Genomic DNA, 115,343 nt, shown 5'->3' on the forward strand with positions numbered 1-115,343 from the left:
GGACGCTGGCGCGAAAAGCGAATAATCCATCGTAACGCCAGGGCAATACCGCGATCAGATCGGACTTCCATCGGGACTTGATAGGTAGCACCACCGACTCGGCGTGCTTTCACTTCTACCAATGGCGTCACATTGCGAACTGCCGTTTCAAACACCTCTAGTGGGTCCTGATTAGTCCGTTCTTCGATGATTTTCAACGCATCGTAAAGGATACGGGATGCCAAAGATTTTTTCCCACTCGCCATCAAGCGCCGAATAGTCATACTAATGAGGCGGCTATTGTAAACCGGATCGGGGGGAACAGGGCGCTTTTGGGCACGAATACGACGAGACATGAGAAATCCTACACAAGATAGTAAAAATTAAGGGCTTAATAAATCCTCGATATTTCGAGGAATGTATTTTTTAGACTACGACAACCAAAACCATCTAGCCTAATACTCGCACTGATGAGAGGAATAGGATTAAGGTCTGCATGTTCCCAAAACATAAGCCATCGTCAGGGAACTTCACTCTATCTCAAGCCAAGAGCAACAGGTAGCCACTAATCTTTAGGACGCTTCGCCCCATATTTTGAACGGCCTTGGCGTCTATCTTTAACTCCAGCAGTATCTAAAGTACCGCGGATAATATGGTAGCGAACACCCGGCAAATCTTTAACACGACCACCCCGAATCATAACAACGGAATGCTCTTGCAAATTATGGCCAATGCCAGGGATATAAGCAGTAACCTCAAAACCAGAGGTTAAACGAACTCGGGCGACTTTCCGCAAAGCAGAGTTGGGCTTTTTAGGGGTCGTGGTATAAACGCGAGTACAAACACCACGGCGTTGAGGACAGCTTTTTAAAGCCGGCGACTTTGTCTTTTTCTTTGTGTTGTAACGCTCGCTGCGGATGAGCTGCTGAATTGTGGGCATAGATGGGCGATGGTAAGTTAAGTTAGGATTTTGAATTCTTCCAAATCCTAACTATATAGATCTTTAAGGCCTTGTGTCAACTTAACCACCTAAACCTGGCAAATTAAGATCGCCTGTCAAGTCTTCCATTCGCTCACGCATGGTATCGGTGGATTTTTGATATGCATCTTTCATTGCTTCAGCAACCAGTTCAGACAATGCATCTAGACCTTTATCGACTGCTTCTTGGGTAATTTCAGCACGAATAGGTTCTTGGTTACCGCTCATGACCACCTTAACTAAGCCGCCACCAGCTGCACCCTCGATCTCCATTTGTTCAAGATCTTCTTGTAATTGCTTTGCGCCTTCTTGCACTTGTTGTGCTTTCTGAATAGCTGCAGCTAATTCTTTCATTTTGCCGAGGCCGAAGCCAAAGCCTTGTCCTTGCTCTTTTGGCATAGTCTTTATGGTTTGTTAATGTGCTTGAATCTTTGCTTTGCTCTAGATGAGCTCCTCTAAGGAACCTCAAATCGAACTGTTTACTATGATACTGAGAGTCTACCCTAAGAGGCGTAAAGGGAATCTACTTTCTATGTGATTTGTGGAAATTTACCCAACATTTTTACCTCTGGTTTGAGCAGCAATGACCAATTTTCCTCAACTTTTTGCTGAACATAATGAATCAGATTGAAGATGTCAGTCGCCGTGGCGTTACCAGAATTAAGGATAAAGTTAGCGTGCTTTTGAGCAACTTGCGCCCCTCCTAGTGAGTATCCTTTCAAGCCTGATTGCTCAATTAGCCAACCTGCCGTTCGCGGCAGCGGATTGCGAAACACGCTGCCACAACTTGGCCAATCATAGGGTTGCGTGCTGAGGCGATGGTCTAAGTGGGACTGAGTTGTCGCTTTGACCTGTTCAGCCGATTGATTGGCATGAAGCTGGAACACTCCCAGCAAAACAGGCTTGGGAGATTGCTGTAAGATAGATGACCGATACTGAAAGGCCATGTGTTCAGGCTTCAATACCTGAACCGTTCCATCTTTGTCTAGGGCATGAACCTCAGTTAACACATCTGCCGTACATCCACCGTGCGCTCCAGCATTCATCACTAATGCTCCGCCTACCGTTCCAGGAATACCGACGGCCCATTCCAAACCCGACCAGCCCCGTTTAGCAGCTTGCCAAGCTAGTTTAGGTAACGATTCCCCAGCATAGGCTGTAACTTGACAAGTTTCAGGATCGAACGTTCTTTGCCGCAAGTACCGCGTTGAGATGACTAAACCTGGTAATCCCTGGTCACTAATGAGCAAGTTTGAACCTGCCCCCAAAAAGGTGATGGGCAGAGCTTGCTCATTAGCCCAAGCATAGCTAGCTTGTAATTCTTTTAGATTATGGGGAGCGATAAACCACTCCGCTGCTCCCCCTACGCGGAATGTCGTCATATCGGCCAAACTCACATAAGGCTGAATTTCGCAGTTGCCATTGTCAATAAAGATGGAGGGTAAAGACTGAGTCATTTCAAAACAACCTCAGGAGAAGGTTTTGATGAGACCTGAAAATGGGTAAGCAAATCTGGAATGATGCGGTTCAAATCTCCTGCTCCCAAGAATAGGACTACATCACCCGATTGCAAATGTCCTTGCAAAAAATCGATAACATTGGTCAAAGTCGGTTGAAACGTCACGACAGAATGGTTAGCGGCAATTGCATCTGCCAACTTTTTACCATTAATGGTGCCTGGATTTGCTTCTCCAGCACTATAGATATCAGTCACAACCACTAAATCGGCATCTTGAAAAGATTGGCTAAACTCTTGAAAGAAGGTGGCTGCGCGGCTGTAGCGATGGGGTTGGAAGACGGCCACCACTCGTGATTGAGAATAGGTTGCAGCTGCTGCTTGAGCTTGGAGCTTCGCTGATGCCAAGGTCACTTGGATTTCACTAGGATGATGTGCATAATCGTCGATCAAACAAATCCCTTGAGCTTCTCCATAAATTTCGAAACGACGCTTCGCTCCTGAGAAAGTCCGTAATGCTTTAGCAATGGCAGGGAATTCTAAACCGACGTAACGGCCAACTGCAACGGCAGCTAGGGCATTACTAAGATTATGTTCTCCCAGCAGAGGAAGCTCTAACTGTCCTAAGCTCTCTCCACGTTCTAGGACCTCTACGATTGTTCCTTGGCCTGAATAGTCAATATTTTGAACCGTATAATCTGCCGATACTTTACTACTCAAACTGTAAGTAATCATGGACTGATCGGTAGCCAATGCGAGAAAACGATCAGCGATGGTGGGGCAGTCTACCGAGACAATCAAAGTATGGCAATGATCGACAAACTCTTGAAAGATGCTCACCACTTGATCCAGTGAGGTGTAGTGATCAGGGTGATCAAGTTCAATATTTGTAATAACACCAATGTGAGGGAAAAACTTTACGAGGGACCCATCAGATTCATCAGCCTCAGCGACTAGATAGGGGCTTTCACCCGTGCGGGCATTCCCACCCCATGCAGCAACTTCTCCGCCCACAATGATGGTGGGATCTAAACTCGCTTGCAACAATAAATAGCCCACCAAACTACTCGTGGTTGTTTTACCATGGGTTCCAGCAATTGCAATGCTTTGCGGGAACTCTTGCATGAGCGCTGCCAGCACATCAGAACGGTGAAAGATAGGGCATCCTGCTTGAACAGCGGCCTGGTACTCAGGATTGTCCTCATGAATGGCCGTTGAACAAATCACTTGAGGGGGAGCAGAAGACCCCTGGCAAAGCTGCTTGATGTTAGTCGCCTCTTGCCGGGAGAAGATCTGGGCACCCTGGGATTCTAATTTTTGGGTGATATGGTTAGCGCGAGCATCTGAGCCCGAAATAGGCAATTGTCGTTTGAGGAGGATATGGGCTAGTGCAGACATGCCGATACCACCAACACCAATGAAGTGAATGGGACGACCACCTAAATCGACTGCACTTTGCATTACTATATTTCGCTCCTTCTCGGCCCACACCTAGTTACACGCGACATCATAGCAGGAACTCTAAAAAATTCGAGTTCTTTTCCTTGCTTCCCACACATCTCTTTTGGATCTATGTCAATCTGGATGCTGCCGACATTGCCAGCATTTTTCAATCTCTATCTTTCAGGTAAAAGGCTAAAGCTGATAGATACACCAGCATCCTAAGTCCTATAGAGTTTCAGGTTCCATTTTGTTTGATATCTGGTTATGTTGCCAAGCAACACCATAATTTTATTCTGTAAAATTTTTAATATCTTCTCACTGATGATGTCAATCTGGTGATGGTCGAACGCCCCACTAACAATTTGCAAAATCCGAATATGTAATAGTCGGCATGGTATTGTTTGCGATCAAATCTCCAAGACATCCACCTGAGTTAAGTTACCCATGAGCGAACCACGGTTAGCTTCGATCAAAATTGTTTTAGTCGAACCGGCTGGCCCCCTCAATGTGGGGAGCATCGCCCGAGTGATGAAAAACATGGGATTAGGGCAGTTAGTGCTCGTTAAACCCCACTGTAATCCTTTAGGCCCAGAAGCCAAACAGATGTCGGTTCACGCCGTTGACGTCCTATACCAGGCTAAAACGGTTCAAACGTTATCGGAAGCACTCGTGGGATGTCAGCGAGTGGTGGCTACCACCGCTCGACAACGGCGGTTACAGGTGGTAACTCAAGCCCCTAAACAAATCTTGCCCTGGATACTAGAAGGTGAAGCCGCCTTGATCTTTGGCCCCGAGGATCGAGGGCTCAGCAATGAAGAGCTTTACCACGCCCAAGCTTTCCTTCAAATCCCGACAAGCTCTGACTATGCAGCCTTGAATCTCGCTCAGGCCGTCACAATTTGCTGTTACGAGTTGCGTCAATGCCTACTGATGGGCCTTGACAACCGGCCCACTGAGCCTAGAATTGCAGAGTCTGATCATCTCCAAGTAGAATTGGCCCCCTTTCAACAAATGGAAGCGTTCTATCAAGCCCTAGAAGTAGCTTTATTGGACATCGGCTATCTACATCCTCATACAGCAACCGCAAGGATGCAGAAACTACGGCAGCTCTTTAATCGCAGTCAGCTGTCAACCCAGGAATTAGCTATGTTAAGAGGGATGATTCGTCAGGTACACTGGAAAACTCAGGCAAATTGATTAAAATACTCATAATCTTTTACTGTCGGCAATGCATTAAAGATTGAATAAAACTTTGAGGCTTGCCGATCCAGAGTGGATACAGCTTCAAGTCCTCAGCTCATTTTGCTCCATCACGTCCATAGCTAAATTTGTTGATTCAGGAGAGGGTGGTGCTTCAACACTCCAGGCAATCTTTGACTTCACGACAGCAGCGCCAGTTATGGCAGCAGCGCCGGAGGATACATCAAACGCGCCGAGCAATGCGCAAACAGCTTGTGCAGCAAACTCAGCATCGCGCCCCATCCAATCGTTTTCGCCCCTCTTCTTCTCCACAGCCCAAAAGATCCTCTGGTATTTCTCGAAAATCGACCAAGAGAAATTCGTCTGTTCCAAAAGCACCTATCCGATCCACCCGTCCGAGGAAACGTCCCAGCTCCTGGGGATGGTTTGTATATCTCACTCGTTTAGCCATTGTTGGATCTGGGGTTGCTGCGATTGCTGGCACCGTTCTAACGGTCCTTGATCCCAAACCTAACTCATCAGTTTCTCGGTCTCCTGCTGTATCCTCTGCCCTAGCCCCCGCTCCTCTAAACGCTGAAACACCAAACAATTCTGAGCAGTCGGTTCAACCGAAAACCTTTGACACCCAGCCTGAAGGACCTCAGTCTCTAATTTTTCGCTGGTCCCAAGAGCCACGGATGCAGCGGTTGGTTCGTGAGGGGCAAGAGCTAACGACGATCAAGCGACAGATCCAGGCATGGTCTGCAGCTCAATCAGAGCTTAAGCCTGCGATGTTTTTCCTGAATCCCAGCACTGGCGAATATTTAGATATCAATGGGGCGAAAAGTATTTCAGCCGCCAGCACGATTAAAATTCCTGTCTTACTTGCATTTTTTGAAGACGTTGATGCAGGCATCATTGATCTAGATGAGCCCTTAGTGATGCGCCCAGATCTAGTGGCATCTGAAGCTGGCTCTATGCAGTACGAACCAGTGGGCACAACGTTTTCTGCCCTAGACACAGCAGAGTATATGATTGCAATCAGCGATAACACTGCCACCAATATGTTGATTGATCGCCTCGGGGGTGCAGAAAAACTCAATCAGCGGTTTAAATCCTGGGGTCTCAAACACACGACCATCCGTAATCCCTTACCAGACTTAGAAGGCACCAATACCATTAGCCCCCAAGATATGGCAGCCTTAATGCTCAAACTCAAGGATGAAGATTTACTCTCGTCTACCAGCCGCGAGCAAGCATTAGATATTTTGCGTCAAACCGTGACCAATACCCTTCTCCCCCAGGGAATAGAAAAAGATGCAGACATTGCCCATAAAACGGGTGATATTGGCTCTGTTGTCGGGGATATCGGCCTCATTGACATGCCCAATGGCCAGCACTACGTTGCCGCTATATTAGTGCAAAGACCTCACAATGATCCCCGTGCCCAGGAGCTGATCCGTAAGATTTCTAAACTCACTTACAAAACATTTCGAAAACAGGTCGCCCCTGCCACAAGATCAGACAATTAGCAGGTATACGTTGGGACTATGGGGTTTTAAGGACATCCATGAACTCATGGCCATCTATCACTCCCATCAGCATTGATCGGACCCTTCTTCATGAATACTCCGACGGTGATCGAAACTTCGAACAAGAGCTGTTGCATTTGTTTGTGGATGACACTCAGCAACATTTGGCCAACTTGAAAGCCGCCATCTCAGACCAGAACTTCGATATTGCCACACGAGAGGCCCATCACATCAAAGGAGCTAGTGCTCATGTAGGTGCCGTAGCCATGTTTGCGATCGCAGCCGAAATCGAAACCCTCATCAAGCAAAAAAGCACATCTCCAAGTCTCCCGTTACTCAGTCAATTGGAAACAGCCTATCAAGACGTCATTGGCATGACTGAGCAATGGGATCAAGAATCAACAACACTCAGTTAAGCTGTAGATTAGCTCTCCCCTCTAGAATTGCTCAAGCAGCGCTCCGCTTTGGCGATGAACCAGAGGAGTGACAGAATAGCTGTTCCTTCGATATTTTTCCCAGACATTACTATTATGCGCTTCATCGACCAAACCGAAATATTCGTCAAAGCCGGAGACGGAGGAGACGGGATGGTAGCCTTCCGACGGGAGAAATACGTGCCTGCGGGGGGGCCTGCAGGGGGAAATGGGGGTCGAGGTGGCTCGGTTATTCTCCAGGCTTCAACCCAACTCCAAACCCTGCTGGATTTCAAATACAAACATCAATTCGTGGCTGAAGATGGCAAACGGGGTGGCCCAAAAAATTTAACCGGGGCATCGGGACAAGATCGCTTGATTGAAGTTCCCTGCGGCACGGTTATTTATGATGCAGACTCCATGACGTTGTTAGGGGATTTAACCACAAATGGGCAAACCCTAACCGTTGCTCAGGGCGGTAAAGGGGGACTAGGAAACAAACATTTTCTGAGCAACCGCAATCGAGCCCCAGAACATGCGCTACCCGGACTACCTGGAGAGGAGTTTCGACTGCATTTGGAATTGAAGCTATTAGCGGAGGTTGGCATTATTGGGTTGCCTAATGCGGGTAAATCAACCCTGATCTCCGTCTTATCCGCAGCTCGCCCCAAAATTGCCGACTATCCTTTCACAACGCTCATTCCCAACCTGGGTGTCGTCCCGAGAGCCACAGGAGATGGCACCGTCTTCGCTGATATTCCTGGGCTGATCGAAGGAGCCCATGAGGGAGTCGGTTTAGGCCATGACTTCCTAAGGCATGTTGAGCGCACCCGTCTACTGGTTCATCTAGTGGATGCCACCGCAGAGGATCCAGAGCAAGACTACCAGACCATTCAAAAAGAGCTATCCGCCTACGGCCAAGGCCTACAAAATCGACCCCAATTATTGGTGTTGAACAAAATAGATGCCATGGATTCAGAGCAACTGCTGGAAAAACAAGCCTGCTTAGAGCAAATGAGCGGAAGCCCAGTATATTTAATCTCTGCCGTAGCTCAACAGGGTCTAGACACACTACTTCAGCAAGTCTGGGAGGAACTAGATCGTCTACCTAACGATCTTCAAGAGGCTCCCATACCTGTTCTGGACTCACCCATCTTAAGAGAAACGTAAATTTCAGCAGAAGGAAGTTGAATTATCATTCAATTTGGGAAAGATTAAGTAATAATACGGTATACATTAGCGGTACTCGGCAACTTTAACTACGGTGACAAGATTTCTGGGTAACGCTAAGCATAAAGACACGGGTGGCTTCTAGAGTATGCAAGACGTTATCACAGCTGATCAAAATCAACTGCTACTCATTGATGATGATCCGAATCTGATTTTATTAGTGAAGGATTACCTAGAATTACGTGGGTATGAGGTGACAACGGCCAAGAATGGTCGGGAAGCCCTGCGTGTTCTAGAGAAGAGTATTCCTAATCTAATCATCTGTGATGTGATGATGCCAGAGATGGACGGCTATGCGTTTGTCAAACGTGTTCGGGATAATCCTCAAACCAGCTATCTCCCCGTTCTCTTTTTGTCAGCTAAGGGACAAATTCAAGACCGGGTCACCGGACTCAACACCGGGGCTGATGTATATATGATTAAGCCCTTTGAACCCGATGAATTAGTGGCGCAAATCGAAGCATCCCTAAAGCAAGCCTCTCGAATGATGCAGAAACAAGCGAACTCCTTAGAAGGAGAGCTATCGGTTCAAGTCCCCTTTGATGTCGATTTAACCCCAACAGAGACAAAAGTCATTCAGCTTGTTGCCAAAGGCATGTCCAACCGAGAGATCGCAGATGACCTGAGCGTTAGTCAACGCACGGTCGAAAGCCACGTCAGCAATATGCTCGGAAAAACAGGCTTAAACAACCGTACAGAACTCGCTCGCTGGGCCATTGAGCAACGCATGGTCTAGGTACGGTTCCGAGATCCCTCAAGTGACAACAGCCACAACATCAAAGACAACACACCAACCTGCAATGCGAAGTTTGGCAGTGTAGTAGCGATATCTTTCCCTGCTAATAGTTGAAAGAAAAACACCACGGCCCCTACAAACGCCGAGCCGGCAAACGCAATGTAAAAGAATCGTCTCAACCCACGATAGGGAGACTTTAATTCGGCACGCAGCTGCTTAAGCTGCTCCGGGTTTAAGGAAGACCGAGAAGAATTAGGCGTTGGGGGTTGGGACATGAATCGCAATCCATCATTGTCGTCAAGATTATTTCTGAAGTACGCTGGCGGATCCATGAATGAGTGGACTGCACGCTCTAGGTCTAGGCAACTTCCTGGGGTTGGGGATTAGTTGATGGGGAGAGCGCAGAATCTGATGCAGAGCTCTCAATCATTTCCACCAGTTCTCGCTCAAAGGTCAACAAAGCCCGGTTCGTGCGCCCACCCACATACAGTTGATCATCTGCCGTTAATAGCCAGATTTGCGAATGAGAGACATAACTCATGATCACACCAATCATTAACAGTCCGAATCCAGCATAAATCCAGGGAATGCCAGGGTCAGACTTAATTTGTAACCCTGTACTGCCCACCAGTTCCACTAATTTGAGGCTAATGTCATTCACATCCGTCGACATGCCCGTTCTTACGGTTGACACGAGCTTGCCGGACTCATCATAGACCACGACTGTGCCCTGCAAATCTGTGGTCAGCAAGGTCACCCCTGCACTGAGATCCGGTTTTGTGGGCACCCAGGTTCCCCAGATTCTGCCACCCGCTGCTTCTAAGGGGGCCATGGGTAGCTGCAAAACAGGGCTGTTGTTGAGCTGCACCCGAACTCCAGCAATGGACCAGTCTGCTTGGTAGAGGGTCACGCCCTTATGTTTAAGGGGTTGATTCACATGAATCGTTTGCCGATCTAATTCATTCTTGTCTTCATCGACAATCGATAAGTCTGAGTAAAATTGGTCAATTTGGCCTTCAGGAGTGTAATCAATCCAAAAACGATTCACCTGCACCGCCCAATCTCTGGGAATTTGTGCCCCGGACCATGGGCCAGATTTAACAATATTGCTAACCTTGGCAGTGGTGCCACTGGGTATCATTTCTTGGGCCATAAATCCTGTCAGGGAACCCCATATGGAACCGAGTAGGATCAAGATCATGCTGGCGTGAACAATGATTGGACCAATACGCCCAGTAATGCCTTTGCGGGCATAGATACTCTGATCTTCTTCAAAAACCTTGTAACGGTTCTTTTCTAACGCCTTTAGCAGCGAAGGCTTTTGATCCGGGTCAAGGGTGGTACTTAGGGCCAGTTTCCCAAACTGACGAGGCTTCTTATAGAACTGCCAACTGCGAGCCGCTTTGAGAGCCGGAAGCTGCCGCATAAAGGTACAGGCCGTCAAGCTGGTACCAAACAATATCAGAAGTGACAAAAACCACCAGGTGGCATATACATGATCCAACCCGATCGTCACCAAAACTTTCCAAGTCAAAAAACCAAACAATGCCGGTTCTTCAGGATAGTTGGCCTGATAAAACTCTAGGGATTGGCCTTGCTCAATAACGGTGCCTGAGATGCTAAACAGTGCGATCGCAAGAAGCAATACAATTGCCAACCGCAAATCTGCCAAAACAGGCACTAACGTTTTTTTGAAGAAAGCTTGAGGTTGGCCGAGGTTAGAGGTCATGGAATTGGGTCAAGGAGTTGTAAATCGACAGGATTAAACGCTAGGCAATACATGATTTAGCAAGGAAAATACGCCAAAGGCAACCAAAATAACGCCACTGGTAGGAGTAATCCAAGCAGACCATTTACGAATAGAGAGAAACCGCTTGATCGCTGCCGTAAACGTTCCTGCAATGATGAGGGGAGCAGTATAGCCTGCCGTGTATGACAATAACAGACCACCGCCCAGAATAGGATCCTGAGTACTTGAGATCCAGGCTAGTAATGTTGCAAGCACCGGGGTACTACAGGGGGAAGCCACAAGACCAAAAGTCAGCCCCAACAGGAAAGAGCGTAATCCTCTCGGTAGCTGATCCGAGATCAGTTCCACCCCTGAAAAGCTCGGTAATCGGAGCGGTAACGCTTCCAGTAAATTGAGCCCCATGATAATGGCGACTAGACTGACTACAATAGCCAGCCCTACACCGATTTGCCCATAGACCCGCCCCAGTAGCGCTGCACCAATTCCCAAGCCTGCCAGCGTCGAGGCTAAGCCTAAACAGAACCAAACGGATTGAGCCATGGCTTGCCAACGGTTCTCCGTTTCATAGCCACCGATATAGCCCACCGTTATCGGCAGCATCGACAAAGTACAGGGGGTAAGGCTGGTTAATAGGCCTGCCAAAAAGATAATGCCAACACTCAAAGCAGAAAGATGAGAGAGTTGGGTCGAAACAATTGAATTCGCAAATTGTTCAAGGTGATAAAGCTGAATTTCCAGCGTTTCCAGCATAAGGAGAAGCTGCTTCGACGCAACTAACAATCAGGTGTTCGCTATTGATCTTAACGAAGTCTGTGTTTTCGGCGTTGTTTTAGTCGTTGTTTTTTAGCAGCCAGTGCTGCTTTAGGATCATTTTTTCTAGCGGTTGCAGACGCTACACCCTTTGATGAGCGAAGTTTAACGAGTATTCTGCGCCATAAAGAAGTTGGTTTCCGTTTACGGACTAACTTTAGGTGTTCATTTTCGCGAGGATGCAGAGAAGTTTGAGGACCAGATAGCGCATTGGCAGAAGAACCATGTCTAGCTGTTGCCACGGAAGAGTGATCGCCAACCAGTCGGATCAAAGATGGGGACTCGCCCTCATGATGGGGGATAGCAACCACCTCGGCACTTTGGCTCTCTCGAGCAGCCCGGATCAACAGTCCTGCGATTAATAAGCTAGCGATCATAGAATTCCCCCCATAGCTAAACATGGGGAGGGGAAGACCTGTCGTTGGCAATACACCAATTACCACACCGATATTTATCAAGGCCTGACCGACTAAGAAAATCATGGCCCCAATGGCCACCAAACGCTGAATGACATGGGTAGATTTCATGGCTACCCGTAAGGCTAAAAAGCTGTAGGTCCCCAGGAGCAATAAAAAACAAAATCCCCCCAACAAACCAAATTCTTCGGCAAAAACCGCAAAAATAAAATCTGTATGCTGAATAGGTAAATAGGAAAGCTTCAATTGTGACTCACCAAAGCCAACGCCCAGGATGCCCCCGGAGCCAACTGCTAACAAGCTCTGATGAAGCTGAAAGCCATCTCCAAGGGCGTCGGCCCAAGGATTCAAGAATGAGAGGATCCGACTTTGCTGATAGGGATTACGCAACACACTAATCGCTGCTAGACCTACCCCTGCCAACGCCGTTAAGAAAAGAGACTGGTAGCGTAACCCCGCTGCCAAAGCAATCAACCAAAGGGTCATACCACACAAGGCCGTGGTGCTTAGATTCGGCTGGACCAAGATGCCCAAAAGGGTGAGGGAAAATAGAAATAACCACCATAGTCGCTCACCCAGGGTTAATCGAGACCAGCGATTAAAAATATAGGCACTCTGCAGAATCAGGAAAGGTTTGATTAATTCGGAAGGCTGAAGTGGAAAGGGGCCAATATCAATCCATCGGGTTGCACCATTAATCGTGATCCCTAGCCCTGGAATTTTTGTGGCAAAAATCAACATCAAAAACAGAAAGAATCCAAACGCGGAAACTTTCATGAGTTTGTATAAGGGAATGTGGATCACCGCACAAAAACCCAACAGTCCCAAAATCACCCCTAATAGCTGGCGTTTGGAATAGTAGAGACCATCCCCAGATTCAATCGCCCCCGCATGGTAGGACGCTGAGAATAGAACGACAAGGCCAATGCCTAACCAAAAGAGGGTTAGCCAATGAAGGAATCGGGCTTCAGCAGCCCATTCTTCTGTTGAATAGGGAAGGGAGGGAATGAGGCGACGTATCTTCACAACCAGTAATTCCCAGCGTTAAGTCGAGGCCAGTATAGCAGACCCATCTAGGAATTGAAGGGGGTTAATGAGCAACCCCTCACATCAGCGATTGGTGATCAATTTTTAATTACTGTTCAGGCAAAGCTTCCGTTTGAGGATGATCTAAGGATATAGAGAGAACATCTACTTCTTGGTTGAGCACCATGGTCGTACTGGAGTTACTGGCGAACCCGATATGCTCATAAAAACGCTGTTGGTGAGTGGTGGTTAAGTAAATGCGTTCAACACGGTTCATCCGTGGATGAGCTAGTAGGGTCTGAACAAGCTGTCGCCCAAGCCCTTGGCCGCGATAGTCAGGATGAATAACCACATCCCATATCATGGCGCGATAAATACCATCTGATGTGGCTCGTGCGAACCCAATCAATTCTTCACGATCCCACACACTGATAATGGGGTAACTATTTGCGATCGCAACTCCCCAATCTTCTAGGCGGCGCTCACCAGCCCAAAAGGCCCCTACCTGAAACAGCCGCTGTAATTTTCGCAATACGGTAGCGTTGACCGGCTGGTCCGCCTCGGTTAAGCCGTCTCGGAACTGAATATGTCGATTATCCATAGCGATGATTATGTCTTAGAAATCTGAGAATCACAATGGCGGTCATTTCCCTTGTTTAGACGTAAAAGAGTTCATCTAAGGGGCGGATAATAATTAAATACGCTACAGTGTATAAGCAATACTTAACAAAAGTACACCGATTTTTGTACTTCTTGATACAATAGCCTCATGTCGTAACGCTTCATTGCAAGATTCAAAGGTTGTTAAGGCAGAATGGTAGGTTCGTTTTATGTCCTTTGAGTGATTGTTTGTTTGGTATGGAGACCCCTGTGCAACTCAATTCACAGCCCCTTTCAAAAAACTCTAATCGAAGAGAAGACTTAAGCGAATATGTAGCTCATCTGCAGCTCCATATGACCTTGCAAGCTCGGAATCTAGTTCCCACCTTGACTCGTCCTGAAGATAGCCGCGAGGAAATGCTTCAAGAGACCCAGGCAACCTTTGAAAAACATGTCTCTCGCCAAAGTGTTCAATAAAACGATTGACCGCTTAACGTTATAAAATACAAAATTTAATATTTCAACCAACTAAAAGGAGTGTTTCTTAACACTCTTTTTTTGTTGAGCTTAACAAAAACCGCCCTCCATAGAGGGCGGTTATGGCAAGTGAGGGAAAAACTAAAACATAAATCCGTTAGAAGGAGAACGTGGCCCGAACTAATCCCTGAATGATGTCATTGGGATTGCCGTTACTGACATTGAAAGGATTCGTAATCAGCATGACAGTCGGTGTGATCGTAATGTTCTCATTCACGGGGAACCGATAAAACGCCTCAAAGTTAGTTTGGGCAGAATAATTAGGATCCGTAGTGCTGACAATAAACGGCTGACCGGCTGCTACCGCAAGCAGAGACCCTGGCACGAGTAAGTCATTAACACCTACACCGGCCATCCAGGTTTGAATGCTGCTGTTATTACCAACAGGTAGAACATTTTGGAATAGGTCATTGTTAACCCCACCAAAGGTAAGTTGAGGATCAATGGAAATTCCATAGCGACCAAAAATGCCAAATTGTCCCAGGGTCAACTCAACGTTGGCACCAATGATATTTTGGTTAACGTTATAGGTTTCAGCATGGGTAAACTGAGCCCGAATCGCAAAGTTATTTTGGTCATCTTCACCAAAGTCACTGGAATATTCAATCTCTGCCGAAGCTTGGAAAGGATCTCCAAATAAACCACCCTCACAGGTATTGAGAGGATCAGCACAGGCATTGACACCATTACCCGCTGCAATTCCGGCATCTGCGGCAATAAACAGACCTCGAACGCTAAGGGGGCCACCATTGACATTCCAGTCAAATGCAGCACCGGCGCCGCCAGGGCCGTCAATGGCTTCAGAAATAATCAACGGGTTATTAATGAAGAAACCAGAACTGAAATCAGCTGCTTCATCATTGGCGTAGCTGTTGCCATCAATAAAGGCACTGGGATAAATCAAGGGACCAACCGTTACCGCTAGGTTTTCGACGGGCTTGAAGGTATATCCCAAGTTATATAAAGTAACGCCAGGACCAGAACCGGTATAGTCCACCACACCAGGATCGCCTAAGGTTGTGGCGGTTCCGGCACCAACAACGGGAGGAACGGGGAAGAAATTAGCGGGACCCGCGACCCCTGCAGATGAGAAGAAGTCAGAACCGCCGTTGCCCGTTTCTAAGGTCAAATCGAGAACATCATCGCCATTAAAACTGGTAAGGAATGACATCCGTACGCGAGAGATTGCACTGACTCGAGAATCCCCAGGATCAACGTTGGCAATACCAGGCACACCTGTATCTACAGCAGCAACGCCTGTTGCTGCGGCATTAGGAGTCGGAATATTATCTCCAGGATTATCTACAAAATCTCCAAACTGAGCTGCCATGACAACTTGTGCTTGGAGTTTGGTTGTTGTTGAGAACTGTTGGGCTTCTACAGTGGCAACCCGGGCTTCTAAGCCATCCACTCGTCCGCGTAAGGTCGCTAGTTCAGCAGCGAACTCATCCTGCAGGGCTTTGAGAGCGTCAAGATCTTCTTTAGTCGCAAATCTATTGCTGAGGTTATCCAAACAAGCATTCACTAAAGCAGCAGCTTCCCGCCGAGACATGGCTCGACTGGGGCGGAAGGTCCCGTTAGGGTAACCTGCCACACAACCATAACGTTCGACTAAAGACTGAATTGCCTGGAAAGCCCAGTCATCAGGCTGTACATCGGAGAGTTGAGATACTGAGGTGACCTGACCGACAGAATCAGCTTCCGTTTCAGCCATAAGATCTGAGACAGCTGGCGTATTATCAGCGACTAATAATGGTTGTTGCTGGCTTACCAGGCTACTGGCAGGAACATCGACAGCAGAGGCTTCTAAATTCTCCGAAGTTTCGGAAGATGAAGTACTTGCACTTGCCACGCCAGTCACTAATAATGCACTTGATAAGCCAATGACACTGGCCATCAATCGAATATTTTGCATATAAATCCTCACACACATATTGTTGAAATAAAGTCGGGCTATTCCAGCAAAGCTGGAAATCCACCCTAAACAGTATCAGATAATGATAATCATTATCAAATTTTCTTCACTTGAGAAGAAACTTAACCACATTCACCCATATACTTCAAAAATGCTGCTGAAGGATGTGGGTGATGTTCTTGGGCTTAACCCTGGTGTAGCGAGTCTTATCTGGTAAGACAACCAGATTGGGTCCAGCCTTACATTTGCCCACACAACCCATGGGCTGTAATTGGATCTCTTTATCCCGACCTGATGTTTGCAAAGCCGTATTCAAGGCGGTTAAAACTTTTCGGCTGCCGCGTTTACGACAACTCGATTTCTGACAAATCCTAATTTTGCCTTTCTGCACATTACCAATAGCATGAGGACTTGGCTCAATATCGTCGCTGGAAGAACTACCGGGCAGAGCAGGCATGATTGATTTAGCTTTCAGTTTGACCTTGCCCGTTTTGGTATTGACTTTCTGACAACCCTGAATTTGGATCCATGTTCCAGGTTGCAGGATGTCAGCACAGGCTGGCCGTAGGGCTTTAGATAGCTTGATATATTGCTCTCCTCGGGAGGTCGCCAATCGAATACCTTTAACGTTACATCCCTTAGACAAAACATAAGTTAGAAATCGACCACTAAGGGTGAAATCAGTTTTCTTTGTATGCTTACCCATGAAATTTAATTTGAACTGCGTATTTCTAATAAAGCTGCCAATCAATCCCCTACAGACGGTGCTGCTCTTGCAAAGACTTCCATAGATAATCAGGGATATCTGGAGATGGGCAAGTCATCATGGCAATATTGGACAACTCACTTTTGCAATAGTGAAGCCCTACTTTTGCACTACCATCCAGAACGCTTTGGTATGGACTCTGGGCTGTGTTGGCCCTACCAATAAAGAAGTCGATCCACCCCTCCTGTTCTTGTCGAATACAGGGTAGTACTTTTGTGGTAGACCGTTTGTTCTTTTCAACTCCAGCACTGTTCCAGCCATTCCACCAATTCTGTCCTCGAAGCAACAAATTGCTGGAGGACACTGTAAGCTTGAGCGGCTTCCAAATCATTATTTATCTCCACTCGCAACTGCCCATCTGAAGAACACCATGCCTTGAGAGAAAGCTCTTGTAACCGCCGTTGGACTTGCCGATGGTCCCCAGGGCACACTCTCACAATGAGTGATTCAATCGTGGACTGATATCCAGATGGGCGCATCCATAACCTCCAAACGGTCTGATAGCGGAGTAACGAACTTGAAACAAACGATCCCCTCTTAGCAAAACAGTCACGTCTAAGTGACACGACCTAACAACTGCCATCCATCTAATAGATCGATCAGACAGAAAACTTTTGTGAGTGGTTAACGCCACACTCTCAGATAGATTGCGAGCGGCGGACAGATCAAAATCAGCGGCTAGGACAGCTTGAGATCGCAACCTCAATCCCCTCTGCATCAAGCGCTCCGTAAACCGATCGCCAATAGACAACTGAGTTAGGCGTCTCAAGTGAGCTAGAACAATCACTGTAAATGCGGGTAAACAGTCCCGAACTGAGGGCAGAATGCCTTCCAAAGCTAGCTTTTGCTGTTTAAGATCAGCGTCTGTGCCAACAGGGCAGGTCATACAGCGTTCAGAAGAGATCAATAGAGCACCTTCTTCCCCCGTAACAACCACCACCAGTTTGGCATCCTGTAAATGGGTCAGACTTGATCCCTCTCTTTCGCTTTGTCGGCTCACAATTGGCAACACTGACATACTGAATCTTTGTTCAGGTGGGGCAATCAATTGAAAATTGATATCAATTAATCCCTATCAGAAAATTAGCAGAGAATAAACTTTACTGCAACTTATTTGCAACAAAGTCGTCACCATACATGGCAAGGTAGTGCAAAATAGCTAGAAAAAAAGCAATCAGTCTGCTTAAAACCTTTGGCTAGAGAAGACCTAGTCTGCCCTTCCGTCATTTCAATCATCTATAACGTTTCATCCTAATTACATATTATTGATGAATATTCCTATAAGAAATAGTTGTACTATTTTGAAGCAAAATATGTTGTCTGGTAAAAAATTTCATTAACTAGCCCGCTCTCCAAGATTCAGTCTCACCCGATCTTCAGAACCGAAACGGAGTCAATCAATCTTTATTAGATGTGGAAAAATTGGATTCGGATTAAGGGCTTACGGGTGCGGGTAAACCAAAAGCCTGATCTTGGGTACTGAGCCGACCATCTTCCATATGAATCAGTCGATCAGCCACATCTAAAACCCGGTTGTCATGGGTGACCATGAGGATAGTACAGCCTTGCTGCTTAGCCAGACGTTGCATCAGCTCCACCACATCTCGCCCCGATTGCTTATCGAGGGAAGCCGTCGGCTCATCGGCCAAAACAATTTTGGGATGGCTCACGAGAGCACGTGCGATCGCAACCCGTTGCTTTTGCCCCCCCGATAATTCTTGGGGATAGTAATTGGCCCATTCTGCTAACCCAACTTCAGCCAACATATCGATGGATCGCTGATAAGCCACTTTCTTATCAATCTCAACATGCAAATCTAAGGCCATTTGCACATTCTGGCGGGCTGTCAGGGACTGGAGCAGATTATGAGCCTGAAAAATATAGCCAATATAGCGACGAACCTTGACCAACTCACGGGTGTTGGCCTCTCTCAGCTGTTGGTTAAAGACCTGCAAGCTGCCCGTTTGAGTTGATCGAAGCGCACCAATCAAAGTCAGCAGAGTTGTTTTGCCTGAGCCTGAAGGGCCAGACATAATCACAACTTCTCCAGGATAAATCTCGACATCAATATCAAACAGAACTTGCTTGCGCAGTCTACCCCTACCAAAAAAGTGGCTGACCTGATGAATAGCAATGACTGGAGAAACGCCCATATCTAAAAAATATCCGCCGGATCAGCGGCTTGAACCCGGCGCATCGCAATGACTCCTGATATAACGCACATCATTAACGTCAACACAAATACCGTCATCACTCGATCGACTGTCATAAACATGGGCAAAGAAGTACCGTCACGCACCAGCTTATAGAGCCCTAAGCAGAGAGCAAACCCCGGAATAAATCCTAATACGGCCAGAATAAACGCTTCTTGCAAGACAACGGAATAGAGAAATCGGCTTTTGTATCCCATGGCTTTCAAAGTGGCATACTCAGCCAAATGATCAGACACATCGGTATAAAGGATTTGGTACACAATCACCATGCCCACAATAAATCCCATCATGGTCCCTAGGGTAAAAATAAAGCCAATGGTGGTACTCGTTTCCCAATACTCTCGCTCAAAGCGGACAAACCCTTGTTTAGACAGCACTAGGACATCATCAGGCAACGTTTTTTTCAGAGTAGACATGACTGAACTGACATCTACTCCAGGCTCGACATTGATCAGACCGATATCAATTAACCCTAAGGTGCGCTCAGGAAATAGCCGCAGTAAATTGACATCGCTCGTAATCAAATTGCCATCGGCGGAAAAAGAGGCACCTAATTGAAATAGCCCCTTAACGGTCACTTTCCGACCTGATACTTCTGTGGATACGATTTCCCCCTTTTTGAACTGTTCCGTAATAGGACCATATTCAGGTCGGGAATTTTCATCAAAGAGTACGACATCTGGCAATTTGATTTGGTTCAGATATTCTGCCACCCCGGGTAATGAAAAGACGGCCTGATTAGGGTTAAAGCCGATAATCAGAATCTGGCGGGTCTTGCGAGTTTCAGGATTTCGCCAAAATCCGAAATCCAAGTAGAGGGGCGTCACCGACTCAACCCCATCTACACCAGCCGCTTGATAGAGCCGCCGACGGCTAAAATTCTTAATAGCAAATAAGGTGGTGGTTTGAGGGTTGATCAAGACAATATCAGTCTTGAGATTGACGTGAAAGTTAACGGCAGCAGTAAACAGGGCTTCTTGAAAACCCAGCTGCATCATCATCAATATCACGGCAAACCCAATGCCTGCCAACGCTACAAATAACCGTACTTTTTCTCGGGCTAGCTGTAACCATGCGAGGGGGATAGCCAGCAACATTTTCGCCGCCTAACTTTCAGTTTGAATCGCCACATTCACTTGTAGGTTGGTCAATCCGGAAACGGCAATACTATTGTGAAGACGCACCTTAACTTCCACCACGCGAGAATCAGTATTCGCTGCCGGATCTGTCCCCACTACGTCATTCTTTCCAATTTTTAAACCAATTTTGTCGACAGTTCCCTCGATCTCACCTTTAATGACGGGACTATTAATCTTGGCAAGCTGGCCAATTTGGATCTGATTGATATCCGTTTCATACACTTCAGCCACAACATACATTTGCCGGGTATTGCCCATTTCCACAATCCCTTTTTGAACCTCACTACCAGAAGTAGAGACAGCGGGGATGGCCTCGCCTTGGCGAATATGGACTTTTAAAATTTGCCCTGCATTGGGAGCACGAATAATCGTACGGGTCATGCGAGCCTTAGCCAGCTCAAGGTTACTTTTGGCAGACGCTAAGTCGATTTGAGCTTGCGATCGCAACGTCCCTACTTTAGTTCGATTAATTTGAGCTCTGGCGTTATTGCTATTGGTTTGTAGCTCTTCTTGCAGCATCGCCAACGTTGCGATCGCATTATTGAGCTGCTGCTGTTTACTACGAAAAGAGAGAAAACGATCATCTAGTTCTTGCTTAGAGACCGCCCCTGCCTTTTGTAAAAACTCATACCTCTTCAGGGTAATCTTGGCTTGTTCATACTCCACCTTAGATTGCTTGACTAAGGCATCTTGAGCCGCAATTTCTCTCATCTTAGGCGTTTCCGCTTGATTCCGGCGCGTTCTTGCTTCTTGTCCTTGAGCTTTACCTAATTCACGCTCTGCAATAAATCGGTTTTGGGCTTCGAGTAAGCGGCTAGCAGCCAATTTAACTTCAGCTTGCCGCTCAGGGTAGCTTTCTAAAAAGGCAATCGTTTCACCCTTCTCTAGCTGTTGACCTTCTTTCACTAATAGTTGAAGAACTCTTTCCCCAGTAGGACCACCAACTTGAAGGACCTGCCCTGCAGGTTCAATGCGACCAAGAGCAGAAATAGCGCTGGATTTCTCAGAAGCGGACTTTGAATCGTTATTAGCGGGGTTGGGTTGCTGCTGAAAAGCTTGGAAAACACCAACCCCTCCGAACCCCAGAGCTAAAACAACGGCTCCAGAGATCATCCATTTACCAGATGACTTTAGAAAGGGTTTATCGCCCACACTGATGGCTCAATTCAACACCTCCCAATTGTAAAGAATTTTTCCCCAATAATCTGTTTTCATTCTCTTAAATTAAATATCTTTACCCAGGCAAAATTCGATTTTGATAGATACTAGAACGTGACAAACCTTTTTCTCATCCTCATTCTTGTACCTAGCTGTACAAACACTTTCGTCTTTGTCCCGTAGAATGCGGAATATGCATTCTATGTAACTCAATGAAACCTTTTCTCCTTGGTGTGGCTCTATTTTCAACCCTTTGGGTTTGTCCAATGGCCCAGGCAGAAAATCCTGAGCATCTCAAACGACTCATGAAATCGCGATCTTGCCCTAACTGTGATTTACAGGGTGCCGATTTATCTGCCATGAATTTGCGCAAGGCTAATCTATCGGGCGCTAACCTGACAGGCGCCAATCTTAATTTGGCCGACCTCACCGCCGCTAACTTATCAAACGCTATTTTGACCGGAACAAGCTTAGCTTGGACCACCTTTACCGATGCCAATTTACAGGGGGCAAACCTGTCCCAGGCTAATTTCGCAGGCGGAGAAAGACTGGGTCAAGCATTAAGTTTTGAAAAAGCAACCTTGCCGGATGGAACGATTGCTTTTCCATAAGTTCAGTAAAACTATAAGCTTTCAGTAAAGGGGGCTTTTCTCCTCATCCTATACTTTAGTTCAGCATCACTATTCTTTATCAAGGTTCAGTGGGCACTTTATAAAGTAGGCATTTCTGCCGGATAGGATAACTAGCCCTTTAGTGTGTGGGGTGTGTGATGAAACGAATAAATCTTTTAGGGTTGATATTACCCGTTCAACTGATGGCTGCTCCCGCTTTTGCAGCTAAAACCTGTAGTCCTTATCGAGTCAATTATGAAAGCGCCATCTCCCAGGGATTGATTACTCGACCGTCATTAGTAAACAATGCCGGGCAATCCTGGAATTTATTTCAAGTGGCCATGCGACGGAACGATCGCATCGAGGCAGCATCGCGAGCCGCTCAATATCTCGTAATCTTGTCTGAGTACGCAGGAACCCGCCAAGCAAATCAGGCTCGGCATAATATTGAGCAAGAAATGGTGGGCTACTACCAACAGCCTGTAGAAGTGGCAATGCCCATGTTCGAAGTCATTCTTGAGAACAGTCCAGATTGTCTCAAGCAATAGACCTACGTCAGTTGATCAGATAACTCTTGCCGCAGGCGATAAAGCACCATCTGTGGCTGTAATTGCTTGATAATATTTTGGATTAAGGTACTAGAGCCCAAGGGTCCCCAAGAATAGCCATTGAATAAATAGGCTTGTGTTTGTTGCCCCACCCGCTTCGCTCCATATAGACTCACCCCGCCTTGAAGGAGTCCTGTGCCCACCCAAGGTAGCCATCCGAGAGATATATGCCCCACCCAACTAGACAGGGTTGGCGTACTCATCTCTACCAAAATCAAGCTGGCAAAACTCAGCGAGATTTGGCCCCAAAGTTGATTCACCTGATGCCGATGGGTGGGGAGGCGATAGAGTTTGACGAGGGTGCCAATCAAGAGCAAATCTGCTAGAAGGCCAATAGCAGCATCGAGGAATAACAGGGGGCAAACCGCAATTAGAGCTGCCTTTAAGCGGGCATACTGACCAATACAGGCTTTGCCTGAGGGTGCCTCATAGGTCTGTACATGTTCGGCAATATCGCGCTCTACCCTTTGGACTTGTAGCAGCGTATTTAAGACTAACAGTGTACGACCTTCTTTTTGTATCAATTGGAGCAACGTCGATCGCAACGATTCAATATTAGCCCGTGGCGTTTCCCAATCATGGGTCGTTCGACCATCTGGCCATTCGACCCGAATTTCTACAGGCGCTGGAGCCGCAGAGGTCAGTAAAATATCTTCCGGGGTGAGCACTTTTTGTAATGGCTCTGCCAATCGCTCATAGACTCCGGTCGCATCTAAATCAGGATAAAGGTCGGCCTTATTCACCACGATCAAAAGAGGACGGCCTGATTGTCGTAAGGCTTTGAGGGAATCTAGTTCTAAGGCAGTGGGAGGCCCCGCCGTGATAAATAGAATCAGATCGGCCGCTTTGGCAATTTCCTGAGCCATGTGTGCTCGCCCCTGTCCCTCAATTTCATCGAGACCAGGAGTATCAATCAGTTCAATTTGTAAGGTAGATAGCCCCTGAGCTACCACCGGTGACCAACGAACTGAACGAGGCCATTGGGTCTCACCATTCAGGGGGCCTACAGGGAAAATAGGCTCATCAAAAAGGGCATTCAGAACAGCCGACTTCCCCCGACTCACAAATCCAAACGTCGCAATTTGAAAGATCCCTTGGTTAAGCTTCAAGCTTAAGCTGGATAGGGAGCCAAGCTGATTTTGCAGCTCCGTTTGCAGGGGAACCGGAAACGTCTCAACTTGCTGAATAACGTTCTGGATACTGAGATGAGCACGCTGGTAAACGGTCACTGGCTCACTAGCCAGGATATTCTCCCTAGGTGCAGTCTGACTGTCCGGCGGGGACTGAGCCACGGGTTTAGGATGCAGGGGCTTCTAACAGTCCACCTTGACGGCGGAAACGACCAATGGATTGCTGCGTAAAGTCTTTAAGCGCATCCACTTTCTGATGTTCTTGAAAGACCTTGGCCACAATCTGCTTCAGCTTTTCAGGATCCCAATTCGATTCAGGAGCCGCTACAGCCAGGTCACTGAGTTCTTGGAAGTGCTCTAGCAAACTCAGCCCTGCAATGCGGGTCAAATGGGCGGTACTCACCCCTTGGACCAGTCCTCCAGCGACAAAGGTAAAGTGATGACCTTTGAGTAAAGAACTCAGGGCCTGGGTCGAGACTTCGACTAAGCCGAGTTTAAGCATGGCCGTCGCTAAGGTACTCGCAACGGCTTGAGCCTGGGCCAAAGAAAACTTTAGACGATACAAAGAACCCAGTTCCATAACCATTTTGGCGCTGATCGCGGCTGCAGCCAACATATCCAAGGTAGGGACTGGATTAGCAAACGCAGTCGCCCCTGTAATCCACTGATAACGCTCAATGATGGGAGTAGCAAGCTGACGGCGGACACCATTCAGTTCCCCTTGCACTTGGGTGCGCAAAGCGACAGTCTGCTGATAGGTCTGAAACAAGATCAGCTGTCCCTTCTCAGCTGCCAGCACTTGATCCAGGCGCTGGGTCAAGCCTGACACATCTGGCTGGGGTCGCTCTAACTCTTCTTGACAGGAGCCATCCTCGCTGTAGCGGCGAACCTTAACCGCTTGGGGATAGGCAGAAGTTGTCACAATATCTGACTCTGATAGCCAAGGCTGCAACCGTTGCTGCAATTTCTGTTGCAAAATTAAGCGCTGAGTTGGCAGGTATTGATCCTGCTTGTTAAGAACGACTAAGACTCGCTGTTTATGAGCCTGCAATGTTTGCAAGCATTGGTACTCGGAATCTGTTAAGTCCCCTTGAATGACATAAAGGATCAGATCCGCAGCCATCACAGGTGGAGAGATTTCTAAGGTCGCTGAATGAGATAGGGAGCCTATTTCATGAAGGACACAAGCTTCTTTGGAGGCCTGGTAGCGAGTTTGTAGTAGCTCCATCAAAGTGGATTTACCGACACCCGGTGCGCCCGTTACCAAAAGGCGAGGTTCCTGTCGATGCAAGTCGATGAGATCAAGCTGCTCCTTGAAGGCTGCAGATTGAGGAGTCGGTTCTGCAAGGGTTTCTAACTGCTCAATCAACGACGCGCTAGTGGCCACTGTCTTTTCGACAATGGGTCGAGTCATTTGGGTTGCATCTAGGTCTGGGACTTGGCGTTTCAACCCTGGGAAAAATTTGAGACTAACGGCCAAGCTACCCAGGCCAACAACCATCCCCGCTGTTAGGAATTCAGAAAATCCGTGATTACCACCGGGGATCAAGAACCAAATGCATAAGACAAGGGTGCCAGCACCCCAAAAAATCCGTTGTGATGATTGAGCAGACATAGACTTGAGATCCTCAACAATCTTGACATCCCGTCCTCGCCATTCTCGCAGATTGCTAGGAAAAATGTCAGGACTTTTAAAAAAAGAATACCCCAGAGATCGTTATCTCTGGGGCACCCTAAGCACTGGTGGCGGGGCACGGATTTGAACCATGGACCTTCGGGTTATGAGCCCGACGAGCTACCAGACTGCTCTACCCCGCGTCGCGAAACCTAAGTATAGACATCAATGAGTACACTTGGCAACTTTTATCTACAGATTATCGATCGATTTCTATCTCTACAAGGATATTAAGGCCCTAAATGGGTTGAGCAAACTGCCAAGTGCTAGGAGCCTAGCTGAGTTAAGAAGCGCTCAGCAAGCTGTGTATATTCATCTTTCAATCCATATACAGCCACGCACCCCGCGATGTTTAAGAATGTGATAGACAAACATTTTTGATTTTTTTTTCACAACTCTATTAAGTTCAATGAATACTCACGTTTTAAGTCACGATTGCTAGGGAGTTGACCTTCTCTTCCATGAACTTGGGCTTATAATCTTACACACCCAAGAATTAAATACAGGCTCCGCGTAAATGGCAATAGCTCAGTATAGGTTGGTCAATCACCTACACTTTCGCAACTTTAGAGGCGATCTGCTAGGTGGAATGACCGCCGCAATTGTTGCATTACCCTTAGCCCTAGCTTTTGGGGTCTCTGCTACTGCAGATGTTCCAACTAACTCCGGTGCTATCGCTGGGTTATATGGTGCCATTAGCGTCGGTTTTTTTGCATCCCTATGTGGGGGAACCCCTTCACAAATTTCAGGCCCCACTGGCCCCATGTCTGTCGTCATGGCGACCATTTTTGCAGCCTTGATGAAGGAGGATCCTGACGCCGGACTAGCAATGGCCTTCACGGTCGTGATGATGGCGGGCCTGTTCCAAATCTTATTTGGGGTCTTGCGGTTAGGGAAGTACATCACCTTAATGCCCTACACCGTGATTTCGGGCTTTATGTCGGGTGTGGGTTTAATCATCATCACGATTCAAATTGCGCCGTTACTAGGACATAAAGCCTCTTCTAAAGTCGTCAATGCAATTCAACAGCTTCCAGGCGTATTAACGGATATTGATCCAGTCGCCCTTGGCTTAGGCTTGCTCACCCTAGCGATTGTATTTGCCGCCCCACCAAGATTGAATCGGATTCTGCCTGCACCACTGATCGCATTGGTGGTCTGCACTTCAATTTCGGTTTATGGCTTTCCTGATAGTGGTATTCCAGTCATTGGACATATCCCTGCTGGGTTGCCCGAGCCGCATATGCCGGTGTTCCAAATCAAACATGCCAAAACCATGCTGGGCTACAGTGTGATGCTGGCCATGTTGGGGTCCATCGACTCCCTCCTCACTTCTTTAGTGGCTGATAACATAACCCATACCCAACATGATTCTGATCGAGAATTGATCGGCCAAGGACTAGGCAATCTTATGGCTGGGTTCATGGGCGGATTGCCTGGGGCGGGGGCAACGATGCGGACGGTGATTAATGCCAAGTCAGGCGGTCAAACGCCTTTATCCGGCATTATTCATGCCGTTGTTCTGGCTGTTATTGTCATCGGCGCATCCCCAATGACTGAACCTATTCCCAATGCCGTTTTAGCTGGGATTTTGATTAAAGTCGGCATTGATATTATTGACTGGAGTTTTCTCAAACGGGCTCACCGGCTGTCTTTAAAGGGAGCTGGAATTATGTATCTCGTCATGTTTCTGACAGTGTTTGTAGATCTCGTCACTGCAGTGGCCGTTGGTGCTTTTCTAGCAAATCTGTTGACGATTAAGAGTCTTACTGATTTACAAGTCCAAACCATGCGGACAATTACAGGCCCCACTGATGACCAGCAAATGAGTCAGGAAGAGAAAGATATTATTGCCAAAGCCCATGGCCAAATTCTGCTCTTTTTCTTTAGTGGACCCATGAGTTTTGGCGCTGCCAAGTCTATCTCTCAACGGCTGTCTATCGTTAAAGCCTATAAAGTCCTGATTTTAGACATGAGTGATGTGACCCGGGTGGGGATTACGGCTTCTTTAGCCATCGAGAATATTCTCAAGGATGCTGAGAACACGGGGAAAGTGGTGTTTTTAGTCGGTGTGCATGGGCAGGTCGCGGAGCGTTTGCATCGAATTGAATCCATCCATACTCTCCCCAAAGATAGTTGGTTTAATCGTCGATTAGATGCCCTGAATGAAGCGGCCGCTCTACTCTATGTCCCCCTATCTCGCAGTCGGCTGCCTAAAGAAAAGGAAGTCTAGCTGTTTAATTGATCATAATGTTGTCATGAGAAAGAGGCTGCCATTTGAAGAACAGCAGCCTCTTTCTTGATGGATGAATGATTGAAACTAGCGGATATACTCTTTCAAAACACTATTGCGGTTAGGATGGCGCAACTTGCGCAAAGCCTTGGCTTCAATTTGGCGAATCCGCTCACGGGTAACATTGAAGATCTGGCCAATTTCTTCTAGGGTCTTCATTCGACCATCATCTAGGCCGTAGCGTAACTTCAACACATCACGCTCACGAGGGCTGAGGGTATCTAGAACCGTTTCTAGATCTTCTCGAAGTAAGCTCTTGGATACCTGATCCTCAGGCGTCTCACCATCGGACTCGATAAAGTCACCTAAGCGGGAGTCTTCTTCTTTACCAATGGGGGTTTCTAAAGAGATGGGTAATTGGGCGGACTTGGCGATGAAACGCAGCTTCTCGATGGTCATTTCCATGCGAGTGGCAATTTCTTCTTCCGTAGGCTTGCGACCCATTTCTTGGGACAGCAATTTTGTGGTTTTCTTAATGCGAGAAATAGTTTCGTACAGGTGCACGGGGAGGCGAATCGTGCGGGATTGATCCGCGATCGCACGGGTGATCGCCTGACGAATCCACCAGGTAGCATAGGTGGAAAACTTGTATCCTTTCTCGTGGTCAAACTTTTCAGCGGCCCGGATCAAACCCAGGCTACCCTCTTGAATCAAGTCCTGGAAAGACAGGCCCCGATTCATATATTTCTTAGCGATGGATACGACTAATCGGAGGTTGGACTGGACCATCTTGTCTTTAGCTCTGCGGCCTGCATGCAGACGATGGCGGAAACGGTTAAGGGGCATATCCACTTCTAATGCCCACTCTTGAAGCTGAGGCTCACGCTCTAGTCGATCAAACAGATCGTCATAAATGCGCTCTAGCTCTAGCAAGTCTGCAATTTTACGAGCCAGTTCAATCTCTTCATCAGCTCGGAGTAATCGAATTCTACCGATTTCTTGTAGATACAGCCGGATGGAATCTTCCGTGTAATGCTTCTTCTTGGATTGACCGCGTCGACGGGCAGTACGAGCTTTTGTCGTTTTCCCACCTTCGCCAGCTTGGTTATCCTCACTAGTGCTACTGGCAGCATCCTCAACCAGATTATCTAAATCATTAGCCGGAGCTTGGATAGCTTCTAGTACATTATTGGCTTGGGTCATGCCGGATTCCTCAATACTCCCTAATTAAGACGATAGGAGAACCATTTTTTACTCACTACAACCGAATCTAACAAATTCAGTTAGGGATGTGGATCTAGATGCCAAATCAGCCTACCTCAACAGTATATGCAAGGCAATTCAAAGCCTGAGCAAAAGACAAAACGCAGTCCTGCATTGGGCTTTGGCCGTTCAACTATTGCTAAACCTCCACGATTGTAGCCTTTCTCACAAAAATTGGGGGAGTCTACAACGACTTCCACCGCAATTATGACTTAAACCTTTCAAAACGACATCCCTTGCCCTATTTTCCAGAATGCGTTATGGAACCCATGGCAAGCCCCCCACCGTCGTTTGAGCTTTATATCTCTTAGTAGAGCATTTATTGATGTGGATCACCACAACCCAGTGATCTAATTCACTGTGGCCTTAACAGGCCGTGCCCCTGAGAGCGCTAGATGTAGCGTATAGAAGTGGGTCAAATTCACTAGATTTAGGGATTGATGGGTTAATCTATCGTCGAAAAAGCCTCAGGGTGAAAATAGCAAAACTTAACTTTACTTGAAGTATATTAAGATTTCTTAATTGTTGTGGTAGAGATTTGCTTAGCTCATCCAAACACTAGAATTTGAAATGTGTCAGTGAGAACTATATTTTGCCTGCAGGGAAAGCCGCCTTAACTGCAGAGAATTCGTCACGACACTGACAGAGCTGAATGCCATCAGAGCTGCTGACGAAGCAGGACTCAGCAAAATTCCAAATTTAGGGAGAAGGATTCCTGCCGCGATGGGCAGCCCTATGAGGTTATAAATCAATGCCCAAAACAGATTCTGCTGAATTTTGCGAAAAGTTGCTCGACTCAGGCGTAAAACGTCTACCAGGCGATATAGAGGATTAGCATCTCCAGACATCAGGATAATTTGGGCCGTTTCTATGGCCACATCTGTCCCCCCACTAAGAGAAATGCCCACATCAGCCTGGGCCAAAGCAGGCGCATCATTAATCCCATCTCCAACCATGCCGACTTGATGGCCTTGTGCTTGCAGGTCGGCAATGACTGCCGCTTTATCCCCAGGGGTCACACCAGCCCGCACTGCCGTTGGATCTAACCCCAGTTCTTGGGCCACGATATGGGCTGTCTCAGCTTGATCACCTGTCAGCATCTGTATCCGCAAACCCAGGCCTTTGAGATCTTTCAGGGTTTGGGCTGCATCAGATCTCAAAGTGTCTTGAACGGCCACCCCCCCGACATAGGTCTGGTCAGTAGCCAAATGAATCAGCGTCTTACCCGCTTGGGCCAGATGATGGCCCTGGTGCTGATCCTGGGGTGGAATCACAATGCCGCAGTCTTGTAGCCATTGTGCAGAACCCAAGCGAATAAAAGTCCCCTCCAACTGGCCTTTAATGCCACATCCAGGCACCGTCTCTAAGGCAGTTGCTGAGGCGTAAGCAAGATCCTGAGCATCAGCCTGTTCCACAATCGCAGTGGCCAGGGGATGACGACTGCCTTTTTCCAGACTGGCTGCTAACTGCAAAACGGTCTGGGATGAGAGATGATCTCCCACCGGGAGCGCTGGCAAACCTTCGGACACCCAATAATCTGTGACCTGGGGATGGCCTGTGGTGAGGGTACCCGTTTTATCAAAAATGAGGGTATCGAGACGATCCACTTGCTCTAATACATCTCCTCCTCGAATTAACAGGCCTCGCTCCGCCCCCAAGCTCGTTCCAACCAAAATGGCCGTGGGAGTTGCCAAACCCAATGCACAGGGACAGGCGATGACGAGAACGGCAATCGCCAGCTTGAGTCCCAGTAGAATGCCAGCAGATCGGGGGGCCATCTCTGCCATACCGACATCTGGGCTATGCATCATCGGTAGGGTGCCTGAGGCTAAAACGTCAGGCCAAAGATGAACACCAATCCCTACCCAAAACAGAAAAGTCAGAGTTGCGATCGCAAGGACGCCATAGGTGAAATATCCAGCCACTCGATCCGCAAATTGTTGAATCGGGGCTTTTCGGGTTTGGGCCGTTTCCACCAGATCAATAATTTGAGCAAGGGTCGTTTGTTGGCCGGTGCGGGTGGCTTCAATCGTAATCAGGGCCGATTGGTTTAGCGTACCTGCCACCACTTCATCGCCAGACGCTTTCGGGACAGGCATTGCTTCCCCCGTTAACATAGCCTCATCTACCAAGGTGCTTCCCTCTAGAACCCGACCATCTACAGGGAATTTATCGCCTGGTAAGACCTGCAACCAAGCGCCAATCTGGACATCTCGAACTGGAATATCTACCGTTCGGTCTGGCTGAGTCTCTGGATTGGGGAGCCATCGAGCCACCATCGGTTGCAGGGCGAGGAGCTTCTCTAATGAAGCTTTAGTCCGTCCCCTAGCCTGAGCTTCTAGGGCACGTCCCAGCAGAATCAGCCCCACAATCATCACCGGAGCATCGAAAAAGCAGTCCCAATATAATTGGGGCCAAACCACTGCCACGACGCTGGCTAGATAGGCCGTGATGCTACCTAAGCTAATCAGAGTGTTCATATTGGGGCGATTTTGCCACAGCCCCTGCCAGCCTTCTTGCAGAATAGGACGTCCAGGTCCGAGCAAGGCGAGGGTTGCTAATCCCCAGTGAAATTGGATACTGGTGAGCCAAGGCAAGGTGAAGCCAGGGATATGCCCCAAATGCCCTACCCCCGACAGTACGACCAGTACCGTCGCGAGTACTAGAGGTTGAATTTCTTTGAGGGGTTGTGGCGGCAGGGGTTCAGCCTCTTCTTCTCGGTTCTGAATATGGCTGGGGAATCCTGCGATGGTTAAGACCTGCGCTAAGCTAGCTGGCTCAATCTCTTGGGGAACATATTCAATTGCGGCTTGTTCCATGACTAGATTGACCACCGCTGTGGCCACACCAGGCTGTTGCTGCAGGCGTTTTTCCACGGCCTGGACGCATCCTGCGCATTTCATACCGGAAACCGCGAGAACCACCTGTTGGGTGGAGGGGGGAGGCGATAGAGAAGTCATCCGTTTCTACCCTGACAAGATTGCCAACGATTGATTGATAACAGCATGGCATCCATAGCTTGCCGCCGTTTGCTGCTCGATTGATTGTATTGATTAAACATCAGACTAAACAGTACCGGTGAAGATTGAGGGTGTTGGAGGTAGCCCGTTAAGGTCGACACCCCGCGCATCCCCCCACTTTTACTCCAGAGGGCTGAGGGTGAATTTTGCCCAATAGAGTCTTTAGGTAAAGACGTCTGAAAGGTAGAGGCGTGGGGAGATTTGAGAATGCCATTTAAAGTTTGAGTTAGGGCCAGGGGGCTGACCAAGTTTTGTCGAGATAAACCAGAGCCATCGGCCACTGCATAGGTGGACGCATTGACCCCTAGTTGGGTGAGAGTTTGTTTTAAAGCCTTTAAACCTTGCTGATGGGTATTTTGTGAAGTTTGCTTTTGGGCTGCCCCCAAGGCTTTGACTAGAGCTTCTGCGTAAAGATTATTGCTCTCTTGGTTCGTAATTTTAATCAGCGTTGTCAGAGGCGACGATTGGATCTGCGTGAGGCGCTGTTCTGATTTGCCTTTTAAAGCAGCATTGCGTTCTTGAGGGGTCGATAGAAGTGATAATCGCCCTACTTTAATCTGTTGAGCCGCCAAGATGGCCCGAAATCGCTTGAGTAAAAACCAGCCTGGATCAATAACGGCTACGGCAGAGCGATCGTGAGGGGCACCGGCTCGCAGCTGTCCTGTAATCTCAATTTCTAAAGTATTTCCCTTGAGGCGGCGGACAATTTCTATATATTCTGGGGCATTTTGAGCTACGGTGCGGGTGCGATTGATCTGTCGCCATGGGCCAATGGGGTGAGGAGAAAGCCATTCGACGCGGAGGGGCTGGCCTAGTGCTTGGGGCCAGATTTTTAGCTCATAGGCATTTTGATTGAGGATCAGGCTATTAACGGGAGCGCCATAGCCCGCCTGCAGATCTTCCCATTCCCAGGACGGAACGATGCCTGGCCCCTGAAAATAGGTGTCATCTCCCAGGAGATGGTTGATTTGGCGGATGCCTTTTTGTTTAAGTTGGGTGGCGATTTGCTGTAGCTGCTGATCAGAAAGGGTGGGGTCGCCTCGACCTACGATGCGTAAATGGTCAAGAGCAGGACCTGTCCCAGAACCATAAATATCGGTCTGAATCCGAAATTGAGGACCTAGCCGAGTCAGTGCCGCGGCTGTCGTCATCACCTTGGTGGTAGACGCGGGCAGGAAATAGCGCTGGGCGTCCTTGGTGTAAAGCGGTTGGGAGGCTTGAAGGGGTTGAACGGCGATCCCTAAACGAGCTTGAGTGAAGAGGGGTTGGGATGCGATCTCATCCATGTCTCGCTGCAGTTGTGCCACGCATTGGGGCTTCAGGGATGGGGCACCTTGGGCGGCGACGGACATACTTAGCAGCCCAACGACCAAGCCACCCTTAATAACATTGTCCCCAGACATTCCATGCTCTCCTGATGATAGGAGCCAGCTTAACGTGAATTGAGAAGGGGTTATTCAGCCTTCAGACCGACTTTAGGATTGATGTCTTCAATCCCTTTCTGCAAATGCCTCCCACTACAATAGAAGTAGGACAACCTTAGGGAATCATGGATGCTGCCTTACCCCTCCTCGTTCAGCGGATGCTGCAGCCGGACTTCTATCCCCATCCGGTTCAGACCCCAGTGCAGCTTTTACAAACCCATATTTCCTATGTGTTCTTGACGGGAGAGTTTGCTTACAAAGTTAAAAAGCCGACCCAGTTTGGACGGCTAGACTTTTCCAACCTGGAACAACGAGCCTATTTCTGTCAAGAGGAATTGCGCTTGAATCGCCGTCTGTCTCCTGGACTCTATTTGGCCGTTCTGCCGATTTATGGGAACGACGGAGACTACTACCTCAAACGGCCTCCTGAGCCTGGCGCTGAAATTGTAGACTATGCCCTACAAATGCGGCAGTTCGACCAAGAGGGCTTGTTTAGCCATCTCTTAAACCAAGGCCAATTAACAGCAGCTAATATGCAGCAATTGGGGCAAAGCGTAGCTCGCTTTCATGCCACTGCGGAGACCAGTCCCGAAATTCAGGCCAATGGCACCCTAGAATCCCTGCAAGCCATTGATGAAGAGAACTACACTCTCACCCAAGCCTTTATGGGTAAGTCCCAAACCAAAGAGCAGTGGCAACAGACCCGGCGGTTTACCCAGCAATTTTGGCAAGATCATCAAGATTGGCTGCAACAGCGCCAAGACAAAATTCGAGACTGCCATGGCGATTTACATCTTAATAATGTGTGTTTGCATCAGGATCGAATTCAAATCTTTGATTGCATCGAATTTTGCCGGGAATTTCGCCATATTGATGTGATGTATGACGTGGCATTTATGGTGATGGATTTAGACTTTCTCCATCGAAAGGATCTCGCCAATGTCTTTTTGAATACATATTTGGAAAAGACCGGGGATTATGAAGGCGCTTTGTTGTTACCCGCTTACTTGAGTATGCGGGCAACGATTCGCGGAAATGTTAATAGCATGACCGCCCAGAATATAGCCACTTCAGACTACCGTTCTTCGCAGAAACTTTACTGGCAAAACGCTAAAGAGTACTTTGCTTTAGCCCATCAATACACTCAACCTCGACAGGGACAGATTATCCTCATGTCTGGCTTGTCAGGATCGGGAAAAAGCACGGTCGCGCATCGTCTAGCGCCGCACCTCAATGCCATCCATATTCGTTCAGATGCAGTGCGAAAACACCTAGCGGGCATTTCTTTAGATGAATCGGGAGCTGGGCCGGACTCTATTTACACCCCAGCCATGACCCAACGGACCTATCAACGCTTAAGGGAACTGGGAATATCCCTGGCACAAATGGGATGGACTGTGATTTTAGACGCCAAGTACGATCGGGTGCAGCTCCGTGAGCAGGTGTTGACTCAGGCGGAGTTGGCCCAAATCCCAGTGCAGATTTTGTTCTGTACAGCCCCGGTAGCTGAGTTGCGATCGCGCCTCCAAAACCGCCGAGGAGACATTTCAGATGCCACACCAGACCTGTTGGTCCACCAAAAACAAACATTCCAAGCTTTTACGACGGCAGAAAAGCCAAAGGTGACTCAATTCGAGACTCAACAAGATTTGGATGCTCAATTAACATCTTTTTGCCAGCGTCTCGCCAAAAGGGATAATGTCAGGTTAATCTGAGGGCAGAAGATGGAAAAAAAGATTATAGTTCAGTCAGAGTGTAAATCATTATTTGGCACTGACCGGCCTGGCTATTGCATATCTAAAGGCGGGGGGGAAACGCTCGAGTGCAGTAAATAAAAAGGACGATTATCCCTGTGGCAAACACGGCCCACCTCCGACTCATAAAACGCGGAGTTAAACATTGGAATAACTGGCGCAAAGACAAGTTTTCCGATCAACCCGATTTATCTGAAGCTGATCTCAGTGGGTTAGACCTACGAGGAGCCAATCTGATTGGCGCAGACTTGAACCATGCGAATTTAACGGGTGCAGATCTAAGTGGGGCCTATTTAAGTGTTGCCAATTTATCCCATGCTTATCTCAGTGAAGCCAAACTGACAGGTGCAAATCTTGGCAAAGCCAATCTAGAAGCGGTGGATCTCAGCTTTGCCAACCTCGAACAATCTATTCTTATAGAAACTCGGCTAGCAAGAGCATTGCTTGTCGAAGCCAACTTAACCCAGGCTGTTCTCAATTTTGCAGATTTAAGCCGCACCAACTTAAGTAAGGCAAATCTCCGTAAAGCACATCTGATCAAAGCAATTCTGCTAGAAGCAAACTTAAGTGATGTCAACCTAAAAGGCGCGAATCTCAATCGAGCCCTATTAAGTGAGGCAGATTTAACCCGGGCCAATTTAAGCAACATTAACCTCAGCAAAGCAGACCTCAGTTTTGCCCGGTTAATTGAAGCCGATCTACATGGTGCCAATCTGAACGGTATTATCCTGATTGAGGCCAACTTGCGAGGTGCCAATCTACAGGGCAGCACCCTGAAAAAAGGCCAACTCTGTCGGGCTAATTTAGGCGCCGTCGATTTAAGCAATGCGGATATCAAAAGCACCAATCTCAGTGATAGTGATTTAATTAACGCCAATCTCAGTAAAGCGCTACTTGTTGACACCAACCTGAGTGATGCCCAACTGGCAGGGGCTAATTGCCACAAAGCCAGCTTTCTCCATGCCAATCTCAATAAAGCGAATTTATGTGAGACCAACTTAACGGCAGCGGATTTGAGAGAGGCAGATTTACGCAAGGCCGATCTGACCCGGAGCCAAATTCAGGCGGCCAACCTATCCATGACCAACTTGACAGCAGCCTGCCTGGAAGAAGTGGGCTTAAACCGCAGTACCAAGTTTGACCATACGATTTGTGAGCATGTCTACTTAAAAAGGCATGAGCAAGACCGTCAGCCCAGCCACGGTAAATTTCTGGCTGGCGAACTCGCACAACTACTATGGACCAGCTCTGAAACCATTAACCTTAACTTTCATAACGGGGTCAATTGGGCGGCCTTTGCCAATTCTTTGAAACGAATCCAACGGACCTATCCCCAAGCCCAAATGGGTATTCAATGTATTGAACATAAAGGCAATGGAGTCATTCTGGTGAAGGTTCATACGGCTCCGAATGTGGACCAAGAAAAGGTGCATAAGGAATTGATGCTGGCCTACGTCAACACCCGCCGCCAAATGAATCAAGATCAAAAAGATCAGGGGATGGGTAAGGTCACCACCCAAGAATCTTTGCAATTACAAAATCCCCAAGACATCATCAATAACTTGTTTGACTTACTCAATCCAGCCGTCAGTACTCTGCCCTAAATATCCGCTCTAGTCACGAAGGAATGGGGCAAGTCTGGGGATTGATCCCCATGAATGGAAATTTGGCTTAATTATTTTAGTCTTTGGCAAAAAATTACCTAGGATTATTGCACGCAGGGAGCGACATTTAAATCCGGAGGAAATTTGTCATGCGCTGGAAAATGGGCCGAAGAAGCACTAATGTTGAGGATCGGCGGGGTGGTTCTTCAATGCCAACGGCGGCAGGAGGCGGACTAGGTATCCTGGTGATCACCCTAGTTGCGGCCTTTTTTGGTATCGACCCGAGCTTAATTTTAGATCAGGCCAACCAGTTTGATAATCCCCCGACCACCTCAGCGCCAGATAGGCGACCTGCGGCTGAAAATGAGCTAGCCGACTTCGTCTCTGTCGTACTTGCTGATACGGAAGACACTTGGGAGACCTTGTTTCGCCAAGGTGGGCAAACTTACCGAAAACCCAAGCTGGTGTTATTTTCCGGTCAGACATCGTCTGCCTGCGGACTAGGGAAAGCGGCGATGGGGCCTTTCTATTGCCCTGCGGATCAGAAAGTCTATATCGATCTGAGCTTTTATAAAGACCTCAAAGAAAGGCACCAGGCTCCAGGTGATTTCGCCCAAGCTTATGTGATTGCTCACGAGGTGGGACACCATGTCCAAACTCTACTGGGCGTTTCTCGTAAAGTCTATGAGTTAAGAAGCCGGGTTAGCAAAGTAGAAGGCAATCAGCTTTCCGTGCGCCAAGAACTCCAAGCAGATTGCTTTGCTGGGATTTGGGCACATCATGCCAATCGAACCCGCCAAATTTTGGAACAAGGCGATATAGAAGAAGCTTTGAATGCAGCGAGTAGTATTGGCGATGATCGCTTACAGCAGCAAGCGGGCGGCCGTGTAACCCCCGAGTCTTTTACCCATGGGAGTTCTGCCCAGCGCGTGAAATGGTTCAAGGTGGGCTTGCAAACTGGGAGTCTCAAAGATTGTGACACCTTCGCGACGCGCAACCTCTAAAGAAAACCTGATGGACGCCTGAACTTTAAGCCGCATGTCCCCACCGAGGCGTTAAATTATGCACTTTAGGCGGGGAAGCTTTGCTAGAAGTCACTTCATAAAGTTTAGGAATTTCTTTACTGTTGTACACTCGGAATTCTTTCTGAATCGTTGTTTCAACAGCGCGAACCGCTTGATTCAGTACAACTGAACCGTCAGCATCGGAAATGGAACGATGAAACGTTCCCGGTGGAATCCTTAATATTTCCTTACCTGCTTCTAGTCTGACAATATGAAATGACTTTTCCCATTGAAAATTGACAAGATAGAAGGTGCGACCACCGGATAGCGCTAATAAATTATCTTCTTGATTGGGGTGCAAGTAAAACTGCCAAAAATCATCGGCAGTATTGTGAGGGCTAATCGCTGGACCCTCGTGATAAACCAAATCTCGAGCATTAGATGCAGGAATGGTGATATCGAAAAAACGAACCTTAGGTGTATCTCGAAACCTCTCGTAGGAGATGAGCTCAAACATAGATTTAAAATATTGCTTCAATACAGAATGCGATTAGAAAAAGAAAAATTAATGCGAAAAAATTGATTCTTCCTGTTCGGGAAAAACCAATTCGCTTTCTTTACATATATTTACGCTTTTGTGGCTATCAGAAAGTAGCTAATTACACAATTCATGAATTGCATCAATAGCATTGCTTTATTGAAAATTATGCATAATCATTCAATATCCTCCTGAATGAGGCGCATGTCTGCATGTGGAGGTTTCTTTCGGGCTTGTTGAGTCAACTGGCATGAACCGAATAGCAGAAGTTTGCCGTTCCATAAGAATTTTATGGCTAGACGTTCAGTCAAAGGCTTGACTTGCCCATACTAAGTACAGTGTTTACTCAGACTTAGGATTGGATGTAGTGTGATTGCCACCTCCTTCGAGATACCTCAATTATTGATTCAGATGGGGAGCAACTGCGAACCCTTTGAACTTCAATCCGGTTTGGAGTGGACGGTGGGACGCCATCCCAGTAATCCGATTCAACTCGGCGATCGCTGTGCATCTCGGCAGCATGCCAAATTAGTGCGGTTGCAAGATCATCACTACTGCTATGTCGATCTCAATAGCCGGAACGGCTCTAAACTGCGCGGTCGTTCGATCAAATCCCCCGTTCTGCTACAGAATGGAGATCGCATCAAGATTGGCGATACTTACCTAATTTTTCAAGATATTCCCACCCATCGGACGACGGGCAATGGTACACCGGACAAAGCCCAGGTCTTACTTCTACAGGCAGATGCACTCCAAGGAAAAATCTGGCAAACGGTGTTGCAATCCCAAACCATAGACAGCTATTGGGAATCAGCTGACATTGACCTCAAAGCTTACCTACCGCGACGCGTAGCCTCCGGTTCCCTCCCACAATTACTCGTCCTTGATACTCACATTCTCGGCGATCAAACCTATGAGGTTTGCGCCTGGTGCGCTCAAACCTTTCCCCAGCTCAAGATTATTGTCAATAACAGCCAGGAACGCCAAATCCTGATGTCAGAACGGCAAAAGGCAGCACAGGCCGGCTGTTTAAACTGGTTCCCCGCCTTCCGAGAACCCAAGTTGATCGATAATATCGCCGGAATTGTAGTGCAGGCTAACGGGGTCATGAATATCCTGGGCGGTACCCTCCGTCAAGACAAGTTATTCACAGCTTTAAAGTCCTTTGAAAAACTACTGGGCGAAGTAGCAACCCTGCAGCCACCCCCTAAACCCGTTGCCCCCTCGCAACCCTCTCCTGCGGCAGCTGACCAAAACGGAGACCTAACTCAGGTCACCCATGTCAGTCGCAAGGGCTAATTCAGCTTGTAGAAAGTCAATAAATTGACGAGCCGTGCGGCCAGATCGGCCATTATGGCGGGTTGCCCATTGCAACGCCCGAAATTTGAGATCTTCTGCGCTGAGAGCTAATTTCGCTTGGCCCGAAAGATGGAACACCATTTTGAGATAGGTCTCTTGATTAGCAGGGGTGAAAGTGAGGGTAAGACCAAAGCGATCGCTAAGGGATAATTTTTCTTGAACCGTATCCCAGGAATGGATTTCATCGCTGTCCTGTGGGCGCGGACGATCATCAAAGAACTCCCGAATCAAATGCCGGCGATTGGACGTGGCATAGACAATCACATTGTCAGGTCTAGCTGCCACGTTTCCTTCTAGAACCACTTTTAAGGCTTTATAACTCTCTTCGTCTTCCTCAAACGAGAGGTCATCCACGAAAATAATGAACTTTTGGGGACAGTTCTGGATCTGGGCCAAGATCTGCGGTAACTCAATCAGGGCAGATTTACGAACTTCAATTAAACGTAAGCCCCGATTGCCATAGAGCGGTAATAGGGCTTTAATTAGGGCTGATTTACCAGCCCCTCGACTGCCATAGAGCAAGATATTCAGGGCAGGATACCCTCGGAGTAGTGCTTCGGTATTTTTCAGAAGCTGGTCTCGCTGATCTTCATATCCCACTAGCGCATCCATCGCAATCCCATCCGGGTAGCGATGACCTTGGAGTTGACCTTCATGCCAACTAAAGGCCCGATATTGAGCCATCAGTCCACAGCCGACTTGGCGATGATACTCTGCTAACGCAGGCAAGGCTTCTGCCCAATGGTCGTACTCTTGCAAAAATGACACGGTCTGAGCAGTATCTGTTTGAGTGGTGCTGGGTAACGGTGGTAAAGCAGGTCCCCCCAATTGGTCAATGGCTTGGGTAAGGTCTTCTGGGCTCCACTGCCAGAGTTGCTGTAGAGTCTTCAAATCGTATCGGACGGCCTCTAGGAGTTCAGCAGGAAGTTGCTCTAGGGGGTGATGCTGAACTTGCAAGGTGAAGGGGTTGTCGGAGTCCGACATTCGTTTTAATAAGTAATCCGGCCAGCTGTGTTGAGTCGCTGATAAGGCCTTAAATAACTGTCCGTAGGCCCAAAGTACCTGAGATAAATCCGGCTCAGGCTGCTGCAGGACATTTAGAACGGATAAAAATGCTTGCCCTACTTCATCTTCCCAAACGGAGGAATAGAGTAACAAGGACGCTGCCTGCTGCTCAAGGATCACCCATAGAGATTCAGGAGAGGTATTTGGCCGATCAGATCCCAAAATATGCCCCGGAAAGAGTACTGCTTCAGTTTATTTCACAACTGGCGTGCAGTTTTACCACCAAACTCATTGGCTAGTTGATGGTATCTTCTATGGCCCAACGGTCCCCACCACTTGCACCAGGGGATAACTGCCAAATACTTTCAGCACTTCAGTGTGAGAGGTTAACTCATCTAAAGCAGATTGAAAAAAGCTGGTATTTAAGTCCGCCTCTGCATCCACAAAAAAGACATATTCTCCTAAGGAGCGTTTGCTGGGACGAGACTCAATCCGACTGAGATTAATATGTCGGTCATTGAAAATCTTTAGGGGCTGCAACAACGCACCGGGAACATTTGCTGGCAAGCTAAAGGCTAAAGATGTATATACCGGGCTACCCTCTGGAGCCGTAACGGGATAAGGTGTCTCTTTTTGGCTCACAATCCAAAATCGGGTGCAGTTATCGGGATGATCTTGGATGGACCGCTGAATCACCGGCAGTTGGTACAGCTGAGCCGCTCGTTCTGAGGAGATCGCTGCAATTGAACCGTCCTCATCCACATAATTAAGGGCCTCTGTCGTTGAGCTGGCAGGCACCAAGGTCGCTTGGGGTAAGTTATGTTTCAGCCAGGTCTGGCATTGTCCGAGGGCTTGCGGGTGAGAATAGACCGCTTGAATCGACTGCAATTGTTGCGCTTTGGCAATCAAGACATGCTCAATGGATAACACTAAAGCTTGCCGAATTTGCAGCATTTCCAGCTGCCAGACGGTATCTAAGGTAACGGAGACACTGCCTTCAATGGAGTTCTCGACTGGGGAAACAGAAAGTTTAGTATCGCCAGCAGCGGTCGATTGCAGCGCTTGGGCAATGCTGGGACAGGGACAGAGGATGGGGATCGGCTGTTGCGTAAGATTAGCGTACCAATCCGCATATGCGATCGCAGCTTGTTCTGCATAGGTTCCTGCAGGCCCCAGGTGGGCAATGGAAAGCGACATAAACATCCCTGATCATTACAGACAGTTTATCTGGGTTTGTGAAAGTTCATCTGAGGAATCTACCCACGAATCAGCCAAAGAAATGTAAAATTACCTTAACAGTCCCGTAACGTTCTCGTTTATGCAACTTAACTTTGCAGCCTCCCATTCTGTTTTAATCACTGTCCCAGAGGCGTCAGTGCCCATCCAGCACTACTTACGGCAACCCCGTCGCTTAGTCTATGCCCTCACGGATCGCAGTCGAGTTGAGCGTCTTGCTGATGACTGTTTTCGCCTCACCATGCGCCCCCGAGAATTTCTGGCCATGAGTTTTCAGCCTGTCGTCGACCTGAAAGTCTGGGCAGAACCCAACGGCACTGTACATTTACGGTCTGTGGGCTGTGAAATTCGCGGCATTGAGTATATCAATAACCGTTTTGATCTCACTTTGAACGGTAAGCTCTATCCCCTAGCGACCGATGGTCCAACCCAGCTGATGGGTCAGGGAGATGTCAGCGTGAGCGTTGAACTCCCCCCAATTTTTTGGATGACGCCCCAGCCCATTTTGGAAGCAGCCGGTCAGCGGATACTGCAAGGCATCTTTTTAACCTTTAAGCAGCGGCTTGGACATCAGCTAGTTGAGGATTACTTGAGGTGGGCAGGTACTTCTCAGCCGTCTGTGACGGATTCTGTTCATGGTTTATCGGCCAATCCTTCAAGCTACTAAAATCCCTAAATAGTCACGAAATAACCCGATTGCGACCTTGTTGTTTAGCCCGATAAAGGGCAGCATCGGCTGCTTCCAATAATTCTGTGTAGGTCTGTTGAGTATTAGGGATGACAGTTGCTACTCCTAAACTCAGGGTGACCTGGTCGCTAGCAGATGAGGTCTTATGGGGAATCCTGAGGACTTCGATAGCTGTGCGTATCATCTCAGCAATGTGGGTGGCGCCAGGAAGGGGCGTATTGGGAAGCAACACTACAAACTCTTCCCCGCCATAGCGGGCTACCATATCCGCAGGACGTTTAACGCTTTTATCGATGGCTAAGGCAACTTCCTGCAAACAGGTATCTCCCGCCTGATGCCCATAGGTATCGTTATATTGTTTGAAATGGTCTACGTCACACAAAATAATGGACAAGGGCTGTTGTTCGCGCCGCAGTCGCCTCCACTCCTTGTCTAAGGATTCATCAAAGCTACGGCGATTATGGATCGACGTCAGTCCATCAATGCGGCTGAGCTGTTGTAATTGCTGATTCAGTTGCTTCAGTTTTGCTTCTGCACGATGGCGCTCTTCAATTTCTTGTTGCAGCTGTAAATTACGATCATAAAGGGCCTGGGTCCTCTCTCGGACTTTGTCTTCTAAATCGGCATTAATGATGGCACGGTCTAAAATACTGCCGGCTTGGGTATTAAAGGCCATCAAAAAGGTCTCATCTGTCTTACTGAAATTTATCCGATACCGCTCCGGCACTTCTCCTCGTCTAGATTCTGCGTTAGCAATACTAGGACGATATTTATTCGCCAATTGTGCAATGGCGATCAGTTTGCCATGGGCGTTCAGAACAGGCATGCACAACACACTATAAAGGGGGGTATTACACCCAAATTGATGAGTGGATAAGGGCAGATGGTTAAAGGCATAATTCAGGGGGTGCTGAGTCTCCACCAATTTACCCAAAAGCCCTGTCCCTAGAGGAATTTGTTGATGGGGAATATTGGCATAGGTCCACAGCCGATGATGATCTTGATCCACGAGCCACAAAATGGAGTGCTCAGCCTGCATTAATTGTTTGGCTTCCGCCATGATGTGAAGAAGAGTCTCCTGTAGAGATAAGCCGCTTTGGCCTAGCACTTGAGTAGAGGCCATCAATGCATTGGCAGCGCGCTGTTTTTGGGCTGCGGCATAGAACGCTTTAGAACTCTCAAGTAAAAGACCGATCACTTCTACAAATTCTGCAAAAATTTTCTCATCAGCTGCCCCAAATCCCTGGTGATGAATTCGATCCTGGATGGGAAGGGTGGGATGTACACCTGGACGGATTTTGTTCAACATTTGGACAACGGCCAGTAGCTGTCCCTGTTGATCTAAAACCGGGATTGCCAATAGGGTATAGGTTCGGTACCCTGTGCGCCGATCTTGCTTTTTGGCTTCTTCCGAGCGGGGATCATCATAGAAGTCATAGGGAATATTAAGGGTCTCTTGGTGAGTTGCCACGTGACCCGCAATCCCCCGATTAGCCGGAAGACGAATTTCAATGGAGTTCGACCCACTCTCTTCTTGGACCATAGACCATAGCTCTTGCTGCTCCGCATCAAACATAAAAATCGTGGTTCGATCGGCATCGAGCAGTTCACCTATTTTGAGGGCCATGGAATGGAGTAAGTCATTCAAAACACCCTGGAATCCCTGATCCTCCAACATGCATAGGGTTTGATGGACAATGCTGAGTTCCTGTTGGACTTGCTGAACCACTTGACGAAAGGTTTGTTGGGTTAATGGAGCCAACAGTTGCGCAAATCTGCCAGGTATAGGTTTGGGTTGACCGACTTGCGTCAAAAATTGCGGTGTGTTGTTGGCCGCATGATTAACCGCGAGTTGCTGAGATGAATGTGTAGAAATAGCCTTCATACCAAACCTATACGCAAGACCAGCAGACTGTCAGGTAAGGACCCAAGGCCACCCACCCAGAAACAATCCAGATGAAAGAGTGCTTAATCTAAATCAAATAGATATTTTTTAAAGAAAAATTAAATAATTAGTATGTTTAAGAATGTAAATACGAATAGGCCTAGCGTGCCCAATTGGGTCACAGGCTTAACAAGATAACGCTGCTATATCGTTCCACCGTTTATCCCAAAAAAACAACATAGACGCCTGGCTTTGGACAAGAAAATGAGTTTTCTGGACTCTAAACAGCGATAAAAAAGACAAAATCAGAAAGTGCCATCGCTTTCAATCTTATTAATACCCTCAATCCCAGCCCTGATTCGCCATACATCTAGAAATACGAGACTGGGACGCTTATCACGACTCTCTTGATGCCAATCAATGAAATGTCGAAAGCTTAGAGAATACTACAGAAATTATCCATTTTCGGAAGTGTGATAGGTGCCACGATTAACGCAAAACAGAATTCCTGGGATGAGGTCTTCTTCGGAGAAAAAAGATGACCTGACTATCAGCCTGAGCTGGATTTTGAACCTGTAGGCTTGGTAATAATCAGGAGAGAAAAATAGGGTAGTTCTAAGTCTGGGTACTGCTCAAGATTATGATAGATTTCTTGCTCAGCCGTACTGGCTCGGATGACAATAGAACTCGACTGTAAGAGGTTGTGCTGTTTTAAAACTTGCCAAACCTGTGGATAAACGCTGCTCACCTTAAACAAGACCACGACATCAGCCCAAGTTAGTGCTTCTGTTAAATTTTCTAGTCTTTGGAGCGTCGGCAAAATAGCTAATCGATCGCGCTGGTAGGTCAGAGGCACATTCAAGGCTGCCGCTGCCGCCATCGGTGAGCTTATCCCCGGAATCCGTTGGATAAGCGCTTGGGGATGGAGGTTGATCAGGGTATCAGCGAGATAGGTGAAGGTACTGTACATGCCAATATCGCCTTCACAGGCAAAGGCAATATCTTGCCCTTTACCAAGAAACTTCCAAACGATTTTTGCCGCTCGCTGCCAGGCCTCGTTCAGTTGTTCAGGCTCCTGAACATAAGGAAAGATTAGGGGTAAGCGATATTGTGAAGACAACCAAGGGGAAATAATTTGTTCGGCAATTCCAGGCTTACCCTGAAGACCGGCAGGATAGGCAACAATAGGACAATTTTGTAGACGATTGAGGCCTTTTACACTAATTAAATCTGAGTCTCCAGGACCTACACCAATCCCATATAACGTACCAATCTGAGGGGATATTGCCAAAATAATGTTGTCTCCCAATAGTGATAACCAAGTGATGGGGAATCGTCACCAAAGCTTGAGTTTATAGGGTATCTTATCGGCGGTTTGTTCCCAATACAGTCTAGTCTGGAAGAAAACTAGGGTGATCGGCCCATCTGCAGGGAATATATTCAAGAAAACGTTAGGTCGAACTGGCTATGGTTCTCATTGATGCCTCTCGTTATGCAGCCTCGCACCAAGAGCAAGTGATGGAGGCGATCCAACAACATCTGCTGTTGGTGAGTGTGCCCTTAGGTTTCGCCCTCTTGATTGGCGGATATGGGGGATGGCAATGTGTCTGCTGGTCTAGACAACACTCAACCACACTGCCGCTTGTGCTGCTGAATGTATTTAATGGACTGCGAGTTATTCCGAGTCTGGCCATCCTATTTTTGCTTATTCCTATCTTGGGTCTCACCTTTCAAGCTGCGGCTTTTGCCCTCTGTCTATTGGCTATTCCTCCGATTTTATTAGCGACGGAAGTGGGCTTTAGAACTGTTCCAGCTTCAGTTCGAGAGGTGGGAATGGCAATGGGTATGACTCCGTGGCAACTCTTTTGTCAGGTCGATTTACCCCTTGCATTGCCCGTCATTCTTTCAGGCGTCAAAACGGCCACCCTAGAAGTGATTGCCAGTGCAACTTTAGCCGCGTTTATCGGTGCTGGTGGGTTAGGTTCATTTATTACCCTCGGGTTTGCCCTCAATGAACCAGCGATTTTGTTGGTAGGGGCTATCCCAGTTGCTGGGTTGGCGCTTTTGGCAGAAGGGTTTTTAAATCGTTTGCAGCAATTACTGCGGTTGCCTGCTTAGTCATGAATGGTGCCATCTGGCATGGTTGTCCCTTTTAACAAGGCTTCATAAGGATTCGCACGACATAAATTGGCGCGGTACAAATTGGCACGGCACAGATTCGCTTTACGCAGATTGGCCTCCAGAAAATTGGCCAAGCCTAAATTCGCTTCAATCAGATTGGCTCCTTCTAAGTTGGCCTGATTGGCGTTGGCCATATAGAAGTTCACCCGCATCATATTGGCCTGGAAATAATCGGTGAGAGAGTTCTCTGTTGCTTTCAGATTGGCACCGACTAGGCTCGCTCGTCGGATGATGGCTTTGGATAAATTGGCTTTATGGCATTTAGATTGAGACAGGTTTGTTTTATACAAATCAGCCCCTTCCAAATTGGCGCATTCCAGATTAGCCGATTCAAGGTTGGCATGGATCAGATCAGCCATTCGCAAGTTAGCCCCTTGTAAGCTGGCTCGCTGCAAGTTGGCTTGCCTGAGATCGGCCCCTTCCAGATTGGCATAGGTCAAGTTGGCCTGTCCCAGATTGGCTGCTTCGAGGATACATCCACTTAAGTTCGCCCCCTCCAAATCAGGGCGGACCAAAAGATTTTGTCCTCGCCAATTGTTCCACACTTCAATGCCTTGCTTGATCAAGTCGAGATGTTCTGCATTAGCCATGAGCTAGGACGTTCTCAGTGAGGAGGGCAAAATTAATGCCGGACGTAGGTAAGTTAACGCTTTTTTTTCCGGGAATAACTGGTTTCAATCAGGCCAGACTTCAAAGGTTCGCCTATTTCGCGCTCCATACGGATAATTTTGCGCGTTAAGTACTCAATAGTTTGGCGCTTAATCCACCCACGCTCAACGAGGATATCACCAAAACGCATCCCCGTCGCCTCTTGATCATTCAAGGCTACATCGACTTGAGATTCAGAGAGTAGTCCAGCGTCAATGAGATAACTTCCCAAGCGCTTAGTTAACGGATCATAGGACAGCATAAAGGTACTATTTGCAGTGAATCGACGTCAATAAATGAGTTTACGGCCTAAACAATTTCTCTCTTTTGGGAAAGAGAAAGATCGATATTCCTAAACCTAAAATGCCCCTTTTCCCCGATCAAAAGATCACGAGGGCCGATTTCTATTGGTTCCTAACAGCAGGGATGTTGTCTGACTCCTTACAAACGACCTAGAATTTTCAGCTTTACAGGCCGGCTAAGGCGTTATCCATAAATTCAACATTGGCCGTGACGGATTGCACATCGTCTAGATCTTCTAGGGCATCCATTAGGCGAATCAGCGATTTGGCTTGATCGGGATCTGCGATCGCAACAGACATTTCCCCGATCCAGCGTATTTCAGCATCCAAAATCTGGAAGTCTTGAGCTTTGAGGGCTTCAGTCACCGTTTCTAATACAGTTACATCCGTACTCACCTCAGCAATGGCTTGAGCATTTTCTTCCACAAACTCATAAGAGTCCGCCCCTGTTTCGACTAGAGACTCCAGGAGTTGATCTTCATCAACCGGCCCAAGAATGGAAATAATACCTTGCTGATGAAACATCCAGCCCACGCATCCCGTTTCACCTAAATTACCGCCATACTTATTGAATGCCGCCCGCAGATCAGCTGCGGTCCGATTGCGATTATCGGTCATTGCCTCAATTAAAAGGGCGACGCCACCAATGCCATACCCTTCGTAACGAATCTCTTCCCACTGATCGCCTTCCGCATCAAGCTGCCCTGAGCCTTTCGCAATAGCCCGGTCAATATTTTCGTTAGGAATACCGGCAGCTTTCGCTTTATCGATCGCAGAGCGCAATTGAAAATTACCGTTAGGATCAGCCGAACCATGGCGAGCTGCCACAATAATAGCTCTGGAGAGGCGAGCAAATACCTTCCCTTTCTTCGCATCTACCCTTGCTTTTTGCCGTTTAATATTGGCCCATTTACTATGTCCTGCCATGCGTAGCCCAAACAATCAATCCTATAGAAGCGGTCACGGTTTTCATTATGGCACTGCCCAGCCCCCTGAATAGGAGGTGTCAAACCTGCATATTTATTCCTTTTGGAGCAGATAACTGCATAGGGGCAAAGAGACAACCTCCCCAATGCATTGAACCTTATGAACGGGATGTCAGTTGGATGACGTCACTAGTCGTCGAGGTTAAGGGATAATGGCAGGATGAGTAAATCCAATGGGTAACCTACAGATACAGTCCCCTCTTTTCTTTAACAGGAAAGAGGTTTGTTACTGCCATCGCTGGTTCCACCCCAAGATTTAGTCATCACCCATGGCCACACCAATAGGGACGATAACTGATACCCATGCAGCTAGCTTCTGAGCAACCCAAATCTTTACCCATATTGGGATTAGCAGTCGATATTCTGCCCGACTATACCCAATGGTTGGCAGCTCGAATTGCTCAGAACGCAGGACTCCATGTCGTCACACTCAATGCCGAAATGACCATGCAGGCCCGGGAAAATCCTGAGTTAGCTCAGATCATTCAAGAGGCAGGTCTTGTGATTCCAGACGGGGCTGGTGTCGTCATGCATTTTCGCCTGCGGGGTCGGAAAATTGATCGTTGTCCAGGGATTGAAATGGCTGAGGCCCTTTTACAAGCCTCTAAACAAGAACCTTGGTCCTTTTTCTTCTATGGCGGTACCCCAGGTGTAACGGAACAGGCAGCTCAAAAATGGCAGCAACAACAACCTACGATCAATATCGTAGGAACACAGCATGGTTTTATCTCTGGCGAAGAAATGGATAATTTTTGCCAGACCCTAAAACAGCTGCAACCTCAAGTGATTTTTGTGGGTCTGGGGGTTCCCAGACAAGAATTCTGGATAGCCAAGCATCGCCATCTCTGTCCCCATGCCATTTGGGTGGGCGTCGGCGGCAGCTTTGACATCTGGGCAGAAACGAAAACCCGCGCACCGAAATGGCTCTGTGACAACAATCTGGAATGGGTCTATCGCCTATACCAGGAACCTTGGCGTTGGCGGCGGATGCTGGCGTTACCACAGTTTGCCTGGTGCTCTTTGATGGACACCCTGAGTAAATAGCAATGACCCAAGCGACCTTTTCCACTCGTACCATGTCTTCGACTTTTAAGCGATTGAAAGCCCAAGTGGACACTCCGGCTCATGCCCATTACACCGTGCAGTTAAAAAACGTTTGCAAGGTATATCCTCAAACGCGGTTTAACTTATTGGATATTAATTTAACCCTAAAGCAGGGTGACTTCCTATTTGTAACGGGGGCCTCTGGTGCGGGTAAGACCACCCTTATGAAGCTAATGTATGGGGCAGAACAAGCCGATCGGGGCGAAGTTAGGGTGGTCGGCACGAATGTAGGATTGCTGAAGGGCAATCGTCTGTCCCATCTACGCCGGAAACTCGGGGTGGTGTTTCAAGACTACAAGCTGATTCCCCGCTGGACCGTGGCTGAAAATGTGGCATTTGTGTTGCGATCCCAAGGGGTTCCCAAAGCAGAAATCGACCGACGTCTATATCCCACTCTTAAATTGGTCGGCCTGCAACAACGAGCAGATTGCTTTCCCAGTCAGCTCTCTGGGGGTGAACAACAGCGGGCCAGTATTGCCCGGGCGATTGTCGGCTCCCCTAAATTGCTATTGGCTGATGAGCCCACTGGGAATTTGGATCAAGACAATGCCTTACAAGTCTTGGGAATTCTCAAGAAACTGAATAGCCTTGGCATTACAGTGGTAGTAACAACCCACGATATGGGACTGATACAAGCGGTGAAAGCGCCCGTTGCTCAGCTCGATCAGGGGCGTTTACAGGTGGTACCCGCAGAACAGGTAATCTAATGCGTTCTCATCCGTTCCAAGTTCCTGAACAACTCAAGGTGGTAGCCACAAAACTCACCTATTTGTTACAAGAAACGGGGCGAGGTCTCAAGCGAGGCGGCTGGATGAATTGGGCTGCAATTAGTACTGTGACCGTATTGCTGTTCCTCCTCGGCATCAGCTTGCAAACCTCCTGGCAAGTGAGTGGATTACTCAATAATTTAGGATCTCGATTTGAAGTTGCAGTTTATCTAAAGCCAGAGGCCACTGGCACCCAGCTCAAATCCTCCATTGCTCAATTTCCCGATGTCTCCAGTATTGAAGTGATTCCTAAAGATGAGGCTTGGAAAGAATTGCTAGCGGACCTAGGCACCACGGATATAGCAGGTGCCACGGAAGGATTAGGGGAAAATCCCTTGGTCGATGCCCTCAAAGTACAGGCCAATTCTGCAATAGCCGTCCCAAATCTGGCGAAAAAGATTGCGCGTTTACGCGGGGTAGAAACGGTTCAATATTTGGACGAAGCCCTGAAAAATCTCACCCAGCTAAATCGAGGATTTAGTCAGATCAGTTTGGGAGTCGTGGCATTGCTGACGTTGACAGCGATTGCAGTCATCACTACCACGATTCGACTGATTGTCGTGGCTCGGAATCAAGAAATTGAAGTCATGAAATTGGTCGGGGCAACTACAAGCTGGATCTATTTCCCTTTTGTGTTGCAAGGGATCACCTTTGGGCTAGTGGGAGCTGTCATTGCCTGGATATTTCTGGTGGTCATCCGACAGCTGATGCGCACCGCCTTTGCGCAGCAACCTATTTTTTTACAAACCTTGGGAGAAGGACTACAGCTGAGTCCGTGGCAAGTCGTCGTATTGCCTCTAATTCTGTTAGGGTTTGGCAGTGTTGTCGGGATTATTGGAAGTCTATTTGCGGTTCGCCGCTTCGCCAGCAAGTAGCGGCTTATCCCCCAAAGAGCCTCTGCCACCAGCCCTGCTTTTTGGCAGGCTGTGGGCGCTGGGCAAGTTCCTGGGTTAAACGCTGGTTTGTTGCCCGTAACTGGGCTATTTCAGCCGTCAAAGTGACATTGCGCTGAAAAATTCTTTTTTGCTGTAGCTCTAATTCAGTAATTTTTTGCTGAGCAAGTTCTAAGTCTGGGTTAGGGGGAGCGGGGTCAGGCTTTGGCCATTGGCTGTCTGACTTTTCAACTAAACGTTGAGATGTTTCCAAAACCTCAGCATCCACTTCAGCAGCAGGCGTTTGCCAAGGATCATCACAATTATCAACAGATGGCATGGCGTCAGTGAATGGAAGCGAGAGAAACTATAGGCATTCTACACATATTTTCCAAGATATAGCTCCGAATAGGGATATTGGTCTATTAGTTCAGCAAAAGAGGGAAATAATCTAAATTTCTTAACTTAACTATCCAGTATTGTAGCTTGCCTTACAAATAGGACTTTTTGCGGGCCCACCGAGTACTTTGCCAAATTCGGAGACCCACAACAGCACCAATTAAAGCTCCCAAGGACCATTTTATCGTTCGTTTCAGTAATCCAGGTTGCTCATTTCGAGCCTGCTCTAGGGCGTCTTTCGCTTGTTGCTCAATCGCAGACCGGGCAGGGGATAGTAAGCTGGGAATTTGAGCCTTGATATCCGGTAGGGCCTGATTAGTATCTAATGTTATCGAGGAACGATTTGTAAGAGCCCGACTAAGCAGGCGCTGGAATTCGTCCACAGAATTAGTCTGATCAAGCTTTGTCTCTAACTGCTGAACCAAGGCCAAGCGTTGCACTTTAAAGGCATTAATTTCTTCCACTTTTAGATTGTGTATCCGCATAGAATTCACAAAACATAAGGGAATCATGGCTACTAACACGAGGGTTAGAGCGAGGGTAAGCCAGGTTAGCACCTTGAGAATCAGTTTCTCAGCGGGACGACGATACTCCTGCTCCCCCCAAAACACCATGACAAAGCCAATAAGCGGCACTGGAATCCGTTCAACGATGGACCCGATACTACGAAATTCCCAAACAGGATTCATCAGGTCAATCGGAATAAGAATCGCCCCCAAATCCAGTAGGGCTAATAGAAGTAGGCCGTACCCTAGCCAACGAATCATCGTGATGGAACGAGATTGAGTGGCATAGGCCCGCCAGAGGCGATCCAGTTTAGGTTGAGTCATGGAGATTGTGATCTGCTTCCGCCCAATCTTACGCCTTTAAAGCACTTATTCAGGATGATCTCCCTGAGCTTGATGAACAATCCACCCACAAAACAGACCAAAGAGTAAAACTGTCACCACCACAAAGACTAAGGCGCCATCATTACTATGCCAATAGTCAAACAAAGCGGGGTCGTTTTGGGTCGAGAGGAGGGCTAATAACGCCACACGGATGCCATTAATCACAAAACCTAGAGTAACTGCCACTACGGGAGCCATAATCTTTGCAGAAGTGGGGAGCGGAAACATCAACAGAAAAATCACTGTAATGGCAAACATATAGGTCATTAAGTTCAGGCCCGAGCAAGCGGGAACCACCTTCACCGCTCCATCTGGCAACTGAATTAAATCATTGGTGAGTTGAACAGAAAAACCTGAATACCACAGTAAATACGTCGAGAATTGAGCCGTGAAGGGAGAAATATCGGGAATAAACTTTAGCAGCAGTTTCGGCAGACCGAGGCAAAAGAGGGTGAGCAACTCTATTTGATATTGCCCCAAAGTCTGCCAACCTGAGGCCAGCAGCATAACACCAATAGCCGCGATAAACGGGGCGAATGCCAGGTACCAACCAGTCGGCGACTGCAAGCTTTGGAACAAGATTCCCCCCACCATACAAATCCCACACCCAAGGGACAGGATGTTGCTGCCCAGCTGCAGCTGCAATCGCCGATCCCAGAGGCTGGACAAGGCCGCAAATAAAAATACCAAGCTCATGGCTAAGTGGGCCACCTTATCCGCTCTTAGATTAGCGGTAAAGTACAGTGCTAGAAAACAGCCTGTGACCCCTAACAGAGCCATAACCGGGATTTTGATCTGATGGCCTGTATAGATGGACATACCCCTAATCGACATGGACTGATATCACTCTCTTTCACCAGCAGCTAAAGAATATTCTCTAGATTAGCAACTGTGAGAAGAAGACGACTCCTCCAAACCTTGGCATGCAGCTTGGAGGCTGTTATCCATAGGGAGCAATCCACTGCCGCAGTGTTTGGGTAAGTCGTTGGCTGTCTTGGTTGTTCAAGCTATGGGCCAGGGCTAACGCTGATCGGCTTTTGAAATTAACCATAACTGTTTCTTCTTCCCGGGTCAGAGACACTGCGTAGATATCAGTAATGTCTCTGTGGGGTTGGGACTGTTGCCAATAGGTCAAGCCCGATAGCTGATATTTGATAATTAGCTGGTGGTCCACACTCTCGATGACAGTGCTCGTCAAGTTCTGCTTCAGCCAATTGAACCCGGTGAGCCAAGGGATACTGCCCAAACAAAGCAATAGCACACCAATACTAAGGCTCCCTACATCTCCGGAGGCAAGAGCTTGGCGCGTATAGGTCAAGCCAATAGGCAGCAAGGCCAGAAGAATGACAGCTAATGGCCCTAAAAGTGTCAGCAATGTCATCCCAACCAGATCCTTCAATCTGGGTAAGGGTGCGGACCAAATGGGGTGAATCTGTGCTTGTAAATGCTCAGGATTAGGATCAATTTGGAGCCGATGCGTGCTTAGTTCTTTAGCAGAAACTGGGGCTACTCTACTAGCACTCGGAGAGGTTAAGGCCGATAATGCTGTTCTTGCAGACTTAAATCGATCGGCTAGGGCAGGAGCTGTCATTTTCTCTAGCCATGACGTGAGGTGGTTTGTAAGGGTAATGCGATGGCCGTTCCTTGCTGTCCGGAAAATATAGGCCAGCCCTTGACCATCGCCAAATGGTAACCGCATATCTGTCTGGGTGAGTTGAGCTGGAGCTAGCCCTGTCAGCAGGTGCAATAAGGTTGCCCCTAAGCTATACAAATCTGAAGCTGGGACAGCTTGGCCACCAAACTGCTCTAAGGGGGTATAGCCATAGGTGCCCACCACCGTAAAGGAGCCATCGGCTGGGGTCAATCGATTTTGAACAGCCCCAAAATCCACTAAAAAAACCGTTTGGTTAGGGGTCAGGATTAAATTACTGGGCTTGATATCTCGGTGGAGGATGGGGGGATTCTGCTCATGCAGGTAGATAAGAATCTTTAAAATTTGAGCGGCGACATCATAAATCTCTGACTCCGAAAGCCGTTGCCCCTGGGCAATCAACGTTTGTAAGTTATTGCCTGGAATATACTCTTCAATCAGCCCCAGCCAAGGTTCAGGGGCCTGGATATGAAAGGAATCGAGATACCGAGGGATTTGAGGATGATTCAGCTGCTGGAGAACCTGAACTTCCCGTTCAAAGAGTTTCATTTCATCCCAGGCCATCCCTCGCCCAAAGGCCAAAAACTTGATAATGACTGGCTTGGGTTGGGAGGTGGGCTGATGATCTGTCGCTAACCATGTCTGCCGGGTCGGTTGTGCTCTCAACTGCTGCCGCAGTTGATATCGTTCCTGGATGACTTGCCCGACCGTTAGCATAATGGGTGGAGCGACTGAATCTGAATCAACATCTCCCATCTTAATGATGATGGCTCGACCAGACAGGTCTACCGGTTCCAAGGTCTTGTATTTTATGTAACTTGATAGGAGTGTACAGAATTTTCCTATGGCAACTTATTTAGTGACCGGTGCCAATCGCGGTATTGGCTTAGAATATTGCCGACAGCTCCAGCAACGGGGTGACACAGTTATTGCCGCCTGTCGCACCTCATCACCTGAGTTAGAAGCCCTTGGCATTCAGATTGAAACTCAAGTGGATATCACTTCAGACACCGCTGTGGCCGATTTCAAGCAGCGGTTGGCAGGGCAGTCCCTAGATGGATTAATCAATAATGCGGGGATGATTGATCGAGTCACTTTGGAGGACCTAAATATTGAAAGTATTCGCCGCCAATACGAAGTGAATGCCATTGGCCCCTTACGTCTAACTCATGCTCTCTTGCCCAATCTTCCATCGGGTTCCAAGGTGATTCTGATGACGAGCCGGATGGGCTCGATTGGTGACAACACCTCTGGTAGCTCCTATGGCTATCGCATGTCTAAAGTCGCTCTTTGCATGGCGGGGAAATCTTTATCTCATGATCTCAAACCAAAAGGGATAGCTGTAGCGATTCTGCATCCTGGCTTGGTTCAGACTCGAATGACCCGCTTTAATGCTAAAGGAATTACCCCGGAGCAATCCGTCAATGGACTATTGGAACGCATCGATCAGTTGACGCTAGACAATACAGGTACGTTCTGGCATGCCAATGGAGAGGTATTGCCCTGGTAAAAGGGTGTTCAACAGGCGTTACGGTTGTGCTCGCCGCCAAAATTCAACATAAAATACTGCATCTTCCCTAGGTTGAACATCGTGTTGGACTTCGGGCAGAACGATACCGGACGTCTGAGGGTCTAACGTTTCTTCACTATAAAAGGGGTGGTGAATGCGATAGATCAATGTCCCTTCTACAACATGGATGAGGCCCCAAACTCCTTTTTTGGTTCCATGGTGCTGGGTTAAACCAGCAGGAATCGTTTCAGCATTAAAGACGGGGGTGCGTTTGTAGGGAGCATATCCATCCGGTATTGTTTTGCGATCGCACCATCCACAATCCAATTCAGTTCCCATCCGGGATTCCCGACCAGCAGCCGTCATCACCCAAGGACGGGGGAAAAACGGTGGATCATGACGGGTATGTTGGGCATGGCCACAGTCTAGGTCTGCCACCCAATGGAAGTCCTGATCTTGATGAAAGCCTACGATTGTCCGCAGCAACTGCTCTTCCCTCGATTCCAGACCACTATAAAACTGTAGGCCAATTTAAAGTTTTACGAGTCCCATCCTAGAGAAGCCTCACCAGGCAAAGTTCTCCGAGATCTGAGCCGCGTAATAAACACGATTTGGGCTGATAAGTCTGATAGAAGTGCAATTTTTTATGCGGGGAAGTTTGGCGATGGCGCCCATTGAGGACGTTAAACGACAATGTGATGGTCAAAACTCGGCCAGCAGCCATCACATTGTCCTGCGGGTAGGGACCTTACCCTATGTATGGGTCAACCACAATCCGGAGGACTGGCAACGTGTCATCACAGACTAAAGCCGATGTCGTGATCGTCGGTGGAGGACCGGGTGGCACGGCAACAGCGATTCACTGTGCCCAAAAAGGTCTTAAGGTGACTCTCCTGGAACAAGCCGAGTTTCCCCGTTCCCATCCTGGCGAAACCTTACATCCAGGTATTGAACCGCTGCTCAAAAGGTTGGGGGTAGCGGAACAGGTGCTCAATGCAGGCTTTTTGCGTCATCCAGGCCATTATGTAGAGTGGCAAGGGGAGCGAGAATTTCAAGCCTTTGGTGAAGATGAGCAGGGACCGTGGTTAGGGTTTCAGGCGGTGCGATCGCAGTTTGATTCCCTACTACTAGAACAAGCCCAAACCCTGGGGGTCCAGGTTCTTCAACCCTGTCGAGCCTTAGAACCACTCGTTAACCAGGGACAGGTACAAGGACTCAATACCACCTTAGGTCCCATAGACGCCACCTTTGTGGTGGATGCCGCTGGCAGTTGTCAATGGTTGGCGCGAAAACTGGGGCTTAAAACTACGCCTTATTCTCCTCCTCTCAGAGCCTATTACGGCTACGTGACCGGAGAATGCCCAGAACGAGACCAAGCCCCTTTAATTGTCTCCGATACAGAGGGGTGGACCTGGATTGCCAAGGTGGAACACCAACGCTATCAATGGACGCGCTTGTCCTTTGAGCGTCAACCCGATGCCCATTGGCAGCCTCAAGATTTGGCAAATCTCTGTCCAGAAGGGAAGGCACGGGCCGTGGACGTTACCTGGCGGCTGGTCAATCCTGCAGCGGGTCCCGGTTACTTTTTGGTGGGGGATGCCGCTGCCGTCTTAGACCCAGCGTCTTCCCATGGCGTTCTTAAAGCAATGACCTCCGGTATGATGGCAGCTCATCTTATGGTGCAAAGCTGCCAAGGTGAACAACTTCAACCATCATCGGCTAGTCGCTATTGTGCATGGCTACGCACCAATTTTTATCATGACCTGATTCATTTACAAGGTTTTTACGCCCCCATCCTATCCGCTCTCTCTTCCGCACCTACCTTGCAATCGACATCATTGTAGACTAGGAACCATTCAAGCTGGCAAAGTCTTATCTTCAAATGCCAAGACGAGGGTAGTGGGAATAAACAAAGAGAGGCTATTACTGTGGCTCTCAAGATTGATCTTGATGATGCCGTTCCTAGTCATCGGTGGACCGATACTCTTGTGGGTATGGCTTGCAACGTCCCATACCCTTGAGAACAATAAGATTCTCCATAAATATGAAACGGCTTTTCAGGGGCTCTTACATCCTAGAAGCACCTCAAAAATTGATGCCTTTGGAGAGGTTAGGCGCCCGCCTGGCAATGGTGATAATTGTTTCTATTTTGTCGGTCAACTCAGAGAATATTCAGGCAGTCCCATACCCATTCAAAATTTCTATTCCACGGATGTTATGGCTGAGAAATTTTCGCAGGGTGGGTTTCATGTCGAGTTCGCAGTAAATGGCAAGTTCAGCGACAGAGTGCCCTATGGATTAAATAATCTGGCTCAATGGCCCATCAACCAGCCGACATCCCATCATCGCCATGTTTATATTGTGTACTGGCTGATTTCTGACTATCTAACGCCCTATTCTACCTACCCATTAGATCTGCGCTGTCATTAATATGGCTGTCGACCAAGACTTCATCCCCGCCCATAGGCACAATCCTAGATATTAATTTCTAGTGGGAACCCTAATCCATATACTCGTTTCTGAAGGCGTTTGACTTGTGAATAGAGGACTTATCTCCCGTTCTGCTGCTGTTATAGTTCCAGTTGCTCAGGTGGCAGAACGCCTTCGCCTCAGTCATTTATTGCGATGGCTAGTGTTGATGGGCGTCCGCGACTACCAACGCTACCTATCTCCCTACAAAGGATTTTCCTGTGCCCACAGGCGCTTCTATGGAGGCGTATCTTGCTCAGAATACTTTCGACGTGCTGTTCAAGATAATGGTTTAGCGGGTGCGATGCCTCGCTTTCAACAGCGGCTGCGAGCCTGCAAAGGGGCCAGTCGCATCTTAAATGCAAGTTCGCCTAATTCTAAGAAACATCGAAAGCAGCAGCAAGAGTCCTGTGGAGATTGTGGTGCCGGATGGTGTGATAGTGCTTGTATTCCCCTAGATATTTGCGACGTATTTGAATTCTGCGACCTAGATTGTGATGTATTAGGCGGTTTAGACGGCTGTGGAGATTGTGGTGGATGTGATTGTGGATAAGGGCATCCAAGATACTTATTGTCTCCAATCAGGCTGGAATCCTGAGCCCAAAATCACCAATGGAGATTACATACAAGGATGCAATCTCCATCTCATCAATCTGAAATAGATTGGCTTTTTATGATCCGTGAGTTATCGTCGCAGCCACTGGGGCAGTATTCTCACCTACCCTGTGATGGGAAGGGCTTAAGCAGCCTTAACAATCAACGAAATATCCACACGATCTTTACTCGGCTCTTCGACTAACGCATAAATTCCAGGACCAAAGAAGCTGGCAAATCGGTCTTCTTTCTTCTTCCAGTTTTCAAATGGGACGTAGGGCGTTTCAAATTCAAGGACTAGTGTATAGGCACCCTCAGTATTCGCTTCGCGTATGCCCACCAACACAGGACATTCATCGACAAAACTGGGTTTGAGGCCCAGCCGATCTAGAGCGATATCCAAATGCACCGTTTGTCCATAGCGATAGCGGGTCACATCCTGAACCACTTGCTTGAGGGTTGGCGTGGCTTGAGCGTCTCGCAAAGCCAACATTTCATCAGAGGGCTCTTCTTTTAAAAAAACAGGCTCAAGTTCAGCCGCTTTTAAGGCCAAAGCGCCCACTAACACAGGTACACCCACAAAGAATGTGATTACATTCAAGGTGGTTTCGTTATTGATGTACCCAGCCATCCCCACGACTGAGAGAATGGTTCCAATAATTAAGCCAATGGTTGCGACTGAAGTCCGGCGCAGCATAATACCTCCATAATCGGGTCAAGAAAAAAGTAGAATCGCCCACTCTTAAGATTAACGGTAATTTGTAAACTGCAGGGCAACAGGCCAATCTTCTTGCTTCAGATCTTGCATGACTTGCTGTAGGTCATCCTTGGATTTGGAGGAGACTCGGACGACTTCTCCTTGGATACTGGCTTGAACTTTTTTATAGTCCGTACGGATCAGCTTAGAAATCTTTTTCGCCAATTCAGTATCAATGCCTTTTTGCAGCTTAATGGCCTGTCGGACCCGATTACCACTGGCCGATTCAATGATGCCATAATCAAAAATTTTCAGGGAGAGCTTGCGTTTAACCGCCTTGGTTTGCAGCACATTATGCACCGCATCCAAGGTAAATTCGCTATCCGTACTGATGGTGATTTCCGTTGGATCTAGCTTGATCTCTGTTTTAGTATCTTTCAGATCGTAGCGAGCCTTAATTTCTCGATTGGCTTGATCAATCGCATTGACCAATTCCTGCCATTCAAAATCACTAACAATATCAAAAGAACAAGTTGAAGCCATAATTTTCTCAACAGATTTGGAAAGTCCTACTTAGTCTTAATTGAGGCCCGAAGGCCGCTCTTTCCGCTACTCTCCCGAATAACGTCCTGACTCAGGGTTGAGTCGAAGTCATTTCTAATGAATTCATAGCCAAAAGTATCCGGTCTTGCAGAAGATTTTACCAAAAGCGATCAGTCTACTTTCAATCCATCCCCTTTTGCAGATTCCATCCACAAGTCGAACATTTTTTTGCGATGATTGACACTATAGAGCTTGCCTTTACAGGTTAGAGACTGAATTCAGAGGTTGAAACATGGGCATCGCAACCGTCAATCCGACAACCTTAGAAACACTTCAATCGTTTTCAGCTCTTACACCTGAAACCATTCAATTAAAGTTAGCGCAATCTGAAGCGGCCTTTCAGTCTTATCGTCAGACGAGCTTTACGGATCGGAGTCAGTGGTTATTGAAAGCGGCTGATATGTTGGAAAACCCTGACAAAAGTCAGGAATATGCTGCCCTGATGACTTTAGAAATGGGTAAGCCAATTCAAGAAGCCCTAGGCGAGGTGAAGAAATGTGCTTGGGTCTGTCGTTACTATGCGGAACAGGCCCCCCTATTTCTAGCGAGTCAGACCATTGAAACGGATGCCCAACGCTCCTGGGTCTGTTATCAACCTCTGGGAATTGTATTGGCGGTCATGCCGTGGAATTTTCCCTTCTGGCAGGTCTTCCGATTTGCGGCTCCAGCCCTGATGGCTGGAAACGTAGGTATTCTTAAGCATGCCTCCAATGTCCCTCAATGTGCATTGGCGATTGAACAAATCCTCCTAGAAGCAGGGTTCCCTGAGCATGTGTTCCAAACCTTACTTATCTCTGCTCAGCAGGTAGAAATGGTCGTTAAAGATGATCGGGTTAAAGCAGCAACCCTGACGGGGAGCGAGCCAGCCGGAGCCAGCTTAGCGGCGATCGCCGGTCGTCAGATCAAAAAAACAGTCCTAGAGCTAGGTGGCAGCGACCCATTCATTATCTTAGAGAGTGCTGATTTAGAGGCAGCGGTGGCAACAGCTGTGAAAGCGCGAATGTTGAATACGGGGCAGTCCTGTATTGCTGCAAAACGATTTATTGTGGCGGATGCGATCGCAGATCCGTTTCTAGAAAAATTTACCGCAGCGCTGAGCAAGCTAGCCCTAGGCGATCCCATGAGCCCACAAACCGAGGTCGGCCCCTTGGCGACCACCAGTATTCTTGAAGAACTGGAACAGCAAGTCCAAACCGCCATTGCTCATGGTGCTCAAGTCCTGCTGGGTGGTCAACGTTGGTCAGACTTACCTGGGAATTTTTACCAGCCCACGGTTCTAACAAACATTACCAAAGACAACCCAATTTACGCCCAGGAATGCTTTGGTCCAGTCGCGTTAGTCTTTCGAGTGGCTGATATGAAAGCTGCCATTGCGTTAGCCAACGATAGCCCCTTTGGATTAGGAGCCAGTGCCTGGACCACCGATCCCCAAGAACAGGATCATCTGATCCAACATTTGGACGCAGGCGCTGTCTTTATTAACGGCATGGTCAAATCTGATCCCCGCCTCCCTTTTGGTGGCATCAAACGCTCTGGCTATGGCCGAGAATTAGGCATCCAAGGCATTCATGAATTCGTTAACATCAAAACCGTATGGGTGAAGTGAGCCATTTTTAATGAATACAGCAGAATTGTTGGTCAAATGTTTGGAAAACGAGGGTGTTGAGTATATTTTTGGGTTGCCAGGAGAAGAAAACCTCCAAGTCTTAGAAGCCCTGCGAGACTCCTCGATCCAGTTCATCACCACCCGCCATGAACAGGGGGCTGCGTTTATGGCCGATGTATACGGTCGATTAACCGGCCGAGCAGGAGTTTGCCTTTCAACCCTAGGCCCAGGGGCCACCAACTTGATGACGGGGGTTGCCGATGCCAACTTAGATGGAGCCCCCTTAGTGGCGATTACCGGGCAAGTCGGCACCGATCGCATGCATATCGAGTCTCACCAGTATTTAGATTTGGTGGCCATGTTTAATCCCGTCACTAAATGGAACTCACAAATTGTTCGCCCCAGCAACACCCCAGAAATTGTGCGACGAGCCTTCAAACGGGCCCAAACAGAAAAACCGGGAGCGGTGCATATCGATTTACCGGAAAATATTGCTGCTATGCCCGCCGAAGGCATGCCCCTACAGCAGGATAGCCTGAAGCGGAGTTTTGCCTCTCCTCGTAACCTTGAGCAGGCAGCTGAAATCATTTCTCAGGCCACTAATCCTTTAATCTTGGTGGGCAATGGAGCCATTCGAGCCAATGCCAGCGAGGCCCTCACCCAATTTGCCACCGAATTGAATATTCCTGTAGCCAATACGTTTATGGGTAAAGGGGTGATTCGCTATACCCATCCCCTAGCTCTGTGGACCGTGGGATTACAACAGCGAGACTATATCAGCTGTGGCTTTGATCGAACCGATCTCGTCATTGCCGTGGGTTATGACTTAATCGAGTTTTCGCCTAAAAAGTGGAATCCGGATGGCACCATCCCCATTGTGCATGTGGGAGCAGAGCCAGCTGAGATTGACAGTAGCTATATCCCTAAAACTGAAGTGGTCGGGGATATCTCTGATTCTCTGATCGAAATTCTCCGACGGGCAGACCGCCAGGGCAAGCCCGATCCCTACGGGGTTGAGCTTAGACCTCAAATCCGCGCAGACTATGAGGAATATGCCAAGGACGAGCACTTTCCCTTACGTCCGCAAAAGCTGATTTATGATCTCCGCGAAGTTCTCGCATCCGAAGATATTGTGATCTCTGATGTGGGGGCTCACAAAATGTGGATGGCTCGCCATTATCATTGTGATCGCCCGAACACCTGCCTAATTTCCAATGGATTTGCAGCGATGGGAATTGCCATTCCTGGCGCTTTAGCTGCCAAATTAGTCTATCCCGATCGCCATGTGGTGGCTGTAACTGGCGACGGTGGTTTCATGATCAATATGCAGGAACTGGAAACAGCATTGCGTCTGGGTGTGGCTTTTACCACCATTATTTTTAACGATGGCGGCTATGGTTTGATTGAGTGGAAACAACAACAATATTACGGAGAAGCTTCTTTTATTAAGTTTGGCAACCCTGATTTTGTGCGGCTCGCAGAAAGTATGGGACTCAAAGGTTATAGAGTAGAATCGAGTGCTGATTTTATGCCTTGTCTAAAGACTGCATTGGCACAAGATGTGCCAACAATTGTGGACTGTCCAATTGATTACAAAGAGAATTTAATGTTTAGCCAAAAATCAGGTGAGATTGCTTGTATTAACTAAACTTTTTATCCAGGGTAGAGAAACATTTGTTTGAGTTTTGTAGGAAACGATCATTTTTTAATTCATCAGGGATTAGGATTTGATCGACAGCCCGGTTAGGATGGTAAAAAAATACAATCAGGTTTCACCCACCTGCTGCTCGATTATCATTCCGAAGTCTATGAGTTCCTCTAGCGAACAGCCACCTAAGTCAACTCGTCACACCAAAAAAAAATCTGTTGATATGGACCCTCAAACGGTTTCAGATGAACAGTCCAATTCCCCCAAGGGTGAGACTCAACAGACTCATGTGGACAATATGCAATTAAAAGGTCCACCTCGGCGCCCTGTGGCTAAAACACCCCCGCCTCCAGCGCCTGAGATAGTTGCCGTAGAAAAAAAAGAACCTGCTGCGGATGTAACTATTGACGTACCTGAATCCGCAGGACAACAACCCATTCCACCGCCCAGTGAACCGATGCAATATCGGGCGATTGGATTAATCAAAGGGAAGTACCGACCTTCGGAAGAGCAATTTAATCGAGGAGACCTAATTACAGAAGACGAAACCCACTTGGATGCGGTTTTGTTGGGTCAGGTCATGAGTCTAGTCAAAAAGTATCTAGATTTAGAGCAAACCTATTTATGGGTCGTTTATCCTCGAACCCGCGAGAAAGAAGAAACGCTGCATATGCAGATTGTCGGCGTTTGGTCAACAGAAGGGTTTGGTCCTATGGCTGCGACCGAAGCGTCAGACACGCCTGAAGAACCTAGCCAGCTTGCGGCCCCCCTTCAAGATGGTTATTTTTCCATTCGGGGTGAGATTGTTTTTCAATCCACAGAGAGAAATTATTTATTGGTAAAAATCCAGCAATCTCCTCGAAAAAGTTCAGATCGCCCCAAAGCCTTTAAGCTCAAGCTCACTGGCAATCTAAAGGATAAAACTTTAGGCTATTTCTGGGATTTACATGTGCAGCGTCAAGGGGGAGAACTAGCGATTGTCAATGGGCAAAAAGTGGCCCTTGTCCCTCCCAAACGCAAATCAAAGCAGGAAAGAAGCGAGTCTCGCAAACCCAGGAAGTTCAGCTCTCCTCGTCCTCAAAACACTTCAAACAAACCTCGCCCAGTGAGCAAGCCCATTATTAAGCGACGATCCTCTCCAGAATCGTAATGATTGAGTTAGTTCTAAGGGAGGTGGAGTCGTCAACCCCTTCAACGCTCTGGAAGCTGTAGTGAGTAGGAGCTAGCTGGCGATATGCCACACCTGCTAATATTCAAGTCTTTGTAAGACTTTGACAGGGCAATTTGGCTTTGTTAGTCTAGCTAAATCGTTCTGGAATGGTTACTGGTGTGGATATTCAAATTGGCCGTGGCAAAACGGCGCGTAGAGCATATGGAATTGACGAAATTGCCCTTTCACCAGGACAACGAACCCTAGATCCACAATTGGCAGATACCCAATGGCAAATTGGTGGTATTCAGCGGGAGATTCCCATTCTAGCGAGTGCAATGGATGGGGTTGTGGATGTCAAAATGGCCGTTCGTCTATCAGAATTAGGCGCCCTAGGGGTATTGAATTTGGAAGGGATTCAAACCCGATACAGCGATCCAGAGCCCATTCTGGACAAAATCGCCGGGGTTGATGTGAATGGCTTTGTGCCACTCATGCAAGAACTCTACGCAGAACCCATCAAACCGGAACTGATTCGCGAGCGCATCACCCAGATCAAGTCTCAAGGAGGCATTGCAGCGGTGAGTGCAACACCGATCGGGGCTAGTAAATTTGGGCAAGCTGTGGTTGACGCAGGTGCGGATTTATTTTTTATCCAGGCAACAGTCGTTTCCACGGATCACGTGTCTCCAGAAAGTGTTACCCCTCTTGATCTAGCTAAGTTTTGCCAAGACCTCCCGATCCCTGTGGTGATGGGAAATTGTGTAACCTATGAAGTTACAAAAAGCTTAATGCAGGCCGGTGCTGCAGCAGTCTTGGTGGGTATTGGTCCCGGTGCAGCTTGCACAACCCGAGGCGTTTTGGGAGTTGGGGTTCCGCAAGCAACTGCGATCTCAGACTGTGCTGCCGCTCGTGATGACCATTTTCGCGAGACTAACCAATATATTCCGATCATTGCGGATGGGGGCCTGATTACTGGCGGTGATGTGTGCAAATGTATCGCCTGTGGTGCCGACGCAATTATGATGGGCTCGCCCATTGCTAGAGCAGCGGAAGCACCAGGACGAGGATTTCACTGGGGAATGGCAACGCCTAGTCCTGTGTTGCCCCGAGGGACACGAATTCGGGTCGGGACAACCGGTACCCTAGAGCAAATTCTGCGAGGACCAGCTCAGTTAGATGATGGCACCCACAACTTTCTTGGATCCTTGCAAACGAGCATGGGGACTTTAGGGGCCAAAGATATTAAACAGATGCAGCAAGTAGAGGTAGTGGTTGCTCCATCTCTGCTGACAGAAGGGAAAGTCTACCAAGCAGCCCAAAAACTAGGCATGGGTAAATAACAAAAATTTGCCAAACTTTACACGTATAGATGCCGATCTTTGCCAAAAAAGGTATGGCAAACGTGAATTGGTTGCCTAGAATGGGTATAGCGGAGACGCATGTTTCCGTTCACTCCTCACACCACACTCCGCCTGAGCATTTGTTCGGGCGGCTTCCTCATTTTAGGCGCTGATATAGGCATTTTGATTGTTAATTTTCTGTTTATGTCTAGGTGGGGTTGAACCTGCTATGGTACAAATCGTAGATAAGCTACAGTCGATAAAGGTTTCTAAGCATGTCATCAGCTGCCCCAGTCACAGATGCCACATTCAAAGAAGAAGTCATTGAAAGTGATGTTCCTGTTCTTGTTGATTTTTGGGCACCTTGGTGCGGACCTTGTCGGATGGTTGCTCCCGTCGTTGATGAAATCTCTGAGCAATATAAAGGCCAAGTCAAGGTTGTAAAAATCAACACGGATGAAAATCCCAATGTTGCCAGTCAGTACGGAATTCGTAGTATTCCGACTTTAATGGTCTTTAAGGGCGGGCAGCGTGTCGATATGGTTGTAGGAGCTGTTCCTAAAACCACTTTGGCCAGTACTTTAGATAAGTATCTCTAATTTTTCAGGTTTTTCGGGTTCTAGCATGGAATCCGTTCGCTGCAACCCATCTTTGCAGTTCATTTAAGTTATAGAAGCGGTCCTTCGCCAATAAACTAAGGACCGCTTTTTTGTCGTTAAATTGTTATCGTTGAGCTGACCCAGCCTAGAGTGACGCATGCTTATGACTCAGTCTCCTGATCCATCGGTTGCTTTACATCAGCGTCTCGATCATTTTTTAGACGTTTTACCCCAACTCAAGCATGGTCCTCTGATGGTGCAGGCCCTGGAAACTGTGCTGAATATGGCAGAAGAAGATCTTGATCGCTTAGATTGGAAAATTCTGACGGCGGCCTTACAAGATCTAGAGCAAGGGTTTCAGGTTTTTCACCGCTATCGACACATTCGTAAGATCTCCATTTTTGGGTCTTCTCGCCTACCACCGGATAGTCCGGCCTACCAAATGGCAGTAGATTTTGCCCGCTGCGTTACTCAGCAAGGCTTTATGGTAATGACGGGAGCGGGGGGCGGCATTATGGAAGCAGGTAATCAAGGGGCGGGGGCAGAAAAGTCTTTTGGCCTCAATATTCAGCTCCCCTTTGAGCAAGATTCAAATCCTTTCATCGCTGGGGATGAGAAGCTGATCGATTTCAAGTATTTCTTTACGCGTAAATTATTTTTTCTTCGGGAAACCGATGCGATCGCACTTTTCCCCGGTGGATTTGGCACCCAAGATGAAGCCTTTGAATGTCTGACCCTGAGCCAAACGGGAAAGTCTCCCCCCGTACCAGTGGTCTTAATCGATCCACCAGGAACTTACTATTGGCAAGACTGGAATGCTTATATACACAAACATCTGATCGCTGGAGGGCTCATCAGTGAAGATGACCATCGCTTATATACGATTACGGATAACCTAGAGACTGCTTGTGCTGCGATTTCGGGATTCTACCAGGTTTACCATTCCAGCCGTTATGTCGGCGATCGCTTAGTGATGCGTCTCAATCAAGAACTCTCCGACTCAGATGTAAAGTGGCTAAATCAAGAGTTTACGGATATCCTGCTTCGTGACCAAATTCGCAAAAGTGGGGCGTTGCCAGAAGAATTGGATCATCAAGAACCTCAACCTCAACAAGTTGAGGATGAGACAGAACATTTACCCCGACTGGTGTTCTATTTCAATCAGCGGGACCATGGGCGGTTGAGCCAGATGATAGCAACCATTAACCAGATGGGTGACACCAACCAAACCCTTTACCATCCTGAACGAAAATAGCACTGCACAGAATAGCTGAACAGATCACGATTGGGCATCAATATTTTGATCTATGTCTGTGATAAATCGCCTTATGAATGGGCACGTTAGGGCTTGAGATAGTTAACACCTGTCTACCCGGTAATTTTTTGTGAATTGACCACATAACCAGAAACAACAGCAGCACTCAAGCCCCTGACACTTGGCTGAAATAGGGGTGTTCATCCAGTTCTCCCCTGTTCTTGTTCTGTAGGTTACAGTGAAACTATCACAGAAATTGCCTAAATCGAGTCAATAGCGGTTCCAAAGGCTGTATTCGGGATTTAGACGATGGATGTATCCTCCTCAAAATTAAATGCTGACTGTTCCTACCCGGACGTACCATCTAAATTGACTCAGCAATCTCTTCTCAATCGCATTACGACTCGCATCCGTCAGTCGTTGGAACTGAATGAGATCTTGTCAGCAACAGTGGCTGAAGTCAGAGCATTCTTAGGAACCGATCGCGTCAAAGTCTATAAATTTTTCCCGGATGGCCATGGTCTGGTGATTGCCGAATCCATTCGCGAAGACCATTTACCCTCGTTATTAGGACTGAATTTTCCGGCAGATGATATTCCCCTGCCGGCGCGTGAGCTTTACTTAAAGGCCCGACAACGCTCTGTGGTGGATCTCTCCACCCAACAAATCGGTTTTAGCCCACTCAATTGCACAGAAACAGGCTCAGAATTAGAGAGTCGAGATATTCGTTTTCGGCCCATCGATCCCTGCCATGTCGAATATTTGAAAGCAATGGGCGTACAATCCTCGGTGGTCGTCCCCATCGTGATTGAGCAGTCCAGCTTAGAGCAGATCCAGAGTGAGTCAGAGGTCGTCTCAGGATTAAACCAAGGACAACGTCTTTGGGGACTCCTGGTTTCCCACCATGCGCAACCCCGTCAAGTTGAGGAATCAGAACTGGAGCTGATTCAGGCCGTAGTGGATCAGATGGCCGTAGCTATTGGCCAAGCGACTCTTCTGGATCGGGTGCGAGAGCAGGCTGTCCTAGAAGCAGGGGTGAATCATGTGACGGCCTTGTTATATACCAAACCCACCGTTCAGCTAGAGGTTGCCTTGGCAGAGATGGTGGCGGTGATGCAGGGCACTGGCGGACGACTATATCTCAGTCATACAACCTCTGAGCAATCCGCAGAACTTTATTGTTGTGGCGATCAACCCAGCACATTAGATCATGACAGGTTAATTGAAGAGAATGCCCTATGGCAAAATTACCTGAATTCAACACAGTCTGTCGACACCCCTGACACGGAAAGTCGCCCTTGGTCAGTGGACTGGATGCGCAAAAACTATGCCCTCTCGCCCCAGGCTCGTTCTTCAGCCCGCAGCAAGACGGTATGGGCGATTGCGGATATTTACCGAGAGCCATTATTTCGAGTTTTAAGTCCCGCCTTTCAATCCACGCCCATTCGGGGTGTGATGATTCTACCCCTGTATTTCGATAAGGAATTACTGGGGTGCATTACTATTTTCCGCAATGAGGTGGAAGAAGAACTCTGTTGGGCAGGGTTCCATCACCCCGATAGCCGTCAATTGGCTCCTCGTCAGTCTTTTGAAGCTTGGAGACAAATCAAAGCAGGGCAATCTCAGCCCTGGACTGACGCCGAAGTTCGATTAGCTGAAGCCCTGGGAGAACGGTTTTCCGCCGCAATTAACCAATACCAGCTTTACCAACAGGTCCAGACCCTCAATACCCACTTAGAAGAGCAAATTAAAGAGCGGACCGCCGAACTTCATCGGTCGACGGCGATTGCCAATCAACAGCGCGCTTTAACCAATATCTTATCTAAGCTACAAAAGGCGCTGGATCTCGATACAATTTTCCAAACGACTACTCAAGAAGCCCAGCGCTTGTTAGATGTTGATCATGTGGCCGTTTATCAGTTTGACGAAAACTGGGGCGGTTCATTTATTAATAATTTTCGGGCCGTTAAACCTGAATGGGAAGAAGTCGTCTATTCCACCCGTGACGTCTGGAATGACTCTCATCTACAAGAGACGAAGGGAGGACGATATCGCCACAACCATGTATCGGTGGTCAATGACGTCTCCAAAGCTGGACTTTCCCCCTGTCATTTGGAAACCTATCACTACTACCAGATTAAGGCCTTTTTAATTGCCCCTGTTTTTGTCGGTAGCCGCTTGTGGGGGCTGATTGGGGCCTATCAGCACTCCAATCCTTATGAGTGGAAACCATTGGAGGTTGATTTTATTACCCAGCTGGCCACGCACTTGGGGGTTGCTGTCCAACAAGCGGGCGCCACGGAAAAGGTCCAGAATCAGGCGCAACAGCTCGCCGTTATTGCGGAACAGCAGCATACTCTAACGAATGTGATCTCCAAGATTCGAGAGTCCTTGGATTTGGAAACTATTTTCAAGACCACGACCCGTGAGGTCCGTAGGCTCCTGCAAGTAGATCGGGTGGTGGTTTTTCAGTTTTTACCGGATGTCCAATATAGCCAAGGAGAGGTGATTGCCGAAGATGTTCATCCCGATTACCGATCTATCTTGGGGTATGACGTCAAAGGCGACTGTTTCCAAGATCGCTATACGGCTAGTCCTGGCACTCACCAAGTTTTTGCAATTGATGATCTCAACACCTGTAATTTAGATCCTTGTTATGTGGAGATGATGCAAGGATTGCAAGTTCAGGCCCATTTAGTCGTCCCTCTTTTTCGGAGCAATATCCTGTGGGGGCTATTGGCGATTCATCAATGCTCAGCTCCCCGGCCATGGCAAGTCAAAGAGCGGGAATTTGCGATTCAAATTAGTACCCAACTAGGCGTCGCGCTCCAGCAAGCCGAGTTCCTTAACCAAGCCCAACAATCTAAGGAGGCGGCTGACGCGGCTAGCCAAGCCAAAAGTGACTTTTTAGCGCATATGAGTCACGAATTGCGAACCCCCCTAAATGCAATCTTGGGATATGTGGAGATCATGCAGCGAGATCCCCAATTAGGGGAGACTCAAACTGAACATCTTGGCATTATTGGCCGGAGTGGAGAGCATTTGTTGTCTTTGATCAACGATGTCTTAGAAATGTCCCGGATTGAAGCGGGACAGTTGGCGCTTACCCAAGTCAGCTTTGATCTATATCGGTTATTAGATTCTCTCCAAGATATGCTGGAGGCCAAAGCTAAACTACAAGGATTACAGCTCTATTTTGAGCGTTCGGCAACCGTCCCCCAATTTGTGTTTGCCGATGAAGGGAAACTCCGCCAGGTCCTGATCAATTTACTTGGGAATGGTCTTAACTATACGGAGAAAGGCCAGGTCTTGCTTCAGGTGGATACCCCAGAACAGAGCGGTCAACCCGGTAGGGCCTGTCAACTGACCTTTGCGGTCATGGATACAGGTCCTGGCATTAAAGCCTCTGACGTTGACCAGCTTTTTGAGGCCTTTACTCAGACGGATTCAGGCTATCGTGCTCAAGAAGGGACGGGACTCGGCTTGCCGATTAGCCGCCGCTTTGTGCAACTGATGGGGGGCGATATCGAGGTGGATAGTACCGTCGGGCAGGGCTCCACCTTCCGGTTCACGATTCCCGTCACTCTCGCCGATGCGGCAGAAGTTCATACCGTGAAGCCCACACGGCAGGTGGTGTCCTTAGCTCCAGGGCAACCCACCTATCGACTGCTGCTGGTGGAAGATAAATGGGCCAACCGACAGCTGATGCAGCAATGGTTAGCTCCTTTTGGATTTGATATTCGAGAAGCGGTGAACGGAGAAGAGGCCCTGGCGGTTTGGCAGGAATGGGCTCCCCATTTGATCTGGATGGATATGCGCATGCCAGTGATGGATGGTTACAAAGCCACTCGAGAAATTAAAGCCCAATGTGGAGACAATCCACCCGTGATTATTGCCCTAACGGCGAATGCGTTTGAAGAAGATCGACTCTATGCCCTCTCGGTCGGGTGTGACGATTTTGTCCGTAAGCCTTGCCAAGAAAGTACCATCCTAGACAAGTTAGCAGAACATCTTGGGGTCCAATATATTTACTCGGAGCCTGAGCCATCTGAGTCAAACTCGTTGGAGGAGGTGGCGTCTATCCAGCCTGAAGATCTCAGAATATTAGTGGCGGATGACAATACGCTCAATCAGCAATTAATGGTACAGCGGCTGGTGCATCTGGGTTATTCGGCTGATGTCGTCAGTGATGGTCAGCAAGTGGTGGCAGCTTGCCAAACCCAGATGTATGACCTCATTCTCTTGGATGTACAAATGCCCAAGATGAATGGCTTAGAGGTGGTTCAAACCCTGCGGCAACAAGAGATGTGTCCTTATGTTATTGGGGTGTCGGGACGGACCTTACCTGAAGAGAAACAAGAATGTTTAGATGCAGGGATGCAGGACTATCTGTGCAAGCCCGTATCTCTTGAAGACCTCAAAGTCGCCCTTAGCCAATATCATCCCCCTTCAGACCTTGCCTTACCCCAGGCGATGAAACCCGCTCTGATAGAGGAATCCGCTATCCAGGCGCTGATAGAAATTGGTGGAGATGATGGTGGTAGCTTTCTCGTTTCTGTGATTGATAACTTCCTCCGGGATGCAGAACCGATGTTGGCGGGATTGAAGGATGCGATCTCAACAACAAACTACGTCCAAATCAATGAAATTGCCCATTCTCTAAAATCCATGAGCGCTTCGATGGGAGCGACTCAACTGGCGCATCAACTGAAAGAATTAGAGCATATGAGCAAGCTCGAAAATCTAGCAATCTCTTCCACCTGGATGAATAAGCTGGAACAAGAGTTTGAAGCGGTCAGATTGGCCCTGACCTTGGAAAAGCAAAACTACCAGACTTCAGCCGTCTCCAGCTAAATCGCTGCGGTTTACCGCTGTCTTTGCATCGTCAAGGGTTGGTATTGATGCCTATGCCTGGGGCGAATCAGGGCTGATGAATAAACCATCATGTAGCAACTGTGCGATCGCATCAAGATGCACCTCTATAGCGCCAGGCGTCTGCGTCACGTAAGGCATTTGCTCGTCCATTAGCAAAACCGCTAGCCCATGGATAGAGGCCCAAATCAGTCGAACCGCCTGCTCTACGTCATCTCCTTTTAAGGTCTGACGTGCTTGAGCAATCTGGACAATTTGATATAGAGGACCTGCCGCTTGCTTGGAAATAGCGTGGAGATCGGGATCAGTCACCCGTTCTTTCAAGCTAAACATCATCCGGGCAAGCTCCGTATACTCTAGCGAGAATTCTAGATAGGCCTTTGCCAATCCTCTGATGCTAGTTAGGGTCTCCTCTTGTTCAGGCTGAGTGGTGGCTTGTAATCGCTGAACCAGCCTTTCAAATCCCCAATGGACCAAGCTAAAACTTAAGGCTTGTTTACCCGCAAAGTGGCGATAAACGGCAGGTTGGCTAACGCCACATTGGCGAGCTAGCTTGCTCAAATTTAAGGCTGATGCGCCCTCGGATTGAATTTGTGCAAGGGCGGCCTCAATCAATGCTTCTCTTAAATGGCCGTGATGATACGGTTCATTGCTCACTAGTTACGGTCGTTGGTTTCTAGCACCAGTGCACTGCGTTATACTTTATAACATTGTTATAGATTATAACATTGAGATTGAGTCCACTCTAATCACTGCACTATTCGGAGGCTTGGATGAAACGCGGATTACAAATCATTTTAGGGATATTAAGCTTAATTCCCTTTATGGTGGCGATACTTGGCCTGACGTCTGGTTTAGGGAGATGGCTACCAGCAGAAGCGATTACGCCAGAGTTTGATAGCCACTATCGCTATATCACCGGTTTTTATATTTCTCTAGGGGTAATCGCTTGGTGGATTATTCCCAATATCGAAAAACATAAGACGGCATTGCGGATTGTGGCGGGTGCAATTTTCGCGGGTGGCGTGGGGCGTGTCATTTCCTTCTGGCAAGTCGGAGCACCGGGTCCACTAACGTTGGTCTTTACAGGTATCGAGTTATGTTTTCCTTTGCTGCTGATCTGGCAGGCTAAACTTCCTCGCCGCCAGTCTAAGACAGGATAACTAAGAACTTAAGCCGCCTTGAGTAACGTTCTGGCCTGGGTTTCTGTTTGAATAGCGGCGAGGGTACGCTTCAAGGTCTCGCGAAACAAGAGATGGAAGCTGCCCTCCAGAAAACCTAGATCTGCATCCGCAGAAACGACCTGTTTGACCAATACCTGGGATGTAGCGAGCGGTAAAACTTGCCAATAGCCCTGTAAATAATTGAGATCGCCTTTCAGCAGGTGAAAGCTCAATTTGCCAGGGGCCATCACCCTATTTTCTGTGCGTACCTTAGATTGCACCTGAGCAAATAAGATCTGGGAAACATTGGTTTGCTCCACCACGGTTCGTTGAGCGGATGCCTCCAATATCTGGGTTGCGACAACATTGGGAAGAAACTGGGCTAAATGCTCAAAATCTGTCAATACTTGCCAAGCGGTTTCAGGCTCACTCTCCATTACAACTTGGGCTACATACTGACCTGCATGACCGGAGACAATGGCTTCTCCACACCGTAATGCTTGCTGTTGTAGATCGGACAGCCCTGTTGTCAAAGCATCTAAGGGCTGGCGTGAAGGAAAAGAGGTCTGCATCATTCAGGGAGTGAAACTATCTGTGAGGCTTAGGCAAAGCATTCTTTACAAAGCATAAAGAAAGTTTGTCTTTGTTGCATAGATTTAGCTCACCGTCAGTATGCCCATCTGCTATCCGTATTAGCAGCAATCGCCTGCTGATATGCAAACCCGGCTCAAGAAAATTGAAGTATTAAAGCCACATGATCAAGTAAGCACGGCTTCCGGGTGTTCAATCTGAGTGCCTAAAACCTGTAAAAACGCAGATAGCCATTTGGGATGAGCAGGCCAAGCCGGTGCGGTGACCAAATTGCCATCAATTAAGGCATCATCCACAGCCAGATCTACATATTCCCCACCCGCAGCAGCAACTTCTGGGCCACAGGCTGGGTAGGCTGAACAGCGCTTTCCCGCCAAAACACCTGCAGCAGATAGCAATTGGGCTCCATGACAAATTGCTGCCAAGGGCTTATTGGTTTGAGCAAAGTGCTGCACGATTTGGATAACTTCGGGGTTAAGGCGCAAATACTCTGGGGCTCTACCACCTGGAATGACTAGTGCATCGTAATCGGCAGCAGAAACCTCTGCAAAGGTGGCATTCAGCACAAAGTTATGGCCCGGTTTTTCACTGTAGGTTTGATCGCCTTCAAAGTCATGAATCGCTGTTCTTACGGACTCACCAGATTTCTTATTAGGACAAACCGCATGTACGGTATGACCGACCATTAACAATGCTTGGAAAGGAACCATGACTTCATAGTCTTCGACAAAGTCACCCACCAGCATCAAGATTTTTTTGCTAGCCATCGCGATTGGCCCCCATGTTGAAGATATTATTCTAAGCTTTGGACTTCTCCTTTGAGAATATCAGCCAAGTTCCCAGAATAGTCATCACAATTGTCTCTGTGAACCACCCCATCTCATAGGATGTTGTATCTCCCCCACTCAGCAGTTACGCCATCTCAATCACCCGAGGGAGATTGAACGCAACGATAGCTGCACTAATGATTTTCTTGAGTATCTTCATTGAAATTCACAATCAATCAAAAAAGCTTCAGGATCTCGGTTAGTTAAACCAATCCCTTCGTCAAGCAACGGTCTAAAAGGCAATCTCTACCTTTTAGAAATATTGCGTTATTTCCAAAGAGGACCCAGGTAATTGGGAGCGCAGGACAGCCGATAGCGACCTAGAGCACCATTTCATTTTCTACAGCTGGCGGTGCTATGGGGATATCTGCACCGGGTTGAGACGATGGTGCATGGGAAGCACCCAAAAAGCGTTCATTGACTAGTTGTTGGAACGTAGCAACCGTTGATTGCCAAAGCTGAATCCGTTCGATGACATTCTGGACTCGTTTAATCCCCATATCTCCACGCACGGGATAATTAAAATTCCCGGAAAAGACGACTGCAGAAACCGATTGTCCATCTTGCCCTTTCAATTTGGCTTCGTTAATAGACAGGTTGAGCTGCCCTTGTTCCAGTACATAACTCAGCTGAATTGCCGCTTGAGCAGGCGCTTGGCCAAAGTCTTGCCAAGCCCCCTGAGCAAACAACTGGTGAAATAGAAACTCATGGGCTCCCCGATGATTGTCGAAGAAAGGGACGAGTCCTCGAGGGTTAACCCCCACCGCCACATAATCGGCATTCGGGAGTTTCTCCGCAAATCTAGCCGCCATCGAATTGATCAAAAATTGAGGCTGATCTTTAGAAGGAGCCACCTGAGCAAACGCCACCCGATTGGGCTGAGACGTAATGCGAACACCATTATCGTAAGAGATACGTGCACCACTATTCGAAATGACAGGCTGCTGATCGTACTGCCAATCCGAAGGCACAATATCGCTGTACTTCAGAAAATCAGGATTGAGGATGGATGGGCTGAGATCTTTAGCGGCAATGATAATACTAATTTCTTGAATCGAAATACTCATGCGGTCGTCCCCTCACAAACAGAAGTAATGTCAATGGCCTGTCATCGGAGTGATTTACAGGAGTTAAACAAATGACTCTCTAAGCAATAAGATCATCAAGATTTAACGATATTTCTTTCATAACTACTGCAAAGCCGTTCCTGACAACACCAGAATCATACACCTAACGTATGCTAGGTCATTCAAGGAACAGCTTAATTAAACTAGAGCCTAGACGGCTGAATAGTCTTGGATAGCTAGATCTGTCAGAGTCACCGTGACCCCTTTCAAAATTAACAGGGTCTGCTCTGAGCCATTCAAGGAGATGCGAGTATCGCCATCATCGGTTGAGGCGCTAAGTTGACCTAGGGTTAATCCGTCAGCAAGGCCTAAGATATCCTGGTCAACTTCAAAATCGAGGACGGTATCTTGGCCTTGACCGATTTCAAGGACAAACCAGTCTGCACCAGATCCACCCGACAGATGATCTCGCCCTCGGCCCCCGACTAAGGTATCATCCCCAGCCCCGCCAAAGAGCTTATCGGCTCCAGGACCACCCGTTAGCAAGTCGTTATCAGCCCCTCCGTAGAGGGTATCTCTACCTCGGCCACCTATCAGGGTGTCATCGCCAGCCTCCCCTAGGAGACGATCTCGGCCTCGATTTCCTGCGATCTGATCATTGCCATCACGGCCAAAGAGGGTATCTCGGCCTCTCAAGCCTTTGATATCATCTGCTTCAGCTGTTCCTCGCAGGACATCTCGACGGTTGGTGCCCGTAATTTCATTAAAGACAGGCACAACCGCATCAATGACGGTATCGTCCCTGAAATCGAGATTCTGAATCCGGGTATCTTCGGCAGGAGCGGTTTCTGAGGCAGCAAACGCAGGCGTGGCTGGATCTGCATCTGCAGGGAAGTTCGCAGCCAGGTACTCCGCTAAGGCATCTTGCTCGGTCCCTGGATCGGCAAAGGTAGCAGCGCCAGGATCCGTGAGCACGTCGGGTAAGTCAATCCGATTGGCCTCGGGTCCGGTGGGGAAGGGGTAACCATCACCGCCATCGGCTAGGAAATTAAGGGTGACAATGCGGAAGGTGCGGCTGGCATCGCCGACAATGTCTCCATTTTGGACCACAACATCAAGGTCATTGCCATTCTCATCCGTAATGGCTAAGGATTGCACCCGATCGCCAGCAGGTAAATCTGGATCAAAGCTGAACTGAATCCCCGCAATTTGGGGGAATTGGCCGGGAGTGGACCCATCAGCCGTTGCTGCCACACTATGCTCAATTACCGCTAACAACTGATCGGCAGTTAAAGTCAGCAGAGTCAGGCTGTTGTTAAAGCGGAGGGAGTTGTCAATATCGAGCTGAGAGATTTCACCTTCGGCTTTTCCAGAGATGGGGTTGGCCTGGGGCGGTAACTCATTGCCGTTGGCATCAATTTCGCCAATGGGGGCTCGAATACCACCCCCGTTTTTCAGGGAAATCACGACGGTATCGTCAAAGGTTTTGGCGGCGGCCAAGTTGGCATCTGCGGTCAGGTTTCCTAGATTGGTCTCTTCCGTCCGCACACTTTCGCGGCGACCATCGATAAAGACTTCTGAAAGCCCAAAGACATTGCCATCTTGATCCGCTACCACATCAGAGACGGCATCGGTGAGCTGTTGAACGGCAGTCGCTTTGTCAGAGGATGCGATCGCATCTCCCACATCCGCCGTCCCATAGACCGTATTGACGACCTCATCGGTGGTGGCATAGGCTCCACTCACCGCTGGATCCAGACTGTTGGTGAGGATATTGCCATCGGCATCGAAGTCTAATGCCAAGCGACCCAGATAGCTATATTCCCCATCGGTACTGACCACCAATACGGGATTGCCGCTGGCGTCTGTAGTTTCAAAGGGATAGTCTCCGGCGGCCACATCTCCGGGGCGGAGGACATCCATCGAGTCTGCCAGGAGGGTATCGGAGCCACCCGCAATAATCACATCAACGCCATCTAGGAGGCCCGCCAGTTCTTGCTCTAGGGCAAATTGCTGCAGGTGGGACACCAAAATAATTTTGTTAATGCCCAGATTGCGGAGGCGATCCACTTCTGGCTGGAGGATAGCCGCTAAGGCGGCCATATCATTAGTTTGTGGGCCAATTACCGTGGTGCCAGTGGGCGAGGAAATCGTTTCCAGTAACTGTGTCGTGGCCCCCAGTACACCAATCTGCTCACCGCCTTCTTCAATAATGGTGGATGGGGCAATTTTGGGGGTTGGTGTCCCGGCTAAAGATTGTTCGGGTCCGGTGCGGAAGGCGGTATTGACCAAGATGCCGTTGGTAAAGACATCACTTAAGTCGGCATCCCCGGAAAAATCGAGATTAGCGGACAGATAGGGGAACAAGGCTCCCACAGACCGATCGTCCCCTAGACCTGGATCGCGGAAGTCGGGTTCGATAATGCTTTCAAACGTATCTGACCCTAAATCAAATTCGTGGTTACCTACTGCCGAGGCATCAAAACCGATCAGGTTCATGATCGAGATATCGACACGACCGCCCCCTTCTCGCAAACCAGCATAGAAGTCGTCAATGGCATCGCCATCTAGATCGGCGGGTAAGCCGAACAGGTTGTTGTAGAGTTCATTGAACAAACCGCTATCGCGAAACGCGGTGCGATCGCCCGCCGCATTGAAGAAGGGACCAGCTAGATAGTTGTCGCCTGCCGACAGGATAACCGTGTTCTCGAACTCATCTTCAAAGAGGTCCGTTAGGGCCGCAAAGTTGGGGGCGCGACCGATGGCATCCACGCCGCCCTCTAAATCAGAAGCATGGAGAATTTGCAGGGTAAAGGTGCCGGAGCCGCTGCCGGGACCGCCTCCATTTCCGCCGCTGCCACCGCCATCCTCAAGGGTAAAACGACCCACAATCGGCTCATGGTCGCTGGCCACGATGGAGTCATCAAAGATGGCCTGACCATCATCTCGAACAAAGTCATTGTTGACATGAACAATATCAAATTCGGCCCCTGCTGCCAGGGCGTTGGTGGCAAACTGATGATCCAGTACTTGGGCATTGCCATCAAAGATAAAGGTGTAGGCATCATCGGTCTCGACGGCCTGGGGGACCAGACTGGTTAGGACTTGTTCATCGCCGACTCCCGGCAAAATCTCTAGCAGATCGTTAGTCGTATCAAAGGTGTTCAGATCCCCCGCCACAATAATATTGGCGTCTGGATTGTCCGCTAATTGCGCATCTACAAAATCATTAACGGCTTGGGCCTGGGCTTCTCGGGCGTCTTCTCCAGCCTGGATAAAGGGTTGGGTGGCACCAAAAATCGGTGAAGACCCAAACCGGGATGAGAAGTGGTTGTTAATGACTTGCACTGTTTGACCGTTAAATTCGAAGTTGGCGGCCAAGGGCGTGCGGCTACCCTCAAAGGCATCAGGATTGCTGGCCCCTGCGGCGGCTAGCACTTCAGGCGTCAACAACTGCAGAGAGCTGTCATCAATAGAGACGCGGTCAGGGTTATAGAGGAAGGCATTGCGAATATTGCCACCGGGCTGCCCTCCAAAAGCGCCATCCTCCGGATCAATGGTGCGGAATTCATAGGTGGGGCCACCTGCGGCTGCAATCGCATCTACGAGCATTTGCAACGTTTGATCGGCAGCCGTCGTACCATCATCGACACTACCCGAGTTATCCTGAATCTCTTGCAAAGCAATGATGTCAGGTGCTTGAAGATTATTGACAATCTGGGCTGCTAAGCGATCAAACTGACCATTAGCGACATCCGTTGAACCATCCCCATCATTGGGGTCTAGGTTGAGAACGTTGTAGCTAGCCACCGTTAATTGGGTATCGGTGCCGACCAAGGTCGTGATTTCTGGCTCTAAGCCACTGGGAGTGGGGGTAAAGGCTTCAGTGACATTGACTTCAAAATTGCCAAAGCTGTAGCCGACGACTCCGGTGACATCGCCGGGCTGATCGCCAACATTGAGACCAGGGGGTTCAAAGCCATCGGGGAGAAGATCCGGGTCAAACTGGATTTGAATCCGCTCAGGGTTTTGATCGCCCGTATTATTGGGTCCCGAGACCAGATTAAGGGTACCGCGATCGGTGAGGGCATCATCAGGAGAAACATTTGCCCCCTGATTCGGGAGGGTAAAGGCTTCTGCCGAAAACCGGTTAAAGACCCGAGTCGGCGAGATCGCCACGGCATCTTCCACGGTGACCCGCATGCCTTCAAGGCTTTCGAAGAAGTCAATGGCATCGTTCTCTGGATCGTACTCACCTGGATCCATTTGCAGATTCACGGGCAGCTCATCCGCGCTAATCACCGTATCGTTGGAGGGCAGACGGCCGTTCTCACCCAACACGGTGGCAGTGGGCAGCGCATTACCACTCGATAAGACTTCCACCGCATCCACACTCAGCTGTGTAATCGATAAGTTATTGGTGGAGGCCCCGCCAGGAATCAACTCTGACACCTGCCCCGTCAGTTCCAGTTCATCGCCAATATTGACGGTAGGGGCACTGCCCGTAAACACAAAAATGCCGTCGGAAGTGCGGTCATTACCGTCTCCAGCGGCATCTTGTAGGTAAAATCCATTGAAGTCAACGGCGGTAACGATGCCCGTGGTGGTAACCGTTTCTCCCTCGAATTCCGACAGATGGCCTTCACCCTGGATATCGAAGATCTTGACTTCAGGAATAAACTCGTAAACGGCGACGGTCTCGCTCTCTTCATTCGTGACCACCAGTAAGCTCTTGCCGTTAGGGCTGTCATCCGTACTAATAAAGGTCAATCCTTCTGGGGCAATATCGGCATCATCGCGGATATATTGCAGGAATTCTGGAGTAGTCGGATTGGTTACGTCATAGACCAGTACACCGCCCCCGGCTCGTTCTAGACCAATAAAAGCATAGGTACGGTTGCCCACCTGACCGATGGTAACGGCTTCTGGCTCTGCCCCTTTGTTATCGGAGCGACTATCAAACTCAGCAGGGTCGCCATCATCGGCGTTGAATAGTTCTGGGGCTAGTTCCGCCGTAATTCTGGCGATTTGATCACCACTGTCGAATACTTGGTTGCCAACTTCATCCCAAATGCTAAAGGAGCGGCCCCCATAGGAAAACAGCTGGTCAAAGTCGCCATCGCCATCAATATCGCCGTCGATGGTGGAAACTTGCAGCCGCCCTAACTGATCTTCCTGTTGTAAGGTCGCTGCATCCGGGAAGGCAGTTGGATCGAGGGTTAGGTCGGCAATACGCGCATCTTCATCGCGGGCATCCCCTTCATTGGCAGTGATGTAGTAGGTTTTGCCGTCAATGGCGAAGGATGCGATCGCATCCGGTTGATACAACCCAAACACTGGATGATTCTGCAGATTGATACCGCCATCGCGATCGCTCGGATCTAGCGTATTCCCCTCTCCAAACTGAATAAAGCCCAGGGTGATGGGGGCTGGATCAGGATCTAGGAGAACACTGCCATCTAAGGGGATTTCACCGCCTGCTAAGGCAAAGTCATTATCATTCAGGACCACCAAGGTGCCATCGGGGAGTAAGGCTAAGCCTTCCGGTTTATCCCCCGCCAAATATCCGAGGGAGGGTAAATTGGTGGTTTTGATTTTGTTGACGGGCTGAATACCAGCGGCAACTAAGGCATCTGCAGATTGCTGCTCTAGGGTGCCATTTTCAAAAATGCCAACTTCATCCTCATCGAGAGTGAGTAAATTGGTTGCAGCAGAGATATCGATCTCGAAGATAAACTTCTTGGCGGTATCACCCACGGCGAAATCCCGCTCAATCACATAGAATTTGCCATCCCCGGCAAACACGGCGTCCCCGATTTTGTCCACTCGCCCCCCGGAGCGCACTGCTGGGTCTTCCAAGAGATAAACGTATTCAGCGACGGGCTCACCCGTAGTTGTATCAATCCCCAAGATGCGGATCACATCAGAATTATCAGAGGCGGCCCGATCAGGATTGGCCAGCGGGGTTTGGATAAAGGCATACAAGATACCGGTTTCATCATCTAGCGCGACGGCTTCAAACCCGCGATTTCGGCGGCGATTGATATATTCTGCGGGTAAGGTTTCCGTGCCAAAGGTGGCGGTCTCATTCTCCTGATCGTCCCCGCCGCCTGTCCCGGCCTGGGCTGCAGTCCCTTCGGGCACATACCGATTGAGCAGTACCCCTTCTGGTGAGAACTGGTAAATTGCCGGACGATACTCATCCACCATCCAGAAATTACCGTTGGCATCCTTCAAAATGCCTTCAAAGTCGCCTCCAAAGGGATCAAAGGCCAGCGGATTACCAAATAAATCTACCGGCTGCTCATCAACGGCCTCATTATTGATATTGGAGCGCCCCGTAATCGGAGTACCGTCCCCTTGGGTGAGGAAAATCTGATCGGCAATGGTAACGCTGGTCAGATCTGGGGTCACTTCTAATTTGACAATCCGAGCCTGATAATCCGGTAAGGCAAAGGGGCGCTCATTGATGCCATCCCCATCCACATCTAGGGTGTCAGGATTAGGCCCCCGATCTGGAATCGTGTAAAAAATCAGATTGCCAGAGCTGGAATCGGTACCGCCATACCACAGTCCGGATAAGCCGCCCAACAGAATCTCTTGACCGGCTGGCGTCGTCCCCAGGCTGGGTAAGTCGTCGAGGGTCAGCTGCGTCAGCTGGGCAGGCCCTCGACTAAAATCTTTGGTCCCCAAGGGCAGGATGTCCGTTACGGTTGCTGAGACGATATCCACCACGGCAAAGGCATTATTCTCCTGCAAGGTCACGAAGGCGGTGGTGCCGTCGGGGGAAATAGAGATAAATTCAGGTTCGACATCCTCAGAGGTGGTTTTATCAGGGAAGATCCGCACCCCTTTAGCTCGGAGTTCTGCTTCCCGGCCATCAAAGGCTGTGAAATCAGCCGTTTGTATGGATAGGTTGTCGAAACCTGCCGATAAATCAATAATGCTAATCGAGCCTGCTGGGTCAATATCGTCTTCAGGCTCGCCTTCATTCGCTACCAACACTTTGGTGCCATCAGGGGTAAAGGTGAGCATATCCGGTAGGGAACCCACTTCGATCTCACCCAGAAGTTCCCCATCGCTGTTGAGGAAAACCACGGTGCCGTTACTAGTGGCCGGATCGGCCTCAATTGCTACAGCAATAATGCCGTTCTGGATGGCAACGCTATTGGCCCCAGCCCCAAAGCTGGATAAGTCAATGGCGTCTAAGGCTTCAGGCTGGGTCGGATCCCTCAGATCCACGACCTGTAATTCCGTTTCCCCCGACACGACAAAGAGTTTTTGAGAGGCAGGGTCAAAGGCGTTAATTTCAGCCCCGTTGTCGAGGGTGACTCCCCCAATTTTGGTCAAGGGGCCATCCGAACCACCCGTTGGACCACCATTGCCGACCGTCAGAGAATCGGTGGGCAATGTCAGGGGGGAATTGCTTCCCGTCCAATTACTGGCATCACTAATCGCGGCCAAAAGTTCAGTGGGGGACCCCGTTACTGGACCGCTGTAGACGGCGTTATCTACCTCTTGCGTGGGTCCAGCGCCTGCACCTACAGCAACTGCGGTAGTGCCGATTTCAAGGCCAGGGGGTAGCGCAGATGTGTTTGAAGAGGTTGCATCGGCCTGGAATTCCGTGCTGTTGGTCAGTAAGGCGAAGAGAAAGGTGGGGTCGGTGGAAAGGCCCTGGAAAGCAATAATTTGATCGCCACTGGTGGATAGGGAAAATCCACTGGTGCCTACTCCAGTATCATTATCGGCAGTGAAGTCGGCATTGTTTTTCACAAAATTGATGACCGTACCTGCGGTCAGAGCAGCTGGTGCAGTGTACTTCACGGCTCCTTCGTTGGCCCGAAAACTGCCATCACTGAGGACGCCACTATCGGTGAACCGAATTTCTGTACCTGCATCGATATCGACGAGTAGGACAAAACTAAAGTCATCAGGATTATCAGCATTGATACCGATAATTGCGATGTCATCAGCAGAGAGGGAAGTAGCCATGAGCATTCCTAAGCAAACAGTAAAAAACAACCTGAAAACTTAATCGTCTTCAGAAGAGACCTAAATATGAGCAATTTTTCGGCTGCTTAATTTAGAGCCGAAGTAGTAATGAGTGAATTGAGAAAGTAGATTCTTCGTTAACCGTAAATATTGCCATCCCCCAACGAAGAATCATGCACGTGAGAAGCACTCCCAAAGTATTTGTCCAGCAGTATTAAAAACGTCTAATACTGCTTTAGAAGTACCGTCAGTAAGCCTCGCAGAGGGATGTAAAGACGAGCTAAACTAAAGATTAAGAAGGCTTCTAGTTGCGGTTAAGTTTTGATTATGTTGAAAAAAACAAAAATAAACTAAGTTATTTCTTAATGCTTTGCAGAATATCGAAATAATCTACCCACACTTTGCCCAGGCTAAAAAGTAAATTTGAAATTCTAAATCTTTGGTAGCTATTCTGTCTTTCTCTTCGCTTTTATATTGGGTGTTTGCAGTAGACAGGAAGATAACTATTTAAGTAATAGTTGCTTTCTTTTTTTTAGAAAAGTAACCAATAAAATACAGCGGTTTTACCGCTAAAAGATCTCTATTTTGATGACTACTTTGTGGAGGACTGATTCTTATTAAAAAAATGAGGATATATTTTTGTGTGAATCAAAAGCTATCAACGTCAAAATTGCAGTCCCCAAGCGTTCTACATCATTATTAAATGAATAAATATTAAGTTCAACTGGGTTAGCATCTGTGCTCAAGGATATTTCTGTATATGAGTACAGATTCGCTACCTTATTTATTGCGTGAATTAATCTGTCTTTATTGTCTTTTAATACTTTTGAATATCGAATTTATTCTCTATGACGAGTTTAGATTAATCTTTAATGAAGAAGCGTTAACCTATAGGATGTTTAGCGCCTTATTCTGTATGAATTTATACATCTTTAAACTGCTGGAATAAGCAGTTTTTTCACTCATTGACATCTGGTTGCCGTCCACGTTAAACAAGGGTTTGTCAGAGAAATCATCTCTTGATAGTTTTTTGTGCGTGCTTTCTGTTGCATCCGGAGGAGTCCATATGGACGTCAGCCTCATCGTCTCAAATATTCTGAATCCACCCGTTCTATTTTTTTTCTTAGGTATGACGGCTGTCTTTGTTCAGTCTGACTTAGAAATACCTGCCCCGATTCCGAAACTCTTCTCGCTGTATCTGCTGTTTGCCATTGGGTTTAAAGGTGGAGTTGAGCTGGTTAAAAGTGGGATTACCCAAGATGTGATGCTGACGTTGGCTGCTGCGGTGGTGATGGCATGCTTCGTGCCACTCTACACTTTCTTTATCCTCAAAATTAAGCTAGGGAATTATGATGCGGCTGCGATCGCAGCCACGTATGGTTCCATTAGTGCCGTTACCTTTATTACTGCCAGCGCCTTCCTAACCGAGTTAAGCATTGATTTTGATGGTTTTATGGTAGCTGCCCTAGCGTTGATGGAATCTCCCGCCATTATCGTTGGCTTAATTTTAGTTAACCTGTTTGCCGCCAATCGCGAACAAGACTTCGCATGGGGCGAAGTCCTCAAAGAAGCCTTTCTCAACAGCTCCGTTTTCCTGCTAGTGGGCAGTTTAATTATTGGTGTCTTAACCGGTGAGCATGGGTGGGAAGTTCTAGAACCCTTTACCCAAGGGTTATTTTATGGTGTGCTCACCTTTTTCTTACTCGATATGGGGTTAGTGGCTGCTCGCAGAATTAAAGACTTGCAAAAAACCGGTGTTTTCTTAGTTGGGTTTGCCATCCTGATACCCATCGTCAATGCCGGTATCGGGTTAGGCATCGCCAAACTCATTGGCATGTCCGTTGGCAATGCACTGTTATTCTCAGTGCTTTGTGCCAGTGCTTCCTACATTGCCGTTCCCGCCGCCATGCGAATGACTGTTCCTGAAGCCAATCCAAGTCTCTATGTTTCAACAGCCTTGGCTGTAACCTTTCCGTTCAACATTATTGTCGGCATCCCTCTGTACCTAGCTGGAATCGAGTTTTTATGGAACTAAGCGCTTGTTCCTTTGAATACTGTGTAAAGTTTTAGATGCTTCAGCTCAGTCAGATGTTAATGATTATGCTGTCATCCGTAATGTTGCGGGAATAGGCTGGTGAGTTAGAACTGGAGCTTAGACCAAACGAGGCGGGATACTGTTTATGACCGTATTTTTTGCATCCCTAACCTCTTAAAAAGATATAAAAAATAATCGTCCTCTTTTGCACAATTTTTGGTAAAGCTGTTCCGTCACGGATACCCCAGAAATCCTATTAGCGCGCTATTGGAGCAAGATTTGTAGCCTCTACTTTGGGTTCGCCTAATAACAACTTTCTGCAACCATTTATCTACTAAATGGATTTATTAAAAAATTTTACTACTGGTTAAAAATCAGTGTTTGCACGGTGAAAGAAGCAGAAAAGACAAGCGAACATAAACAAAAGCAAGTGTTCGTGGTTTAAAAAATGATGCCTAAACGATTCTTCAATCACTGCATGCATGTTGGCTTATGGTTGTGCGTCGCCTCAGTCGCATTGCCTCTAATTGGCAGACTGTAAGTTAGGGAATGATGTTGTCAATTTAGCGAAACCGACTCAGTGGAACAGTAACGTTCTAAGCTGGTTGAGAGTGTTCATCGCTAAGACAACATGGCAACGATTAACGACAATTATTTAAAGCTCAAAGCAGGTTACTTATTTCCTGAGATTGGTCGCCGAGTCAGCGCATTTGCTGAGGCCAATCCCGACGCACCGATTATCAAGCTTGGTATTGGGGATGTGACCGAACCCCTACCTGAAGCCTGTCGAAGTGCCATGGTCACCGCCGTTGAAGACATGGGGAATCGCGATTCCTTCAAAGGCTATGGTCCTGAGCAGGGCTATGGCTGGTTACGGGAAAAAATTGCCGCCCATGATTTTCAGGCCCGAGGTTGTGACGTGGATGCTGGGGAGATTTTTATCTCTGACGGTTCCAAGTGTGACTGCGGCAATATCCTCGATATTTTTGGCGATAACAACACCATTGCCGTCACCGATCCGGTGTATCCCGTCTATGTCGATACCAACGTCATGGCCGGACATACGGGTCCTTGCAATGATCAGGGCGAATATGAAGGACTCACCTATTTACCGATTAATGCGGGCAATAATTTCACGGCTCAGATTCCCAGCCAAAAGGTGGATTTGATCTATCTCTGTTTCCCCAATAACCCCACTGGAGCGGTGGCGAGCAAGAGCCATCTGCAAGATTGGGTGAACTATGCCAAATCCCACGGCTCCATCATTCTGTTTGATGCCGCCTATGAAGCCTTTATTACCGATCCCGAGATTCCCCACTCCATTTATGAAATTGAGGGGGCCAGAGACTGTGCGATTGAGTTTCGTTCCTTCTCTAAAAATGCCGGATTTACCGGAACTCGCTGTGCCCTAACGGTTGTCCCCAAAACCTTAATGGCCAAAGCAGCGGATGAATCCGATGTCGAACTCTGGAAGCTGTGGAACCGTCGCCAATCCACCAAATTTAACGGCGTCTCCTACATCGTCCAGCGCGGGGCAGAAGCCGTCTATTCTGAAGCGGGTCAGGCCCAAACTAAAGCCCTAATCAGCTTTTACTTGGAAAATGCCAAAATCATTCGTGAGAAATTAACGGCTGCTGGACTACAAGTGTTTGGTGGCGTTAATGCGCCCTATGTGTGGGTGCAGACGCCCAATGGTATTTCTAGCTGGGACTTTTTCGATCAGTTGTTGCATAAAACCAATGTGGTTGGCACCCCTGGATCCGGCTTTGGGGCAGCGGGTGAGGGCTATTTTCGGATTTCAGCCTTTAATAGCCGGGCCAATGTGGAAGAAGCCATGCGGCGGATTACAGCAAACCTCTAAGGAATTGGGGCTGGACCAATGGCACATGTCGGTAATGTGGTCTCATCGCAATGGCTGCATGAGCATCATGAAGATGCACAAGTAGTGATTGTGGACTGTCGGTTTGCCCTAAGCGCCCCTCAGCAAGGGCGAGAGCAATACCAAGCAGGTCATATCCCCGGTGCCTATTATCTAGATTTGAATAAGGATTTATCGTCTCCTGTGCAAACTCATGGGGGACGACATCCTTTGCCCAATCTGTCTCAATTTGCAGCGAAGCTCTCCCAGATGGGCATCACCTCAGAGACCTGGGTTGTGGCCTATGACGATAGTCGGCAAGCCTTCGCTTCACGATTATGGTGGTTACTGCGCTATCTCGGCCATGAAAAAGTAGCCGTTTTGGATGGAGGATTAGCAGCCTATCAAGCCCACTATCCCATCACGACTGATATCCCTGAGGTTCGATCAGGAGAGTTCCAAGCCAGTCCTAATCCTGGTCAAGTCGTGGATATTCAGACGGTCAAAGCCCAGAAAAATCAACCCAATGTAACGGTGGTGGACTCTCGTGCCCATGAGCGTTATCTTGGCAATCACGAACCTATCGATCCAGTCGCAGGCCATATCCCAGGGGCAGTTAACTATCCTTGGCAAGCCGTAACAAATGAAGACGGTTTTTTACGCCCTTCTGTTGAATTGCAAGCTCACTATGCTGACTTAGAAAATGTTGATGAAGTGATTGTCTATTGCGGTTCAGGAGTAACTGCTTGTGTGAACCTGCTAGCCCTCGACATCGCAGGTATAAAAAACGGCAAGCTCTATGCCGGGAGTTGGAGTGATTGGTGCTCCTATCCTCTAGATGAGAATATGGAAGCTCAAGTTTAGAAATGGCAGTTTCCTAGCAATGCTGATAAGCATACTCAAACTTGCGTCAAGTCATCGATGACTTATTTTAGTTGTTGGACTTTCTGTTGAATTAAATGCTCGACTTCTTCAATCTCGGATTTTGACTGTGGTGCTTTAAAAGTGGTTGAAGATGCATCGGCTGTAAAGCGATCAACGAAGGCACGAAATGCGTCTTTATCGTCAGGATGAGCAATGACATAGGCGCGCAGTTCAGCTTTTGATGTTTCATTGAAGTCAGGCTTCATGATAAAAACCTCCAGCGGCCATTAGGGTATATCTCTATCTCTATATTATCGCCCGCTAAAATAAAGACGTTGCCAGTTCGCTCATCAAGCCGCACCACAAAAATAGGCATGAAAGAATTAGTGAGTGATTGGCATAGCGTGACACACATAATGCCTTGATTAGCAGTTGGCAAAATTTATACTCTTACACACAGATAACGTTGTTCAGATTAGCAGACATAGAGAATGAACAACTGAGTCGTCCTAGCCAAATCCCGATATACTGCTTGCAGCAATTGGAATTGCCTAGCCGACCTTCGTTAATTGTAGTTGGGTGCTTATGGCTGAAACGACCTGGAATCGTCACCATGTTTTGTCTCTAGCAGACTTTAGCGCCGATGAATTGAATATCGTCTTGCAAACGGCCAATAGTTTCAAAGATGTGCTGTATCGCAAGACCAAAAAAGTCCCCACCTTGCAGGCCCGATTAGTCACCAACCTTTTCTTTGAACCGTCCACCCGTACCCGCAGTAGTTTTGAGCTGGCTGCCAAACGCCTCTCTGCTGATGTCCTCAACTTCTCTCCAGGCACCTCTTCTTTGAGCAAAGGGGAGACCATTCTGGATACGGCCAAAACCTTCTTGGCGATGGGGGCAGACATGATGGTGATTCGCCATCAGCATTCGGGGGTTCCCCAGATGATTGCCCAAGCCATGGACGATCTGGGAGAGCAGGTCGGTGTTCTCAACGCGGGTGATGGGTTTCATGAACATCCTTCCCAGGGATTGCTGGATCTGTTTACCCTATGCACAACCCTAGATCCGGATCAGCCAACTACCCATCTACTGACGGGTAAAAAAATTGCCATTGTCGGCGATATTTTGCATTCACGGGTGGCTCGTTCGAATCTCTCTAGCCTAGTCACCTGCGGAGCAGATGTGCATTTGGCAGGGCCACCGACCCTATTGCCCAAGGAGTTTGCAGACTATGGTGCGCAAGTCCATTGGTCCCTAGAACCGGCCCTGGAACAGGCGGATTTTGTGATGACGCTGCGATTGCAGCATGAACGGATGAGCCAGCATTTGATTCCCAGTATTCGGGAGTATCACCAGCAGTTTGGGATTACCCGCGATCGCATCCAGCGATGCCAACCCCAGGTCAAAGTGCTGCACCCCGGCCCCGTCAATCGAGGCGTCGAAATCAGCTCCGATCTGATGGATGACGAAAGCCTGAGTCTGATTCCCCATCAGGTGACCAGTGGTATTGCTGTGCGAATGGCTCTGCTTTACCTGATCAGCAATCGCAGCAGGTAGGGCAATAATTCTATCCATCCAAACTATGTCACAAAATCGCATGTAAACTTTATTAACAATAATTACAAACTTTCGATTTTTGTGGTAATGAGGCTACGCTAAAAGCGTACACATTTTACTTGCCAAATGAAAGGTTCCCCAATGTTTTCCTTGATCACCATCAACTTCTATCCACGAGAATCAGCAGAAACTGTTCAAAGCCAACAGAAAAATTGGTTCTGGAGGTTGCTTCGACGAAAATTTCGGAAGGAATCATAGTTGTTTTCTGTTTTTCCAACCTCAGGTTCCGCCAGTCAAGGCGGGAATTTGCAATACTGGAACAGGACAATCGCAGGTCTTATACCTATAATTAGGACTTCAGACCTGTTTATTCCTGTGAATGCACCTCATACGGCACCTTTAACCATATATGTACACCATTGACATTTCCCTTCGCGGCACGCCTTTAGGACTCTCCGTTCAACGCAAAGAATCCGCAGATGCTGAAGCACTGTATCAACAGGTCTTAGCCGCCATCAAATCAGGGAATCCGACCATTTTAGAAATGACGTGCGATCGCGAACCTGATAAAAAAGCCGCCGTTCTCGTCAACGAAATTACCGCTGTTCAACTATCGGATAAGTCTGGAGGAGCTGGTGCAGGCCGCGCTGCGGGCTTCTTTGAGCTAGGGGCATGACCACCCCTGCCATCCAACTGCAGAATTTATCCTTTGGATGGTCTAAAGATCAGCCCGTATTGAAAAACTGTTCACTGCAGGTGCCCAAAGGCCAGTTCTGGATGCTGCTGGGCACCAATGGCAGTGGCAAATCGACGTTGCTGCGGCTGCTGGTGGGGTTACTCAAAGCCCAATCAGGACAAATCGATGTGGCCCAGCCCGTGGGGTTTGTGTTTCAAAACCCTGACCATCAGCTGGTCATGCCCACCGTCGGGGCAGATGTGGCCTTTGGCCTAGTGGAAGAAAATCTGTCCATGGTTGAAATTCACCATCGAGTCAATGAAGCCCTAGACGCCGTCAATTTGATCGATCTGAAACGGCGTCCCATCTACGCCCTGAGCGGTGGTCAAAAGCAACGGATTGCGATCGCAGGTGCAATATCCCGTCATTGCGAAGTCCTGTTATTGGATGAACCGACGGCCCTTCTGGATCCTGAAAGCCAAGGAGACCTGGTCGCCCAGGTCCAAAGACTGGTCAAAAAACGAGGCATTACCGCCCTTTGGGTCACCCACCGCCTAGAAGAACTCGACTATTGCGATGGCGCGTTTCTCCTGGAGCATGGCCAGGTGATTGACCAGGGCCAACCCGAATCCATGCGCGAGAAATTGATTCAACGATGGCAATCCGCCTCTCGCTAAGGGTTTAGCAAGTCAGGCTTACCGCTAGACAATCTGGATCTGGCCTGCACCCAAATTCGCTTTGTTGAGCAAGGTGCCCACCAGAATCTGCTGAGCTGCACCACTCCCATCCGCATCGTAAAACAGCTCACCGTTAGCTTGATCGTAGATAAATCGCTGCTCTGCAGTGGTCGCTGCGGCCCCCAGAGCAAACTGCTGAGCGGAGATTAGACCTAGAGGGAGGGTATTGAGCTGGGCAGAACGGAATGCGATCGCATCTTCACCCACCACAAAATCAGCAATCGTGCCCTTATTGTTAGCGGTGGCCTCTAAAACAAAGAGATCGCTGCCGCCGCCACCCACGAGATAATCTTGTCCAGCACCACCGGTCAGGGAATCATCTCCATCGCCACCATTTAAGTTATCGTTGCCATAGGATCCCCAGAGGATATCATTGCCCTCATGGCCGCTGAGGGAGTCCTCGCCATAGGCACCGTTGAGGTGGTCATCCCCTAGGCTTCCCCCTAAATAATCATCTCCATCGCCCCCATCGAGGGTATCCTTGCCTTCGCCTCCCCAGAGGGTGTCATGGCCTTGATGGCCTCGGAGAAAATCATTTCCACGGTAGCCATCTAGGGTATCGTCTCCCCAGCTTCCCCCCAGATAGTCATCGCCATCGCCCCCTTGGAGGCTATCATCGCCATTGGCCCCCCACAGGTGGTCATCTCCTTCGTGACCATTGAGAGTGTCATTCCCATTGCCACCATCCAGGCGATCATCCCCTAAACTCCCGCCTAAATAGTCATTACCATCTAGACCCTGGAGGGTATCATTGCCCGCAGCTCCCCAGAGGGTGTCATTCCCATCATGACCATTCAGGGAGTCATGACCGTCTCCCCCATCTAAATTATCGTCACCATAGGACCCCCAAAGGGTGTCATCTCCTTCATGACCATTGAGGGTGTCATTACCCCGATGGCCATTGAGGTGGTCATTGCCTAAACTCCCGCCAAGGTAGTCTTCCCCCTCTCCACCATCGAGGGTGTCCTCACCTTCTCCACCCCAGAGGGTGTCATTCCCTTGATGCCCCCGGAGAAAATCGTTACCACGGTATCCATCGAGGGTATCGCTGCCCCAACTACCGCCTAGGTAGTCGTTGCCGTCACCGCCTTGGAGGCTATCATCCCCATTGGCCCCCCACAGGTGGTCGTCTCCTTCGTGACCATTCAGGGTGTCATTTCCATTGCCGCCATCCAGGCGATCCTTACCTAAACTCCCCCCTAAGGAATCATTACCTTCTCCCCCATGCAGGGTGTCCTCACCTTCGCCACCCCATAGGGTGTCATCGCCTTGATGGCCGTTTAGGGAATCATTGCCGCGATAGCCATCCAGGGTATCACTACCCCAGCTACCGCCTAGGTAGTCATCTCCATCTCCACCGATCAGGTTGTCGTCTCCCTCGGCGCCCCACAGATGGTCATTGCCCTCATGGCCATGGAGGAAGTCATTCCCCTTGCCACCATTGAGGTGGTCATCCCCTAAACTGCCCCCTAAATTGTCATCCCCCTCTCCCCCATCGAGGGTATCCTTACCTTCGCCACCCCAAAGGGTGTCATTGCCTTGGTGGCCCCGGAGAAAATCATTACCGCGATAGCCATCCAGGGTATCACTGCCCCAGCTGCCGCCTAGGTAGTCGTTGCCGTCACCGCCTTGGAGGCTATCATCGCCATTGGCACCCCACAAATGGTCATCTCCTGCATAGCCATGGAGAAAGTCATCTCCATCCCCTCCATCCAGCCGATCGTCTCCTGCATGACCTGCTAAATAGTCATCTCCGTCCAGCCCTTTGAGGGTATCATTACCATCCCCCCCGTAGAGTTTGTCATCCACGGCTCCACCGGAGCCATTGTCATCAAAGGCCGTCCCTCGAAAAATCAGAGGCAGGGTGTCAATACGAGTCGTACTAACAGGCACAGGATTGACGGAACCATCCCCTGTGAGCAAAATATTATCGACCGCAACCCAGTCATCTCCATCATTGGTCCCCACTGTATTGATTTGGAAGACTAAAAATTGGTAGCCCTCACCAAAATCGATATCCCAAGAGAGGGTTGTCCAATCAAAGTCATCGCCGCCAAAGGTCTGTTGAACTAGGACCTGACGCTCCATGGGTAATGCACCCGCCTGGTAAGGCCCCTGGTTGGTATTGGCGTTGTTAAAAAACTCGCCATTCACCCCCCACAGACTAATCGTAATTTCGTTATTTTCTCCAGTGCCGCCTTCCAGATTGCGCAAGTCCAGGCTGAGGGTTTGCATCCCTCGTCGCACCGCACTGTCGTAGATAATTTGTCCAAGATTGGAACGACTCGCCGCTTCCTGGGAGAGGACCACGCCCCCGCCTTGACCAATACCAGCATCCCAGGAGACGCCATCAGCTGCGTACCATCCTAAGTTGGCACTCGTACTATGGTTGATACCGTCCGTTTTAAAGACTGGATTGACGGAAAAATCGCCATTACCAAACGCATTGACATATTGAGTTGGCGTCACCTCAATGGTTTGCGAGAGGGAGCGAGTCGCCCCATATTCATCCCAAATCTGTAGGGTAATGTTATGGGAGCCGGCTTTGTCAAAAACATAGCTCGTTTGGCGACCAAAGCGATCCGCCACATTGTCCCCATCAAAATCCCAGGCATAACTTACAATTCCCCGACTTGGGTTATCGATAAATGTCGAATCTGGATCAAAAGAGGAGCTGGCATCAAAGCCCATCGCCAGTCCCCCAATGGCTTGACTGGTAAATAGAACCGAGGGGGCTAAGTTGCCAGGGACATCTGAAAACGTATTATTGCCCTGAATCTGAAAGAAAGAGGGGAAGTCTGGATCCTTAATCGTGATATGGGGCGGTGTCAGGCCAAAATGCTGGTCATTATTGACTAGAGTGCTATCTTTTAGCGAAGACCCCACAAAATCCCTATCAGCATCGTAGGGGACCGCTATACCGGTCTTAAAGCCTTCAATATGCAGATTGATGTATCGCTGCTCTAACGAAGTGTCATTGACATGAACCCCTGTGCCAATGGGTTGACCAGAATGAATTAACCCATTGATGAGGTCAACATTACCGCTATACCGTAAGAGCACCCCATTGTGGCGAATATTCCACAGGGCAAAATTATCAATTACGGACCGATAATCATGGGCCGTAAAGGTGGGCACACTGATGTTTAACTGGCCATCTTGATTGGTCTTGCGAGCCCAAAGGCTAATACCCGATTTTGAGTTATAGCTCTGAAAACCACTGAGTTTCCGTAATGGCACCGCCGCTACATCAATCGTACTCTCGTCTGCAGTACCTTTAGCGATATCCTGCAAATCCGGTGGCAGAATGTTGACATCGATGGTTTGTGCATCGCGAACGGATTCTGTGCCGGCGTCAAGCCCCAACAGTTCGATGGCAGATCCAGCGGCACTCACGGCAATATTATCAATGATGGCAACCTGAGCCGCCCCTTGCACCCAATAGCCATCGCCATTAAAGCCAAAATCAAAGAGATTGGTGCGAGGAGATAAAGGATTAATATCATGGCTGGGGCTGGCATCCCCGGTGGTTTTGATGGTCAGATTGTTGCGCCAAGTGCCAATTTCGTTCCCCGACTCGGCAACAATGCCTGCCCCCACCACATCAAAGACGACATTATCTTCTAGGACTGCATGACTATCGTGGTGGACAATCCCCCAACCCGGACTGCCAACGACGGCATTGCCTTGGGCCACAGCGGGAATGCCATTAATATCCTCAGCACCGGTCCGATGGAAATGGAGGGCATACCGACCTCTGGGATTGGTCCCTGTACCGACGGAACCATCCACGTTCTGGCCAGGATCATCGACGATTAAATTCTTATCAGAACGGCCTAAATTATAAAAACCAGCATTGAGCACCTTAACATCAGCATTGTGCATAAACATGACGTGTCCACGCTGCTGATTCGGAATTTGATCTGCATTCTCCGTCTCAAACACAACATTGCGGCTGGTATTCGCAATATACAAATTCACCTGATCTTGTAATCCGTCAGGCCTTTTATGATCAAATCGGAGAACCGAGTTATCTCCAGTCAAAATATTGTTGTTCGTAAACCGAATTCGATTGCCGTTGATTTCTGTAATCGTCAGCACTTCATCCTGAAAACGGGTGTTATCGGCATTGGAGCCTCTCCAGTTGTAGGCCGTACCGCCCAAAACAAGCTGATCGCCGACTTTCCAGCCCAAGGGGCCACTCGCTCCGTCCAGCTTGAGCACCAGCTCGTTATCCCCAGCCATGGGATCCTGCTCTAGAGCCACAAAATCTAATTTTTCGGCACCGTAGATTCTGGCTTTACCATGGCTGATCAAACCTCGGCTGAGCTGCCTTGGGTCCCACTGGGTATCGATGGGACTATCACTGGTAAAGGTGATTCGGGTGGTGACATCGGCTTGGACCGGATTATCTTCCGTACCAATCAGCAATATCCCTGACGGCGAAACAGCAAAGGTATCTAGCAATAGCTGCGTATCTTGATCCGAAGAAAATTGGAGGGTGCCATCTACTCGTAGCGTATCAATGCGGGCAGCACTCTCTTGGTCATAGGTAACCTTGACCCCGTGGGCAATCACAACTTTGGCGTCATCACCAGGGATCTGCCCACCTTCCCAGGTATTGGGGTCAAACCATGATCCATCCCGTATCGCTTTGTGGGTGGCTTGGGAATGGGGGACGAGATCCAAAAAAGCTGCGTGCTCATGTTGTTTGCCTGGATTATCTGCATGGGGTTGCCCCATCCCCCCATGAGACATGGGGTGGGCCGTATTTGGTGTATGAGACATACCAGAGGTATGTGAAGCACCAGAAGTATGTGCAGTACCCGGTGTGTGTGATGTGTGTTGATGAGTTTGCATAGAAAACTGGATCTTGCGATCGCAAGATCTCCCCCAAAAAAAGATCAAAGTCTGGTCCTACGACGTCAGCGATAGCAACCAGTGAACAAATTTTTTACTGCAACAAACCTAGATAAGCCACGATTACTTATCTAGGTTTGTTGCTATATTCTGAATTTCTAAAAAATACTGGGTGAGTTCGGCTCAGAGCAGGAAAATAAAAGCATGGCAACCTGGTAAATACAAATCCTTAGGAAATCCAAAAATCAAGAAATAGCCAGATAAACTCTTTATATAAATATTAATCTCAAAAATGATGCACCCTGCATTTTGGATCAATTTTTTCTAAATATTTAGAGAGTTTATTGGTTCTGGCTATGCCTAAATCAGATAAATTTTGAGCCTAAAGAATAGCCCTATACTAGTTATAGTACCCATTTCATGGCGACAGCTCTACATAAACAACTCGGTCCAACGTATATTTTCTCTATATACATAAAATATACAAATACTCAAACCGAACCACAAAAAGCCAAAATCAAAAAATATTTAATTTCTAAATTAACAACAAATACCCTAAAAATATAGACATCCAATAATCACAGCGGAGAAAAAATATTTTTCAGTATAAATATATTTCAGTTATTTTTATCCTTAAAAAATGATTCAAATTATACTTATTTTCGATATTTTTTTAAACTAAATACGACCATTCCTTCTCGATGGCAAGGCGCTTTAAAGCAGAGATCAGGGTTGGCGACTAGATGATTGCCCCAGCCCCCTGCAACGTCATGGCTTATCAGATCCAAATGGCTTAAAAGATCTAAGCTATGAAGAGATTTCTGGTCTAGAACAGAGATAGGTCACTGGCTAGACATGTTTTAATACCAATTACCCAGCTAGTTGACCTGTATAGCTCGCCGAAAGCATTGAAAATAAGCCAATCATTGAAGTCAAACAGTTCATCTCCACATGAAATTGGTATGAGACCATCGGATAGAAACTTCTTTAGGGATAACCAGTCTCATTCAAACAGCAGGTCATCACCGCCTTGTTATCAGCTCATATTATGCGTTCAACCTCTAGGAGCTTTGGTGTATGTCTCGTCGTCAGCCATGGCTAGACAGGCAGCTAGCTAAATACCCATTTTTGATCCAACGCCGATGGTGGAGACGAGGGTGCATTAGTTTTTGCCTAGGCCTTTTCCTCTGGGTGTCCTGCTCGATGGGGAGTATATCGGCACAGTTCAATCCCAAACAGCTGGAAGTACCCGATGGCTTTGGGGTGGCCATTCATTTCACCGACCCCAAACCGGGCGAGATGGATCTGCTAGAGGCTTCAGGGGTTCGTTGGATACGAGCCGATCTGGTGTGGTTACGGACAGAAGTCAAAAAAGGTCAGTACGACTTTTCAGCCTACGATCGACTGCTGGATCAATTAGAGCGCCATAATCTCCGGGCCATTTTTATCCTCGACTATGGCAACCCCTTATATGATGGCGGTTTTTCCCCACACACCGATGCTGGGCGTCAGGCGTTTGCTCGCTGGGCTGTGGCTGCCGTCAAGCATTTCCAAGGACGCGGAGTCGTCTGGGAAATGTACAACGAGCCCAACATTTTGCCCTTTTGGAGTCCTCGCCCCAATGTCCAGGACTATATCAAGCTGGCCAAAACTGTTGGTAAAGCAATTCACCGGGTCTATCCTCAAGAAGTGATTATTGGCCCCGCTCTTGCGGGTAGTGTGAATAAGCCCGGTCGCCAGGAATTTTTGGAAGCCTGTTTTCAGGCTGGCTTATTGGAAGACTGGTCTGCTGTTTCCATTCACCCCTACCGAATCACACGACCTGAAACCGTAACTCGCGACTATCGCCAATTGCGGCTGTTGATCGCCAAATATGCACCGCCTGGCAAGAAAATTCCCATTATTGCCGGGGAATGGGGCTATCCATCATCGACGGCTTGGCGGCAGGGCAAAGTCATTGATCCGACGACCCAGGCTAAATATTTAGGGCGGCAATGGTTAAACAATCTGGCCAATGAGATTCCCTTATCCATTTGGTATGACTGGCAAAATAACGGTCCGAAGGCAGAGGATCCAGAGCATAATTATGGCCTGATTGGCTATGCTGACCCCAAGCAGAATCGACCGACCTACGAGGTTAAACCCGCCTATCGGGCTGCCCAAGCCCTCAATCAATCCCTAAAAGGCTTTCAGTTCAATAAACGACTCGATGTTGGGCGTGCGGATGATTATGTTTTGCTCTTTAACCAGGGCAATCAGGTCAAAATTGCGGCCTGGACAACCGCACAATCACCCCACACAACCGTTATCCCCACCAGTCCTGGATCGTTTCGTGCCCTGGATTATCTCGGCCAAAATCCCAAAACCCTGAAAGCGACGACTCAAGGACTGTCTTTATCTCTCACAGATGCTCCTCAATATCTAACCCCTACCCAGCCCAACGCCCTCCTGCAACTGGCCGCCGCCTGGGAAACGCTGCCGCTGGAGCAGGTCGTACCGGGCTCTCAAACCATTGACGTGCCTCTACGCCTCAGAAATCCCCTCTCAACTCCCATTCAAGTGAATACGGGTACCCAAATCGCGACCATTCCCCCTAGACAAACCCAATCCCTGGTAACCACGGTAACCCCTTCGCGTCAGGGCAAAGCACAGCCTCTGCGCTTAGAGTGGCAGGTTCGAGGCCTTGGTGTCTTGACGCAACGGACGGATCTGCTGCTCACCAATCCTTTGACCGCGACCATTTTGCCCATGGGGGCTAACCAGTTAACCGTCGTTCTTCAGAACCCTGCCGGAACGGCTCTGAAAGGGAGAGCAACCCTGACGAATCTCCAAGGGTTAGGGGTCACAACCCGAAGCCAACCCATTCAGTTTGCCTCCGGGGAAACCCAGAAATATCTCAAGTTCAAAGCCCGACGCACGCAAAGTACCTATCAGGCCGGGTTAGAGGTGACAGAAGGGGGGACCCTGCATACCTTTCCACCTCAGCAGTTCAAGACTGTGATTAATTTTGCCGATCTAAACGCAAAGACGGTGGGTCAGGCGCTGCAAACTATTCCTGGGGGGGATGCGAAGGTGCGATCGCAACAGTCCCTAACCGTGATACCGTCCGCCTCTCGCTATGCAACCACTGTGGGCCGCAACGTGCTCAAAATCACCTATCAATTCCAAGCCGGGTGGAAATATCTACACCTACTCCCCACCCGGCAGTACCAATCTCGATTAAGCATTCAAGGCCGCCCCCAATCTCTGGGACTTTGGATTCACGGAGATGGGAGTGGGAATCAAATTTCTTTACGGTACCAAGATAAAACTGGGCAAATCTTCCAGCCCAAGAGTCAGGTCATCACCTGGAAAGGATGGCGGTACATTACCTTTGCCTTAGATGGCCAGGATGCCACGGTATGGGGAGGGGCAGCCGATGGGATTGTTCACTATCCCATGCAGCTCAATTCCCTGCTCGCCATCGATAATGCCAAGAAACAGGTTACCTCAGGGGAAATTTATGTCGGCCAGCCCACTTTGGTATGGTGAACCATCGACATACATAAGCACGAAGGTCTTGGATAGGTATGCCCCAAGCAGCCGGACATCCCCCGCAACAACGGATCGAATGGATTGATTATGCCAAAGGCATCGGCATTTTTCTGGTCGTTCTCGGCCATGTCCTGCGAGGGCTAGGGGCTTCCGTTGGTCAGGGCTATCAGCCCGAACTACGGGCAATGGATCAGTGGATCTATGCCTTTCATATGCCTTTATTTTTTTTGCTCTCAGGGTTATTTGCAGACCGTGCCGTCTCTAAACCGCCTCGCAGGTTTCTGATCGATCGATTTCAAAAGATTCTCTACCCTTACTTTCTCTGGTCTGCCCTTGTGGGCGCACTCCGCATTCTCTCAGGCCAAAACAAAGGAACGACCCTGCTCCAATTTCTCACGGGATTTTGGACGACGATTTATTACCCCATTGATATCTTCTGGTTCTTATTTGCCTTATTTTTAATCTCGACCCTGTTCTATGGCTTAAGAAAGCTCAAAGTATCCTTGGTGCTACTTCTCTTAGTCTCAAGTGCGCTGTACGGGGTATCGGTGATTTTTCCCCTCTGGATCAGTTGGGATCCTGGGCAACGCGTTCAAACCTATGGCCTCTATTTTGTGCTGGGGGCCATGGCTCGTGCCTTCCTCATGGCGAAACGTCCTCCTCAAGCCATGGGGGTAGATATCATGGGTAGCTTCTTAATCCTGACCCTTTGCGTCTATTACCAAGTTCTAGTGACCCCTGTCCCTAACCCAGTCCTAGCCTTGATCGGGGTGTATGGTTGCATATTACTCGCTCAGTTGCTCGCCCAACAGCAATGGCTACCCATCGTCCAACAGTGGGGCATGGCCTCCCTCCCCATCTATGTCTCCCATACCATCGCCACCGCCACCACCCGCATCATCTTGGAAAAAGGGCTTCAGGTCAGCCATCTTTATGTCCATGTTGTTTTGGGGGTGATAGCGGGGTTGTTGCTGCCCATGCTGTTGGTTAAGGGTCTCGAACGCATCGGTTTCCCCTATTTGTTTACCTTGGCTCATAAAGCCTAGGCTCGACGGTTCCTCTCCCCTCCGTGCCCGATAGGGAGAACCGGCTATGACTCTTGGGGATTGGCTGAATTCAAATGTTTGAGCCCCAACCGCAAGGGCCGGATCAGAAAATAGAGAAAATACAGGGGCTTCGGCAAAATGAGAAAGTCACGATCGTTGACATTGGGTAAACACTTGAGCCAAAAGCCATGAATCGGGCGACGAATATCGAGGATACAGGCAATGCGATCGCGTCTCGTTTCCGTCATTTGCCAGTGACGAATAAACTTCTGGGGCGTAAAACTTCTGCCTAACGTATTCTCTTGATCAAATAGCCGTTGCGCAAAATCTTGCGCCAGCCGCGAGCAGCCCGGATGAGCATCAATTTTCCCTTGCACCACCTCTGGCAACTCGGTTCCCAGCACTTGCTGGGTCAGACATAATCCCAGCAGCACCATACGTTCGCAGCCCATCTGGGCCGCCTGCTGTAAAAATCGCGGCCAATCGCGCCCTGGCGTTTGTTGAATACACTCAGAGACATCACAGATCCATTTGAGTTTTCGCCAACAATCTTTCGAGCCATGAATGCAGAGATACATCAACAAATCATCTGCCCCAAAACTATAGAAGGTGTGGCCTGAAACCAAAACCGGCTCACGATTATCCCAAAGATAATCAAACGTAAATTGAGAAGACAAAAATCGTTCTACCGTGAGCGTCTGGTGCAAATCAATCGATACCGAATTTTTGATCAACTGATATTCACTTTTAGAATTCCGGAGCGTTAACTCTAAATCCTGATCCAGTAAGTTCCACTCATAAGCCAGTTGGTACCCCTCCACAACCAGCACCTCTATGGTTTTGGCAAAGTCTAGAGGACTCACCAAAATATCTAAATCACAAAAATGTCGTAGGCTGATGCTGCCGTATACAGAAGCCGCTAATACTGGCCCTTTAAACGGTAAAGCTCGAATACCGTGAGTTTGTAAGAAATCCAGAATCTTGAGCAGATCTCTAGTCAAGACGGTATTGAAGATGGCAATTTGCTGGACATAAGCCGTTAGATCCTTCAGGACGATAGCAGGAATTTGCTCCTTCCCAATCGACTTAACGGATTGATACAGCAGCGTTTGAACACCATGGACATTTGCGAGTCGAACCAAGGTATGCCAATCCATTGAAGGTTGAAGAAGATGTCGAATTCGCGCTTGCTGATCCCCATCTATCTTCGTACGGCAACACATCCGTAAGAGTTCAACTTCAGGGCAGTCATTAGCCTTCTGCTCAAGTCCCCCCAATGCCATTAAGTCCTTCAATCTCTCACCCTAGGATTAAATATTCCCTTTATAGAGTTTAATAAGCTCTCTATCCGATAGGATTTTCGTATCTTTTTTTCCTATAAAGTAATAGCCAGATGCAGCATCAAAAACCCCTGATTGTTGGACTAAATATCGATCAAAATATTGCAAATAAAAGGATGTCAGCCTAGTAAAAATTTTAATCAGCTTACGCAATGCTTTCTGTTTCGTAAAACTGAGCAAAAAGTACTGATAAGACCAGGCTAACGCCATACCGGGGCCACCAACTGGACCACTCTCCACCTCCTGGAAGTGACGAAATAGGCGTCGATGTCCTAAGTGGGTAAATCGCGTAAAGTCATAGCGCCCCATATGCACTTGTTGCATAAAAGGAGTTTCAGCATAAACGAGGCCATTCGATTTGAGTACACGATGCATTTCTGCCACACATCGATAGGGATCCACCACATGTTCTAAGACTGCTTGAATAATCACACCATCTATTGACTGATCCGTAAATGGAAGATCGTGAGCATCACAGATTAACTGGGTTCGTTCACTGAAATAGATATCACTTTCAATCAGTTCAATATTCGATTGACGAACCAGCTCTTCCATCCCTTGCCCCAAATTGCCACAGCCAATCACTAACACCTTGGGATGCTCAGAATATTGCAATAGCTGCTGCGTAAACTGTTGATAGTTCTGCTTGGCCACAGGATTCACATCAATATTAGGCAGTGCAGCGCTGATGCGAGCTTTGACTCCACTACCGGTTGACGGGGGCACATGCCCTTCCTCCTGCTCAAACTCGGCAATGGAAAAGATACTGGCGTCTTCATTCAATAGGATGGGAGCACAATTGACGACAGGAAAGACCGAAGAACAGTCAGCATTCTGACAAGACAAATGGTGGTCCTGCAGCTCCAGCTGGCCTTTGCAAACCGGGCAGCATAGCAAAGATTGAGCAACATCAGAAAAACGGAATTGAGAACCCATACTTGTCATTTACATCTGTTGAGATCAGGAGCAGAGTTTATATTACGCGCAGTATCTTCACCATACTCAACGCTCTGAAATTATTTTATTCTAAAAAATTATTTTATCAACCTCCCTTTAAACTAGAGTTGCTAAGGCCTGGTCAACGGCACCAAGGCACACCTCAGGGGCAAACTTAGTGGCAGCAGACTGCATACCCTGTTCAGCTAAGGTCGAGGCAAGCTGTTGATCATTCAACAACTCATGAATCGCGGCGGCTAAAGCATTCGCATCCCCTGGGGGGACTAACCGCCCCGACTGCCGATCGGCAATCACTTCCAACATGCCCCCTGCCGCCGTCGCAATCACCGGCTTTTGGGCTAGCTGACCTTCAATCGCAATTCTGGCACAAGGTTCAGGTTCAGTAGAGGCATGAATGACAATATCGCAAGCTTTCATCAAAGCCGGGACGTCTTGGCGAAATCCCAACCAATGAATTCGATCGGCTAAATCTTCGCCAGCCGCCATTTCTTTGATCATGGCGACATAGTCTTGTTCTCCAAACAAAGCATCGCCCACCAATAACCCATGGACATCCGGTAAAGACCGCAACGCTTCAATTAAGACATGTTGGCCTTTCCATGGAGAGAGGCGGCTAAACAGTCCCACCAAGGGTACATTCTCTAGCTTGAGTTCTTGGCGCACAGCTGTTGCAGCTTCCAGGGTGACCTGATCAAACCGATCCGACTCAATCCCGTCATACATCACTTTCACCAAATTAGGACGACCACCCACAGCGATAAAGGCATCAGCCGTTGCCTGTGATGCAACCCAAACTTGAGCGGCCCGGTTATTCGCCAGAGTAATGGCGACACGACGATTCACACCACTAAAATGCTTAGCAGTCAGGATATCTCGTAAATGCCAAACTAGCGGCGGCGTCCCGATCAGTGTCGCCAAGCTAGCCGCAATAAACGCTTTTTGAGAATTGGCACAAATAAAATCAAATCCTTGAGAGGCTTTAGCAATCTGCTGCGCCATTTGCCACAGCGCTGGAATCGCTTTAAGGGAAGCCAAGCCACTGGATGTCCGAATAGACAACAGCGAGTCTGGTGCATTGACAACAGTAACCGGGACCCCGGCTTTTTCTAGAGCCTGACGAAACGGTCCATCTTCAAATAGCAACATCTGGCTCGTTGCCCGATAGGCAGCAGCAATACTCAAACAGCAATATTCTGCCCCTGCTAGCGCGCCAACATGATTAATAAATAAAATACGGTGCTGTTTCATATGCTATTTGGATCTTAAAGTAATGGGCTTTAAAGAATCGGTTGACTAACTTTCTTAAAAAAGATGATGACGCCTTCATCCTCCCAATGCCGAGTGAATCGAACTAAAGAATGATGGCAACTATTTTCTTGTAAAACATGAAATATTGTATTGAGGTTATAAGCGTTCATTTGCATCATCGGCTTGTAGTCTGCCCCTTTTATATAATCTTTTAATCGCACAAGGACAGGGAACTTCTGGCCAATGCTAATCGCAAACTTTCGTATCCAGGAAGCTTGCTTAAAGTAAGTAAAATGCAAAACCCCAATTCCTTCATCTTCTAGTAGGTCAATTAGCTGTTTTAGAATCATTTCGCCTCGTTCACAAGGGATATGTTGGAATACAATAAACGAGTGAATAAAATCAAATTTCTTGTGCAAGCCAAATACATCTGACAAAGCGTCATCACCTTTAATAAAGGTAGCGTTTTCAACCTCTCTCCTTTTGCAATTCTCAACTGCTTCTTGCAACATCGAATCGGAAACATCAACACCTGTAACCGACTGACAAATGCCTGCAAGGGGGATAGCGATACGACCTACACCACAGCCAAAATCTAAGGCATGTTGGGGTTGAAAATCAGGATCTAAGTATTGATGCGAAATATCTAAGATCGTATCGATATGCTTTTTGCCTGTTTCAAAAAAATCTTCAATCGCTTCAGGAGATAAATTCTCTTTCTTAAATCTATCCCAAGAAACAACACCATAATAAGGATTAGTTTTTCCGTAATACTCCCAATCTTTATCTGTAGTGTATTTAGAAATTCTGGCTCCTGTATTTTTACTCATGAGTCTTCATTCACAACCTCTTGGTAAGATGCTTGAACTTGTTGAACAATAACAGACCAGTCGTAGTTTTTACGCACATGGTCCTCACAGACTTGAGCACTAGGTAAATGACGTTTCTCTGAACAAGCTTCCAGAATGCCAGACGCGATATTTTGAGGTGAATATCCAGGGAGCACCAAATCCTCACAAAAGGGCCTCAAGATTTCTGGAATCCCACCGACAGGGGTCCCTAAGATAGGAGTCCCCGCTGCCAAGGATTCCAAAACCACTAACCCGAATCCTTCCAAAGAGAGGGTGGGTAAAATGGCTAAGTCAGCCGCACGATAAGCCATCGGCAAAGCTTGATCAGGTAAATACCCAAGCATTTGAATATGGTTCGTGAGCCCCAATTCCTGTATGCGGGCTTTCAAAGCTTGCTCTTGTTCGCCTTTGCCAGCCATCATTAACAAAACTTCCGGATACTGCTGACAAACACTAGCCATCGCTTCCACTAAATTGCCTAAGCCCATGCGCTTGGACAATCTACGCGCTGTAAACAAAATGAAGCGATCTTGGGGCCATTGCAACTTTGCCCTTGCCGCCTCAGGTGACACGGAAGTTGCAAAACGATCCGTCTCTACTCCCCCAGGAATAATCTGAACCCGCTCTCCAGGAATATCATAGGTATGTTGCAAAATATCTTTGAAGGCCTGAGATAAAACGATAAAGCGGTTAGCACGGCTAAATACAGCCCTTTCCATCGCTTTCCTGGCTTGGAAACCCAGGCTTTTATTGCTTTCCACAATACTTTCTAAAGACCAGGGACCATGGAAATGGACAATAAAGGGGCGATGATCCAGCTGGTCCAGCATTGGGAAAGTGTACAAAGCAAAATGAGACACCAACAGCGAAACATCATCCTGCTGGAGCAGCATCCGAGCGGTTTGGCGTGCCCCCCATAACCGTTTCAGTAGGGAAGACTGGCGTGGCGCAAAGGCCCTGACCTGGTCATTGGTTTGCTCTGAAACCGTTGGGGGACCCGTGACTACACCAGCAATCTCAACCCCTACCTGAGGGAGATATCGAGTCAAGTCATAGTAGTAGCGATCTAACCCCCCTCCTTGCTTATCCGGAAACCAATCCATACCAATTTGCAAGGTTTTCATTGCGAGTCTCGCTTGTTGATCGCTGCTTCATAGGCCGCTAATCGCTGTTGAGCAATGGTGGACCAACTATAGCTCTGGGCCGTTTGATAAGCATTTTGTTGCAATCGGGCTAATTCTGCACGATTCTGAATCAATCGTTCTAGTGCAGAGATCTGTAAATAGTTCATCAGCTATAGTCGAGGTTGGAATCCCTTAAATTGCCATTGGAAAGGTTTGGCCATCGTGTGATTGAAATACTCAATAAATTCGAGGATGCGCTGTTGCAAATCATCCTTGGAGGTGAAATTGCCTCGACGAATCAATCGACGCACCAAAATACTAAACCAGCATTCAATCTGATTGAGCCAGGAGGTATGTTTGGGGATATAAACAAATCGGATCCGATGGCTGGGGTCGCTCAAGAAAGCTGTGCGAGTCTCCATCGATTTGAGAATACCGGATTGACCTTTAACACCTAACTCTGAATCCATACCGCAACAAGCAGCAACCCATCGCACCAAGGAAGCAGAGCGATGGGTATTGAGTTGGTCGAGTAGAAAAATCCATCCATCGTCCGGTGCTGTTTCAACGGTATTGGCAATATGATTGGCAAAGTCAAACTCTTTTCGAGTGGGTCCGATAGAAGGCGCAATCACCTTTCCCAGAGCCACGTGCCAGTTGGCAATCAAACTGAGGGTACCGTGCCGTTTATATTCAAATTCCAAGCGACGTGGTTGCCCTGGTTTCATGGCTTGGTCTAGGTATAGTCGTTCAAGCGCTTGAATGCCCGTCATTTCATCCGTACTGACAAGGTGAATCTGTTGAGCTGCCAATTCAGCTGCTGAGTCATACAGTTGACAAATCTGACGCACTTTCGCCTCGAACACCTCTGGGTCCTCAGGGTTAGCATTGAGCCAATAGCGACTCCGATGGGGCTGCAGCTGAGCCTCTCCCCAAAAAACGTCTCACACTGCTGGCCGACAGGTGAGGGACGATGCCGCGTTTAATCGCTTCATCAGCAATCTCTTCAGGTGTCCATTGACTCACAGGTCGGGCTGAGTCCTGGGGAGATTCACAGGCAATAGCCACAATTTGGATCACCTGCTCTGGGGTAAAGGTGGGTGGGACACCTGGACGCGGGGCATCTGTTAAAGCCTCCAACACTTGCTGGTGCAATTCTGTTTCGCTGTCGTCTACCTGCTCACAAAGGGCAAGACGCTCTTGATTATCAAGCCAGCGCTGACGCCAATAGCGAACTTGGTTGCGGTCGAGTTGCCATTGACGGCTAATCTGGGTGTTACTTTCGCCTGAGGCGGCTGATAGGATGATGCTTGCTCGACGTACCAAGCGATAAGGATTGGTGGTTTGTCGCACGATTTGGGTCAAACAATGGTGTTGTTGCTGCGATAGTTCGATTGGAGAAGCTTTGGGAGTTGGCATTGGCAGAAATCATATCTTGTGAAGAGGGTTTCTCTGACACTATCCGATTGATGACCAATCTTGTATAACTGCCGGATTATCTTCAAAATCTAGGACTAGGGACTCGACAATGGCCCGACTATCTCTCACTGGCACGAGCAAGGCATCATGACCATCTTGAACAATATCTGAAGGGCCAGGGGTCGGTGTTGTTACAGGAGCCAACCCGCAGGCCATCGCTTCAATCAGAACCTTACCAAAGCCTTCAGACAGCGTAGGGAACAATTTGATATCAAATCCTCGAAGCAGGTCGGGCAATTCTTCGTGTTGATAATAACTGATAACGGTGAGGCGATTGTGCACTTGAGGATCAAAGTCAGCGTAAACTTCTTCAGGCACGCCATAACCATTGAGTTCAGTCCCAATCAAACTCACCTCGACCTCAGGATATTTCAGCAAGATCTCATTGAGAGCGGGGGTACTATACTCGATGCCTTTACGCTGAACATACGTCCCAACCTGAGCGATGCGTATCCGTCCATCCCCAGGATATTTCAGGGGTAGGTCCAGAAAATAATTCGGTAATCCATTAGGAAAAACATGGGCAGTTTCAGGATTAACCTGTAAGTGGTTAACTGCATACTCGGCATCCACACGATTCAGGAAAAAGGTCAAATCTGCATATTTTAAGGACTGAGCAATTTCCCACAGTTGAATACTGCCTCGGTAAAGGGGATATTTCCAACTCAGGGTCAGATTCCCCAGAGCTGCATCCTGTAGACGTTCTTCATGTTCTAAATGATCTAAACCATGACTTCTCGTCACGAGTAACGGAGGGTTTAGCGTTAGACAACGGAAGAACCGTGCCCACACCCAAACATCTCCGGTAGAGGCATCAATGACATCAATCTGATGTTGCCTCACAATTTGAGTAATCTTGAGGGCAGTCGCCTCCGGGAAAATGAGATCTTTGAGCTTCATAGAAAGCCATGAAGGCAAGTCATCAAATGAGTAGGTATAGACTTGATGTCCTAATTCTTGATACTTTTCCTTGAGGTTTAAGGTACTCCCTGCAGCACCTGAATTTGGATCAAGATATTCATGGAGAATCAACAGGATATTCATACTCAGTTTTGTAATCGCAAAAGATTCAAAATTAGCAGTAAAAAATTAGCAGTAAGAATAGAAATATCTAAAGCACACCCTATTGCACCCAGTCAGTATTTTAGAAATTCCGATCAATGTAACGTACAAAAATAGATATCATCCTTCTCTATGTCAAATCCAAACCTTTTACGTTCCTCAGAAGTAAACTCTTGCAAATAGGGCATCACTGAGACACAAAATCCAGCTTTTTCTAAGCGCTCTTTGTAATCCAACCCATAGACCCGCACATGATCACTTTGACCAAAGAGTTGTTCTCGTTGTTGGGGATCGGTGATGCTCAAATCTTCATAGGTTTGTTCTCGCAAAATGGGAACTTGAATCACGGCCCAGCCTTCTGGTTTCAATACTCTTGATAGCTCGCGCATCGCCTGAGCATCATCTGGAATATGTTCCAAAACATGTGAACAATAGATGATGTCAAAACTGTTATCTGGGTATTGAATATCCGTCAGATCCATCTTGACCATAGCTGAGTTATTCAAATCTGCTGTTAAATAGTCAATAGACTCACATTGAGCAAACTTGTCTACTAGGCACTCTTCAGGAGCAATGTGCAGCATCTTTTTGGCATGGGCAGCAAACAAGTCCGTTTTCTGCTTAAAAAACAGCCACATCATTCGATGTCTTTCCAAGCTACTACAGACAGGACAAATGGCATTTAGCCGAATTTGAGTAGTATGCATCGGCTTAAAGAGTCGGACATTTGATTGGCAAATCGGACAATGATGCTGAGTTCCAAAATACAAGGATTTTTTAAGTGTTTTAACAATGGGCATAGTATATTAGCATCCTAGAATTCTTGCTGCACAATGTAGTGAACTTTATAGTACTTATACGCGGCTATACCCAGGCTCAAAAATGTCCAAACGATCAATCCAGAGATTTCTGGAAAGTATTGGCCTGTTAGCATCATGGGTAGGAGTCCGACACAAATAATTTTGATAGCAATGAGAAAGTTATCTCGACTCGGTGGTTTAACTGTCACTATTTTGGCAATTAGCATAAATACACCCATAAAACAGATCATTGTGCCAATTAAACCGAACTATAACAGCATGGGCAAAAAGGTACCGTCTCCACTACTAATATTGCTAATGGACTCTAGATAAAAACAAAAGCCTTTACCGACTGGGTTAAATACAATTTTCTCAAATAAGTCAGAAAAAGCTTCTGCTCTAAGGTTAAGAGCTTCATCACTTTCTAGAGATTGAAAACTTGCAAATCTCTGACTAATACGCTCATTCAATTCACTCACTGAAAAAACAACCGTAAGGATACTCGAGACGGTTAAGGCTAAGAGGCCCAATAATTTTGACTGCTGCTGTGGGCGCAGGGTCGTAATATACAAGCCCATCACGAGTAATAGACACAACCATGCGGTTCGAACCACCCCAGCTAATAGGGTAATGGCTCCAAATAAAAGCGCTAAATACTGAGGCCAACTGAGGGGTGGGCAAAGAGAAAGTAAGATCCCGGTAACCATGGGAAATGATAACTGTTGGGCCGCAGAGGTGGTACTCCACACTCGAATTCCAAAGGGTTCTGGAGTGCCTCTAGCTTGTATACCTGTAAACGTTAAATAGAACCGATCCCAATCAGGTGCAACGACATATTGATACAGTCCATAAATGCCCATGACAATGACGGCATAAATGAAGATTTTGTAAATGGATTGGCATAAATCAGGATAATTTTGCCAGTGAGAGTATAAGTAATAACCAAATACAATGGGACAAATAAATCCAAGGGCCAAGTCAACCATTGAAAAGTCCCAGATTGGGTTATTTGCTAGGCCGACTAAAACGCCATAGGTTACCGTGCCTAGGCATAAAATAAACGGCAATCCAACCGACTTTAGTTCGCTGGGTAGGCTCTTAATACAGTTGGGTAACACAATTAAGTTAACAAGCTCCGGGGTTGTGTAAAATTCACCCATCGTATATGCACCCGCAATAAAATCAATGATGCGACGGATCAGGCTACTGAGAAACCATAACCAAAAGGTATAGGCAATATAGAGTCTTGGGCAGCATTGGAACAGGTAGATACCGACTGCCAGGGAGCAAACGGGGTAAATCAGCACTAAGAAGCGACTAGCACCAATCATAGAAAAGGAGATCAGCAAGCTGACTAATCCCTCAATCGCTAACCATCCATACTTTTCATAGGGAGTGGGTTTAAGGCTAGCAGTTGAGAGTGTATCCATGAATCAGCGTATTCAGGCCGGTGATTAATCGTTGGAGAGTAGCTAGTCAAGTGAGTAGGAAAGTTAGGAGTGACGAGACTCGACCAGTAAATGTTGCGTAGGGACTGAACGCTAAAGTGAGAGTGGACATGAAAATTGCCCATTCCTCTCTACTAATGTACTCACTTAGCATCCCAAGTGCCCACTGAAGGACAGCTTTTGCTGGCAAACTCACGCCTTATCGAGGATACTCACATAGCCTCTAGTCTCCGATGGGGTGAAGTAGCCGTTTCAGCCATCTGAAAATATTTCTGGGATGCCAAGCCAAGGGTTAAGAAACTCCAGAAATAAAACCCTAATGTTGCCATCAAAACATTATTAAAGGCAATGATGCTCATTGTTCCAATCACAAATGCCTGTGAAAATAGGGAAAGATAATCTTTCGGACTCGAACGACAGAGCTTTAATACCAATGCCAGCAACCCCACTACATAAGGGATAATGCCGATCCAGCCAAAATAAAATAAATATATAAATATGGGAGCATCAACAATATTGAAATCTCCCAGATCTAGAGAACCCGCCAATCCTACTCCGATAAATTGGGATATTGCTGAGTCGAAATAAGTGTTATATAACTCTTGGCGAATATTCACGCTTATATCATCTTCATATAAAAATAGACTGAGCAGTCGAGAAGCAACCTTTTCATATAAGATATCATTCGTGAGTATTAAGACAGAAGTCGTGATAATAAGAAGCAAAATAATAGCTAATATACGAAATTTAATTCTGATCTTAGTTCTGAATAAGAAGATTGTTAGAGTAATTAAAAAGCAGAGCCATGCAGCCCTTGCTTGACTTAGCAATAGTCCTAACCCCGCTAAACTTAAAGTAGGAATACGAAGTGGCCAGTCAAACCTATACAAGAGGATCATTAATCCAATCAGTACGGTCGTAGCAAAGGTTTGAAAATCCGTGGTTCCACTCCATATCCTGATGGCGAAAGCTTCTGGTAATCCATAGGACCACTTTTCCACTGATCTAAGCCAATGAGTATCCCAGCCCGGCGCAAAAACAAACTGCAAAACACCATATATGCCTAAAACCAGTGATCCCCAGAGGATTGTATTTTCAGTAACTGATTTAAAAGTTGGATATCTTTTCCAGTGCAGGTATATATGTAGTCCGAATAGTATTGGACCCACTAAAGCTGAAAACTGCTCAATTAGGATGAGATCTTGGGGTGGGCTTTTAATTAGCGAGATAAATAAGCTATAGACCGAAGCAGATAGGGTGAATAGAAATGGTGATAATTTTTGATATGGAATCTTGGTTGAATACTGAATTAATGTAAACGCAGAGATTAAAGTTACGGAATTAGCAGTAAATGTCAAATAACCGTGATTAATAGAATTAATTTTGAAGTCAATAAAGCGCTGAATTTCTGGTGAGATAAAATGCATCCAGAATGTGAAGCCTATATACATTTCTGGATTTTTAAAGTATAAGTATATTCCCAATAGAATTGCCGACATTGGCATTATTTGCATTGAGTATCTTGAAAAGCCAATCGTTAGGATCAGAATCTGAAAAAATATAAAAGCAAGAATCAGCATCCATGCTATTCGAGATTCTTGATTAGTATTGTTCTTATACTCGTTAAGTTTATGCATTGTTAAAGTATATCTATATCTTTGTTGAGTCGTCGAGACCACAACAACCATCCAAACGTCCACTTTACAATCCATCGTTTGGGAAAAACCTTGAGAGCTTCCCTAACTTCTCAAACAGCCTCTTAGTGAATTCAATATCACTAAGCAAAGTTTTTGTGGTTCAACAAGTACCTCAATAAGCCGTAAGATTCAATCATTCAAAATCTCTGAATAGATTTAGACCATAAATCTTGAAGTATCTAATTTATTCATAAAAAGAATAGATGAAATGCTTAATCAGGTTCAAACAGCATTCTTACATTTAATTGTAAATACGAATTAACTGTTGTGTGAGCTGGTTGATATTGAAGTGGGATTGAACATAAGCCCGTCCAGACTGTCCCATCTTGACCCAGCGTTCTGAGTGTTCGATGAGATAGATGAGTTTTTCTGCGATCGCATCCGGGTCTCGCTCCGGTAATAGAAAACCCGATACGTCATGTTCCACTAATTCAGGGATGCCGCTGTAATGGGTACTCACGACCGGTAATCCCATGGCCATGGCCTCCATCAACGCCACTGGAATTCCTTCTTGATCACCCTTTTGACCGGTCACACTGGGAGCCAGTAATAAATGAGTCTGATTTAAAATTTCAATAACTTCGTCTTGGGATTTCCATCCCACCAACTCAACCATAGAGCCGACATCTAGCTCTGTGATCAGTTGTTCGATGGAATCTCGTAAGGGGCCATCACCAACAATGGAATATTTAACTGGAGAAGCGCAATTTTTGAGTTGCGCAATCGCACGAATCCCGTACTCAACCCCTTTCTTTTCAACTAGGCGAGCCACGGTTGTGATCTGCACAGGCTCATCGCCTTGGATTTGCCTAGCAATCCACAAGAACTGATCACAGTCAATGCCCATATGATGCACCGTAATTTTATGAGCAGGGCACCCCAGCTCAATTAATCGATTTTGCCAGTAATGGCTGATGGGTAAGAACCGCTCACCTTTGCTAAAGAGCTGTCGATAAGCATCTACCCCCGCCTCAGTTAAATACTCAGTGATATCCCAAGCATGAAAGGTGGTGCACAGCTTACCCTGAACAGCGCCAATATCCCGCAGTTGTGATCCTAAGATGCCTAAATGTCCAAAATGACAATGCACTACATCATAGGTGGGGCGTTGTTTGAGAAACGGAATCACAGCATACAGCAACCGAAATGATAGGGCTTGCTTGCCATAGCGCCAGACATTTAGAGATCGAAAAATGAGGACAGGATCCGTCAAGCAGCCTTTGAGAACCAGCAGAAGTGCTTTCAAACTCCTTAAAAGGTAGTTTGTTGGCATCGGTGGATAGTACTGAGTGCAGTCCAAAAGCTGGTATGTTTCAACATCCGGATGAACTGTCGTCAAATTCTGAGGGCGACTGGCATATATATCTATCGTGTGTTGCTCATCAATAATATGAGTAATTTGATTCAGAATAAAAGTTTCTGATATGGATGGAAACGCTCCGACCAAAAAAGCAATTTTCATATAACCCTAAGCAAGAATAAATGACTATTGATTGAAGGGCTTTTTAATATATTTGTACTTCAGTATGGGCATTATCAGCTTATTTTTGGCTTTGATTCCATACCGTTTGACCTGTTCCTTGAAGCTAATCCGAGGAACTTCATCATAAGCTAAGTCTTTAGCCAGCACACAATGGACATACTGATTTTTTCGATCTAAGTCCGGGTAGCTAAAATACTGTAATTTGAAATTCCCATGGGCCGCCCACTGGATCAAATCACCAATTTCAATGGTTTCATCAATCACTTGTAGCTCATCCGGGTTATGCAGATGTAGATATCTCTGATATTCAGGACTAGGATAGGTCAAGACCACGACCGCATCCCCAGCCGTAACACGGCCTAAATTCGAAAAAAAGGTTTCATAGTGGTTTGGAGGAAGATGCTCAATCACATCCACCATCGACACTAGATCCACGGGCTTTTGGATAGTGTCTTCAATTTTTTTAAATTCATTGATAATATCAACCTTTAAAAAAGTGATGTTTTCATCTATCACTGTTTGTTGGGCATAGGCGATATTTTGATCGGCGATATCACAAGCCCAAACATGCCCAGTCTTAATCTTGG

The 115,343-nt window shown here is 47.8% G+C and carries 99 protein-coding genes, 1 tRNA gene and 1 pseudogene (2 of these 101 running past the window's edge); 39 read left to right on the plus strand and 62 right to left on the minus strand.

Translation table 11 applies throughout. The annotated features are described in order from the left end of the window. The 5 genes from rpsG to murC all read right to left on the minus strand — a co-directional run. Positions 1–335, minus strand: the 5' portion of a protein-coding gene (rpsG, locus tag AM1_RS08025; RefSeq protein WP_012162326.1) for a 30S ribosomal protein S7. The gene continues 136 nt to the left of window position 1, outside the view; the window shows 335 of its 471 coding nt (coding positions 1–335); the start codon lies at positions 333–335; its stop codon lies beyond the left edge, outside the window. A 209-nt stretch (positions 336–544) separates the two neighbouring features. Next, positions 545–919, minus strand: coding sequence for a 30S ribosomal protein S12 (rpsL, locus tag AM1_RS08030; protein ID WP_012162327.1), 375 nt, complete (start codon positions 917–919; stop codon positions 545–547). Positions 920–1,000: 81 nt separating this feature from the next. After that, positions 1,001–1,357, minus strand: coding sequence for a YbaB/EbfC family nucleoid-associated protein (locus AM1_RS08035; RefSeq protein ID WP_010467975.1), 357 nt, complete (start codon positions 1,355–1,357; stop codon positions 1,001–1,003). Positions 1,358–1,488: 131 nt separating this feature from the next. Next, entirely contained in the window at positions 1,489–2,415 is a 927-nt protein-coding gene (gene murB, locus AM1_RS08040; RefSeq protein WP_012162328.1) for a UDP-N-acetylmuramate dehydrogenase, read from the minus strand. After that, the gene (gene murC / locus AM1_RS08045) at positions 2,412–3,875 is read right to left on the minus strand and encodes a UDP-N-acetylmuramate--L-alanine ligase (RefSeq protein ID WP_012162329.1); all 1,464 of its coding nucleotides are present in this window, start codon (positions 3,873–3,875) and stop codon (positions 2,412–2,414) included. The genes murB and murC overlap by 4 nt, the downstream gene beginning before the upstream one ends. 426 nt (positions 3,876–4,301) lie before the next feature. Between murC and AM1_RS08050 the strand changes: the two genes are divergently transcribed. The 5 genes from AM1_RS08050 to AM1_RS08070 all read left to right on the plus strand — a co-directional run bounded on the left by AM1_RS08050 (position 4,302) and on the right by AM1_RS08070 (position 8,947). Next, positions 4,302–5,054 (plus strand): RNA methyltransferase, encoded by a 753-nt coding sequence (locus AM1_RS08050; RefSeq protein ID WP_012162330.1) that lies wholly within the window; start codon positions 4,302–4,304, stop codon positions 5,052–5,054. 152 nt (positions 5,055–5,206) lie between these two features. After that, positions 5,207–6,568 (plus strand): serine hydrolase, encoded by a 1,362-nt coding sequence (locus AM1_RS43115; protein WP_238549191.1) that lies wholly within the window; start codon positions 5,207–5,209, stop codon positions 6,566–6,568. A gap of 38 nt (positions 6,569–6,606) precedes the next feature. Beyond that, positions 6,607–6,984, plus strand: a complete 378-nt coding sequence (locus AM1_RS08060; protein WP_012162334.1) for an Hpt domain-containing protein — start codon at positions 6,607–6,609, stop codon at positions 6,982–6,984. Between the two features lie 114 nt (positions 6,985–7,098). Then, complete coding sequence (gene obgE / locus AM1_RS08065; RefSeq protein WP_012162335.1) at positions 7,099–8,151, plus strand: GTPase ObgE; 1,053 nt, start codon at positions 7,099–7,101, stop codon at positions 8,149–8,151. Between the two features lie 148 nt (positions 8,152–8,299). Continuing rightward, positions 8,300–8,947 (plus strand): response regulator transcription factor, encoded by a 648-nt coding sequence (locus AM1_RS08070; RefSeq protein ID WP_010467986.1) that lies wholly within the window; start codon positions 8,300–8,302, stop codon positions 8,945–8,947. On the opposite strand, the gene AM1_RS08075 is transcribed toward AM1_RS08070, so the two are convergent. From AM1_RS08075 to AM1_RS08095, 5 genes are all read right to left on the minus strand, one after another. Beyond that, positions 8,944–9,222 (minus strand): DUF3493 domain-containing protein, encoded by a 279-nt coding sequence (locus AM1_RS08075; protein ID WP_012162336.1) that lies wholly within the window; start codon positions 9,220–9,222, stop codon positions 8,944–8,946. The two genes, AM1_RS08070 and AM1_RS08075, sit on opposite strands and share 4 nt — an antisense overlap. 83 nt (positions 9,223–9,305) lie before the next feature. Then, on the minus strand, positions 9,306–10,676 hold the full coding sequence (locus AM1_RS08080; RefSeq protein ID WP_012162337.1) for a cytochrome c biogenesis protein: 1,371 nt from the start codon (positions 10,674–10,676) through the stop codon (positions 9,306–9,308). Positions 10,677–10,709: 33 nt separating this feature from the next. Beyond that, entirely contained in the window at positions 10,710–11,447 is a 738-nt protein-coding gene (locus AM1_RS08085; RefSeq protein ID WP_012162338.1) for a cytochrome c biogenesis protein CcdA, read from the minus strand. A gap of 50 nt (positions 11,448–11,497) precedes the next feature. Further along, the gene (locus AM1_RS08090) at positions 11,498–12,949 is read right to left on the minus strand and encodes an FtsW/RodA/SpoVE family cell cycle protein (protein ID WP_012162339.1); all 1,452 of its coding nucleotides are present in this window, start codon (positions 12,947–12,949) and stop codon (positions 11,498–11,500) included. Between the two features lie 109 nt (positions 12,950–13,058). Further along, positions 13,059–13,550, minus strand: coding sequence for a GNAT family N-acetyltransferase (locus AM1_RS08095; protein ID WP_041659373.1), 492 nt, complete (start codon positions 13,548–13,550; stop codon positions 13,059–13,061). Positions 13,551–13,807: 257 nt separating this feature from the next. Here AM1_RS08095 and AM1_RS08100 point away from each other — a divergent pair, with 257 nt between their 5' ends. Beyond that, positions 13,808–14,026: a hypothetical protein gene (locus AM1_RS08100; protein WP_010467999.1), complete on the plus strand. Its 219-nt coding sequence runs from the start codon at positions 13,808–13,810 to the stop codon at positions 14,024–14,026. A 157-nt stretch (positions 14,027–14,183) separates the two neighbouring features. On the opposite strand, the gene AM1_RS08105 is transcribed toward AM1_RS08100, so the two are convergent. The 8 genes from AM1_RS08105 to AM1_RS08135 all read right to left on the minus strand — a co-directional run bounded on the left by AM1_RS08105 (position 14,184) and on the right by AM1_RS08135 (position 21,271). Next, positions 14,184–16,001 (minus strand): iron uptake porin, encoded by a 1,818-nt coding sequence (locus AM1_RS08105; RefSeq protein WP_041659378.1) that lies wholly within the window; start codon positions 15,999–16,001, stop codon positions 14,184–14,186. A gap of 145 nt (positions 16,002–16,146) precedes the next feature. Next, positions 16,147–16,707, minus strand: a complete 561-nt coding sequence (locus AM1_RS08110) for a (2Fe-2S) ferredoxin domain-containing protein (protein WP_012162343.1) — start codon at positions 16,705–16,707, stop codon at positions 16,147–16,149. 49 nt (positions 16,708–16,756) lie between these two features. Then, positions 16,757–17,098 (minus strand): hypothetical protein, encoded by a 342-nt coding sequence (locus tag AM1_RS08115; protein ID WP_049783708.1) that lies wholly within the window; start codon positions 17,096–17,098, stop codon positions 16,757–16,759. Beyond that, positions 17,004–17,246 carry an Asr1405/Asl0597 family protein gene (locus AM1_RS44405; RefSeq protein WP_012162345.1) on the minus strand — a complete coding sequence of 81 codons (243 nt, stop codon included), beginning with the start codon at positions 17,244–17,246 and terminating at the stop codon, positions 17,004–17,006. Before AM1_RS44405 ends, AM1_RS08115 begins: the two co-directional genes overlap by 95 nt. Continuing rightward, positions 17,201–17,785: a hypothetical protein gene (locus tag AM1_RS08120; RefSeq protein WP_041659381.1), complete on the minus strand. Its 585-nt coding sequence runs from the start codon at positions 17,783–17,785 to the stop codon at positions 17,201–17,203. The genes AM1_RS44405 and AM1_RS08120 overlap by 46 nt, the downstream gene beginning before the upstream one ends. A gap of 415 nt (positions 17,786–18,200) precedes the next feature. Next, on the minus strand, positions 18,201–18,920 hold the full coding sequence (locus AM1_RS08125) for a DevA family ABC transporter ATP-binding protein (protein WP_012162347.1): 720 nt from the start codon (positions 18,918–18,920) through the stop codon (positions 18,201–18,203). Positions 18,921–18,922: 2 nt separating this feature from the next. After that, positions 18,923–20,077 carry an ABC transporter permease DevC gene (devC, locus tag AM1_RS08130; protein WP_012162348.1) on the minus strand — a complete coding sequence of 385 codons (1,155 nt, stop codon included), beginning with the start codon at positions 20,075–20,077 and terminating at the stop codon, positions 18,923–18,925. Positions 20,078–20,086: 9 nt separating this feature from the next. Beyond that, a complete protein-coding gene (locus AM1_RS08135) occupies positions 20,087–21,271 on the minus strand; it encodes an HlyD family efflux transporter periplasmic adaptor subunit (protein ID WP_012162349.1) in 1,185 nt (394 codons plus the stop codon). A 218-nt stretch (positions 21,272–21,489) separates the two neighbouring features. Here AM1_RS08135 and AM1_RS08145 point away from each other — a divergent pair, with 218 nt between their 5' ends. Beyond that, on the plus strand, positions 21,490–21,888 hold the full coding sequence (locus AM1_RS08145; RefSeq protein WP_238549192.1) for a pentapeptide repeat-containing protein: 399 nt from the start codon (positions 21,490–21,492) through the stop codon (positions 21,886–21,888). Between the two features lie 158 nt (positions 21,889–22,046). Then, positions 22,047–22,436: a hypothetical protein gene (locus AM1_RS08150; RefSeq protein WP_010468019.1), complete on the plus strand. Its 390-nt coding sequence runs from the start codon at positions 22,047–22,049 to the stop codon at positions 22,434–22,436. 2 nt (positions 22,437–22,438) lie between these two features. Here the strand turns inward: AM1_RS08150 and AM1_RS08155 are convergent, their stop codons facing one another. The 3 genes from AM1_RS08155 to AM1_RS08165 form a co-directional block, all read right to left on the minus strand. After that, positions 22,439–23,788 carry a GTP-binding protein gene (locus AM1_RS08155; protein ID WP_063710517.1) on the minus strand — a complete coding sequence of 450 codons (1,350 nt, stop codon included), beginning with the start codon at positions 23,786–23,788 and terminating at the stop codon, positions 22,439–22,441. 4 nt (positions 23,789–23,792) lie between these two features. Then, positions 23,793–25,241 (minus strand): YcjF family protein, encoded by a 1,449-nt coding sequence (locus AM1_RS08160; RefSeq protein ID WP_012162352.1) that lies wholly within the window; start codon positions 25,239–25,241, stop codon positions 23,793–23,795. Positions 25,242–25,367: 126 nt separating this feature from the next. Then, a tRNA-Met gene (locus AM1_RS08165) sits at positions 25,368–25,444 on the minus strand. Between the two features lie 374 nt (positions 25,445–25,818). Between AM1_RS08165 and AM1_RS08170 the strand changes: the two genes are divergently transcribed. After that, positions 25,819–27,534: a SulP family inorganic anion transporter gene (locus AM1_RS08170; RefSeq protein ID WP_012162354.1), complete on the plus strand. Its 1,716-nt coding sequence runs from the start codon at positions 25,819–25,821 to the stop codon at positions 27,532–27,534. An 87-nt stretch (positions 27,535–27,621) separates the two neighbouring features. Here the strand turns inward: AM1_RS08170 and rpoD are convergent, their stop codons facing one another. From rpoD to dacB, 3 genes are all read right to left on the minus strand, one after another. Then, positions 27,622–28,737: an RNA polymerase sigma factor RpoD gene (gene rpoD, locus AM1_RS08175; protein ID WP_010468027.1), complete on the minus strand. Its 1,116-nt coding sequence runs from the start codon at positions 28,735–28,737 to the stop codon at positions 27,622–27,624. Between the two features lie 635 nt (positions 28,738–29,372). Continuing rightward, positions 29,373–31,757 (minus strand): heavy metal translocating P-type ATPase, encoded by a 2,385-nt coding sequence (locus AM1_RS08180; RefSeq protein ID WP_012162356.1) that lies wholly within the window; start codon positions 31,755–31,757, stop codon positions 29,373–29,375. Then, positions 31,754–33,220 (minus strand): D-alanyl-D-alanine carboxypeptidase/D-alanyl-D-alanine endopeptidase, encoded by a 1,467-nt coding sequence (gene dacB, locus AM1_RS08185; protein ID WP_012162357.1) that lies wholly within the window; start codon positions 33,218–33,220, stop codon positions 31,754–31,756. The genes AM1_RS08180 and dacB overlap by 4 nt, the downstream gene beginning before the upstream one ends. 146 nt (positions 33,221–33,366) lie before the next feature. Here dacB and AM1_RS08190 point away from each other — a divergent pair, with 146 nt between their 5' ends. The 3 genes from AM1_RS08190 (at position 33,367) to ypfJ (ending at position 37,603) form a co-directional block, all read left to right on the plus strand. Continuing rightward, the gene (locus AM1_RS08190; RefSeq protein WP_012162358.1) at positions 33,367–34,956 is read left to right on the plus strand and encodes a bifunctional aminoglycoside phosphotransferase/ATP-binding protein; all 1,590 of its coding nucleotides are present in this window, start codon (positions 33,367–33,369) and stop codon (positions 34,954–34,956) included. A 137-nt stretch (positions 34,957–35,093) separates the two neighbouring features. After that, entirely contained in the window at positions 35,094–36,599 is a 1,506-nt protein-coding gene (locus AM1_RS08195; protein ID WP_012162359.1) for a pentapeptide repeat-containing protein, read from the plus strand. Positions 36,600–36,748: 149 nt separating this feature from the next. Continuing rightward, positions 36,749–37,603 carry a KPN_02809 family neutral zinc metallopeptidase gene (ypfJ, locus tag AM1_RS08200; RefSeq protein ID WP_012162360.1) on the plus strand — a complete coding sequence of 285 codons (855 nt, stop codon included), beginning with the start codon at positions 36,749–36,751 and terminating at the stop codon, positions 37,601–37,603. Between the two features lie 25 nt (positions 37,604–37,628). Here ypfJ and AM1_RS08205 read toward each other — a convergent pair whose 3' ends face one another. Further along, positions 37,629–38,120, minus strand: a complete 492-nt coding sequence (locus AM1_RS08205) for a hypothetical protein (RefSeq protein ID WP_012162361.1) — start codon at positions 38,118–38,120, stop codon at positions 37,629–37,631. 390 nt (positions 38,121–38,510) lie between these two features. Between AM1_RS08205 and AM1_RS08210 the strand changes: the two genes are divergently transcribed. Further along, complete coding sequence (locus AM1_RS08210; RefSeq protein WP_012162362.1) at positions 38,511–39,440, plus strand: FHA domain-containing protein; 930 nt, start codon at positions 38,511–38,513, stop codon at positions 39,438–39,440. Here AM1_RS08210 and AM1_RS08215 read toward each other — a convergent pair. Both AM1_RS08215 and pheA read right to left on the minus strand, forming a co-directional pair. Continuing rightward, on the minus strand, positions 39,405–40,727 hold the full coding sequence (locus tag AM1_RS08215) for an ATP-binding protein (protein WP_049783710.1): 1,323 nt from the start codon (positions 40,725–40,727) through the stop codon (positions 39,405–39,407). The two genes, AM1_RS08210 and AM1_RS08215, sit on opposite strands and share 36 nt — an antisense overlap. A gap of 90 nt (positions 40,728–40,817) precedes the next feature. Further along, a complete protein-coding gene (gene pheA, locus AM1_RS08220; protein WP_012162364.1) occupies positions 40,818–41,702 on the minus strand; it encodes a prephenate dehydratase in 885 nt (294 codons plus the stop codon). A gap of 121 nt (positions 41,703–41,823) precedes the next feature. Here pheA and AM1_RS08225 point away from each other — a divergent pair, with 121 nt between their 5' ends. Beyond that, entirely contained in the window at positions 41,824–42,408 is a 585-nt protein-coding gene (locus AM1_RS08225) for a DUF1997 domain-containing protein (RefSeq protein WP_012162365.1), read from the plus strand. A 13-nt stretch (positions 42,409–42,421) separates the two neighbouring features. Here the strand turns inward: AM1_RS08225 and AM1_RS08230 are convergent, their stop codons facing one another. Both AM1_RS08230 and AM1_RS08235 read right to left on the minus strand, forming a co-directional pair. Further along, positions 42,422–44,314 carry a sensor domain-containing diguanylate cyclase gene (locus tag AM1_RS08230; protein ID WP_012162366.1) on the minus strand — a complete coding sequence of 631 codons (1,893 nt, stop codon included), beginning with the start codon at positions 44,312–44,314 and terminating at the stop codon, positions 42,422–42,424. A 550-nt stretch (positions 44,315–44,864) separates the two neighbouring features. Beyond that, positions 44,865–45,605, minus strand: a complete 741-nt coding sequence (locus AM1_RS08235) for a precorrin-2 C(20)-methyltransferase (RefSeq protein WP_012162367.1) — start codon at positions 45,603–45,605, stop codon at positions 44,865–44,867. A 176-nt stretch (positions 45,606–45,781) separates the two neighbouring features. Between AM1_RS08235 and AM1_RS08240 the strand changes: the two genes are divergently transcribed. Continuing rightward, positions 45,782–46,432 carry an ABC transporter permease gene (locus tag AM1_RS08240; protein ID WP_012162368.1) on the plus strand — a complete coding sequence of 217 codons (651 nt, stop codon included), beginning with the start codon at positions 45,782–45,784 and terminating at the stop codon, positions 46,430–46,432. Here AM1_RS08240 and AM1_RS08245 read toward each other — a convergent pair. The 3 genes from AM1_RS08245 to AM1_RS08255 form a co-directional block, all read right to left on the minus strand. Continuing rightward, on the minus strand, positions 46,429–47,085 hold the full coding sequence (locus AM1_RS08245) for a pentapeptide repeat-containing protein (RefSeq protein ID WP_010472409.1): 657 nt from the start codon (positions 47,083–47,085) through the stop codon (positions 46,429–46,431). The genes AM1_RS08240 and AM1_RS08245 overlap by 4 nt on opposite strands. Before the next feature lie 53 nt (positions 47,086–47,138). Continuing rightward, positions 47,139–47,405 (minus strand): hypothetical protein, encoded by a 267-nt coding sequence (locus AM1_RS08250; RefSeq protein WP_010472411.1) that lies wholly within the window; start codon positions 47,403–47,405, stop codon positions 47,139–47,141. Between the two features lie 205 nt (positions 47,406–47,610). After that, positions 47,611–48,372 carry a YebC/PmpR family DNA-binding transcriptional regulator gene (locus AM1_RS08255; protein WP_012162370.1) on the minus strand — a complete coding sequence of 254 codons (762 nt, stop codon included), beginning with the start codon at positions 48,370–48,372 and terminating at the stop codon, positions 47,611–47,613. A 362-nt stretch (positions 48,373–48,734) separates the two neighbouring features. Between AM1_RS08255 and AM1_RS08260 the strand changes: the two genes are divergently transcribed. From AM1_RS08260 to AM1_RS08270, 3 genes are read left to right on the plus strand one after another with little or no spacing between them, the layout of a single operon-like run. Beyond that, positions 48,735–49,475 carry a WecB/TagA/CpsF family glycosyltransferase gene (locus AM1_RS08260; RefSeq protein WP_012162371.1) on the plus strand — a complete coding sequence of 247 codons (741 nt, stop codon included), beginning with the start codon at positions 48,735–48,737 and terminating at the stop codon, positions 49,473–49,475. Positions 49,476–49,477: 2 nt separating this feature from the next. Further along, a complete protein-coding gene (gene ftsE, locus AM1_RS08265; protein WP_012162372.1) occupies positions 49,478–50,242 on the plus strand; it encodes a cell division ATP-binding protein FtsE in 765 nt (254 codons plus the stop codon). Then, the gene (locus AM1_RS08270) at positions 50,242–51,177 is read left to right on the plus strand and encodes a cell division protein FtsX (protein ID WP_012162373.1); all 936 of its coding nucleotides are present in this window, start codon (positions 50,242–50,244) and stop codon (positions 51,175–51,177) included. Before ftsE ends, AM1_RS08270 begins: the two co-directional genes overlap by 1 nt. Before the next feature lie 4 nt (positions 51,178–51,181). On the opposite strand, the gene AM1_RS08275 is transcribed toward AM1_RS08270, so the two are convergent. The 4 genes from AM1_RS08275 to AM1_RS08290 all read right to left on the minus strand — a co-directional run bounded on the left by AM1_RS08275 (position 51,182) and on the right by AM1_RS08290 (position 54,912). Then, on the minus strand, positions 51,182–51,514 hold the full coding sequence (locus AM1_RS08275; RefSeq protein WP_012162374.1) for a hypothetical protein: 333 nt from the start codon (positions 51,512–51,514) through the stop codon (positions 51,182–51,184). A gap of 151 nt (positions 51,515–51,665) precedes the next feature. After that, complete coding sequence (gene hpsJ-A, locus AM1_RS08280; protein ID WP_012162375.1) at positions 51,666–52,403, minus strand: HpsJ-like protein, cyanoexosortase A-associated; 738 nt, start codon at positions 52,401–52,403, stop codon at positions 51,666–51,668. Positions 52,404–52,448: 45 nt separating this feature from the next. Further along, positions 52,449–53,282 carry a cyanoexosortase A gene (gene crtA, locus AM1_RS08285; protein WP_148215694.1) on the minus strand — a complete coding sequence of 278 codons (834 nt, stop codon included), beginning with the start codon at positions 53,280–53,282 and terminating at the stop codon, positions 52,449–52,451. Between the two features lie 121 nt (positions 53,283–53,403). After that, positions 53,404–54,912 carry a serine/threonine protein kinase gene (locus tag AM1_RS08290; RefSeq protein ID WP_238549193.1) on the minus strand — a complete coding sequence of 503 codons (1,509 nt, stop codon included), beginning with the start codon at positions 54,910–54,912 and terminating at the stop codon, positions 53,404–53,406. 46 nt (positions 54,913–54,958) lie between these two features. On the opposite strand from AM1_RS08290, the gene AM1_RS08295 reads away from it, so the two are divergent. Then, the gene (locus AM1_RS08295) at positions 54,959–55,624 is read left to right on the plus strand and encodes an SDR family oxidoreductase (RefSeq protein WP_012162378.1); all 666 of its coding nucleotides are present in this window, start codon (positions 54,959–54,961) and stop codon (positions 55,622–55,624) included. A gap of 18 nt (positions 55,625–55,642) precedes the next feature. Here the strand turns inward: AM1_RS08295 and AM1_RS08300 are convergent, their stop codons facing one another. Then, the gene (locus AM1_RS08300) at positions 55,643–56,110 is read right to left on the minus strand and encodes a DUF3565 domain-containing protein (protein ID WP_041659395.1); all 468 of its coding nucleotides are present in this window, start codon (positions 56,108–56,110) and stop codon (positions 55,643–55,645) included. Between the two features lie 178 nt (positions 56,111–56,288). Between AM1_RS08300 and AM1_RS42075 the strand changes: the two genes are divergently transcribed. The 4 genes from AM1_RS42075 to yidD all read left to right on the plus strand — a co-directional run bounded on the left by AM1_RS42075 (position 56,289) and on the right by yidD (position 58,646). Then, positions 56,289–56,432, plus strand: coding sequence for a hypothetical protein (locus AM1_RS42075; RefSeq protein WP_187152928.1), 144 nt, complete (start codon positions 56,289–56,291; stop codon positions 56,430–56,432). Next, a complete protein-coding gene (locus AM1_RS08305) occupies positions 56,416–57,468 on the plus strand; it encodes an NAD(P)/FAD-dependent oxidoreductase (RefSeq protein ID WP_012162381.1) in 1,053 nt (350 codons plus the stop codon). The genes AM1_RS42075 and AM1_RS08305 overlap by 17 nt, the downstream gene beginning before the upstream one ends. Positions 57,469–57,574: 106 nt before the next feature. After that, complete coding sequence (locus AM1_RS08310) at positions 57,575–58,054, plus strand: hypothetical protein (protein ID WP_012162382.1); 480 nt, start codon at positions 57,575–57,577, stop codon at positions 58,052–58,054. A 106-nt stretch (positions 58,055–58,160) separates the two neighbouring features. After that, the gene (yidD, locus tag AM1_RS08315; RefSeq protein ID WP_012162383.1) at positions 58,161–58,646 is read left to right on the plus strand and encodes a membrane protein insertion efficiency factor YidD; all 486 of its coding nucleotides are present in this window, start codon (positions 58,161–58,163) and stop codon (positions 58,644–58,646) included. A 186-nt stretch (positions 58,647–58,832) separates the two neighbouring features. Here the strand turns inward: yidD and AM1_RS08320 are convergent, their stop codons facing one another. Then, complete coding sequence (locus AM1_RS08320) at positions 58,833–59,384, minus strand: DUF2854 domain-containing protein (protein ID WP_012162385.1); 552 nt, start codon at positions 59,382–59,384, stop codon at positions 58,833–58,835. 51 nt (positions 59,385–59,435) lie between these two features. Beyond that, positions 59,436–59,927, minus strand: a complete 492-nt coding sequence (locus AM1_RS08325; protein ID WP_012162386.1) for a YajQ family cyclic di-GMP-binding protein — start codon at positions 59,925–59,927, stop codon at positions 59,436–59,438. Positions 59,928–60,219: 292 nt separating this feature from the next. On the opposite strand from AM1_RS08325, the gene AM1_RS08330 reads away from it, so the two are divergent. From AM1_RS08330 to AM1_RS08360, 7 genes are all read left to right on the plus strand, one after another. Then, a complete protein-coding gene (locus AM1_RS08330; RefSeq protein ID WP_012162387.1) occupies positions 60,220–61,593 on the plus strand; it encodes an NAD-dependent succinate-semialdehyde dehydrogenase in 1,374 nt (457 codons plus the stop codon). Positions 61,594–61,603: 10 nt separating this feature from the next. Next, entirely contained in the window at positions 61,604–63,241 is a 1,638-nt protein-coding gene (locus AM1_RS08335) for an acetolactate synthase large subunit (RefSeq protein ID WP_012162388.1), read from the plus strand. A gap of 160 nt (positions 63,242–63,401) precedes the next feature. Further along, positions 63,402–64,391 carry a hypothetical protein gene (locus tag AM1_RS08340; RefSeq protein WP_012162389.1) on the plus strand — a complete coding sequence of 330 codons (990 nt, stop codon included), beginning with the start codon at positions 63,402–63,404 and terminating at the stop codon, positions 64,389–64,391. Positions 64,392–64,570: 179 nt separating this feature from the next. Next, entirely contained in the window at positions 64,571–65,734 is a 1,164-nt protein-coding gene (locus AM1_RS08345; protein WP_012162390.1) for a GuaB3 family IMP dehydrogenase-related protein, read from the plus strand. A gap of 275 nt (positions 65,735–66,009) precedes the next feature. Continuing rightward, positions 66,010–66,333: a thioredoxin gene (gene trxA, locus AM1_RS08350; RefSeq protein ID WP_010472447.1), complete on the plus strand. Its 324-nt coding sequence runs from the start codon at positions 66,010–66,012 to the stop codon at positions 66,331–66,333. 157 nt (positions 66,334–66,490) lie between these two features. Continuing rightward, positions 66,491–67,588, plus strand: a complete 1,098-nt coding sequence (locus AM1_RS08355; RefSeq protein ID WP_012162391.1) for an LOG family protein — start codon at positions 66,491–66,493, stop codon at positions 67,586–67,588. A gap of 309 nt (positions 67,589–67,897) precedes the next feature. After that, positions 67,898–72,442 (plus strand): GAF domain-containing protein, encoded by a 4,545-nt coding sequence (locus AM1_RS08360; RefSeq protein WP_012162392.1) that lies wholly within the window; start codon positions 67,898–67,900, stop codon positions 72,440–72,442. Between the two features lie 51 nt (positions 72,443–72,493). Here AM1_RS08360 and AM1_RS08365 read toward each other — a convergent pair whose 3' ends face one another. After that, positions 72,494–73,117: a TetR/AcrR family transcriptional regulator gene (locus tag AM1_RS08365; RefSeq protein ID WP_238549195.1), complete on the minus strand. Its 624-nt coding sequence runs from the start codon at positions 73,115–73,117 to the stop codon at positions 72,494–72,496. A 116-nt stretch (positions 73,118–73,233) separates the two neighbouring features. Between AM1_RS08365 and AM1_RS08370 the strand changes: the two genes are divergently transcribed. After that, positions 73,234–73,623 (plus strand): DUF4345 domain-containing protein, encoded by a 390-nt coding sequence (locus AM1_RS08370; protein ID WP_012162394.1) that lies wholly within the window; start codon positions 73,234–73,236, stop codon positions 73,621–73,623. Positions 73,624–73,631: 8 nt separating this feature from the next. On the opposite strand, the gene AM1_RS08375 is transcribed toward AM1_RS08370, so the two are convergent. The 4 genes from AM1_RS08375 to AM1_RS08390 all read right to left on the minus strand — a co-directional run bounded on the left by AM1_RS08375 (position 73,632) and on the right by AM1_RS08390 (position 84,100). Next, positions 73,632–74,198 carry an SRPBCC family protein gene (locus AM1_RS08375; protein ID WP_012162395.1) on the minus strand — a complete coding sequence of 189 codons (567 nt, stop codon included), beginning with the start codon at positions 74,196–74,198 and terminating at the stop codon, positions 73,632–73,634. A 183-nt stretch (positions 74,199–74,381) separates the two neighbouring features. Further along, positions 74,382–74,981 (minus strand): DJ-1/PfpI family protein, encoded by a 600-nt coding sequence (locus tag AM1_RS08380; protein ID WP_012162396.1) that lies wholly within the window; start codon positions 74,979–74,981, stop codon positions 74,382–74,384. Positions 74,982–75,361: 380 nt separating this feature from the next. Beyond that, a complete protein-coding gene (locus AM1_RS08385) occupies positions 75,362–76,108 on the minus strand; it encodes a hypothetical protein (protein ID WP_012162397.1) in 747 nt (248 codons plus the stop codon). A gap of 210 nt (positions 76,109–76,318) precedes the next feature. Next, positions 76,319–84,100: a choice-of-anchor I family protein gene (locus tag AM1_RS08390; protein ID WP_012162398.1), complete on the minus strand. Its 7,782-nt coding sequence runs from the start codon at positions 84,098–84,100 to the stop codon at positions 76,319–76,321. Positions 84,101–85,166: 1,066 nt separating this feature from the next. Here AM1_RS08390 and AM1_RS08395 point away from each other — a divergent pair. From AM1_RS08395 to AM1_RS08405, 3 genes are all read left to right on the plus strand, one after another. Then, complete coding sequence (locus AM1_RS08395) at positions 85,167–86,135, plus strand: sodium-dependent bicarbonate transport family permease (RefSeq protein WP_012162401.1); 969 nt, start codon at positions 85,167–85,169, stop codon at positions 86,133–86,135. Positions 86,136–86,766: 631 nt separating this feature from the next. Continuing rightward, positions 86,767–87,996, plus strand: a complete 1,230-nt coding sequence (locus tag AM1_RS08400) for an LL-diaminopimelate aminotransferase (RefSeq protein WP_012162402.1) — start codon at positions 86,767–86,769, stop codon at positions 87,994–87,996. An 18-nt stretch (positions 87,997–88,014) separates the two neighbouring features. Beyond that, positions 88,015–88,857, plus strand: coding sequence for a sulfurtransferase (locus AM1_RS08405; RefSeq protein ID WP_041659401.1), 843 nt, complete (start codon positions 88,015–88,017; stop codon positions 88,855–88,857). A gap of 62 nt (positions 88,858–88,919) precedes the next feature. Here AM1_RS08405 and AM1_RS08410 read toward each other — a convergent pair whose 3' ends face one another. Then, positions 88,920–89,123, minus strand: a complete 204-nt coding sequence (locus AM1_RS08410) for a DUF6887 family protein (RefSeq protein WP_012162404.1) — start codon at positions 89,121–89,123, stop codon at positions 88,920–88,922. Next, positions 89,120–89,296: a DUF6888 family protein gene (locus AM1_RS44410; RefSeq protein WP_390610029.1), complete on the minus strand. Its 177-nt coding sequence runs from the start codon at positions 89,294–89,296 to the stop codon at positions 89,120–89,122. Before AM1_RS44410 ends, AM1_RS08410 begins: the two co-directional genes overlap by 4 nt. A gap of 146 nt (positions 89,297–89,442) precedes the next feature. On the opposite strand from AM1_RS44410, the gene AM1_RS08415 reads away from it, so the two are divergent. The 3 genes from AM1_RS08415 (at position 89,443) to AM1_RS08425 (ending at position 91,767) form a co-directional block, all read left to right on the plus strand. Beyond that, positions 89,443–90,414 carry an aspartate carbamoyltransferase catalytic subunit gene (locus AM1_RS08415; protein ID WP_012162405.1) on the plus strand — a complete coding sequence of 324 codons (972 nt, stop codon included), beginning with the start codon at positions 89,443–89,445 and terminating at the stop codon, positions 90,412–90,414. Between the two features lie 409 nt (positions 90,415–90,823). Beyond that, the gene (locus tag AM1_RS08420) at positions 90,824–91,090 is read left to right on the plus strand and encodes a hypothetical protein (RefSeq protein ID WP_012162407.1); all 267 of its coding nucleotides are present in this window, start codon (positions 90,824–90,826) and stop codon (positions 91,088–91,090) included. After that, on the plus strand, positions 91,087–91,767 hold the full coding sequence (locus tag AM1_RS08425; RefSeq protein WP_012162408.1) for an energy-coupling factor ABC transporter ATP-binding protein: 681 nt from the start codon (positions 91,087–91,089) through the stop codon (positions 91,765–91,767). The genes AM1_RS08420 and AM1_RS08425 overlap by 4 nt, the downstream gene beginning before the upstream one ends. A 24-nt stretch (positions 91,768–91,791) precedes the next feature. Here AM1_RS08425 and AM1_RS37535 read toward each other — a convergent pair whose 3' ends face one another. Then, positions 91,792–96,615 carry a G8 domain-containing protein gene (locus tag AM1_RS37535; RefSeq protein ID WP_012162409.1) on the minus strand — a complete coding sequence of 1,608 codons (4,824 nt, stop codon included), beginning with the start codon at positions 96,613–96,615 and terminating at the stop codon, positions 91,792–91,794. A gap of 1,149 nt (positions 96,616–97,764) precedes the next feature. Between AM1_RS37535 and AM1_RS08435 the strand changes: the two genes are divergently transcribed. Further along, on the plus strand, positions 97,765–100,218 hold the full coding sequence (locus AM1_RS08435; RefSeq protein WP_238549196.1) for a cellulase family glycosylhydrolase: 2,454 nt from the start codon (positions 97,765–97,767) through the stop codon (positions 100,216–100,218). Positions 100,219–100,256: 38 nt separating this feature from the next. Beyond that, the gene (locus AM1_RS08440) at positions 100,257–101,267 is read left to right on the plus strand and encodes an acyltransferase family protein (protein WP_012162413.1); all 1,011 of its coding nucleotides are present in this window, start codon (positions 100,257–100,259) and stop codon (positions 101,265–101,267) included. Positions 101,268–101,311: 44 nt separating this feature from the next. Here the strand turns inward: AM1_RS08440 and AM1_RS08445 are convergent, their stop codons facing one another. The 15 genes and pseudogenes from AM1_RS08445 to AM1_RS08510 all read right to left on the minus strand — a co-directional run. Then, positions 101,312–102,562: a nucleotidyltransferase domain-containing protein gene (locus AM1_RS08445; protein WP_238549197.1), complete on the minus strand. Its 1,251-nt coding sequence runs from the start codon at positions 102,560–102,562 to the stop codon at positions 101,312–101,314. Positions 102,563–102,577: 15 nt separating this feature from the next. Next, positions 102,578–103,543 carry a methyltransferase domain-containing protein gene (locus tag AM1_RS08450; protein ID WP_012162415.1) on the minus strand — a complete coding sequence of 322 codons (966 nt, stop codon included), beginning with the start codon at positions 103,541–103,543 and terminating at the stop codon, positions 102,578–102,580. 117 nt (positions 103,544–103,660) lie between these two features. Then, positions 103,661–104,812: a glycosyltransferase family 4 protein gene (locus AM1_RS08455; protein ID WP_012162416.1), complete on the minus strand. Its 1,152-nt coding sequence runs from the start codon at positions 104,810–104,812 to the stop codon at positions 103,661–103,663. A gap of 29 nt (positions 104,813–104,841) precedes the next feature. Next, positions 104,842–105,642 carry a class I SAM-dependent methyltransferase gene (locus AM1_RS08460; protein ID WP_012162417.1) on the minus strand — a complete coding sequence of 267 codons (801 nt, stop codon included), beginning with the start codon at positions 105,640–105,642 and terminating at the stop codon, positions 104,842–104,844. Further along, positions 105,639–106,787, minus strand: coding sequence for a glycosyltransferase family 4 protein (locus AM1_RS08465; RefSeq protein ID WP_012162418.1), 1,149 nt, complete (start codon positions 106,785–106,787; stop codon positions 105,639–105,641). The genes AM1_RS08460 and AM1_RS08465 overlap by 4 nt, the downstream gene beginning before the upstream one ends. Beyond that, the gene (locus tag AM1_RS40895; protein WP_012162419.1) at positions 106,784–106,954 is read right to left on the minus strand and encodes a glycosyltransferase; all 171 of its coding nucleotides are present in this window, start codon (positions 106,952–106,954) and stop codon (positions 106,784–106,786) included. The genes AM1_RS08465 and AM1_RS40895 overlap by 4 nt, the downstream gene beginning before the upstream one ends. 3 nt (positions 106,955–106,957) lie before the next feature. After that, complete coding sequence (locus AM1_RS43120) at positions 106,958–107,560, minus strand: transposase (RefSeq protein ID WP_049783824.1); 603 nt, start codon at positions 107,558–107,560, stop codon at positions 106,958–106,960. Between the two features lie 109 nt (positions 107,561–107,669). Next, positions 107,670–108,206: a helix-turn-helix domain-containing protein gene (locus AM1_RS08475; RefSeq protein ID WP_049783712.1), complete on the minus strand. Its 537-nt coding sequence runs from the start codon at positions 108,204–108,206 to the stop codon at positions 107,670–107,672. A 39-nt stretch (positions 108,207–108,245) separates the two neighbouring features. Beyond that, on the minus strand, positions 108,246–109,310 hold the full coding sequence (locus AM1_RS08480) for a glycosyltransferase family 4 protein (protein ID WP_012162420.1): 1,065 nt from the start codon (positions 109,308–109,310) through the stop codon (positions 108,246–108,248). 113 nt (positions 109,311–109,423) lie between these two features. After that, positions 109,424–110,128: a class I SAM-dependent methyltransferase gene (locus tag AM1_RS08485; RefSeq protein WP_012162421.1), complete on the minus strand. Its 705-nt coding sequence runs from the start codon at positions 110,126–110,128 to the stop codon at positions 109,424–109,426. 269 nt (positions 110,129–110,397) lie between these two features. After that, positions 110,398–111,558, minus strand: coding sequence for a hypothetical protein (locus tag AM1_RS08495; RefSeq protein WP_012162423.1), 1,161 nt, complete (start codon positions 111,556–111,558; stop codon positions 110,398–110,400). Positions 111,559–111,788: 230 nt separating this feature from the next. Next, positions 111,789–113,213, minus strand: coding sequence for an O-antigen ligase family protein (locus AM1_RS44235; RefSeq protein WP_315875446.1), 1,425 nt, complete (start codon positions 113,211–113,213; stop codon positions 111,789–111,791). A gap of 5 nt (positions 113,214–113,218) precedes the next feature. Further along, a pseudogene (locus AM1_RS40900) lies at positions 113,219–113,305 on the minus strand (IS5/IS1182 family transposase); the annotation flags it as partial. 209 nt (positions 113,306–113,514) lie between these two features. Beyond that, positions 113,515–114,735, minus strand: coding sequence for a glycosyltransferase (locus tag AM1_RS08505; RefSeq protein WP_012162426.1), 1,221 nt, complete (start codon positions 114,733–114,735; stop codon positions 113,515–113,517). Positions 114,736–114,759: 24 nt separating this feature from the next. After that, positions 114,760–115,343: the 3' portion of a class I SAM-dependent methyltransferase gene (locus tag AM1_RS08510; RefSeq protein WP_041659417.1), read on the minus strand. 190 nt of this gene lie beyond the right edge of the window; the window shows 584 of its 774 coding nt (coding positions 191–774); its start codon lies beyond the right edge, outside the window — the gene reads right to left on this strand; the stop codon is at positions 114,760–114,762.

Source organism: Acaryochloris marina MBIC11017 (assembly GCF_000018105.1).
Taxonomy (GTDB): Bacteria; Cyanobacteriota; Cyanobacteriia; order Thermosynechococcales; family Thermosynechococcaceae; genus Acaryochloris; species Acaryochloris marina.

What these genes read in the sequence shown, in the direction of transcription:
- devC (WP_012162348.1), bottom strand. Translation starts at nt 20,077, where the DNA reads ATGTTGCTGGCTATCCCCCTCGCATGGTTACAGCTAGCCCGAGAAAAA.
- AM1_RS08480 (WP_012162420.1), bottom strand. Translation starts at nt 109,310, where the DNA reads ATGAATATCCTGTTGATTCTCCATGAATATCTTGATCCAAATTCAGGT.
- AM1_RS40895 (WP_012162419.1), bottom strand. Translation starts at nt 106,954, where the DNA reads ATGAACTATTTACAGATCTCTGCACTAGAACGATTGATTCAGAATCGT.
- AM1_RS08260 (WP_012162371.1), top strand. Translation starts at nt 48,735, where the DNA reads ATGCAGCTAGCTTCTGAGCAACCCAAATCTTTACCCATATTGGGATTA.
- AM1_RS08405 (WP_041659401.1), top strand. Translation starts at nt 88,015, where the DNA reads ATGGCACATGTCGGTAATGTGGTCTCATCGCAATGGCTGCATGAGCAT.
- AM1_RS08180 (WP_012162356.1), bottom strand. Translation starts at nt 31,757, where the DNA reads ATGACTTCTCTATCGCCTCCCCCCTCCACCCAACAGGTGGTTCTCGCG.
- rpoD (WP_010468027.1), bottom strand. Translation starts at nt 28,737, where the DNA reads ATGACCCAAGCCAATAATGTACTAGAAGCTATCCAAGCTCCGGCTAAT.
- AM1_RS08505 (WP_012162426.1), bottom strand. Translation starts at nt 114,735, where the DNA reads ATGAAAATTGCTTTTTTGGTCGGAGCGTTTCCATCCATATCAGAAACT.
- AM1_RS08100 (WP_010467999.1), top strand. Translation starts at nt 13,808, where the DNA reads ATGGAGACCCCTGTGCAACTCAATTCACAGCCCCTTTCAAAAAACTCT.
- obgE (WP_012162335.1), top strand. Translation starts at nt 7,099, where the DNA reads ATGCGCTTCATCGACCAAACCGAAATATTCGTCAAAGCCGGAGACGGA.
- AM1_RS08205 (WP_012162361.1), bottom strand. Translation starts at nt 38,120, where the DNA reads ATGTTTGAGCTCATCTCCTACGAGAGGTTTCGAGATACACCTAAGGTT.
- AM1_RS08150 (WP_010468019.1), top strand. Translation starts at nt 22,047, where the DNA reads ATGAAACGAATAAATCTTTTAGGGTTGATATTACCCGTTCAACTGATG.
- AM1_RS08070 (WP_010467986.1), top strand. Translation starts at nt 8,300, where the DNA reads ATGCAAGACGTTATCACAGCTGATCAAAATCAACTGCTACTCATTGAT.
- AM1_RS08145 (WP_238549192.1), top strand. Translation starts at nt 21,490, where the DNA reads ATGAAACCTTTTCTCCTTGGTGTGGCTCTATTTTCAACCCTTTGGGTT.
- AM1_RS08225 (WP_012162365.1), top strand. Translation starts at nt 41,824, where the DNA reads ATGCAACTTAACTTTGCAGCCTCCCATTCTGTTTTAATCACTGTCCCA.
- ypfJ (WP_012162360.1), top strand. Translation starts at nt 36,749, where the DNA reads ATGCGCTGGAAAATGGGCCGAAGAAGCACTAATGTTGAGGATCGGCGG.
- AM1_RS08080 (WP_012162337.1), bottom strand. Translation starts at nt 10,676, where the DNA reads ATGACCTCTAACCTCGGCCAACCTCAAGCTTTCTTCAAAAAAACGTTA.
- rpsL (WP_012162327.1), bottom strand. Translation starts at nt 919, where the DNA reads ATGCCCACAATTCAGCAGCTCATCCGCAGCGAGCGTTACAACACAAAG.
- AM1_RS08425 (WP_012162408.1), top strand. Translation starts at nt 91,087, where the DNA reads ATGACCACCCCTGCCATCCAACTGCAGAATTTATCCTTTGGATGGTCT.
- AM1_RS08440 (WP_012162413.1), top strand. Translation starts at nt 100,257, where the DNA reads ATGCCCCAAGCAGCCGGACATCCCCCGCAACAACGGATCGAATGGATT.
- AM1_RS08390 (WP_012162398.1), bottom strand. Translation starts at nt 84,100, where the DNA reads ATGGCTACTTCCCTCTCTGCTGATGACATCGCAATTATCGGTATCAAT.
- pheA (WP_012162364.1), bottom strand. Translation starts at nt 41,702, where the DNA reads ATGTCGCTTTCCATTGCCCACCTGGGGCCTGCAGGAACCTATGCAGAA.
- AM1_RS08275 (WP_012162374.1), bottom strand. Translation starts at nt 51,514, where the DNA reads ATGCCATCTGTTGATAATTGTGATGATCCTTGGCAAACGCCTGCTGCT.
- AM1_RS08125 (WP_012162347.1), bottom strand. Translation starts at nt 18,920, where the DNA reads ATGGGCGTTTCTCCAGTCATTGCTATTCATCAGGTCAGCCACTTTTTT.
- AM1_RS08420 (WP_012162407.1), top strand. Translation starts at nt 90,824, where the DNA reads ATGTACACCATTGACATTTCCCTTCGCGGCACGCCTTTAGGACTCTCC.
- AM1_RS08385 (WP_012162397.1), bottom strand. Translation starts at nt 76,108, where the DNA reads ATGAGTATTTCGATTCAAGAAATTAGTATTATCATTGCCGCTAAAGAT.
- AM1_RS08355 (WP_012162391.1), top strand. Translation starts at nt 66,491, where the DNA reads ATGCTTATGACTCAGTCTCCTGATCCATCGGTTGCTTTACATCAGCGT.
- AM1_RS08270 (WP_012162373.1), top strand. Translation starts at nt 50,242, where the DNA reads ATGCGTTCTCATCCGTTCCAAGTTCCTGAACAACTCAAGGTGGTAGCC.
- AM1_RS08450 (WP_012162415.1), bottom strand. Translation starts at nt 103,543, where the DNA reads ATGGGTTCTCAATTCCGTTTTTCTGATGTTGCTCAATCTTTGCTATGC.
- AM1_RS08095 (WP_041659373.1), bottom strand. Translation starts at nt 13,550, where the DNA reads ATGGATAATCGACATATTCAGTTCCGAGACGGCTTAACCGAGGCGGAC.
- AM1_RS08120 (WP_041659381.1), bottom strand. Translation starts at nt 17,785, where the DNA reads ATGTCAGTGTTGCCAATTGTGAGCCGACAAAGCGAAAGAGAGGGATCA.
- AM1_RS08085 (WP_012162338.1), bottom strand. Translation starts at nt 11,447, where the DNA reads ATGCTGGAAACGCTGGAAATTCAGCTTTATCACCTTGAACAATTTGCG.
- AM1_RS08160 (WP_012162352.1), bottom strand. Translation starts at nt 25,241, where the DNA reads ATGTCTGCTCAATCATCACAACGGATTTTTTGGGGTGCTGGCACCCTT.
- AM1_RS08050 (WP_012162330.1), top strand. Translation starts at nt 4,302, where the DNA reads ATGAGCGAACCACGGTTAGCTTCGATCAAAATTGTTTTAGTCGAACCG.
- AM1_RS08395 (WP_012162401.1), top strand. Translation starts at nt 85,167, where the DNA reads ATGGACGTCAGCCTCATCGTCTCAAATATTCTGAATCCACCCGTTCTA.
- AM1_RS08495 (WP_012162423.1), bottom strand. Translation starts at nt 111,558, where the DNA reads ATGGATACACTCTCAACTGCTAGCCTTAAACCCACTCCCTATGAAAAG.
- AM1_RS08460 (WP_012162417.1), bottom strand. Translation starts at nt 105,642, where the DNA reads ATGAGTAAAAATACAGGAGCCAGAATTTCTAAATACACTACAGATAAA.
- AM1_RS08370 (WP_012162394.1), top strand. Translation starts at nt 73,234, where the DNA reads ATGAAACGCGGATTACAAATCATTTTAGGGATATTAAGCTTAATTCCC.
- AM1_RS08310 (WP_012162382.1), top strand. Translation starts at nt 57,575, where the DNA reads ATGATGCCGTTCCTAGTCATCGGTGGACCGATACTCTTGTGGGTATGG.
- AM1_RS08075 (WP_012162336.1), bottom strand. Translation starts at nt 9,222, where the DNA reads ATGTCCCAACCCCCAACGCCTAATTCTTCTCGGTCTTCCTTAAACCCG.
- AM1_RS37535 (WP_012162409.1), bottom strand. Translation starts at nt 96,615, where the DNA reads ATGTCTCATACACCAAATACGGCCCACCCCATGTCTCATGGGGGGATG.
- AM1_RS08240 (WP_012162368.1), top strand. Translation starts at nt 45,782, where the DNA reads ATGGTTCTCATTGATGCCTCTCGTTATGCAGCCTCGCACCAAGAGCAA.
- murB (WP_012162328.1), bottom strand. Translation starts at nt 2,415, where the DNA reads ATGACTCAGTCTTTACCCTCCATCTTTATTGACAATGGCAACTGCGAA.
- AM1_RS43120 (WP_049783824.1), bottom strand. Translation starts at nt 107,560, where the DNA reads ATGACGGGCATTCAAGCGCTTGAACGACTATACCTAGACCAAGCCATG.
- AM1_RS08325 (WP_012162386.1), bottom strand. Translation starts at nt 59,927, where the DNA reads ATGGCTTCAACTTGTTCTTTTGATATTGTTAGTGATTTTGAATGGCAG.
- AM1_RS08335 (WP_012162388.1), top strand. Translation starts at nt 61,604, where the DNA reads ATGAATACAGCAGAATTGTTGGTCAAATGTTTGGAAAACGAGGGTGTT.
- AM1_RS08295 (WP_012162378.1), top strand. Translation starts at nt 54,959, where the DNA reads ATGGCAACTTATTTAGTGACCGGTGCCAATCGCGGTATTGGCTTAGAA.
- AM1_RS44235 (WP_315875446.1), bottom strand. Translation starts at nt 113,213, where the DNA reads ATGCATAAACTTAACGAGTATAAGAACAATACTAATCAAGAATCTCGA.
- AM1_RS08170 (WP_012162354.1), top strand. Translation starts at nt 25,819, where the DNA reads ATGGCAATAGCTCAGTATAGGTTGGTCAATCACCTACACTTTCGCAAC.
- AM1_RS08410 (WP_012162404.1), bottom strand. Translation starts at nt 89,123, where the DNA reads ATGAAGCCTGACTTCAATGAAACATCAAAAGCTGAACTGCGCGCCTAT.
- AM1_RS08340 (WP_012162389.1), top strand. Translation starts at nt 63,402, where the DNA reads ATGAGTTCCTCTAGCGAACAGCCACCTAAGTCAACTCGTCACACCAAA.
- AM1_RS08245 (WP_010472409.1), bottom strand. Translation starts at nt 47,085, where the DNA reads ATGGCTAATGCAGAACATCTCGACTTGATCAAGCAAGGCATTGAAGTG.
- AM1_RS08485 (WP_012162421.1), bottom strand. Translation starts at nt 110,128, where the DNA reads ATGCCCATTGTTAAAACACTTAAAAAATCCTTGTATTTTGGAACTCAG.
- AM1_RS08380 (WP_012162396.1), bottom strand. Translation starts at nt 74,981, where the DNA reads ATGGCTAGCAAAAAAATCTTGATGCTGGTGGGTGACTTTGTCGAAGAC.
- ftsE (WP_012162372.1), top strand. Translation starts at nt 49,478, where the DNA reads ATGACCCAAGCGACCTTTTCCACTCGTACCATGTCTTCGACTTTTAAG.
- murC (WP_012162329.1), bottom strand. Translation starts at nt 3,875, where the DNA reads ATGCAAAGTGCAGTCGATTTAGGTGGTCGTCCCATTCACTTCATTGGT.
- AM1_RS08475 (WP_049783712.1), bottom strand. Translation starts at nt 108,206, where the DNA reads ATGCCAACTCCCAAAGCTTCTCCAATCGAACTATCGCAGCAACAACAC.
- AM1_RS44405 (WP_012162345.1), bottom strand. Translation starts at nt 17,246, where the DNA reads ATGCGCCCATCTGGATATCAGTCCACGATTGAATCACTCATTGTGAGA.
- AM1_RS08110 (WP_012162343.1), bottom strand. Translation starts at nt 16,707, where the DNA reads ATGGGTAAGCATACAAAGAAAACTGATTTCACCCTTAGTGGTCGATTT.
- AM1_RS08255 (WP_012162370.1), bottom strand. Translation starts at nt 48,372, where the DNA reads ATGGCAGGACATAGTAAATGGGCCAATATTAAACGGCAAAAAGCAAGG.
- dacB (WP_012162357.1), bottom strand. Translation starts at nt 33,220, where the DNA reads ATGTCTGGGGACAATGTTATTAAGGGTGGCTTGGTCGTTGGGCTGCTA.
- AM1_RS08190 (WP_012162358.1), top strand. Translation starts at nt 33,367, where the DNA reads ATGGATGCTGCCTTACCCCTCCTCGTTCAGCGGATGCTGCAGCCGGAC.
- AM1_RS08115 (WP_049783708.1), bottom strand. Translation starts at nt 17,098, where the DNA reads ATGATTTGGAAGCCGCTCAAGCTTACAGTGTCCTCCAGCAATTTGTTG.
- AM1_RS08465 (WP_012162418.1), bottom strand. Translation starts at nt 106,787, where the DNA reads ATGAAAACCTTGCAAATTGGTATGGATTGGTTTCCGGATAAGCAAGGA.
- AM1_RS08060 (WP_012162334.1), top strand. Translation starts at nt 6,607, where the DNA reads ATGAACTCATGGCCATCTATCACTCCCATCAGCATTGATCGGACCCTT.
- AM1_RS08230 (WP_012162366.1), bottom strand. Translation starts at nt 44,314, where the DNA reads ATGAAGGCTATTTCTACACATTCATCTCAGCAACTCGCGGTTAATCAT.
- AM1_RS08035 (WP_010467975.1), bottom strand. Translation starts at nt 1,357, where the DNA reads ATGCCAAAAGAGCAAGGACAAGGCTTTGGCTTCGGCCTCGGCAAAATG.
- AM1_RS08455 (WP_012162416.1), bottom strand. Translation starts at nt 104,812, where the DNA reads ATGAAACAGCACCGTATTTTATTTATTAATCATGTTGGCGCGCTAGCA.
- AM1_RS08360 (WP_012162392.1), top strand. Translation starts at nt 67,898, where the DNA reads ATGGATGTATCCTCCTCAAAATTAAATGCTGACTGTTCCTACCCGGAC.
- crtA (WP_148215694.1), bottom strand. Translation starts at nt 53,282, where the DNA reads ATGTCCATCTATACAGGCCATCAGATCAAAATCCCGGTTATGGCTCTG.
- AM1_RS08375 (WP_012162395.1), bottom strand. Translation starts at nt 74,198, where the DNA reads ATGATGCAGACCTCTTTTCCTTCACGCCAGCCCTTAGATGCTTTGACA.
- AM1_RS08435 (WP_238549196.1), top strand. Translation starts at nt 97,765, where the DNA reads ATGTCTCGTCGTCAGCCATGGCTAGACAGGCAGCTAGCTAAATACCCA.
- AM1_RS42075 (WP_187152928.1), top strand. Translation starts at nt 56,289, where the DNA reads ATGGCGCCCATTGAGGACGTTAAACGACAATGTGATGGTCAAAACTCG.
- AM1_RS08320 (WP_012162385.1), bottom strand. Translation starts at nt 59,384, where the DNA reads ATGCTGCGCCGGACTTCAGTCGCAACCATTGGCTTAATTATTGGAACC.
- AM1_RS08330 (WP_012162387.1), top strand. Translation starts at nt 60,220, where the DNA reads ATGGGCATCGCAACCGTCAATCCGACAACCTTAGAAACACTTCAATCG.
- AM1_RS08250 (WP_010472411.1), bottom strand. Translation starts at nt 47,405, where the DNA reads ATGCTGTCCTATGATCCGTTAACTAAGCGCTTGGGAAGTTATCTCATT.
- hpsJ-A (WP_012162375.1), bottom strand. Translation starts at nt 52,403, where the DNA reads ATGACTCAACCTAAACTGGATCGCCTCTGGCGGGCCTATGCCACTCAA.
- AM1_RS08415 (WP_012162405.1), top strand. Translation starts at nt 89,443, where the DNA reads ATGGCTGAAACGACCTGGAATCGTCACCATGTTTTGTCTCTAGCAGAC.
- AM1_RS08400 (WP_012162402.1), top strand. Translation starts at nt 86,767, where the DNA reads ATGGCAACGATTAACGACAATTATTTAAAGCTCAAAGCAGGTTACTTA.
- trxA (WP_010472447.1), top strand. Translation starts at nt 66,010, where the DNA reads ATGTCATCAGCTGCCCCAGTCACAGATGCCACATTCAAAGAAGAAGTC.
- AM1_RS08105 (WP_041659378.1), bottom strand. Translation starts at nt 16,001, where the DNA reads ATGCAAAATATTCGATTGATGGCCAGTGTCATTGGCTTATCAAGTGCA.